Origin of the sequence: Shewanella sp. M16 (genome assembly GCF_018224605.1) — a bacterium.
GTDB classification, from domain to species: domain Bacteria; phylum Pseudomonadota; class Gammaproteobacteria; order Enterobacterales; family Shewanellaceae; genus Shewanella; species Shewanella oncorhynchi.
Genome location: NZ_JAGTUL010000012.1, coordinates 1 through 115,343 on the forward strand (window position 1 = coordinate 1; position 115,343 = coordinate 115,343).

Annotated in this window: 89 protein-coding genes and 1 pseudogene (1 of these 90 running past the window's edge); 41 read left to right on the top strand and 49 right to left on the bottom strand. The window is 45.4% G+C overall.

Annotated features, from left to right (window positions below; all coding sequences use genetic code 11):
• The first annotated feature begins 160 nt into the window (after positions 1-160).
• The 3 genes from KFE26_RS09945 (at position 161) to KFE26_RS09955 (ending at position 2,379) form a co-directional block, all read left to right on the top strand.
• Positions 161-337 (top strand): DUF1328 family protein, encoded by a 177-nt coding sequence (locus KFE26_RS09945; RefSeq protein ID WP_028760636.1) that lies wholly within the window; start codon positions 161-163, stop codon positions 335-337.
• 23 nt (positions 338-360) lie between these two features.
• Complete coding sequence (locus tag KFE26_RS09950) at positions 361-555, top strand: hypothetical protein (RefSeq protein ID WP_028760637.1); 195 nt, start codon at positions 361-363, stop codon at positions 553-555.
• Between the two features lie 144 nt (positions 556-699).
• Positions 700-2,379, top strand: coding sequence for a diacylglycerol kinase family protein (locus KFE26_RS09955; protein ID WP_173245895.1), 1,680 nt, complete (start codon positions 700-702; stop codon positions 2,377-2,379).
• A gap of 49 nt (positions 2,380-2,428) precedes the next feature.
• Here the strand turns inward: KFE26_RS09955 and KFE26_RS09960 are convergent, their stop codons facing one another.
• From KFE26_RS09960 to KFE26_RS09970, 3 genes are all read right to left on the bottom strand, one after another.
• Positions 2,429-3,088 carry a hypothetical protein gene (locus tag KFE26_RS09960; RefSeq protein WP_212600306.1) on the bottom strand — a complete coding sequence of 220 codons (660 nt, stop codon included), beginning with the start codon at positions 3,086-3,088 and terminating at the stop codon, positions 2,429-2,431.
• 212 nt (positions 3,089-3,300) lie between these two features.
• Positions 3,301-4,377: an L-dopachrome tautomerase-related protein gene (locus KFE26_RS09965; RefSeq protein ID WP_212600307.1), complete on the bottom strand. Its 1,077-nt coding sequence runs from the start codon at positions 4,375-4,377 to the stop codon at positions 3,301-3,303.
• Positions 4,378-4,486: 109 nt separating this feature from the next.
• Positions 4,487-5,857 carry a sigma-54 interaction domain-containing protein gene (locus KFE26_RS09970; protein ID WP_028760641.1) on the bottom strand — a complete coding sequence of 457 codons (1,371 nt, stop codon included), beginning with the start codon at positions 5,855-5,857 and terminating at the stop codon, positions 4,487-4,489.
• Positions 5,858-6,103: 246 nt separating this feature from the next.
• Between KFE26_RS09970 and KFE26_RS09975 the strand changes: the two genes are divergently transcribed.
• Both KFE26_RS09975 and KFE26_RS09980 read left to right on the top strand, forming a co-directional pair.
• Positions 6,104-6,559, top strand: a complete 456-nt coding sequence (locus KFE26_RS09975) for a hypothetical protein (protein ID WP_028760642.1) — start codon at positions 6,104-6,106, stop codon at positions 6,557-6,559.
• Between the two features lie 276 nt (positions 6,560-6,835).
• Positions 6,836-7,390 carry a BON domain-containing protein gene (locus tag KFE26_RS09980; RefSeq protein WP_105249747.1) on the top strand — a complete coding sequence of 185 codons (555 nt, stop codon included), beginning with the start codon at positions 6,836-6,838 and terminating at the stop codon, positions 7,388-7,390.
• Positions 7,391-7,640: 250 nt separating this feature from the next.
• Here KFE26_RS09980 and KFE26_RS09985 read toward each other — a convergent pair whose 3' ends face one another.
• The 3 genes from KFE26_RS09985 to KFE26_RS09995 all read right to left on the bottom strand — a co-directional run bounded on the left by KFE26_RS09985 (position 7,641) and on the right by KFE26_RS09995 (position 10,304).
• Positions 7,641-8,045 (bottom strand): DUF3224 domain-containing protein, encoded by a 405-nt coding sequence (locus KFE26_RS09985; protein WP_168823236.1) that lies wholly within the window; start codon positions 8,043-8,045, stop codon positions 7,641-7,643.
• A 129-nt stretch (positions 8,046-8,174) separates the two neighbouring features.
• The gene (locus KFE26_RS09990; protein ID WP_105249748.1) at positions 8,175-8,951 is read right to left on the bottom strand and encodes a hypothetical protein; all 777 of its coding nucleotides are present in this window, start codon (positions 8,949-8,951) and stop codon (positions 8,175-8,177) included.
• Positions 8,952-9,164: 213 nt separating this feature from the next.
• Entirely contained in the window at positions 9,165-10,304 is a 1,140-nt protein-coding gene (locus KFE26_RS09995; RefSeq protein WP_113941063.1) for a polysaccharide deacetylase family protein, read from the bottom strand.
• 342 nt (positions 10,305-10,646) lie between these two features.
• Between KFE26_RS09995 and KFE26_RS10000 the strand changes: the two genes are divergently transcribed.
• Both KFE26_RS10000 and KFE26_RS10005 read left to right on the top strand, forming a co-directional pair.
• Positions 10,647-13,283, top strand: coding sequence for a TonB-dependent receptor (locus KFE26_RS10000; protein WP_212600308.1), 2,637 nt, complete (start codon positions 10,647-10,649; stop codon positions 13,281-13,283).
• 68 nt (positions 13,284-13,351) lie between these two features.
• Complete coding sequence (locus KFE26_RS10005) at positions 13,352-14,857, top strand: tryptophan halogenase family protein (RefSeq protein WP_212600309.1); 1,506 nt, start codon at positions 13,352-13,354, stop codon at positions 14,855-14,857.
• A 9-nt stretch (positions 14,858-14,866) separates the two neighbouring features.
• On the opposite strand, the gene KFE26_RS10010 is transcribed toward KFE26_RS10005, so the two are convergent.
• Positions 14,867-15,796 carry an AraC family transcriptional regulator gene (locus KFE26_RS10010; RefSeq protein WP_212600310.1) on the bottom strand — a complete coding sequence of 310 codons (930 nt, stop codon included), beginning with the start codon at positions 15,794-15,796 and terminating at the stop codon, positions 14,867-14,869.
• Between the two features lie 504 nt (positions 15,797-16,300).
• On the opposite strand from KFE26_RS10010, the gene KFE26_RS10015 reads away from it, so the two are divergent.
• The 4 genes from KFE26_RS10015 (at position 16,301) to KFE26_RS10030 (ending at position 21,607) form a co-directional block, all read left to right on the top strand.
• Positions 16,301-17,593, top strand: a complete 1,293-nt coding sequence (locus KFE26_RS10015) for an MFS transporter (protein ID WP_212600311.1) — start codon at positions 16,301-16,303, stop codon at positions 17,591-17,593.
• The gene (locus tag KFE26_RS10020) at positions 17,590-18,432 is read left to right on the top strand and encodes an ROK family protein (protein WP_212600312.1); all 843 of its coding nucleotides are present in this window, start codon (positions 17,590-17,592) and stop codon (positions 18,430-18,432) included. Before KFE26_RS10015 ends, KFE26_RS10020 begins: the two co-directional genes overlap by 4 nt.
• Complete coding sequence (locus tag KFE26_RS10025) at positions 18,429-21,170, top strand: family 20 glycosylhydrolase (RefSeq protein ID WP_212600313.1); 2,742 nt, start codon at positions 18,429-18,431, stop codon at positions 21,168-21,170. Before KFE26_RS10020 ends, KFE26_RS10025 begins: the two co-directional genes overlap by 4 nt.
• Positions 21,171-21,364: 194 nt before the next feature.
• Positions 21,365-21,607 carry a hypothetical protein gene (locus tag KFE26_RS10030; RefSeq protein WP_168823252.1) on the top strand — a complete coding sequence of 81 codons (243 nt, stop codon included), beginning with the start codon at positions 21,365-21,367 and terminating at the stop codon, positions 21,605-21,607.
• Between the two features lie 129 nt (positions 21,608-21,736).
• On the opposite strand, the gene KFE26_RS10035 is transcribed toward KFE26_RS10030, so the two are convergent.
• The 3 genes from KFE26_RS10035 to KFE26_RS10045 all read right to left on the bottom strand — a co-directional run bounded on the left by KFE26_RS10035 (position 21,737) and on the right by KFE26_RS10045 (position 23,647).
• Positions 21,737-22,246, bottom strand: a complete 510-nt coding sequence (locus KFE26_RS10035) for a YgjV family protein (RefSeq protein ID WP_028760654.1) — start codon at positions 22,244-22,246, stop codon at positions 21,737-21,739.
• A 139-nt stretch (positions 22,247-22,385) separates the two neighbouring features.
• Complete coding sequence (locus KFE26_RS10040; RefSeq protein ID WP_168823254.1) at positions 22,386-22,997, bottom strand: Crp/Fnr family transcriptional regulator; 612 nt, start codon at positions 22,995-22,997, stop codon at positions 22,386-22,388.
• 23 nt (positions 22,998-23,020) lie between these two features.
• Entirely contained in the window at positions 23,021-23,647 is a 627-nt protein-coding gene (locus tag KFE26_RS10045) for a fumarylacetoacetate hydrolase family protein (protein ID WP_168823256.1), read from the bottom strand.
• 207 nt (positions 23,648-23,854) lie between these two features.
• Here KFE26_RS10045 and KFE26_RS10050 point away from each other — a divergent pair, with 207 nt between their 5' ends.
• Positions 23,855-25,882: a methyl-accepting chemotaxis protein gene (locus KFE26_RS10050; RefSeq protein WP_212600315.1), complete on the top strand. Its 2,028-nt coding sequence runs from the start codon at positions 23,855-23,857 to the stop codon at positions 25,880-25,882.
• 19 nt (positions 25,883-25,901) lie between these two features.
• Here the strand turns inward: KFE26_RS10050 and KFE26_RS10055 are convergent, their stop codons facing one another.
• Together KFE26_RS10055 and KFE26_RS10060 are read right to left on the bottom strand one after the other, a co-directional pair.
• Positions 25,902-26,915 (bottom strand): succinylglutamate desuccinylase/aspartoacylase family protein, encoded by a 1,014-nt coding sequence (locus KFE26_RS10055; RefSeq protein WP_028760658.1) that lies wholly within the window; start codon positions 26,913-26,915, stop codon positions 25,902-25,904.
• Positions 26,916-27,039: 124 nt separating this feature from the next.
• Positions 27,040-27,618, bottom strand: coding sequence for a MarR family winged helix-turn-helix transcriptional regulator (locus KFE26_RS10060; RefSeq protein WP_212600316.1), 579 nt, complete (start codon positions 27,616-27,618; stop codon positions 27,040-27,042).
• Positions 27,619-27,848: 230 nt separating this feature from the next.
• Here KFE26_RS10060 and KFE26_RS10065 point away from each other — a divergent pair, with 230 nt between their 5' ends.
• Positions 27,849-29,054, top strand: a complete 1,206-nt coding sequence (locus KFE26_RS10065; RefSeq protein WP_212600317.1) for an MFS transporter — start codon at positions 27,849-27,851, stop codon at positions 29,052-29,054.
• Positions 29,055-29,152: 98 nt separating this feature from the next.
• Here the strand turns inward: KFE26_RS10065 and KFE26_RS10070 are convergent, their stop codons facing one another.
• Positions 29,153-29,716 carry an alkylphosphonate utilization protein gene (locus KFE26_RS10070; protein ID WP_212600318.1) on the bottom strand — a complete coding sequence of 188 codons (564 nt, stop codon included), beginning with the start codon at positions 29,714-29,716 and terminating at the stop codon, positions 29,153-29,155.
• Between the two features lie 134 nt (positions 29,717-29,850).
• Positions 29,851-32,069: pseudogene (locus KFE26_RS10075) on the bottom strand (TonB-dependent receptor domain-containing protein).
• Positions 32,070-32,405: 336 nt separating this feature from the next.
• Here KFE26_RS10075 and KFE26_RS10080 point away from each other — a divergent pair.
• Complete coding sequence (locus KFE26_RS10080) at positions 32,406-33,119, top strand: DUF2461 domain-containing protein (protein WP_212600319.1); 714 nt, start codon at positions 32,406-32,408, stop codon at positions 33,117-33,119.
• 93 nt (positions 33,120-33,212) lie between these two features.
• Here the strand turns inward: KFE26_RS10080 and KFE26_RS10085 are convergent, their stop codons facing one another.
• Positions 33,213-33,809 (bottom strand): TetR/AcrR family transcriptional regulator, encoded by a 597-nt coding sequence (locus KFE26_RS10085; protein ID WP_212600320.1) that lies wholly within the window; start codon positions 33,807-33,809, stop codon positions 33,213-33,215.
• Positions 33,810-34,004: 195 nt separating this feature from the next.
• Between KFE26_RS10085 and KFE26_RS10090 the strand changes: the two genes are divergently transcribed.
• The 5 genes from KFE26_RS10090 to KFE26_RS10110 all read left to right on the top strand — a co-directional run bounded on the left by KFE26_RS10090 (position 34,005) and on the right by KFE26_RS10110 (position 40,820).
• Complete coding sequence (locus KFE26_RS10090) at positions 34,005-34,631, top strand: glutathione S-transferase (RefSeq protein WP_212600321.1); 627 nt, start codon at positions 34,005-34,007, stop codon at positions 34,629-34,631.
• A 78-nt stretch (positions 34,632-34,709) separates the two neighbouring features.
• Positions 34,710-35,378: a glutathione S-transferase family protein gene (locus KFE26_RS10095; protein WP_212600322.1), complete on the top strand. Its 669-nt coding sequence runs from the start codon at positions 34,710-34,712 to the stop codon at positions 35,376-35,378.
• 239 nt (positions 35,379-35,617) lie between these two features.
• The gene (locus KFE26_RS10100; protein WP_212600323.1) at positions 35,618-37,009 is read left to right on the top strand and encodes an RsmB/NOP family class I SAM-dependent RNA methyltransferase; all 1,392 of its coding nucleotides are present in this window, start codon (positions 35,618-35,620) and stop codon (positions 37,007-37,009) included.
• A 288-nt stretch (positions 37,010-37,297) separates the two neighbouring features.
• Positions 37,298-37,459, top strand: coding sequence for a hypothetical protein (locus tag KFE26_RS10105; protein ID WP_006080915.1), 162 nt, complete (start codon positions 37,298-37,300; stop codon positions 37,457-37,459).
• A gap of 238 nt (positions 37,460-37,697) precedes the next feature.
• Positions 37,698-40,820, top strand: coding sequence for an NAD(P)-binding protein (locus KFE26_RS10110; RefSeq protein ID WP_212600324.1), 3,123 nt, complete (start codon positions 37,698-37,700; stop codon positions 40,818-40,820).
• A 42-nt stretch (positions 40,821-40,862) separates the two neighbouring features.
• Here the strand turns inward: KFE26_RS10110 and KFE26_RS24000 are convergent, their stop codons facing one another.
• Together KFE26_RS24000 and KFE26_RS10115 are read right to left on the bottom strand one after the other, a co-directional pair.
• Entirely contained in the window at positions 40,863-41,081 is a 219-nt protein-coding gene (locus KFE26_RS24000; protein ID WP_249195658.1) for a hypothetical protein, read from the bottom strand.
• Positions 41,082-41,262: 181 nt separating this feature from the next.
• Entirely contained in the window at positions 41,263-42,936 is a 1,674-nt protein-coding gene (locus tag KFE26_RS10115; RefSeq protein WP_212600325.1) for a diguanylate cyclase, read from the bottom strand.
• Between the two features lie 245 nt (positions 42,937-43,181).
• Here KFE26_RS10115 and KFE26_RS10120 point away from each other — a divergent pair, with 245 nt between their 5' ends.
• Positions 43,182-44,033, top strand: a complete 852-nt coding sequence (locus KFE26_RS10120) for a DMT family transporter (protein ID WP_212600326.1) — start codon at positions 43,182-43,184, stop codon at positions 44,031-44,033.
• 62 nt (positions 44,034-44,095) lie between these two features.
• Here KFE26_RS10120 and KFE26_RS10125 read toward each other — a convergent pair whose 3' ends face one another.
• From KFE26_RS10125 to KFE26_RS10135, 3 genes are all read right to left on the bottom strand, one after another.
• Positions 44,096-44,635 (bottom strand): YfaZ family outer membrane protein, encoded by a 540-nt coding sequence (locus tag KFE26_RS10125; RefSeq protein ID WP_028760670.1) that lies wholly within the window; start codon positions 44,633-44,635, stop codon positions 44,096-44,098.
• A gap of 166 nt (positions 44,636-44,801) precedes the next feature.
• A complete protein-coding gene (locus KFE26_RS10130) occupies positions 44,802-45,320 on the bottom strand; it encodes a GNAT family N-acetyltransferase (protein ID WP_212600327.1) in 519 nt (172 codons plus the stop codon).
• Positions 45,321-45,411: 91 nt separating this feature from the next.
• Entirely contained in the window at positions 45,412-46,782 is a 1,371-nt protein-coding gene (locus KFE26_RS10135) for a magnesium transporter (protein WP_028760672.1), read from the bottom strand.
• A 151-nt stretch (positions 46,783-46,933) separates the two neighbouring features.
• On the opposite strand from KFE26_RS10135, the gene KFE26_RS10140 reads away from it, so the two are divergent.
• Positions 46,934-47,419 (top strand): glutathione peroxidase, encoded by a 486-nt coding sequence (locus tag KFE26_RS10140; RefSeq protein WP_106651117.1) that lies wholly within the window; start codon positions 46,934-46,936, stop codon positions 47,417-47,419.
• Between the two features lie 1,016 nt (positions 47,420-48,435).
• Here KFE26_RS10140 and KFE26_RS10145 read toward each other — a convergent pair.
• The 5 genes from KFE26_RS10145 to KFE26_RS10165 all read right to left on the bottom strand — a co-directional run bounded on the left by KFE26_RS10145 (position 48,436) and on the right by KFE26_RS10165 (position 55,497).
• Positions 48,436-50,289 (bottom strand): M1 family metallopeptidase, encoded by a 1,854-nt coding sequence (locus KFE26_RS10145; RefSeq protein WP_212600328.1) that lies wholly within the window; start codon positions 50,287-50,289, stop codon positions 48,436-48,438.
• Positions 50,290-50,902: 613 nt separating this feature from the next.
• Entirely contained in the window at positions 50,903-51,874 is a 972-nt protein-coding gene (locus tag KFE26_RS10150; protein ID WP_113941039.1) for a PstS family phosphate ABC transporter substrate-binding protein, read from the bottom strand.
• A gap of 399 nt (positions 51,875-52,273) precedes the next feature.
• Positions 52,274-53,572, bottom strand: coding sequence for a phosphate regulon sensor histidine kinase PhoR (phoR, locus tag KFE26_RS10155; protein ID WP_212600329.1), 1,299 nt, complete (start codon positions 53,570-53,572; stop codon positions 52,274-52,276).
• 80 nt (positions 53,573-53,652) lie between these two features.
• Positions 53,653-54,342, bottom strand: coding sequence for a phosphate regulon transcriptional regulator PhoB (gene phoB, locus KFE26_RS10160; RefSeq protein ID WP_006085167.1), 690 nt, complete (start codon positions 54,340-54,342; stop codon positions 53,653-53,655).
• Positions 54,343-54,528: 186 nt separating this feature from the next.
• On the bottom strand, positions 54,529-55,497 hold the full coding sequence (locus KFE26_RS10165) for a porin (protein ID WP_168823290.1): 969 nt from the start codon (positions 55,495-55,497) through the stop codon (positions 54,529-54,531).
• Positions 55,498-55,788: 291 nt separating this feature from the next.
• On the opposite strand from KFE26_RS10165, the gene rdgC reads away from it, so the two are divergent.
• Entirely contained in the window at positions 55,789-56,703 is a 915-nt protein-coding gene (gene rdgC / locus KFE26_RS10170; RefSeq protein ID WP_113941038.1) for a recombination-associated protein RdgC, read from the top strand.
• Between the two features lie 171 nt (positions 56,704-56,874).
• Here rdgC and KFE26_RS10175 read toward each other — a convergent pair whose 3' ends face one another.
• Positions 56,875-58,686: a M61 family metallopeptidase gene (locus KFE26_RS10175; RefSeq protein WP_212600330.1), complete on the bottom strand. Its 1,812-nt coding sequence runs from the start codon at positions 58,684-58,686 to the stop codon at positions 56,875-56,877.
• A 134-nt stretch (positions 58,687-58,820) separates the two neighbouring features.
• On the opposite strand from KFE26_RS10175, the gene KFE26_RS10180 reads away from it, so the two are divergent.
• From KFE26_RS10180 to KFE26_RS10200, 5 genes are all read left to right on the top strand, one after another.
• Positions 58,821-60,983 carry a lipopolysaccharide assembly protein LapB gene (locus KFE26_RS10180; protein ID WP_212600331.1) on the top strand — a complete coding sequence of 721 codons (2,163 nt, stop codon included), beginning with the start codon at positions 58,821-58,823 and terminating at the stop codon, positions 60,981-60,983.
• A gap of 151 nt (positions 60,984-61,134) precedes the next feature.
• Positions 61,135-62,691: a GGDEF domain-containing protein gene (locus KFE26_RS10185; protein ID WP_105249767.1), complete on the top strand. Its 1,557-nt coding sequence runs from the start codon at positions 61,135-61,137 to the stop codon at positions 62,689-62,691.
• Positions 62,692-62,747: 56 nt separating this feature from the next.
• Positions 62,748-64,103, top strand: a complete 1,356-nt coding sequence (ppnN, locus tag KFE26_RS10190; RefSeq protein WP_028760679.1) for a nucleotide 5'-monophosphate nucleosidase PpnN — start codon at positions 62,748-62,750, stop codon at positions 64,101-64,103.
• Positions 64,104-64,124: 21 nt separating this feature from the next.
• Complete coding sequence (gene xni, locus KFE26_RS10195) at positions 64,125-64,943, top strand: flap endonuclease Xni (RefSeq protein ID WP_212600332.1); 819 nt, start codon at positions 64,125-64,127, stop codon at positions 64,941-64,943.
• A 99-nt stretch (positions 64,944-65,042) separates the two neighbouring features.
• Positions 65,043-65,465, top strand: a complete 423-nt coding sequence (locus KFE26_RS10200) for a DUF3192 domain-containing protein (RefSeq protein ID WP_028760680.1) — start codon at positions 65,043-65,045, stop codon at positions 65,463-65,465.
• A 99-nt stretch (positions 65,466-65,564) separates the two neighbouring features.
• On the opposite strand, the gene KFE26_RS10205 is transcribed toward KFE26_RS10200, so the two are convergent.
• Complete coding sequence (locus tag KFE26_RS10205; protein WP_212600333.1) at positions 65,565-68,399, bottom strand: prolyl oligopeptidase family serine peptidase; 2,835 nt, start codon at positions 68,397-68,399, stop codon at positions 65,565-65,567.
• A 254-nt stretch (positions 68,400-68,653) separates the two neighbouring features.
• On the opposite strand from KFE26_RS10205, the gene KFE26_RS10210 reads away from it, so the two are divergent.
• Complete coding sequence (locus tag KFE26_RS10210; RefSeq protein ID WP_113941031.1) at positions 68,654-69,661, top strand: isocitrate dehydrogenase; 1,008 nt, start codon at positions 68,654-68,656, stop codon at positions 69,659-69,661.
• 220 nt (positions 69,662-69,881) lie between these two features.
• On the opposite strand, the gene rlmM is transcribed toward KFE26_RS10210, so the two are convergent.
• From rlmM to KFE26_RS10230, 4 genes are all read right to left on the bottom strand, one after another.
• Complete coding sequence (rlmM, locus tag KFE26_RS10215) at positions 69,882-70,967, bottom strand: 23S rRNA (cytidine(2498)-2'-O)-methyltransferase RlmM (protein WP_011846285.1); 1,086 nt, start codon at positions 70,965-70,967, stop codon at positions 69,882-69,884.
• 177 nt (positions 70,968-71,144) lie between these two features.
• Positions 71,145-71,537, bottom strand: a complete 393-nt coding sequence (locus KFE26_RS10220; protein ID WP_011918954.1) for a DUF423 domain-containing protein — start codon at positions 71,535-71,537, stop codon at positions 71,145-71,147.
• A 28-nt stretch (positions 71,538-71,565) separates the two neighbouring features.
• Positions 71,566-72,240 (bottom strand): alpha/beta family hydrolase, encoded by a 675-nt coding sequence (locus KFE26_RS10225; RefSeq protein WP_212600334.1) that lies wholly within the window; start codon positions 72,238-72,240, stop codon positions 71,566-71,568.
• Positions 72,221-73,132, bottom strand: coding sequence for a transcriptional regulator GcvA (locus tag KFE26_RS10230; RefSeq protein WP_105249769.1), 912 nt, complete (start codon positions 73,130-73,132; stop codon positions 72,221-72,223). The genes KFE26_RS10225 and KFE26_RS10230 overlap by 20 nt, the downstream gene beginning before the upstream one ends.
• Positions 73,133-73,359: 227 nt before the next feature.
• Here KFE26_RS10230 and KFE26_RS10235 point away from each other — a divergent pair, with 227 nt between their 5' ends.
• Complete coding sequence (locus KFE26_RS10235; RefSeq protein WP_212600335.1) at positions 73,360-73,596, top strand: hypothetical protein; 237 nt, start codon at positions 73,360-73,362, stop codon at positions 73,594-73,596.
• Between the two features lie 135 nt (positions 73,597-73,731).
• On the opposite strand, the gene thiI is transcribed toward KFE26_RS10235, so the two are convergent.
• The 3 genes from thiI to pomA all read right to left on the bottom strand — a co-directional run bounded on the left by thiI (position 73,732) and on the right by pomA (position 77,333).
• Positions 73,732-75,186, bottom strand: coding sequence for a tRNA uracil 4-sulfurtransferase ThiI (gene thiI, locus KFE26_RS10240; RefSeq protein WP_028760687.1), 1,455 nt, complete (start codon positions 75,184-75,186; stop codon positions 73,732-73,734).
• 449 nt (positions 75,187-75,635) lie between these two features.
• Positions 75,636-76,562 carry a flagellar motor protein MotB gene (locus KFE26_RS10245; protein ID WP_113941028.1) on the bottom strand — a complete coding sequence of 309 codons (927 nt, stop codon included), beginning with the start codon at positions 76,560-76,562 and terminating at the stop codon, positions 75,636-75,638.
• 3 nt (positions 76,563-76,565) lie between these two features.
• Positions 76,566-77,333 (bottom strand): flagellar motor protein PomA, encoded by a 768-nt coding sequence (pomA, locus tag KFE26_RS10250; RefSeq protein ID WP_173497062.1) that lies wholly within the window; start codon positions 77,331-77,333, stop codon positions 76,566-76,568.
• Between the two features lie 314 nt (positions 77,334-77,647).
• Here pomA and xseB point away from each other — a divergent pair, with 314 nt between their 5' ends.
• From xseB to dxs, 3 genes are read left to right on the top strand one after another with little or no spacing between them, the layout of a single operon-like run.
• On the top strand, positions 77,648-77,887 hold the full coding sequence (gene xseB, locus KFE26_RS10255) for an exodeoxyribonuclease VII small subunit (RefSeq protein ID WP_006080884.1): 240 nt from the start codon (positions 77,648-77,650) through the stop codon (positions 77,885-77,887).
• A 2-nt stretch (positions 77,888-77,889) separates the two neighbouring features.
• Positions 77,890-78,771, top strand: a complete 882-nt coding sequence (gene ispA, locus KFE26_RS10260; RefSeq protein WP_212600336.1) for a (2E,6E)-farnesyl diphosphate synthase — start codon at positions 77,890-77,892, stop codon at positions 78,769-78,771.
• Between the two features lie 21 nt (positions 78,772-78,792).
• Positions 78,793-80,661, top strand: a complete 1,869-nt coding sequence (dxs, locus tag KFE26_RS10265; protein ID WP_212600337.1) for a 1-deoxy-D-xylulose-5-phosphate synthase — start codon at positions 78,793-78,795, stop codon at positions 80,659-80,661.
• A 155-nt stretch (positions 80,662-80,816) separates the two neighbouring features.
• On the opposite strand, the gene grpE is transcribed toward dxs, so the two are convergent.
• A complete protein-coding gene (gene grpE / locus KFE26_RS10270; RefSeq protein ID WP_028760692.1) occupies positions 80,817-81,437 on the bottom strand; it encodes a nucleotide exchange factor GrpE in 621 nt (206 codons plus the stop codon).
• A 100-nt stretch (positions 81,438-81,537) separates the two neighbouring features.
• Here grpE and nadK point away from each other — a divergent pair, with 100 nt between their 5' ends.
• From nadK to KFE26_RS10305, 7 genes are all read left to right on the top strand, one after another.
• The gene (nadK, locus tag KFE26_RS10275; protein WP_081729057.1) at positions 81,538-82,416 is read left to right on the top strand and encodes an NAD(+) kinase; all 879 of its coding nucleotides are present in this window, start codon (positions 81,538-81,540) and stop codon (positions 82,414-82,416) included.
• A 1,016-nt stretch (positions 82,417-83,432) separates the two neighbouring features.
• Entirely contained in the window at positions 83,433-85,076 is a 1,644-nt protein-coding gene (locus KFE26_RS10280) for an L-lactate permease (protein WP_049821741.1), read from the top strand.
• A 77-nt stretch (positions 85,077-85,153) separates the two neighbouring features.
• Positions 85,154-87,958 (top strand): FAD-binding and (Fe-S)-binding domain-containing protein, encoded by a 2,805-nt coding sequence (locus tag KFE26_RS10285; RefSeq protein WP_113941023.1) that lies wholly within the window; start codon positions 85,154-85,156, stop codon positions 87,956-87,958.
• A 310-nt stretch (positions 87,959-88,268) separates the two neighbouring features.
• Positions 88,269-89,012, top strand: a complete 744-nt coding sequence (locus tag KFE26_RS10290) for a (Fe-S)-binding protein (protein WP_006085148.1) — start codon at positions 88,269-88,271, stop codon at positions 89,010-89,012.
• 10 nt (positions 89,013-89,022) lie between these two features.
• A complete protein-coding gene (locus KFE26_RS10295) occupies positions 89,023-90,417 on the top strand; it encodes a lactate utilization protein B (protein WP_212600338.1) in 1,395 nt (464 codons plus the stop codon).
• A gap of 1 nt (position 90,418) precedes the next feature.
• On the top strand, positions 90,419-90,988 hold the full coding sequence (locus tag KFE26_RS10300) for a lactate utilization protein C (RefSeq protein ID WP_028760696.1): 570 nt from the start codon (positions 90,419-90,421) through the stop codon (positions 90,986-90,988).
• Between the two features lie 633 nt (positions 90,989-91,621).
• The gene (locus KFE26_RS10305; protein ID WP_212600339.1) at positions 91,622-92,800 is read left to right on the top strand and encodes an AAA family ATPase; all 1,179 of its coding nucleotides are present in this window, start codon (positions 91,622-91,624) and stop codon (positions 92,798-92,800) included.
• Positions 92,801-92,811: 11 nt separating this feature from the next.
• On the opposite strand, the gene KFE26_RS10310 is transcribed toward KFE26_RS10305, so the two are convergent.
• The 4 genes from KFE26_RS10310 to KFE26_RS10325 form a co-directional block, all read right to left on the bottom strand.
• A complete protein-coding gene (locus KFE26_RS10310; protein ID WP_249195660.1) occupies positions 92,812-93,162 on the bottom strand; it encodes a hypothetical protein in 351 nt (116 codons plus the stop codon).
• Positions 93,163-93,274: 112 nt separating this feature from the next.
• Positions 93,275-93,742: a DUF6386 family protein gene (locus KFE26_RS10315; RefSeq protein ID WP_249195662.1), complete on the bottom strand. Its 468-nt coding sequence runs from the start codon at positions 93,740-93,742 to the stop codon at positions 93,275-93,277.
• A 121-nt stretch (positions 93,743-93,863) separates the two neighbouring features.
• The gene (locus tag KFE26_RS10320; RefSeq protein ID WP_212600342.1) at positions 93,864-95,375 is read right to left on the bottom strand and encodes a hypothetical protein; all 1,512 of its coding nucleotides are present in this window, start codon (positions 95,373-95,375) and stop codon (positions 93,864-93,866) included.
• A gap of 388 nt (positions 95,376-95,763) precedes the next feature.
• Entirely contained in the window at positions 95,764-97,119 is a 1,356-nt protein-coding gene (locus KFE26_RS10325) for an MATE family efflux transporter (protein ID WP_028760699.1), read from the bottom strand.
• A gap of 400 nt (positions 97,120-97,519) precedes the next feature.
• Here KFE26_RS10325 and KFE26_RS10330 point away from each other — a divergent pair, with 400 nt between their 5' ends.
• Positions 97,520-99,061, top strand: a complete 1,542-nt coding sequence (locus KFE26_RS10330) for an MFS transporter (protein WP_212600343.1) — start codon at positions 97,520-97,522, stop codon at positions 99,059-99,061.
• 99 nt (positions 99,062-99,160) lie between these two features.
• Here the strand turns inward: KFE26_RS10330 and KFE26_RS10335 are convergent, their stop codons facing one another.
• On the bottom strand, positions 99,161-99,685 hold the full coding sequence (locus tag KFE26_RS10335) for a DUF3087 domain-containing protein (protein ID WP_212600344.1): 525 nt from the start codon (positions 99,683-99,685) through the stop codon (positions 99,161-99,163).
• 384 nt (positions 99,686-100,069) lie between these two features.
• On the opposite strand from KFE26_RS10335, the gene KFE26_RS10340 reads away from it, so the two are divergent.
• Positions 100,070-100,831 carry an ABC transporter substrate-binding protein gene (locus KFE26_RS10340; protein ID WP_212600345.1) on the top strand — a complete coding sequence of 254 codons (762 nt, stop codon included), beginning with the start codon at positions 100,070-100,072 and terminating at the stop codon, positions 100,829-100,831.
• A gap of 79 nt (positions 100,832-100,910) precedes the next feature.
• On the opposite strand, the gene KFE26_RS10345 is transcribed toward KFE26_RS10340, so the two are convergent.
• The 9 genes from KFE26_RS10345 to glgB all read right to left on the bottom strand — a co-directional run.
• A complete protein-coding gene (locus KFE26_RS10345) occupies positions 100,911-102,017 on the bottom strand; it encodes a GTP-binding protein (RefSeq protein ID WP_212600346.1) in 1,107 nt (368 codons plus the stop codon).
• Positions 102,018-102,257: 240 nt separating this feature from the next.
• On the bottom strand, positions 102,258-103,676 hold the full coding sequence (locus tag KFE26_RS10350) for a DEAD/DEAH box helicase (RefSeq protein ID WP_212600347.1): 1,419 nt from the start codon (positions 103,674-103,676) through the stop codon (positions 102,258-102,260).
• Positions 103,677-103,805: 129 nt separating this feature from the next.
• Positions 103,806-106,853 (bottom strand): EAL domain-containing protein, encoded by a 3,048-nt coding sequence (locus KFE26_RS10355; protein WP_212600348.1) that lies wholly within the window; start codon positions 106,851-106,853, stop codon positions 103,806-103,808.
• Between the two features lie 128 nt (positions 106,854-106,981).
• A complete protein-coding gene (locus tag KFE26_RS10360) occupies positions 106,982-108,601 on the bottom strand; it encodes a glycogen synthase (protein ID WP_212600349.1) in 1,620 nt (539 codons plus the stop codon).
• 102 nt (positions 108,602-108,703) lie between these two features.
• Positions 108,704-109,966, bottom strand: a complete 1,263-nt coding sequence (gene glgC / locus KFE26_RS10365; RefSeq protein ID WP_006085131.1) for a glucose-1-phosphate adenylyltransferase — start codon at positions 109,964-109,966, stop codon at positions 108,704-108,706.
• Positions 109,959-110,090 (bottom strand): hypothetical protein, encoded by a 132-nt coding sequence (locus tag KFE26_RS24190; protein ID WP_263145093.1) that lies wholly within the window; start codon positions 110,088-110,090, stop codon positions 109,959-109,961. Before KFE26_RS24190 ends, glgC begins: the two co-directional genes overlap by 8 nt.
• A 59-nt stretch (positions 110,091-110,149) precedes the next feature.
• Positions 110,150-112,684, bottom strand: a complete 2,535-nt coding sequence (locus tag KFE26_RS10370) for a glycogen/starch/alpha-glucan phosphorylase (RefSeq protein WP_212600350.1) — start codon at positions 112,682-112,684, stop codon at positions 110,150-110,152.
• Positions 112,677-114,893 carry a glycogen debranching protein GlgX gene (gene glgX / locus KFE26_RS10375; RefSeq protein WP_212600351.1) on the bottom strand — a complete coding sequence of 739 codons (2,217 nt, stop codon included), beginning with the start codon at positions 114,891-114,893 and terminating at the stop codon, positions 112,677-112,679. Before glgX ends, KFE26_RS10370 begins: the two co-directional genes overlap by 8 nt.
• 1 nt (position 114,894) lies before the next feature.
• Positions 114,895-115,343, bottom strand: partial view of a 1,4-alpha-glucan branching protein GlgB gene (gene glgB / locus KFE26_RS10380; RefSeq protein WP_212600352.1) — the 3' end only. Its footprint extends 1,786 nt past the window's final position; the window shows 449 of its 2,235 coding nt (coding positions 1,787-2,235); its start codon lies off the right edge, out of view; the stop codon is at positions 114,895-114,897.

Below are 115,343 nucleotides of genomic sequence, written 5' to 3' on the forward strand. Positions count from 1 at the left end.
ATTTTAAATAAAATGATTTAAATTATATTTAAAATCAATTAACTACTTAAAATTTTTAAAGTTGGCATTAAGATCGCAATCAAGTAAGAGCCATTAGCCGTTACCTTACAAGTGACACAAACGGTCATGAGAAGGATTAAAACAAGGGCAGGAGGTTATTATGCTAGGTTGGACATTAGTATTTCTAGTTGTTGCCGTGATTGCCGGGTTGTTAGGATTTGCTGGGATTGCTGGCGCAGCGGCGGGAATAGCGAAAATCATTTTCTTCATATTTATTGTGTTATTAGTGATTTCTCTGCTGATCAATGCCCTTAAGGGTAAATCACCGCGACTATAATTTTTTTAGAAAAGGAGATAGATATGAAACCATTTACCCTGATGACAAGTGCAGCATTCGCATTATTACTCGCCCTAGGTTTAACAGCCTGTAGTGATAACAAAGCCGAAGACGCAGGCGAAAAAATCGATGAAGTAATGACTGATACAGGTAACGCCATCGAAGATGCCTGTGAAGAAGTCAAAGAAGGTGTTAAAGCTAAAGATACTAAGTGCTAAACAAACCTGACTTTAGGGTGGCAATAGACTCGTCTACTGCCACCCTTTTGGTTTAGACTCGCTCATTTCTGCATCTCTCATCTCGACATCTATCCATTCAAGTGCAACGATTTTAACCAAGAACAATGGCATTGGAGGACTTGCATGCTAACGAAGATCCACATCAAATATTTGTACACTGCAGGTGCAGTATTGTTAGCCTATTTTGCAGTAACAGACACTTCTCCCCTGCTCACTTTTATTTGTGCATGGACAAGTCTGTCACTGTTTTTAGTCGGTTCAGCCTATTGGTTTAATCTCGCCAGTATTTTTAGAAAACGCCAAGATGGCACTATTCCTTGGTATATTCGTTGGGGTTTTATTCCCTTTTTATTAGGCAGTCGACTCTATAACCACTGGGCCAGAAAATACGATTCAGTACCGCCCATGCAAAGGATTGATGAACATCTGTATCTCGGCTGTAGACTCTTTTCCGCAGATCTGGAAACGATTAAAGCCAATAAGATCACTGCCATTCTGGATGTCACCGCTGAATTTGATGGCTTAGATTGGTCGCAATTTGAAGATCATATCGAGTATTTAAATATTCCCATCCTCGACCATAGCGTACCGACCAGCGCCCAACTCAATCAAGCCGTTAACTGGCTGCACCGCCAAGTGCGCGCCAATAAACAGGTACTAATTCACTGTGCTATGGGTCGTGGCCGCTCAGTGCTGGTACTCGCCGCTTATTTGGTTTGTAAAGATAAACAACAGCACTTCGCCGAAGTACTGCAGCAGATAAAGCAAATCCGCAAAACCGCTGGCTTAAACAAATGGCAATTACGCGCGCTCGATCGCATGCTTAGTCAAGGGAAAATTAACATCCACAAAGTGGCGTGGATTATCGCCAACCCAGTTTCTGGTGGCGGGAAATGGCAAGAATACAGCGAGCAAATCCAAGATGAACTCAAAGCCTATTTTGACCTGACTTTAAAACTCACAACAGCAGACGAAACCGCAAATGTCTTCGCCGAGCAAGCCCGTAATGCAGGCGCTGATATCATTATCGCCTGTGGTGGCGATGGTACTGTGACTGAAGTGGCCTCTCAAATCGTTGATACGGATATCGTCTTAGGCATCATTCCTCTTGGCACAACTAATGCCCTCAGCCATGCCCTCTTTGGTTTAGGCAGTAAGCTTATTCCTATCTCTCAGGCGCTGGATAATATTATTCAAGGGCATTGCCAAGCCATTGATACCGCGCGTTGTAATGAGGAGTTAGTGTTGTTGCTTGTAGGCATAGGGTTTGAGCAACAAATGATTGAATCCGCAAACCGTGAGCGTAAAAATGCTCTCGGCCAGTTTGCCTACCTCGATGGCTTATGGCGCGCAGTGAATGCCGATATCACTTTAACCATCCAACTCAGCTTAGATGATGCAAAACCCACAACATTAACGACCCATAGCCTAATCGTTGCCAATGCCGCACCGTTTACCAGCGTGTTGGCGCAGGGCGATGGCGAACCAAACATGACCGACGGTTTGCTCGACATTACTTGGTTGGATGCTGGCGATGAACCCAAAGAGCAGTTGCTTAGCCTCGCTGAATTAGCGATTGCGGGATGGGTAAAAGAAGGCAATAAGAGTGTGCGAGATCAACAAGCGAGTGCAAGTAAAGTCCATCATGCCCATGCTAAAAAGGTCACTATCAGCAGCCAGCCTAAGTGTAAATATGTGATTGATGGTGAAGTATTTGAGCCAGCGGATCTCACTATTGAAGTCCAGCCAGCATCTCTTAAAGTGTTTGTTCCTTATCAGGAAACCACTGAGCAAGATGAGTGATCGTTGTGGAGGACATCCAGCCTAACTTTTAGGCTGGATGACTGAGCATTTATAGAACGAACAAAAAATATAAAATATTCAACAAAATAAATATAACCAGCAGAATCAGTACCCGCATGAAATTAAATTCACTACCTTTGGGAAGTGATTTTTGAGTGGTGTTACTAAAATCCTGAAATTTACAGTCTATTGCCTGCGCACATTGCTGTAGAACTTGTTGTAATTCCTTTCTATCAGTACTGTCACCCAATATCAATTGAGCACCGTTGGGCTGGTGCAATTCTAAATAAGCCAGATAATGTTGGACAGTATCTTCCGTTTGGCGATTGCGGCTGATCTGATGCCAGCGGGTGATTTGCAGCTGATAAAGTTGCACTGCTTTGATGTCCGAAAAAGCATAGGAACGCCACCGCCACAATCCCACATACCTCCCATTGAAGAAACCTTTACCGAGCCACAATTGCTGTTGCTCAGCATCTAACCAACACTGTTGCTGAACAAACGCAGTCGGTAACACGGGTAACAATAGAAACAGTGTTACCCAGCCGAGAACGAGCTGTAGTATCGGATCGGGTTGTAAATAGGTTGCTCTGGCGCAGAGTAAACCAAGCAGTAATAACCCAGCAGCAAACAGCCATAATAGAGGTCGGTACTGAGTACTCAGAGTTTGAATATAAAATGCATTTTTAGAAGGTTGTTTGAATTTCACTGAACTTGTTCCTTGTTCCAAAAATTATCTCACCATTCAATATTGACCTGTGCCAGTAACAATAAGAGGCATTGATAGTTTGCATAATTAACACCTAACTCATTTCTAGACGCTTTCGAGTTAAACCAAAGACTGACATCAACGTAAATAACAGTTGCGATATAACTCATACTGCAAATATAAGCTGCAACTTTGCAGTTGCAGCTAAGGTGTTATTGACCCGCAGCAGTATCCTCACCGGTCCAGAGTCGCATGATACGGTAAGGCGGTTTGGCTGTTTCGGCTTTTCCATTAAAGGCTTTTGCTTTATGCAATTGATTCACTGAAATATATAACCAGCCTGTTTCACCAAATTGCACACTATCTGGAAAATCCAGTAGTGGAGAACTGACCGCTGTTGTTAGCGTGCCTTTGTTATCTAGCATGGAAATGGCATTGTGGTTCAAATTGGTAAAGTAATGATTACCTTGTTTGGACGTTGCTGCGCCATCTGATACAGGCTTAGCTCCGACTAATTTTACCGTGGCGATAATTTTATCATCGTTGCCTGTTTGTAAAGCCGCAGTCGATAACTGATACCAGTGAGTGCCATTCATTGCACCATAATAGAGTGTACTTCCGTCGGCAGATAAACTGATTGGATTGACCGCTACACTGGCAACTTTGCCATTAAACAATGTTGTTTTGTTATCTATGTTCATTACTGCATCCGTTTCGGCCTGCAGCGAGCTATGACCAGAAAAACGTATTGTATGACCATCGTCGATACGCACCGCTAAGAGGCCAGGGTTGGCGATATCGGCTAAATAAATCCAGCCTTTTTGATAGTCGACAACCAGATCCTGCATAAAGCTGCCTTTAGGCGCGAGAGCTTGTGGTAGGACGATTTGTTTATATAGACTGCCGTCCTTAATATTGAATCCCCAAATCCTTGTCTGGCCTAATTCTAACCCCATATCTGCGGTCCAGAGGTGTCCAGCCTTGTCCTGAGCAATACCTAATAAGGTATCAAATTGAGCAGTATTGGCTGTCGATGTTTTTTGCAAATCCATTGAAGGCCAAGCTTTATAAGCGTTGGTCTCACGATTAACTTCAATCAATTGCAAACCTGATGGTGTATCAAATGGATGTACTGTGGCAAAAATCCGACCTTGTGCAGTGACGCTGACATTGCCAGGTCGTATTGGCAATTCAGCGACTGTTTCAAGACTTCCTACTGCTGGGGTGGCGTTTACAAAACTACTGGCTGTCAAAGAAAGCCATAATGCTGTTGTTAATAAGTGTTTCATATTCTATCTCCGCTTTTTCTGTTTAAGGGCTGTAGAATAGGAGTTATTATTTACAAAAAAAAGAGTATAAAGTTTGGCTCTGTTTCAATATTAATTTGATAATTAATGTTTATTCAGCAGTCGTTTCACCGGTCTCGACTTGCTGCTCGTACTTGCTGAGCTTGTTGTAGAGGGTTTTAACGCTGATCCCCAGTTGTTCGGCGGTATCCGTTTTATTACCTTGAGTGGTTTCTAGTGCTTGATAAATAGCGATTCTCTCTAAATCATCTAAGCGCATGCCTTGGGGGATAACAACTTGTTCACCACCACATAAACCCACTTCATTCGTCTGAGGTAGCTGTAAATGGCTGGGTAAAATATCCTGATCGGCCAGAATATAGGCTCGCTCAATTGCATGTTTTAATTCGCGCACATTACCAGACCAAGGGTACTTAGCAATCATCTGAATACAGTCTTCAGCTAAGCTCTTATTCTGCTTTTCGGCCACGTTACGATAGGCAAGAAAATGCTGCGCAAGCCCAATTATATCCTCGCCACGTTCCCGTAAGGGTGGAACGCGAATGGGAAACTGAGCCAAACGAAAGTACAAATCTTCTCGAAATAACCCAGCCTCTATCGCCACTATGGGATCACGGTTAGTCGCTGCCACAATACGTACGTTTGCACGTTGCACTTTGTCGCCACCCACAGGACGATACTCGCTATTCTCCAACACTCTGAGTAACTTCACTTGATGATCAATCGGCATTTCGGTGACTTCATCGAGAAATAAGGTTCCGCCTTCAGCCTGTTCAAATACGCCTTTGTGATCGCGATTCGCCCCCGTAAATGCACCTTTGACATGACCAAACAGCTCACTGTCGACCAATTCAGGGCTTAATGCACCACAGTTAATTGCAATAAAAGGCTCGTTTACCCTAGGGCTGGCAAGATGTATGGTATTAGCAACCAGTTCTTTCCCGACCCCACTTTCCCCAATAATCAGCACATTACTGCCTGTAGCAGAGACGCGACGAATTGTGCGGTATAGCTTGTGCATAGGAGCTGATGAACCAACAAGCAAACCGTACTGGTCTAGCTCGCTAGCAAAAGGATGTAGTCGATTAGGCGATGATGCTAAATACTGTGCAAAATCAGCAAAAATTTCGCTGATTAGCGGCATATCGTAAGGTTTGCGAAAGTGGTAACCAGCAAAATGAGACATTAACTGATCAAGATTAGGATTTGGCTGACCATCGGAGAGAAAAATAAACTCAATATTTGACATGGCCGCATTATCTAGCAGCACAAGGTAATCTTCACGACTAAGACTGGATAACTCAATAATGGCAACATCGACGTGATTTGCCCCAAGCTGCTCTATCCAAGGCAAGTCATCGACACTGCGTAGCTTATTAAAGTCAGCAGCGCCAGCAAGTTCGATGATTGCTTGCTCGGCGCCAACATCCTGCAAGTGATAAAAAAGTGTCAGTCGAGCCATGCGTATCTACTCCCTGTATGAAAAACTACTGTATGTCAGCCATGAAATTTTAACAACAGCAACGGTAATAGTTGCCGATGTTCTAAGATGATATCTCGATGAACTGAGAATATCAGTCTAAAAATCAGCCTGTTAAAATATCATTAAAAACGAGAACAGAATATGCATGGTAGCTGAACGAAACGAAATCAATTTACCCAAGCAGTTAAACAATCTATGTCGAACACTGGCATTAGGAGGCCCATAATGAAGTCTAATGTTGTGCAACATCAGACTGATATCCGCGCCGATATCATGTTGATCGATGAAATCATCAAGCTGAATCAAGAAGGACTCACATTTTACAACCAAGCGAGGAGGTATGTCGAAGACTATAATCTTAAGCGTGTTTTTTCCGCCAAAGCTAACATCCACCAACGAATGTTAACTCGGTTTGAACAGCTGAGACGTTTGGCTGACGAGCCAATTAATGGCCTAAGTCACACCGTGCCCGTCACTTATACTCAAGCAACAGAATTGCTGCAACAGTGCCAAATTTCGCAGGCTATGACCGCCCTTGTCGACATAGAGCAGCAAGTGCTAATCCAAATAAAACAAGCAGTAAGGCAAGCGCATCAGCCACAACTTGCAAACCAACTTGCAGAGGGCGCCGCTTGGCTGCAAATGAGTTACGACGGTACGGGATCGCTCAATCACCATTAATTTCCTGTCGCTAAGTGAGCCATATTTAACCGACTCCCCTCCACTTTTACTACAGACATAATACCGCACTGATGAGTGCGGTTTTTTATGCTCGAATGATGGCTCAGCATGCCAGAAAAAATTACATTTTGTCGGTAAAAAAGACCGACCTAAAGGAAAATGCCAAGGTATAAAAACGCCAGAAAAAACAATTAAACCATTAAAAATCATAACTTTAAAAACATTGGCACGATTGGCGCATTATCTAGCTTCGAGAAAACAACGGAGGATATGATTATGAAAACTACAACAGCATCAGTACTAGTGGCTTTACTTGTCGGTTCAATCAGTTTAAATGTGGCCGCCGCCCAAGATTGGAAAGGCGGAACCAAGGATGCGTGGATCGATGGTAAAGCAGAAACCACTTTACTGCTCAACACGAATCTCAATTCCTTCGACATCATTACAGATGTCAAAGATGGTAAAGTGACGTTAACAGGTAAAGTGGAAAGCAGTGTGGATAAAGCCCTCGCCACAGAGCTCATCAAGAGCTTAGATGGGGTGAAAGATGTCGATAACCAACTCACTGTGATGAATGAAAAAGAAGGCACCAGTGAAGTTGTTGCCACCTTAACTGACTCTAAAGTTGCCACAGTCATCAAAACACGTTTACTGTTTTCAACTGACGTATCCGGCACCCAAATTAATGTGGATGTTGCCAATGGCATAGTCACATTGAAAGGTGAAGTTGCCAGCGATGCAGAACGTCAACTAGCACTGAAAATTGCCGAAAATACCGACGATGTGAAAAAGGTCGTTGATAAAATTAAAGTTGTTAAAAAAGTGTCTTAACTCTCGCGACAACGGCATTTTTTAAATTAAACGTATTTTAAGTAACAGCACACAGATCTAGACTCAAGGTTCGATAGTGCTTTATGAAAAAAGAATCAAAAAAAACCAGCCTCAGCTGGTTTTTTTATGCCCATTTTCAGACCCAATCGAAAAGACTTACTCGCTTAAATTAAGAAGGGTGAATTCAGATGACTCGAATGATCATAAAGGAGAAGAGTTACAGAAAACTGAGCTAAAACGCAGGCGTTACTCAAGCTTCAAAGCCAAACTGGAATACATAAAAATGTTGGCCATTCTCAATATTGATGGTCATAGTGCCAGTTAACCCCAGCAACTCCCCCGCCCCAGAATGGGGTATCACTTCTAAGATCAGACGATTTTGTCCATCGGTCATAATGCCAAAATGTTGTAATACAAAACTGCCCTGCTTACCGCACAAATTACCAACCACTTGTTCAATGGCCACATAGCCAGCTGAGCCCTTGACTGACGTCATAGCACTGAGCATTTCCCCTTTGCTGCGACCCTCAAGCTCACCATAAAAGGTTTTATCTAAGCCCATACGTCCTAACGTCACACCACCAATACCAGTAGCATAGGGGCTATCAGGAGTGAGCTTAACATCAAATTTCCCAGTGATTTTGCTAACTTGCATGACACTCTCCTTGTCGAAATCTTATGCTGACCTATTACCTGCTAACGCTTGCTATTGAAGCAAACATCACCCACAGACCGAAAAACAACTTAGCATAAGCCTGCGTAGATCCATAATGGCATTTACACGCTACTTATGTATGCTGGTCTCACTCACTACCATCTCTATGGTTTTGACTATTTCAGGGCTTTCAGACATAGGTTGGTCAGACGCTCTATCGCGATAAGTCACAGCAATTTTGAATGGGGCTTCAAAAGGATAAACAGGTTCAATACTATCCACTTCGATTCGATCGCCAAGCATGACACTGCCTAAGTGTTTCAAGCTATTGTGTTTAAAATCCAGATTAAACAATCCAAGATACCAAAATACGCCTGAACCTTGAGTCGTCACAATAAAGGGCGCCACAAAGGGCATAGTTTGCATTTTAGGATCATCTTGAATCGGTGCGTCACTTTGGGTGTCCGGCTCTAGAGCGGGATCGAAATTTAACGGTGTAATGCGCAAGTAATCGAGTAATGCTCGACCTTTTACCTCACCATCTTGGTAGTCGCCCATAGCAAACTCTGTTTGCTTGATCTTAATAAAATGTGTCAGTGCAACGGACTTGCCGCCCTCAGGCAGCGTTATTTCAACAGGATTGGCGGTATTTAAGCTAAAGAGTTTGAGCATCACTTCCGATGCATTCGCCACAGGCTTTACCTCAAAAGGTGTCACAGTTTCGATCTCATTCGCCTGAGCCTGAGTTTTTTCATGCGCCATGGCTTCATCGTATTGCATCACCTGTCCATCTTCCATCACCATATAAATATCATCATTGGTCATGTTGAAACGGTAAATACCCGCAGCAAGTAAGGCTAATACCACTAAGGTTGCCGCTATGGTTAATTTTACAAACGTACTCATCTTCTCTCCCCAATCGCGCTCGTTATGCGCTACTTTTCTAACACCGATAAACTTCAAATCAATGTCGGAGCAGTATTACAGATACTGAGTTAAAGCGAAGTGGGTAAAGTGTAAAAAATGCCGCTATTTTGAATTTTGTCAGGCTAAGTTCAGCAACATGCCTTTTACTCGACCAATATGATGGGCCGAGTAAATACTCAGCCCAATACATCACTACTTTTCGTTTTTCCACAAGGCTGGGGTTTGGCTTGGTTGCCAATTGCTTTGGGAGAAATGCGCTTGCACTAAAGAATAGATTTTATCTTGATAGGACACAAACTCAGGTAGTTGATAATTATGCTGATCCTGCCAAGCAGGGGCATAGTTATCTAGCGTATCAAAACGATATCCTTGACGTTGAGCTTCTTCAACAAAACGCTTAATTTTAGGCAAGTTGATGGTTGCACCTTGTCCGCGGTGAGCATTCTCAAACAGGAAGTCGTGGGTCAAGATAACCACTTTCCCGTTATGTAAACCATCACTACAATCTAAGTTCTGCGTACGACTGTTAAGCGGATTCATCGTCGTTCCTGCGCAGGTGTTAATCACTTGATTGACTTTTGCCACCAGCTCAACCCCATCGGCCATAGATTCAGCAGGAAAGGCAACCCCCCAATCCTCTGGTCCCCAGTCTAGATCCCAGCCAAATATTTTATAGTCACTCTCGGCGAGCATGTTTTGAATTTGCACCGCAACTTGCGAACTGTTGGTCGAGGTTTCTGCAGTACAAGCAAAAGCAGGATCCCAAGGCGGCACAGTATCGGATGTCGCACACAAGCCGTCGCCTTTGAGTTTACTGGTCACTCGCCAACCATTGGTGTAAGGCAAACGTGCCAACTTAGTCATCTTGTTATTGGGATAACTGGCGGCATTAGGAATAAGCTCAACCACTTTGGCCGTGTTCGTCACAAAATAGGTGAAATCGGTGGCCGCATCTTGATAGGATTTTACAGGCCAGAGTCCAACTTGATTACAATATGCCGCGCCAGATTGCACGCCATCAGTGCAGTTATGCAGCATATGATCGTAACTGTGGTTTGCCAGAATATGACCATCGTCTAGCAAACGTTGTAGGGCGACTGCCGCTAACGCCTCGTTTTCATCCCCTTCGCCATACATATGAAACGCATTAATAAAGAACGTTGCCTTAATATTGGCATCCTTTAACGCATCTAACAGCCCTAAGGTCGCGTCAATTGGACCATCATCAAAGGTAAGGTAAATGGTTTTATCGCTGGCGTAGGCCGCACTTAAGCCAGTACTCAAGCTCGCAACACAAAGCCCAACTGCAACGGCTATCGATTTCAGTTTCATGATTTCATCCTATAAATAATGTTTAAAGATGAATAAGTTAGTTCTCTTTACGCACTGGTTAATTCATAACCTGTAGACAGCGAGTTCACTCATCCGTTTAGCTTATCTATAGTGAGTAATCCCACCAGCATTAGTTATACCATCCTAGCAACAAGCCATACTTTTCTACGCTAAGTCGATAAATCCTGCCTTTGCACCCAGTTAACCATCCTCTTACCCAAGGTTTCAAAGACAATAGAAAAATACCAATCCTAGTGTGAAAAGTACCGCATCAACAATTCGATAACAGGTAAGTTAACTGGAGAAAAAAACAACACAAAAGCACTACAGGGATGCAATAACATGTCAGAAGGTCAATTATTTAAGAGCTCTTTGCTCGCATTATGTATCGCTAACGCCTTGTTCGGGATGAGCTCAACCGCAATCGCGGCGGAGCAACAAGAGGCAACCGCAGAAAATATTGAGGTAATCCAAGTACGCGGCATACGTCGCTCGATTGAAGCCTCAATGAATACCAAACGCTTCGCCGACTCCACGGTCGATGCTATCACCTCGGAAGATATCGGTAAGTTTCCCGATAAAAATATCGGTGATGCGCTGCAGCGAATTTCTGGGGTGACGGTCGATAGGCAATACGGTGAAGTGAGTGGGGTCACCATTCGTGGTACAGCGCCAGAACAGAGTCGTATTTTGCTGAACGGTCAAACCGTTGCCAGTACCTCTTGGTATGATCTTGGTCCTGCCACTCGTACCTTCAACATGGAATTATTGTCAGCCGAGCAAGTCAGTGCGGTTGAAGTCCACAAAACGCCAACCGCTAGCCTTGAAGAAGGTGCGCTGGGCGGCACTGTCGATCTCAAAACCCGTAAGCCCTTAGATCTCGATGCTCACACTTATCAAGTGGCGGGTGAGTTGAGCCAAAGCAGCCTGTACGATGAAACAGATCCGAGTGGATCTTTCGTTGGAAGCTGGAAAAATGATGATGAAAAATTTGGTATTTTAGGCGCTTACTCAGTAGAAAAACTCACCAGTGGTCGGCATGTATTAGAATCGCTCAGCGGTTACTATGAGTACTTTTCCGCTGATCCTGCACAAAACCAAGAATCAACTGTAGGGGCGTGGGGGATTGGCTCACAAGCATTTAGAGCCGAACGTGAACGGACCAGTGCCCAAGTTACACTGCAATTTGCACCGACTGAAAAAACAGAGTTCACCTTAGATTACTTTAATTTTGAACTCGATATCCCCCACGTAAACCATAACTTCTTAACCGTTGGCGCCCGCGGTTCGGGCTCCACCAACGTAGTAAATAACGCCCAAGGCGGCACAGCATCGGCAACGATTCTGCCAGCGTATGCGTCGATTATTTATAACCCTGTGGTACGCCACGCGGTCAATATGAAGTCTGACGTACTCAACTTAACCGGAAAATACGTCGGGGACAGTTTCACCCTTAGCGGCGTCATTGGCCAATCGACCTCAGATGGCGGCACCCAAGGCGGCTCATCTTCTTGGTGGATCCCTGCGACGGACCAAGGCGGCAAAATTGGCGATCCCGCCTTCCCTAATGGTCAAGGCAGTGTCGATGGTGGCTTTAGTTACGATGCCACAGGTCCCTATCAAGTGGTGCTGACGAGCCTAGATGCCAACGATGCTAGCCAGTTCAAGCATGCGCAAGAAGCCAACTACGAAACCACAGTGCAAGATCATAAAGTCACCTACGCACAGTCTGACTTCGAATATCAACTCGATCATGATTTTATTAATAAAATTGCGGGCGGGATTAAGTACAACACCAGTGATTTCGAGCGTAATGCCTTCAACCGTAACCCCTCAGAAATCCTAGGTTTTGTGCCCAATGGCAACCTAGCCAACTGGAGCGATGGCGTACTGTCTGGCCTGCATTCCCAGAGTGGCGGCAATGTACTCGACTCCTATGCCAAGTTAGATGAAGACAAATGGTGGGCGTTTATCAGCGAGAAATACGCCAATGGCGAGTTAGTGGAAGTCGCCGATCTCGGTAACACCTTCTCTGTCGAAGAGGATATGTTGGCCGTGTACGCCCAAGCGGATTTTAGCGGCGAATTCTATCGTGGCAACTTTGGTTTGCGTTACGTTAACACAGACCAAACCTCAACTGGTTTTGCCGATGGCAAGCCCTACAATGAATCCGTCAATTACGATAATTGGCTACCGAGCATCAACGTCGCCTTTGATCTGCAAGAAGATTTAATCCTACGTGCTTCGGCCTCTTCCGTGATGGCACGTAACAACTACAGCGACCTTAAACCCGGTTTAGCCATAGCGAAAAACTTTGGTACTGCGACCGGCGGTAATCCCAATTTAAAACCCTATAAGGCGAACCAAGCCGACCTTGGCATCGAATGGTACTTCACTGAATCTTCTATGCTGTCGGCGGCCTTGTTCTACAAAGATATTGATAACGTAGTGTTTGTCACTGAGTCGACTCAGTATATTGAAGGTTGCGGCGCGTCAGAATCCGAGTGGGATAAATGCCGCGTCACAGCTCCTGCCAACGGCGGCAGCGGCTCAGTGACTGGGCTTGAAATCCAGCTACAGCATAACTTTGAAAGCGGTTTTGGCTTCTTAACCAACTACACTTATGTTGACAGTAAGAGCACGCGCCCCGATGGCACCGAGCAGATGATTGAAGGTGTGTCAGAAAACTCCTTCAACGGCTCACTCTTCTACGAAGATGATCTGTTCAGCGCCCGTATCGCCTATAACTGGCGTTCAGAATACTTAGGCGTGGGTAATATTCAAAACGTGTTAAACGACAGCTATCAACAAGTGGATGCCTCGATTATTTGGCATGCAATGGAGAACTTAGATATCTCACTCGAAGGGGTTAACTTAACCAATGAAGTGGTGCAATCCTATGATGTTAAATACGGATTAACCCAAAACACCATCGAATTTGGTTCACGTTATTTCGTCGGTGCCAGTTACAAATTTTAATTTTGAATCACACCATAGCCGACCTTAGGGTCGGCTTTTTGCGTTGATAATGCAGAGGGGGATAAGCCATGAAAGTGAAGCAAGCCATCAGAAAAATCATTATCTTAGGGGGTGGAACCGCAGGTTGGATGGCAGCGGCAGCCCTCGCGAATAACCCCGTATTTGCCGCCATTGAACTCTGTTTAGTGGAATCGGACAACATAGGCACCATAGGCGTTGGTGAAGGTTCAACGCCACACTTGAAACGCTTTATGGACAACTTAGGCATTAGCGAAAAAGATTGGATGGAACAATGCCACGCCAGCTATAAAACCGGCATCGATTTTATCAACTGGAATGGGGATGGGCAGCAATACTTTCATCCCTTCTATTTTCAACTGGATGTGAAACCCGCCGAGGTTTTCTTTATCAACGCCAATGCAAGACGCCGCGGTCATGGCAGCGCAGTAAAACCCGATGCGTTTTTCTCCAGCGGCGTACTGGCGAAACGCAATCTCAGCCCAAGGCCGAATAAAGCGTTGCCCTACGCTAACGAATACGGCTATCACTTCGATGCCACTGAACTTGCCAACTACTTAAAAGAATACGCTTGCCAACGCGGCGTAAAACACCTCATCGGCGATGTCATTGAAGTTTCAACAACCCAAAACCAACATATAGACGCCTTAATGCTGGCGAATGGCGAACGACTTAACGCCGACTTTTTTATCGATGCCAGCGGCTTTAGCGCTAAGTTAATTCATAAAACCCTAGGCGTACCCTTTCAATCCTTCGCCAATGAACTGCTCAACGACAGCGCCGTCACTGTTCCTGTTCCTGCATTAATGGACTCCACTCAAACACAGCAAGCCAAGTTCCATACCCGCGCCACGGCGCTCAGTGCGGGCTGGCTATGGCAAATCCACCTAACCCACAGGCTTGGCAATGGCTATGTTTATAGCAGTCGCCACCTCAGTGCCAATGCCGCTGCCAAGGAATTATTGCACAGTGTTAATCTGCCTGAATCAACCCAAGTACGGTTTCTCAAGATGCGGGTCGGTGTCAGTGACAAGGCTTGGCACAACAATGTGCTGGCGATAGGACTTGCGCAAAGTTTTATCGAACCGCTCGAAGCCACGTCGATCATGATGACCCAATTCACCCTTGAAAAATTTATGTCGTTATTCGAGCGCTATCAATTGAATAAGCAGGCAGAGACCTTAAGTCGACAAACACTCAATCAGGCGGTCATGCAGTTAGTGCTCGGCATAAAGGATTATATTCAGGCCCATTATGTCACCAGCCAGCGCAGCGAACCCTATTGGTTGGCGGCGAGAAAAGTCACCATTTCCCAAAGGCTGACGCAACTATTGCAAGCTTGGTATCAAGGGGAAGACTTTGATTTACTGCTTTACCAATACGATCAGCAACTCGCCTACTTTCGCCCTTCTTGGTATGCGCTGTTAGCGGGAATGGATTACCGCGACCCAAAACTGAAGCGCCCATTTGAGCCGATTTCAGCGGAGATCACAGCGCAAGCGATACGCTACAGCCAAACCTTAGTGGAGCAGTATTTTCAGCCTAAGCATCCGTGATAAGAATGGTTAAATTGCCCTTTGTTTACTGCTAAAGCACTGACGAAAACGACTCGGCGTGACACCTTTAAATTGAATAAAACGCCGATTAAAATTGGATAAGTTGTTGAAACCACACTGATCGCTGATGGTTGATATCGGGCTTTGATTTGACAGCAGTAACTTGCACGCCTTAGCTATCCTGAGTTGATTGATAAACTCAGTTAAGGTTTTCTCGGTGCGTTTTTTAAAGAATCGATGGAAATGATTGGTGCTCATGTGCGCTAACTTTGCCAAATCCTGTGCCGACAAGGCCTGAGTGTAATTGTCATAAATATGCTCAATCACTTTATCGAGCTTTTTCACGGTAAAGTCGAGTTTACTACCGTGGGTAAACAAGGTGCTCGACAAGAGTTCTTGCTGACTATCCTGTTGTAATAACGCTAATAATTCCAATAACAAAATATAGCGTCTAAAAGGATTGGCCGTCTCCATTTCGATAAACACACTATGGGCCTTACGCGCCGTTTCCTCACTAAACAACACACCTCGTTTGGCATGGGTCAAAAGTGAATGCAAAGACGCTAACTCACGTTGCTCATTCACAATTTGGTGTAGCCAGACCGCTGGAATTTGTGCCACATAAACAACTTCCTGCACTCTTGCATTCGAAGTGTCGTCTTTTAGCGCGTTGCCATTTGATATCTCGTCAGTTGAAACACCAAGGTTCGCCTCGGATTGCCAGCCGTGGGGCATGTCGGGACCTATGATCACTAAATCATAATCGCCATAGCGGGCAATATGGTCGCCCACATAACGCATACCATAACTGTTGAGGGTTAAGCAGATTTCGTACTCGGGATGATAATGCCAATTGAGATCCATGTGGTCCCATTCATAACGAAAGTAACGCCAAGAGCTGTTTTCATCGGGGATCACTTTTTCACACAGAGGTTTCATCCATTAAACTCCAGTTGCTCATTCCTTTACCTTAGCTTCAATCAGCTCTTATAGTTCAACGCCATTCACTCAAGCTAGCCGTTATGCCAACCTGTTAAATTATTCAATTACTTAGACCTTATTTTTAATGCCAGCCTTGACCTATCAGCGCGGCGAAATAGCAGTGCCACGCGCACTATTGTCTATAGCAAGCCAGCCTCACAGTGATACTCAACTCTGCTACTCCAATACTATTCTATCCAATGTTAATTAAAGGTAACTATTTTACAAGTAAACAGGTTATCAGCAGAGGCTAAAACACCGTTTTATCTATGCTCATCCGCAGCAGCTATCTGCTGCCCACTATCTACAGCAAGTATTTACAGCACCTGATGTAAATCAGCCCAATCAGCGCGAACACGATTTGACTATGTGAGAAAAGTATCGACAGAGGCACCATTCGTATCACCACCAAGGCGAGCGTCAAGCCACAATGAATTTCACTTAATTCAATTGGCAAAGCACATGAAACACAAACTCATCATTCTGTTTGTCCTCTGCACTTTCTTTGTGATTTCCTTGATGACCAACAGCATGGGGCCGATTTTCCCTGCGTTAATTGACAGTTATACTATCGGCCTGACGTTGGCGGGGTTGTTTCCCTTTGCATTTTTTATCGCCTACGGCGTGACATCGATTCCTGCGGGGATTTTAGTAGACAAGTACGGTGAAAAGCGGGTGATCATCTTAGCCTTTAGCCTCGCGTTTATCGGCGCCGTCACTTTTGTGTGTTTCCCTACCTTTAGCATCGCTATGTTTAGCCTGTTTTGTATTGGCACTGGCATGAGCTTATTGCAGGTGGCAGTCAATCCCTTATTGCGACAAGCTGCGGGGCCAGAGCATTTTGCCTTTTTCTCTGTTCTAGCCCAACTCGCCTTTGGCGGCGCCGCGACCTTAGCGCCGCTGGTATATCAGCATTTTGTCGCCTTAGATCAAGCAAGTGCAGCATCCGCCAACTATGTGCAACAGCTATTGCCAGAGAACATGAGTTGGCTCGCCATGTACTGGTTATTTGCCGTGGTCGCGCTCGCCATGGTGCTCTTTGCCAGCCTAGTGAAGATGCCCAAAGTGGATAAACTGGCAAATGAGTCGGCGGGTGCTCTAGAGACCCATTTACGCCTTTTCAAAGATAAAACTGTTTTGAAATTCTTCTTCGCTATCGCCGCCTACGTTGCGCTTGAGCAAGGACTTGCTAACAGTATCTCAGTATTTTTGTCGCAATATCATGGTCTTGATACCTTAAGTGTCGGCGCCAATGTGGTTAGCGATTTTTGGTTTTACATGACGCTCGGCTGCCTACTCGGTTTACTGCTACTTAAACTTATCGACAGTCAGATCTTGCTGCTCAGTTTTTCCCTTAGTTCACTGGTTTGTTTTCTGGTGGCGATTTGGGGACCGAGCCAACTAACATTAATTTGTTTCCCATTGGTTGGCTTTTTCATTTCTATCATGTGGTCGGTGATCTTCTCGCTGGCGCTTAATTCGCGCACTCAAGATCATGGATCATTCGCCGGCATTCTCTGTACCGGCATTATCGGCGGCGCGTTTATCTCGCCGATCATTGGTGTTATCAGTGAGCTGTCCGGCGAATTACGGTTCGGGATGTTAGTGCTGCTAATCCCTATGGCTTACATAGGTTATGTCGCCCTAACGGCTCGTCCCTTGATTAAAAACACCACCCTATTCTCAACAAAAGCGGCCTCAAAGAATGACGAGCCGATGGCAACAAACAACACGAGAGGCAACAAGCTATTATGAGCGTCCTATGTTTAGATCTTGGGGGAACTAAACTGATGTTGGCACAGGTGGAAGGTAAAACCTTACTCGACACTTGGCGGTATCCCGTTCCCGCCGATGGCAATTTCGAACAGTTATTCGATTTCCTCGTGACCTGTATCCACAGCCACCTCACGCCTGAAACCTATGGTATTTCCATCGGGATACCCGGCATGGTGGATATGCAGAGCGGCACTTTACTCGAAGTGCTCAACATCCCTGCGCTGACGGCAACGCAGTTAGCCCAGCAACTGCAAAATACCTTTGAAATGGATGTTGTTGTGAATAACGACGCTAACCTCTTTGCCCTTGGCGAAGCTGTGCTCAACAGCAATCAAGACATGCTCGGGATTACCTTAGGCACTGGCGTAGGCGCTGGGGTGATTTTTAATGGTCAGCTGTATTCGGGTAAACATTGCGCCGCAGGTGAAATCGGCAGTTTGAGTTATCGCGATGGCATTATTGAGCACTACTGCTCGGGGCAATACTTCACCGTTCATCATCAAATGAGTGGCGAGCATTTGTACCAAAAAGCCTGTGAAGGTGACAGCCAAGCGCTACAAGCCTTCGCCCATTTTGGCGAACACTTGGCGCACATGATCGCCCAAACCTTACTGGTATACGATCCCAAAGATATCATCCTTGGCGGCTCAGTCAGCCAAAGCTTTCCCTTTTTTATTGAAGCGCTTAAACAGAAATTGCAAAGCTTAGTCTATGGCCCGCAACTGACAGACTTGACGATTTCAGCCAGCCAACATCACAATGCTGCCCTCATAGGTGCCGCGCAGTGGTTTTTACAACAAAAGGACTCAGCTAAGTGAAAGGACAAATAACACAGAAAGGGATAATAAAGTGGCAGAGGATTAAGACGGCCTTAGTCAGCGGCGTGATGGCAGTGCTTCCCGTGGCGTCGGTGCTTTCAATACTTGCGATGCCATCAGTACAGGCCGCCAATGCTGTGCAGGAGGCAAATCATGTCGCGCTGAATCAATTGGCCGATAATCTCCAATTAAATTATCAGCTAACCGCTAGTTATCTTGAAACCTGTCCCGCTAAAGAAGCCCAATGCTATCGCTCCGCCATTGAGCTAACCCTGCCCACTCAGCTATCCAACGACAAGTTATCTAACGAAGAGCTAAATCATGGCGACTGGCAAATTTATTTCAGCCAATTATCGCCCGTTTATTTCGTCGATGCGGGTGACTTTAGCATTGAGCATATCAATGGCGATTTACATAAAATCACTCCTAAAGCCAGCTTTAAGGGCTTCGTCGCCGATCAGGTTTATCGTATTGAGTTTTATAGCAAAGGCAGCCAAATCACCCGTTCCGAGTTTATGCCAAACTTCTTTGTCGCTATGGGCGATAAGGCGCAGGTCATAAAGAGCACTCAAACAAGGCGCGATAAAGAAACAGGTTTAGCCGAGCAAGACTACCTGGCGCCTTTTAATGCAGAGAAACAATTCTTACTGGCAAAAAACGATGCAACCCCCTTTGCCGATGGCCAATATTTAGCAGAGCAATATCAAGCCTTAGCCGCAGACAAAGCACCTGACATTAGCGGCAAACTCATCCCCACGCCACTTCATAGCCAAAGCCTAAACTCAGCGCCTTTATCCCTTGCTAAAGGTTATCGACTCACGGCTGCAACTGTCGATTTTAAGGGACGGCAGGCGGCATTTGATTACCTCGATTCTTTAGGCTTTTCGGCCAAGGACAAAGGCACGCCGCTATTATTGCAACTCGATACTCAAGCACCTAAAGTTGCAAGCACTGGAGCCCATGATAGTGAAATTAAAAGCAGCGAAGCCTATCGGTTAACCATAACGGCTGAACAAATCAGTATTCGAGCGAGCAGTGAAGCGGGACTCTTTTATGGCCTACAGAGCCTAGCTGGGTTGATCAGTTTAAGTGACGATCAACTGGTCGCCATCGATATTCAAGACCAGCCTCGCTACGCCTTTCGCGGCCTACATATCGATTTAGCTCGTAACTTTCACTCGCTCGATTTTATTAAACGCATTATCCCACAGCTCGCCGCCTATAAAATCAATAAGCTGCATTTGCACTTAGCCGACGATGAAGGTTGGCGTTTAGCCATCCCCGGCTTACCTGAACTGACCGATGTGGGTGCAAAACGCTGTTTCGATTTAACCGAGCAAACCTGTTTATTGCCACAACTGGGCAGCGGCATAGCGGACGTAAACCCCGTCGATGGCTACTTAACCGTGGCGCAATACCAAGAAATATTACAACTGGCAGATGCTCACCACATCGAAGTGATCCCTTCACTGGACATGCCGGGGCATTCACGCGCCGCAATAAAATCCATGGAGGCGCGTTATCACCATTACCTCGCCAAGGGAGACAAAACTAAGGCGGAGGAGTTTTTACTGACTGAATTTGCCGATAAAACCCAGTATTCGTCGATTCAGTATTACCACGACAACACACTCAATGTGTGTCTGCCGAGCACCTATCACTTTATCGATACTGTGATTGATGAAGTTAAAAAGATGCACCAAGCCGTAGGCATTCCTTTAGTGCATTACCACATAGGCGCCGATGAAACCGCAGGCGCTTGGGTAGAATCCCCTGCGTGTATCGCAATGAAAAAACAAAAAGTCGATGAGTTAGCCGGACTGCATTCGCTCAATGGTTACTTTATCGAGCGCGTTGCTAACATGCTGGCAGAGAAAGGGATTATTGCCGCTGGTTGGAATGATGGTATGGGTGAAGTGCGTCCCGAAAACATGCCCGCCCAAGTGCAATCTAACGCTTGGTCGCAGATTTCAGACAACGGCCATCAAATCGCCCATAAGCAAGCAAATCTTGGCTGGAAGGTCGTTATCTCAACGCCAGAAGTCACCTATTTCGATTTCCCCTACGCTAGCCATCCAGATGAGCGCGGCAATCATTGGGCCTCGAGGGCAATAGACAGTTTTAAGGTGTTTAGCTTTATGCCCGATAATCTGCCTGTACATGCCGAGCGCTGGCGCAATAGCTTAAATCAGCCATTTGTGTCGGACGATAGCCACAGCCAGCTCAAACCGGGACACAGGTTTTACGGCTTACAGGGGCACCTTTGGAGCGAAATGGTGCAATCGGACGAGCAAGCAGAATACATGTTATTCCCGCGCATGGTCGCCCTCGCCGAACGGGCATGGCATAAGGCACCATGGGAATTAGCCTATGATTATCAAGGTAAAATCTATAGTCAGCAAACTCAACATTTTGCCCGCCAATTCAATGGCCAAGCCGAGCAAGTCCTCAAACAGGATTGGCAAGTTTTCGCTGCAGTTTACGCCAATAAAGTGCAACCTAAGTTAGCAAAAGCAGGAGTTTTCTACCGCATAGCACCGCCTGGAATACGTGTTGAACATCAGCAGTTAGTGCTCAATAGCTTATATCCCAATGCCGAGTTGGAATACCAACTCGACTCAGGACCTTGGCTAAGCTACCGCCAAGCGTTCAAGCTTAATGATGTCAAACACATCCGCGCTAGAGTCAAAGATGGCGCACGTTACTCTCGCCCATCGACTTGGCAAAACACCCTCTAGTCGTTTCTCGCACAATGTCGGCCATCACATGTGATGGTCGATACGTTAATTGACGATTAATACCACTGGTCGATGGGTTAAGCATGAGCTTACATTGAGGCTTTTCAATAACAGCGCAACTCAGGCTATAATCTCGCTATTCGCGATGACAGTCTCGTGATAATACTTTATCAAGCCTAAGGATCCGCCAACCGATGACAACTGCTTCTACTAGCCCCTTTGCCGTGTTAAACCAAAGCACAGCGACCTCGTTCAATGAGCAGAAAAATCTGATTAAACGGGTATTTAAAGGTAAGCCAGTGCAATGTCCTAGCTGTAAACAGACACTTAAAGTCATATTGCCTGAGCAGGCAAAGGCAGAACAAGCCGCAGGAATTTACTGTGCTAAAGGCTGCACTGATATCGAACTCGATATGGAAGCCGTCGCGGGACTCTAATCATTCCAGAGCCAACCCACACTGGAATTAGCCTCACATTGACGGCCAAGCGACGATTACAACAGTCCCCTGTGATTAGCCGTTATAAAAATAAATATCTCTAATTATCAATGAGATTATTTAAACTGATCACGGTAATTGCTTAAGCTGCCCACGAAAATAGTGTCGATAATAGCCCACCAAATTACTGCCAATAAAGAGTACCTCCATTAACACTGCCACAGGCGATCCCACTAAGGCATTGTGAACGAGCCAAAAACTGGTTCCGACTATCATAAGCAGTCTGAGATCTTTATCCCTTTGACAGAATGCGGCGCGGGTTTGAAACAAGGTGCCTATACAACTGATCACAGTCGTTACCCCATTAAAGGTCACAATGCTCATCACAAGTGCAGCAATAGAGAAACACCATAGGGCTACTTTTGAGGTGGTAAAAATACTGGTGAGATAACGCACTGTGGCTATGCCCATTAAGCCTGCGGCAGTCCATTGCTCCAGCAAACAAAAATGAATTGAAATCAAGATGCCAGACACAAAAAGGCAGGCGACTATCCGCTCCCGCGCCTTAAATTGAAACGAAATCAGATCGAAGATAATGGCTATCGCCACCAAAATTTGAGACAAAGTAAACGCAGTCAACTTATTAAGCTCCTTCGCTTTAAGTAATAATGCGCACTCTGATTGAAAGCTTTGTAGACTTGAGAGCGCAACTTAAGGCGCAGCATCATGGGAATCGCGCTTTAGCGCATTAACTTAAGTTAACTGGGAGCAAAAACCGTTAAAGAGAGTCTTGAAGTCGTCTACGCATACGCGACAAACTGATTGCCGTAATGCCAATATAATTAGCTAGCTGACCTTGGCTTAACCGCTCAAGCCAAAGTGGTGAATGTTCGCGTAAATACAGATAACGTTGCTCAGGTGTGTGCAGCAGTAAAAAGGCTTCCTTTTGTTCTTTATACAATAATTGCTGTTTAAGTAACCCAAGTTGCACTGACTGCAGCGAAGTATCATCCAATAGGGATAGTGGCATTTGGATAAGTTTACAGGCGCTTAAGGCTTCTAATTGGTAACGAGCGGGAATTTGCTTAAGCCAACTGACATACAAAAAACACAATTCACCCTCGAAATAAAACTCCTTACAGCGCTCTGTGCCCTCCTGAGTATAATGGCAAGCGCGCACTATACCATCCACAACAAAATATGCCTGTGACTGCGCCTCACCTTGGCTAAGAAGCACCTCTTCCGCCGGCACGTTCAACGCTTTAAACTGTGGTAAGTAACGTTCAACAGCAGCTTGACTCGCCCCTAACGCAAGCAAAAATTGTTGCAGAGGCTGGCAAATTGACACCTGCAATACAGCAGTCTTTTTTACGTCATCAGGTTCAATCATGCGAGCTACTCAGCGATTTATCACTAAACACTTAACCATTGCCATTCGAGTAAGGGCTCAGCACTCGCTTGCAAACCCCGGCTCAGCGTCACGTTGAATACACTTTTAGCGGGAATACTTCCCACGCCCTTAGGCGTGCCTGTCATTACAATATCGCCCTCATCGAGACTGATAAATGCCTGTAGCTCGGACAATATGCTCTGAGGTTTGTAAATCATTAAATCGATATGCCCCTCTTGGACCAAGTTATCGTTGATACTCAAGGTGAAATGCAGCTGTGCCTCTGCATCATCAATCGCCACAAACGGACTGAATAACGCTGCACCATCAAAGGCTTTTGCTCGCTCCCAAGGCAATCCCTTAGCTTTTAACTTAGTTTGCAAATCACGTTTTGTGAGATCTAAACCGACGGCGACGCTACTGAAACGGCCATTTTGAAACATAAAACACAGCTCGGTTTCATAATGCAAGGTTTCCCCTTGATGCTCAGAATGAAGCACAGTCGAAATGGCCGAGTTGGGCTTTAAAAATACCACCATATCCTCGGGGATTTCGTTACCTAATTCATGGATATGCTCAACATAGTTACGCCCAATGCAGAGAATTTTTGTCGGTACGATATGGTTTTCACCTAACACGACTGATTTCATCTTTAATCCTTTTCAAGATAGGGTTGAAATAATTTTAAATAATAAAACCAACTAGTTAACCTAAATTAGATCTAAACGTTCAATTGAACTAATCACTGTACTTATGACGAACTCTGCTACACTTAAATCAATATTTCAACGAAAACAGCGATCTAACCATTAATAAACCCATTTTACAGGGACAGTCATAGAAGAGGTTTTCGCACTATGTTAACGCTTACCATAAAACAAAAAATCATCTTTAGTTTTAGTGCAATTGGCGCGCTGCTCATCGCTGGTAGTAGCTTTTTCTACTATTCACTCTCCCAAGTACAAACCGCCTATCAAAATATTGAAACCTTAGCCGTACCCGTGCAAAAGCAGAGTAATAGCTTACAACTAGTGCTATTAAAAATGTCACGCCTTGCCACCTTGGCCCATAGTCAGCAAGACACTGCCGCCTTAACCAAAAGTCAGCAAGCATTTACCGCGCTGCAGAAGAAATATCAAAGTATCGAAAATGAGTTAATTGAGCGAGTTGCAGATCAACCTAAGATGCAAACATCCCTAAACGAAGCGCAGGCAAGATACCAAGCCTATTTGCAGCAAAGCCAAGCCATGTTTAGCGCTAAACTCGCCAATGAACAAGCAAAACGGCAGTACCTGCAACTCTTTGAGCGCTTTAACCATGCCAAGACCAACGCCAGTAATGCGATGATTGATCTCGAAACTCTTTCCATCCCCGATAATCCGACTTTACTCGAAGAAATTGTCGGCACAGGTACTCGCATTGACGACATGCTCTATACGCTAGCCAACACTATGGGGGAACTGATCCACACTCAAAGTTTGGATGTTATTCAATCGCACCAACAGGATGTCGGTATTTTACTGGGAAATCTCACCACTAACTTTACCTTTTTAAAACAACAAACTGATGGGCTTGATACATTAGGCCTACTGCAAACATTCGAGCAAGAATATGCGATTATCAATACCTTACTCGCATCGCCTGCCGAACTTTATAAAGTGCAGGAAGCCGTAGTTGAGGCACAACGACAAGCAGAGCAACATTACCTCGATGCCGATAAAGAGTTTAATGCGAATAATCTCGCCTTAGATAAGTTAATCAACTTAGCCGACCGCCGATTTACCAGCCTGCAAACCATTGCCAGTAATGATATTCAACAGGGTCAAACCTTAGCGATTGTACTAGCACTGGTATTTATCATCATGGTGAGCTTTATCTCTTTCTTCACCTCCAAGGCCATGCTCAATCCCTTGGCCTTAGTGAACGGCGCACTCGCCAGTATCGCCCGAGGGGATTTATCTAAACGCATTCATAAACGTCATAACGATGAATTTGGTGCCCTAATCGATAACATGAATACCTTGAGTGACGATCTTGCCAAGCTGTTAACCAATATCAGCCAAAATGCCCATTCATTGGACAGCTCTGCCACCCAAACCAATGAGCAAGGCCAGCGCATCGCCAATGCCGCAACGGCGCAAATCAGTCGAGTCGATGAAACGAAAGCCTTAGCAGAACAGATGTTTACTAGCTCAAATCTAGTGACAGAACAGGCCAGTGAGTCGGCGAGACAAATCAGTCAAGCCTCGAAATACGGTAATCAAGTGAAGCAAATTGCCGATGATAATCGCAATAAAATTGCCGAACTGAGCGCCCGTTTAAGTAGCTCAGTTGAAGTCATGTCTCGCTTGAGCATTCAAAGCGATAATATTGGCAGCATTTTAACCACCATCAGCAGCATTGCCGAACAAACCAATTTGCTGGCACTGAACGCCGCCATTGAAGCCGCCAGAGCGGGGGAACATGGTCGTGGTTTTGCCGTCGTGGCCGATGAAGTGCGATCACTTGCCTCACGCACCCAAGCCGCTACCGCCGAAATTCAAACCATGATCACGGCCCTGCAAAAAGAAACGTCCACGGCAGCCGATGCAATTACTACGGGGCAAAATCAAGCAAATGAGTGTGTCGGACAAAGCCAAACCCTGCAGGATGCTATCGCTCACATAGAAAGCACCTTACATACCCTCAATAAAATGAGTCTAGAGATCACCCACGCCGCCCACGAGCAGTTAGATTACAGCCAGCGGATTGAGTCGAGCATGAGTGAAGCGGCACAATCTGCAGACCAAAATGCCAATGAAGCTATGGACATGGCCAAACGCAGCAACGAAGTCACTCTGCTTGCCCATTCACTCACCAGCTCAGTGGAACGGTTTAAACTATAGAGGTGATGGGACCTAGAATCTAGGCATATTCCATCAGGAATTCATCGAGCTGTTCGTTGGCAATTTCAATCTCGTCACCTTCGAACTGGGCGATATGAAACATGCCCTCACCTTCGTTAGTCACAGGGATATTACTTATTCCTATGATAATACCGTCGGTTGGCGCGCGAATGGCCACACTGTCACCGCCGTGGGGGCTGACGATATGGGCAATGATATAACCCTTAGTCACCCGCTGGCCAAGTTTAAGCTTCATATTCACTAAACCATCGGATTCACTGCGAACCCAATAACTGCGAATAGCACTGACACTCGCGCCTTTGTTACTCACTCGCCCTTTAAGCATATCTAAACTGCGCATCACATTGAGCACACCTTTGAGGCCAGATTTTATCGACAACTCGCTAAAACGTAACGCCTCTCCAGCCTCATATAAAATGCAAGGAATGCCCTGTTGATTAGCATAACCTCGCATAGAAACACTGCGCGCTTTAGAATGCATAATAAGCGGCGCACCAAAGGCATTCGCCATGGCGAGCATAGTCTCATCATTAGTATCACAGCGAATTTGCGGCAAATTATCCCTATGGACGGCCCCAGTATGTAAATCAATCACATGGGTTGCATGAACTAATAACTGAGTGGCAAACAGATTAGCTAAACGGCTTGCGAGCGCCCCTTTGCTAGAACCAGGAAAGCAACGATTTAAATCACGACGATCGGGTAAATAACGGGATTGCTGAATAAAACCAAACACATTCACTATTGGCACCACAATTAACGTGCCCGTCAGATTCTTGGGATTCACTCTGGCTAATAAACGCCGACAAATTTCGATACCATTGAGTTCATCCCCATGAATGGCGGCACAAACCAGTAAAGTCGGGCCAGGTTTGGCTCCGTGAAACACTTCCACATGAATATCGAGTTGCGTATCGGTATACAGCTTAGCGGCAGGCAGCTTGATCCCTAATTGCGTCCCAGCTGTGACTCGTTTTCCCGCTAATTCAAATGCTTCACGTCTTTTTACCATGGCAACTCCCTTGTTCTATCAAATGTTATCCCGCGCGGTTGGCTCATGTTTACCGCATTTTGCCAAAGTGATCCGCTATTGCATATCAGCCTACTTTAAAGACTAAAGTGGGATTTTAAACGAATTATTGCGGCTCAAATTGGTTCAGCCAAGATTTTAAAATCTGCAGCAACACAGGCCTATCTTCAACGCTCACGCCCGCAAACAACGCACTTTGACATTGAATATGCTGAGGTAATGCCTTATCAATGAGCGCCTTACCCTCAGCAGTTAACGAGACATGGACGGCGCGGCGATCTTCCTTACTGTGCTCCCGCTCAATCAGCCCCTTATTTTCGAGTCTGTCTAAACGACTGGTCATAGCGCCAGAACTTAGCATCATGCTCTGATAAAGTTGCGAAGGCGAGAGTGTGAACGGCTCTCCCGAGCGCCTTAACGTCGCGAGCACATCGAACTCCCCCTGACCTAAGCCAAATTCGGCGTGGCATTGCAGCAGTACCACTTCGATATATTTCGTTAAACGAGCGATTCGCCCGAGCACAGCCATAGGGATCAAATCCTCAGTCACACCTTGCTGTTGCCACTGTTCAACAATTCTATCGAGGCCATCTTCTTTAGTATTCGAAGCCGCTTTCTTTTTATCCGTAGAACTCGCGTTAGTATCCGCAGGACTGGCATTAGTTAGCGTCATTTTAGCTGTCATAGGTTTATCTCAATATAAAGATTCTTTACATCATTCTTTACATCTTAGTCATTTTCTCGCAGAATTAAAATATCTTTATATCGAGATACATCTGAAAGAGATTCTTTTTGAATTGTAGTGATGTAGTTTCAACCTACTGTTGTTGAAAGGAAATCATCATGAGTATGCTAAATGCTGCTACAAATCACTTTTTCAGCAAATCAAACTCAGCTTATTTTTGGAGACAATCCATGCGATCCCCCCAGACAGAGAAAGCGAATTTATTGCTGCTCGGACTCGCGTTCATCCTTATTGGTCTAAATCTACGACCCATTCTCGCCTCCGTTGGGCCTTTACTGCCCAGCATACAAAAGGATATCAGTTTAAGTTTTACCTTAGCGTCTATGCTGACATTGCTGCCCGTGCTCGCCATGGGACTGGGTTGTTTTGCAGGCTTTAGTATCGCCAAACGCTTAGGATTCAATACCGTAATGACAGGATCATTACTACTGTTGATCGCCGCTACTGCAATGCGCTTCTGGGCGATAGATGCCAATTGGCTTATCTGCTCGGCATTACTGGCTGGGGTCGCAATCGCCCTCATTCAAACCATAATGCCCGCCATGATTAAGCTTAATTTCGGTGAACGGGTGCCCTTAATGATGGGGCTTTACGTCACCGCCATTATGGGCGGCGCCGCTTTGGCCGCCAGCAGTGCACCTTTTATCGGGATGAACTTAGGTTGGCGCGCGGGCTTAGGCCATTGGACTTGGTTAGGTGTAGCGGCACTGGCGCTATGGATGATGGTTAAACATAACGCCGCATTGCCGAGTCAAACTGCTGAGCAAACTGTGCAGCTTAGCTTTTGGCGTTTTCGTCGCAGTTGGCTATTGGCGATATTTTTTGCATTAGGCACAAGTTGTTATGTCTGCGTACTTGCATGGTTAGCCCCCTACGCGGTCGAGCTAGGTTATAGCCAAACTCAATCGGGATTAGTGTTAGGTTTTTTAACCAGCATGGAAGTGATCGCGGGCTTAGTGTTTCCTTGGCTTGCCAGCAAGTCGACGGACAGACGCGCCATCATAGCCCTACTCTGCTTGCTACAACTCATTGGCTTTATGGGACTGGCACTCGCCCCTCAAGTATCGCTATTTTTATGGGCGGGACTTGCAGGATTAGGTATTGGCGGGATTTTTCCACTCGGGCTGATTGTCACTATGGATCATCAACAGAATCCCATGTTAGCAGGTAAATTAACCGCCTTCGTGCAGGGTGTGGGATATACCATAGCGGCTATCTCGCCTTGGATTGCCGGATTAATTCGCGATAATTTCAACAGCTTTAACAGTGCTTGGTTATTACTCGGTGGCTTAAGTGTGATCGCGTGGATATTATCTTGGCAATTTAATCCGCAGGGCTATGCACGCCAATATCAAATCACCCGCTGTGTATCTTAACTACCTAACTCAACATAAAAAAACCGCCATGTCGGCTAACGATCATGGCGGTTTTTATTGTGTTGAGCTAAATAAATCGCGCTCACACTAAGCGAAACTTAAGACTTTTTAACGAAGCACGTCAGAATCACAATACGAGTACCGTTAACGCGGCCTTCGATATGCTCTGGGTTGTTGGTCAAAGCAATGTTACGCACAGCTGTGCCACGCTTAGCCACAAAGCTAGTGCCTTTCACGTTTAAGTCTTTGATGATGACCACAGTATCGCCCGCATTGAGCACTGCACCATTACTGTCTAACGTTGGCGTAGCATCGTCACCTGCTGCGGCAACTTCGGCATCACCCCACGCTTTTAAATCGTCTTCAAGATAAAGCATATCCAGCAAATCTTGCGCCCAGCTTTCGCCATTTAAGCGCTTAAGCATACGATATGACATCACTTGAACTGCCGGTACAGGACTCCACATGCTGTCATTCAGACAACGCCAGTGGTTCATGTCTATGGTATCCGGTGCCGCAATTTGGCCACTGCAGGTTTCACAAATCATGATCTCATTGTCACGGCCATCGGAGGCTGGCAGATCATAAATAGAGAGTTCAAGCTCGCTGCCACACAGTTCACACTTGCCGCCACAGCGACTTAGCAATTCATTTTCAGTCATTTTTCTGTTCTATATGCCTAGTAAAACGCGGATTATGCCATAAACTGGCATTTTTCGGCAGGGGGCTGAGGCAATATAACCCTATTTTTTATGAGCTATATATACCTAGTCCACACAGCCTTGGTGATTAGTCTTTAAAATTCATAGGCTAAACTCAAACGAACATCACGCCCAGCTGCGGGTATCCCATCGGAGAGAAACGGCACCACTTGCAGATCCGTAAGATTTTTTACCATCAAACGCACACTTAATCCCTTTAAGATGGCTTGAGGTTCATAGGCGAGATACACATTCTGTAGGAAATAATTCTCGCTTGGAGACTCGGCATTAAAGATATCACCGTGGGGAACATTGGTTTGCGCATCATACCAAGCGCCCTGCCAAGCGATAGAAATATCATCTGTGATATACATGCCTAAACGCAGACGAATATCGAGCGGGGCTATGTTAGCTAAATATTCATCGTCATCTTGGCTGTCTCTGAGTGACCCATTGTGCTGTCCTTGCAGCCATGAAACCGCAAGATCACTGAACACATCTTGATAGCGATATTGGGCTTCAAAATCGGCACCGTAAATATGGTAACCATCAAGATTTGTATAACCACTTTGAATTAACTGGGTTTTATCAGACTTAGCTCCGCGGCGCTGGGCAATATCATCACGACCTAAATTGGCAAACAGGGTGATTTGCGTCGACAAAGCATCCTCATTGGCAAGTACATGCTGATGCTGCGTCATTAGGCCTAATTTGAAGGCATGTAAGCGTTCGACATCAATGTCGCGACTCGTGCCGGTAATGCTGGCTTTAGCGTATTGCACGGCATAAATCTCATCCACCACAGGGGCTTGCAAGCTATAAGCGTAATCAAAGTTTAACCGAGCGTGATTTGTCAGTTGATAATCTATGCCTAATCTGGGTGAGAACCCCGAATGATGGGTTGAGCTATAATCATGGCCCGCAGCAATATCATTGTAATCTGGTGCAATATTTGGTCGACCTATGCTGTAGATAAAGTCATATCGCAGCGAGGGAGTCACAGTTAAGTCATTAGTAAGATGAATTGCATCGCGAATATAGGCAGCATAGGTATCTTGACGGCCTTCAGGTTGGTAGTAAGGTGTGTACCAGCCAAAGTTTTTCTCGGGATTTGTTTCATAACTTTTGTTAAACACTAACGAAGTGCGGTCAAGACTACGGTACTGTAATCCTGTGGTGATCTCATGATCGCCAATCAAACTCAAGTTGTTAATATCAATGTAATCACGTTTATAATCTAGCCAAGATTCGTGGCCGAAGTTGCCTACGGAAACCGTCATTTCTCCCACGCGATATCGGGTCTTACCCAGTGGCGTGCATTCGCCGAATGGGAAATCACCACTTGAGTATCGATCAGGGGATTACTCGGCGAATAGCGATAATTAGCCGACCAAGTGTTGTCTTCATAGGTGTTGTAGGCGGTTGTGGCATACAGAGCCTGCTCGTAGGAGCCGTACTTTTTAATGTTGTAGTCCGAAATTGCAGGCATAGGGCCACGGCGGTTAGCCCAAGGTTTGCGGCCCTCATCAAGATAATGGGTCACGCTCAAGGCTAATTGGTGATCGCCCTGCGTGTAATCCATCTTACCCAGGTAGTTATTTTGCTCATAACCTGAATATTCAAACTCTTCACCATTGGCTAAAGTGACATCCCCCGCATCGCGACGCGTAAGATGCAGCAAGCCAGATAAATGTGAATTCACGCGGCCATAAACTGTCCCCGTATAACCCATAGCGTCATTATTGCTGGCGTAGCTGGTTTTGACTCGCGCGCCAAGGGATTGATCATATTTAAGAAAATCATCGGCCGATTTAGTGACCACATACATGGCCCCACCAAAACCGCCATTGCCCGAGCGCACATCATGGGCCCCCTTAATCACTTCCACTCGTTTGATGAGATCAGGATCGAGGAAAAATGAGCCGTAGCGATACTGCTCAAATCCCACCGGAGCATTATCCACATAAACGTTAAAATCTTCAGTCTCACCAAAGCCCCAAATATTAATCCGCTCACCGCCGCTGCGGGTACCGCCATCGATATGCGCCCCCGCCATATCATCGATCACTTCGGCGAAAGTTGTCGCCTGCATCTCCTCGATTTGATCCATGGAAATAATCGCTTCACCGGGTTTAGCGACTGTGATAGCCCTGCGATATTGCTGCCCATGAACCTGCAGGATCTCAATCGGCTCAACCTTAGGCTCGCCCAATACCTCAGCGGCGTACAACGGCATTGAGGGCAATATACATAATCCCATAAGCGACAGATTTCTATTCGCTTTCCACTTATCACACTTAGGCAGGCAACCCATTCAACGTCATCCTATTAACAAACCAATCTAAAAATAGGGCGGCATTATAGGCACTAACGAACAAGATAAGAATAGTTCTCACTTAGCTTTACGTGTAAATAACCGATTCATTGAAAACAAGGTAGAAGCGGCACAATGCAAAAATTTAAGTGAAGATCTTGCCGAAGGATGGCAGTATTGGCACCCAACTTGGCAGTCTTAACTATAGTGTCTTAACTATCGTGAGTAAGAACGAGCGGGCGATACGGGAGGATATGTCAGCAACTCACCTTGCTCCTCAATCGGCATTAATACTGCTTGTGCTCGGTTTATCTGCATTAATAAGGTTCCCTGATAATGGCCACTCTAACAACTAAAATCCCTATTGCGACTGGTGCAACGTTCAGCGCGGCGAGCCTGCAATTTTTAAATCAACTGGCACAAAACAACTCCCGCGACTGGTTTAAAGCCCATCAGGCGGAATACGAAGAAACAGTGCGAACGCCAGCGCTGCAGTTTATCGAGCAAATGCAGCCCAGTATTCTCGCCCTCTCGCCTAGGCTCACTGCCGTACCAAAAAAAGTCGGCGGCAGCTTGATGCGTCCCCAGCGAGACAGCCGTTTTAGCAAAGATAAAACGCCCTATAAAACCAATGTCGGCATTCAATTTCGGCATTTTCAAGGTAAAGACGTACATGCCCCGGGACTGTATCTACATATTGCCGAAGATGGCTGTTTTATTGCAGCAGGGATTTGGCACCCAGAATCGAAAGCCTTAAATGCCATTCGTACTTGTATTGATGAGAATCCTAACGGCTATAAAAAGGCGCTACAAACCTTACAAAGTCATGGATTTAATATGGATGGCGATAGCTTAACTCGACCACCAAAGGGATTTGATAAAAACCACCCTATGCTGGCAGAGCTAAAACGAAAAGATTTTATCGCAGTTAAAAATATCGCCTTTGAGGAACTCTGCCGCCCAGATGCAGCCAGTTTTTGTGCCGAGCAGTTTGCATACTGCACTCAACTGATGGCCTATCTGTGTTTTGCGCTGGACTTGGACTTTTAGAAATAGCTTTTAAAAATAAACTTTTAAAAAATAGATTTCTAAAAAACATGGCCTAGGCAAAAAACTAGGCCAATCAAACTATGTCATTTGCAGTTATGCCGTCTGATTAGTACTCAAACTACGTAAATAGTCTTGCAATACAACAAACGCATTGTCTAACAACTCATATTCGCCTGCCTTACCTAACACTCTAATCCCTTGTAATTGCAGCACTAAAAAAGCAGCAACTTGATGTGGTTGCACATGGGCTAATAGCTCTCCACGCGCTTGGCAAACTTGTAACACTTGGGTGAATGAGGTCTGTAATCGACAAAATAATCGCTGACATTCCTGCAGCACACTTTCATCGTTAAGGCTCTTTTCGAGCACAGCATTTTGCATAAAACAGCCGTATTTTTGTTCCCTCTGCAAAGCAACAAAGCGCGCTAAATAAGCTTCTATTTCAGCTAAGCCCGCTTTTTCATGCAGCAAAGTATCTGAAGCGCCAAAGGAGTAGTTATCGAGGTAGAAACTGAGGCACTCGCGATAAAGATTCTGCTTGTCGCCAAAACTGTTATAGAGACTAAATCGATTAATGCCTAAATGGCCGACAAGATCGGAAATCGAGGTTTCGGCAAAGCCCTTTTGCCAAAAAAGCTCCATCGCCAATATGAGTTTTTCTTGCCGATCAAAATTACAACTTCGTGCCATAAGCCTGCGACCTAATCTCTGAATACGCGTTCACGATCAGCTTTACCATTCCTCTTTACTACAGAAAGTTGAGGATAAAACATTCTTGACTGATTGTTTAGATATGGCGTAAATTCTAACCTAACCGAACGTTCAGAAAAAGCCTTATATGCCCGAATCGAGCATAAAGCACTGATAAAAACTACAGGACTTTAGATGAAACTCTACGAATTAGCTCCGACTCCCAGCGCACGCCGCGTCAGTATTTTTCTTGCGGAAAAAGGCATAGAAGTGCCAAGAGTGAACGTCGATATCCGTGGAGGCGAGAATTTAAGCGCCGAGTTTAAAGCCAAAAGTATGAATGGCCGCATTCCGCTGCTCGAACTCGATGATGGCAGCTACCTGTGTGAATCTGTTGCCATTTGCCGCTATTTAGACGAAATCCACCCGAGTGAGCGTTCACTGTTTGGTAATACACCGCTTGAGCGCGCCAAAGTAGAAATGTGGCAACGTATCATAGAGTTACAAGGATTAATGGTTGGGTTTCAAGCCTTTCGTAATTTAAGCGGCGTCTATAAAGACAGGGAAAATTGTGTCGAGTCTTGGGGCGTAGAATCACGCCAAAGGGTCATTGACTTCCTACCAAGCTTAGACCAACAATTGAACACGTCAGCCTTTGTGGCAGGCGATGCATTCAGTATTGCCGATATTTCGGCTTACGTTTTTATCAGTTTTATTAAAAATTTAGACATCGAAGTGGCTGATAACTTGCCGCATCTCAAGGCTTGGTTCAACACTATGGCGCAGCGTCCTGCCATAGTATCGTTAACCCCTAAAAAATAGCGGCGCTAATGCCTGATGATGAATATTCATGGGCACTAAAGTGAGTAGCTATAAGCGTTATAACCTAAAGGAATCATCATGATAGATTTATACACAGCCGCGACCCCTAATGGTTTTAAAATTTCCATCGCACTGGAAGAAATGGGACTTGAATATCGCGTCCATAAATTAGATTTCAGCACAAGTGAGCAAAAACAGCCCGAGTTTATCGCCATCAATCCCAATGGTCGCATTCCCGCCATTATTGACCGCGATAACGCGGATTTTGTGGTATTCGAATCGGGTGCAATTCTGCTGTATCTCGCCGAAAAAACAGGTAAATTCCTGCCAGCCGATCCTAAAAAACGCTCGCAGGTGATCCAATGGTTAATGTTCCAAATGAGCGGCGTCGGCCCCATGATGGGACAAGCCAACGTATTCTTTAGGTACTTCCCTGAAAAAATCCCCGCAGCCATTGACCGTTACCAAAAAGAAGGTCGACGTTTATTCGAGGTTATGAATACTCAACTAGCTACAAATCAATACCTTGCTGGTGACGAATACACGATTGCCGACATCGCAACTTGGCCTTGGGTGCGGATCCACGAGTGGAGCGGCATCAATATGGAAGGTCTGACCCATTTGCAACGTTGGTTAGATGAGTTAGCACTCAGACCCGCGTGCCAAAAAGGCATAATCACGCCGCCACCTGTGGAAATGAGTGATGAAGAACGGGCTAAGCAAATCCAAAAGATGGTGACGAAATAGTCATCTGCTAAGCGGTCATTGCGCGAATAGCCTGCAAATAACCCTTTGGTACTGAATGCACCATGAGTCTCAGTGACTCAACCACAAAAAGCCCCGCAAGTTGATGCTACTTTGGGGCTTTTTTTCTGCCTGTTATCGGGCAAAACTGCTACACTCTGCGCCACTTATTTTTCCCCTCTGTTACAGTTATGCCTCCTACATAAGGCGCAGCCACAGAGAGCATAATTCAGGCTAAATTTATGGGTAATCCAAGCAGCTTCTCTTCCGATAAGGCATCTAACTCAAACACATCGTCAGCGTTAAATACAGAGGCGAGCACCCCCGCGCAAAAACGTGCGCTCAGTTACGCCAGTACAATTAAGCAGTTATTCGATGAAATTCAAAGCAGTAAAATGCCCGCCGACCGTATTTTGGCAAACTACTTTAGAGAACATAAAAAACACGGCTCGAAGGATCGTAAAGTCATTCGTGAATCCTTATTTAGTCTATTTCGCTGGTGGGGTTGGTTTCAGCGATTAGGCGATCAACAAGAATCAGCAACTTATTTTGCCAGCCTAAGTGCCAGTGCGTTATTGGAAGCCCATGCTTGGCAAGATATCGCCACTGCTTGGCATGAGTTATCGCAGTCACCTATCGATTATCAGCAGGCTCAAGCACTTGCCGTTAAAAGCCTCGACGACAAACTCACGCTAATGCAGCATTTATTTCCCGCGGCTGAGTTTAAACCACAGGACTTATTACCCGAGTGGTTCTGGCAACGGTGCCCTGTAGATGCGGCGCAGCAAGCGCAATTAATTGAGGCTATGTCCAGTCGCCCACCGATTTGGGGCCGCGCACAGGGGATCACGAGTCAAGATGCGGCGACACAACTGCAAGCGCTCGGTATCGATGCTAGTTATGGTCATTACTTTAACGATGCCATTAACCTTGGCAGCAAGAGTATGAATCTTAATGAAATCGCCCTGTATAAAGACGGCAACATTGAGATCCAAGATTTGGCTTCACAGGTTATAGGGCAAATTTGCGCGCCAGAACCCAATGCCCATTGGTGGGATGCCTGCAGTGGTGCCGGCGGTAAAACCCTGCAACTGCGGTCTTTGATGCTGACCAAGGCTGCTGATACTCAAACCCCCTCCACGGGCAGCATTATATCGTCAGATATTCGCTCCAATGCCCTAGAAGAACTGACTAAACGTGCCCAAAGAGCCCACTTTAACGGTATTAGCGTTGCCCGTTGGAAGAGCGATGCCCTGCCGGTACCTGCGGATCATTTCGACGGTGTGTTAGTCGATGCCCCGTGCAGTTGCACTGGCACTTGGCGACGTAATCCTGATATGCGTTGGTTGGATGGTGTTGAAGCCGTGGCCGATAAAGCCGCGTTACAGCTCGATATTTTAAGCCGTAGTAGCCGTGCAGTTAAAGCGGGCGGCATCCTCGTTTACGCCACGTGTTCCTTGTCGCCGCTCGAGAACCAAGACGTGGTGACGGCGTTTTTACAGCAACATCCAGAGTTCACGCTCACGCCAATACGCCATCCTTTTACGGGTGAACAAACAGAAATGTTGACCGTATGGCCCTTTGAAGCGAATAGTGATGGTATGTTTGTCGCGCGTATGCTGCGCAGCAAGTAACACTAACTCATTATTTTGTATCAAAACTTGGCGCCTTTCATTCTGGGCGCCAGTTTCAATCATATAATATAATTTCCGATGATAATTACACTTATCCTTTAATTATCATAAAGATAACTCACACATCCCCCATTGAAATCTCAGATACGGCCATTTCAGTGGCAAGATATAGCCTTTGGACAAAACTTTTCACCATCAGTGATGAAATATTTCGCTTTAGCTTCATCTCTCCTTTGGGTAAAAAGATCGGGTGCTGCGAATGGCACAGGTATTTTTGGAATTTTGACCATGTCACACTCCTATGAATTTGACGACGATGATGCGCCATGGGGCGATAACGTCAAAGGTAAGCAAAAGAATAAACGCGTGAAACAGCGCCGCAGAGATACTAAGCGACGTTACTCGGACGATAATACAGAGGTGGATTTCTACCAAAATAAATCGAAGTAACTAAATCTAAGTACCCTTGCTCTCACGGGTTTGTTTTACAAATTCGTTCTGTGCTAAACCTGCCAAATCTGAGCAAGTTGGATAATATCCAACTTGCTACTCAACCCCCGTTATCACCTCTCAAATACTTAATCATTCCAGTGTAAAATCAATGGGCTTAATGGCTTATTTGCCCTATGCTTTTTGGGCTATAACTCCCAAATCATTGGACTTACACTGAAATTTAAGGATGAACGCCATGGAAAAACAGCGCCCCGACTTTATTTATCCCCAAGGCAGTATGTTGATGCACTCACCCTTAGTGCTAAATAAAGCCGATATGTACGGTTTTTTTCTTAAGGGGAAACAGGAAAACCTGCAACGCTCTATCGATAAAACCCTGAATCAAGTTGCCGGCAGCGCAATGTATTTTAAGGTGCTGTCTCCCTACGTACTGACAACCTTCACTCAAATTGAAAAAGCATATTCCGCTTATCCAGAGGACAGAGCTAAGGGCTGGATCCAAGAAACGGACATCATCACTTGGGTCATGGTCGGGCGCCAAGATAGCAGCGACAGTAAACAAATCAGCCAAGTGTATTTTCAGCCACTACACATTTGGGTGAACGATGCCATGGCCTTGATTAATGGCAGAGAACTCTTTGGTTATCCTAAGTATTTATGTGAATACACTATGCCAGCGGTTGGCGAGCCTCTGACGCGATTATCCCTTGAGACCAAAAGTTTTTTACATTTCTCACCCGAAACCGAACTTGCCCTGCATCCATTAATTGAAGTGAATTGCGATGCCAAACCCGAGGCACAGCTTTCAACCCTTGAAGCGATAGCTCAAACTTGGCAACTCTTTAAAGAACAAACCGATTTTATTCCAGAACTTGACCAGCTTGGCGAAGAGCAGCTATTTCATCTGTTATTTAAACCCGCTATCGATCAAGTATTTCTAAAACAGTTCCCCGACTCGTCAGGGCAAAAAGCCATTTATCAAGCCATCGTTGCCGCGCCAGCCCAAGTGAATAAAGTGCACAGTGTTGCCCTGCTAAAAAATGATTTTGTCGCGACCATTTTTGATAATGCCAGCTTTCCGTTAAAGGATACGCTCGGGGTCGAGATTGGTGAGCAGCACGTTTTACTCCCCTACCATGTGAACTTCGATTTTGAAGTGCCGCCCGGTGAGGTATTAGTCGATAACTCCGAAATCAAAAAACAGAAAATAGCCATTCTCGGTGGCGGTGTCGCGGCAATGACAGCAGCCTGTTATCTAACCGACAAACCCGGCTGGCAGAATCAATATGAGATTGATGTCTATCAACTCGGCTGGCGTATCGGTGGTAAAGGGGCAAGTGGCCGCAATGCCGCTATGGGGCAACGCATAGAAGAACATGGTTTACACATCTGGTTTGGTTTCTATCAAAACGCGTTTGCCCTAATGCGTAAAGCGTATGAGGAATTGGATAGGCCAGCAAACGCGCCGCTTGCGACTTTTTTTGATGCCTTTAAACCCCATAACTTCATCGTCTTACAGGAAGAAGTTGATGGCCGTTCTGTGAGTTGGCCAATCACTTTCCCAATGCTACCAGGCATCCCAGGTGACGGCACCGAAACCCTCACCTTCTGGAAAGTCGTTAAAGTCGCCTTTGCGTGGATCAAAAAATGGCTCAAAGACATGGATGACCTGCTCGATGCAGATGAAAATGCCATGGGAACACCTAAAAACTGGCTCGATAGCAGCTGGTTTGAACGCTTAAAAGATAAGTTAGAGGATTCGGTCGAAGATGCCAAAGAATCACTCGACGCGCTCGGTGATAAGCTTGAATGCCATTTTAATCAAATGATTGGCCGCGAGTGCGATGAGCATGTACACAGTGAAAGTGACGATGGTTTTGTAGAATCAGCTGTCGATGCCCTGCATCAAAGACTCGTGAAACGTTTTAGCGGACATTTAGATAATAATGACGAACTGCGCCACTTATATATAGCCGCCGATCTGGGGCTCACGATCCTCAAGGGCATGTTTGCCGACGATGTATTTGAAAAAGGCTTTGATGCCATCAATGGCTATGATTATCGCGAATGGTTAACCAAACACGGCGCCAGCCTTAAGTACACAGTCGACAGTGCGCCAGTGCGCGGTTTTTACGACTTAGTGTTTGCCTATGAGAAAGGGAACTTCGACAAACCCAATGTCGAAGCGGGCACAATTATCCGCGCTATGCTGCGTATTGCCCTGTGCTATCAAGGTGGCGTGATGTGGAAAATGCAGGCGGGCATGGGTGATGTTGTGTTTACACCTTTTTACGAAGTGCTCAAACGCCGCGGAGTCAATTTCCACTACTTCAATCGAGTTGATAATCTCGAATGCCGTAATCAAAGTATTCAAGCGATTGAGATCACTGAGCAAGTAGCTCTGGCGCCGACTGTCACAAACTACGATCCTTTAGTCGATGTGAAAGGTCTCGCTTGCTGGCCGAGTACGCCCAATTATGAGCAGCTTGAGCCTGAGCAATCGGCACTGCTTAAAGCCCATAATATCAATCTTGAACACTTCTGGAGCGATTGGGACAGCGTGTATGAAACTCACTTTGGCAAAGCCCTGCCGAAAAAGCGTTTAGTCAAAGGCGTAGATTTCGACAAAGTGATCTTCGGTCTATCCATAGGTTCTGTGCCCCACGTGGCGAGTGAAGTTATGGCACAAAGCCCAGCCCTCACACTTTGCGTTGATAAGGTGCAAACTGTCGCCACTCAAGCCTATCAACTGTGGATGAACCAAGATCTGAATGGGATAGGCTGGCCTAATTACTCTGAAGATGGAGAGGAACCCGTATTATCAGGCTTCACCGAACCCTTCGATACTTGGGCATCGATGAACCAACTACTAGACAAAGAAGATTGGCGCGGCTTAGAACCTAAAAATGCCAGTTACTTTTGCTCGGCATTGCCTGTCGAGGCCTATCCACCAAGCTCGGATGTAAATTTCCAACAACGGAAAACCTTAGAAGCTAAAGCGGGTGCTATCCATCAACTCAATACCGAAATCCATAAACTTTGGCAAAATGTCGGTGATAGCTTCCCTTGGGAATGGTTACACGATGAACAAGGCCGTCAAGGAGTTGCCCGCTTCGATAGCCAATATTGGCGCGCAAATGTAGACCCATCCGAGCGTTATGTCTTATCGGTTAAAGACAGCTCGCAGTATCGCATCACGACAGATGGCACAGGGATAGATAACCTGTATATGACGGGCGATTGGATAAAGACAAGCCTTAATGCGGGCTGCGTCGAAGCGGCGACGATGGCGGGAATGTACACATCAAAAGCGATATCGGGTCATCCTGCGGTGATTAAGGGCGAAAAAGACTTCTAAGCTCGTCCTTAAATCTAGCTAAGTCGCAAACTTGGACACTGCTCAGTCCAAGCAAAATGAAGCTAATAAATCTAAGATAAAAACATAAACGGCGCAGATAAATTCTGCGCCGTTTATGTTTTTCAATGTTCTAATAATACCAATCGTATTAAATATCTGTTCATTCAGCGGGAGTTCAACGCGCTTTAGACAAGGCGAAGGCTTGAAGGCATAGTGGTGTTCTGCCGAAAGCCTTAAACGCAGTATAAAGCGCGTTGCCATGTAGTAAACATCAGCCGCCCTTCGGGAGCCACACAGGCATCCCACTCCAGTGTTGCATTGACTTAAAAGGGAATAACCATTTCTGCGTCAATGCGCCTTGGATTGAAATACCTGTGAGGCTCTGAACTGATTAGCTATTTAATGTGATTGGTATAAAACGATTATTTTAAATTTTCAATAGCTAGCTTAAATGTAGCCTCACATCGACACCGCGAGTATCTGCATACTCTTGACGACGCTTATCCATACGCGATTGATATAAGTGAGTGTCAGCAGAACGCAACCACTCATGGGGATCTGCGACCTCAGTGTTTAACGACATCCCAAAACTACACTGGCAATCTTTAAAACCATGGCTTGCTAATTCTTCACCTAAGCCACTCAAAGCACTCTGTAATAACTGGATACCAGCAGAAGGCGTCACAATCACAAACTCGTCACCACTAATACGATAAACCTTCATGTGCGCTAAGTCTGTTGCTTGCAATAACTGCACTATCAACAGCAATAATCTATCGCCTTCTTGATGGCCGAGTGTTTCATTGACACTTTTCAGACTATCGATATTCAATAATGCTAACGCCATCGGTTGCACGACTTTATCGGCAAATCCTAATTGTGAGTTCATATATTCGTCAAAGGCATAACGATTACCGACTCGCGTTAATCCATCTAAACGTGCCTTTTCCCATGCAATCGCTAACTCTTCAATATGCGCCTTACGTTCCTCAGCAAGTAATTTCAGCTTATTCGCTAACGCTAAGGACAGCAGCAACGCATCGGCCGTGCCGCCCATCAGTGTCGCCAGCTCAGCATGTTCGATAAAATCAGGGGTTAACCCCATATTTCCGGGTAAAATAATCACCGCAGGTAACAGCAAGCAGGTAAAGGCAAGAATAAAATAACGTGCAGGAGCAAAGCCTTTCATCAAACACACATTACCGCAGGTAATCGCTAAAGCAATCCATAGCATAATCAGTACAGAAGCAATAATTGCCGTATAGGATAACAACCAAATACTGGTCGGCAGAGCCACAATGCAGGCAAACATTAAATACTGACTAAGACGCCACAGCCGCGGAGAGTAACTAGGTAACTGCAGGAAGTGCTTGTAAAACATGATATTAAAAATGGGCAAACTGATGAAAAACAGATGATGCAACTCGAGGTAATGGAAATTAAATAAGTGTGCAGGCAAATGGAAAGTCAGTGCCCAGCCACCAAAATAGGCAAATACGTAAAGACCATAGTAGAGAAACGCTTTATCAAGAATAGAGATATAAATCAAAATATTATATAAGGCGATAAACAATAAGCCGCCCAAACACAACAGCACTGCCATTGCGAGACGGTCAGACATAAGTTGATGATCCGCCACACTTTGCAATGCTATCTCAGGGGGAGAGGAGTAATAACGGCTACTCAGCTTCACCACCAACCAATAATCCGTGCCCATATTCAAGGTGACCTTACGGCCATAATCGAATAAAAACTGGTATGGAGCAGTGTAGCCACTGTGGGCATGTTGTACGCTGCCGTCACTGCCGAGTATCCAATAATCTACGGATTCAATAATCGAATTACTTGCATCCACTACCCAGTTTGATTGACGTTGATTGACCATCACAGGTGTAATCATCCAATAATCGCCACCGGTTAAGCTGACCGAACTAGCTTCGTCGAGTTGTCCCATCCAATGGGGCACGGTTTCAAACCGCTCAGGAGGCTGTTGATCCGCTTTAGCATGGAACAAATACGGGGAGTCCAACGCAATTTCAGCGCTTAATACAGAGGGACTTAATGTCCACAAGAAAAGTAAAAAACACCCAAATAGAGTTTGTTTAAGTTTGTTCATCGGCTTATTTAGTTAAAGGGCCATAGATCATTTTTACAGCTATGAAGAAAATGCTAATGCTGTCAATCTTAGTCGATAGTTGGATTTGTAGGTTAACTTTATGGCTACATTTAGTTTTTTACAATCAGTTAGGCTAAATTAGTCGGATATACCATACCTTATGATGCTATTTTAGTCTCAAAGTCCAAACTGCGGCATGAAATTCAAGATACACCTTAATACTGACTTATTTTTGCTGGGATCCTATGCAGCCTCTATTGATGATTTTAGCCGCACAACTACTGATTGCCAGCGGTAACCTATTGGTTAAGTTGCTTGAAACCAATGCGCCTGTTTTTCAACTGGTGCTCTACAGGCAATTATTTGCCACCCTGCTTGTACTGCCTTTTGTGTGGCACTTACAAGGTAATCTTAAACTGAGTCCTTTTTACAAAGTACATCTCGCCCGCGCGCTATTGATTGGACTGGGCAACGCCATTTTTATGCTCGCTATTTTGCATCTTCCACTCGCAACAGTAACAGCCGTGATTTATACCTCACCCTTGTTACTGCTAGTGCTATCGGCCATTTTTTTAAATGAACGTATTGGTTATCGACGCACGGTCGCAGGTCTTATCGGCTTTAGCGGTATTTTGCTTATCAGCCAACCAACAGAATTTAACCTGTACATAGGTTTAGCCTTTTTCGGTGCCATGACATCAGCGTTGAATAGTTTGATTTTAAAGGCCTATTCGACCCATGAACATCCTTTTTCCATGCTCTTTTGGTCTAATGCCTTTGCGATGATATTTCTGATACCTGCGACCTTATACGAAGGCGCCGAATTTAGTTTACCAGTGGCGCAAGTGGGGCTGACTTTGGGACTATTTTACATTGCCATGACCTATCTCATCATCCATGCCTATCGACGTGCCGATGCGAGCCAAATGGCACCAGTAGAATATACAGGATTGATTTTTGCAGCCTTGTTAGGCTGGTGGATACTCGATGAAGAACTCAGCCTAGTGATTTTAATCGGGATTGGATTGGTCATTTTATCATCCATATTACCAAGCTACAGTGAGCTAAAGGCGAAATGGAAAAGCCGGCGAAGTTAACCTCGCCGGCTCTTTAATTCGACATCTCGATCGCAATACAGCTAAATCAATAAGCCTTGTGCTTAGAAACGGAATTTACCGCCAATATACACACCATCTTCGAAAGTAAAATTGCGGGCATCATCGTATTCGAAGGCAATCTTGCGGTAACCAACATAAAGTGCCATATTTGGCGTTATACGGTATTGCACTTTTGAGTCTAATTCATAATGACCATCAACATTGCCAAATGACAATACAGACGGTGCATAGTAAGCCGCAGCGTGCAGTGAAATATTGGGTCCCATTGATAGTGCATAACGACCACCAACAGAAACAGCACTGCCATTGGGTGAATAGTCAGACCAAAGCTGGCTTAACTGAGCACCAACCTCAAAGTGATGCACACCCGCATCATGGGTCATGTGCATTGCACCTTGAGCGATATGGCCGCCTTCATCCGCATAGATATAACCCAAAACTGCGTTAGTATCTTTGTTCAATTGCAGTTCTAACTCAGTTGAAACCACATCGTTGTTCAACCCAAGATTAAATTCTGACGCATTCACTTGCAGCGCTGCTGCACTCAATAATAAGACACTTGCTACTCTGAACTTAGCCATAAAAAAACACCTCAATAATGACTGTGGGTAATAGCCGCGGATCATACCGAATAAATAAAGAAAATCAGCCTATTTGCGTATAAAGAGGGATTATTTGCGAGGAATATACAAATGTAAAACAAGATGAAAACACATTAAGATCTAAGTCTTTTCACTTACAATACAATTAGACCGCCGGGGTACGATCGCCAACTAAAGACTGCATTATCGCTTCAGCATCGACATTAACGCTTAAAGCTAAGTAATACCAACCCACAGTATTTCCTGTGCCACGGATACTCAAATAATTACGCCAAAATTGAAAACCTGCCTTCAATAAATTAGCTTGACTCGACGTGTTCTCGGCGCGAATTGTGGCGTATAAAATCAATATCCCTAAAGCCTTAGCCACTTCGATACGTTTTTGCGTTAACCCTTGTGCTATGCCTTGACGTCGATAATGGGGCGACACCACCAGATAACCCAGTTCACCGACAGTGCCTTTATCGACAGTGCCTTTACCAGCTTTTATCGCGGCGCAACCGACTATCTCACCCTCGATAGTTTTCGCTAAGATCACCGCACGGGAATGGAAAAAGACCTGATGATCCAACGGATGAGCATTATCATCACGCCCATCAATTAATTGTGCCGCCAGCGCTAATTCTTCCGGCTTTTTACCTATAACAAACTGAATGTTATTCATATCCAGATTAAACCGTTAATGTTCCCAACATACGGTGAATGCACACCAAATTGCCGTGCATTCATCTTCCAAACTCACCCAAGAACCCACGCTACAGATATAACAACGTCGCCATACCTAAGAAAGTAAAGAAACCCACCACATCGGTCACTGTCGTTAAGATCACTGAACCCGATAACGCCGCATCTTGATTAAACTTCTGCAACACCATAGGCACTATCACCCCAGCAATAGCGGCAACGGCCATATTAATCAATATCGCACAGCCAATCACTATGCCTATCGTCGCTTCACCGAACCACCAGCCAGAGACTAAACCTATCACTATCGCCCACAAAAATCCGTTAACTATGCCAATGCCGAGTTCGTTTTTCATTAGCGAAAACAAGTTACCCGCCGAAATCTGTCCCATGGCCATACCGCGGATCATTAGCGTTAGAGACTGGCTCCCCGCGATACCGCCCATAGAAGCGACAATCGGCATCAACACAGCTAATGCAACCACTTGCGATAGGACATTTTCAAATAAACCAATAGTCGCTGAGGCAAGGAAAGCCGTCAGTAAATTGATCCCAAGCCATACTGCACGGCGCTGAGCACCTTTCATAATAGGGGCGAACAAGTCGTCGGATTCATCCATACCCGCTGTTGCCATCAACTGCGCCTCATAATGCTCACGCACTAATGCCGTTGCGGTTCGTAGCGTCACTCGGCCGATTAACTCTCCGGACTCATCAATCACAGGCAATTCAATTTCGCGGCTGTGCTCTATCGCTTCGGCCGCTTCCAAAAGACTCGTATCGGCGGATAACGCACGGCAGTCCTCAGACAAAAGTGAAATCAATAACTCATCGGGATTATGTTTAAAAATATCATAACGACGAACAGTACCTTGATACTTATCCAGATCATCAACGATAAACAAATTGTCGTTACAATCGAGCTCTATACGGCGAAAGAAGCGCTGCGCTTGAGCAACTGTCGCCTTATCACTGAGCACCAACATTTGATGATCGGTATAACGGCCGATTTCATTCTCAGAGTATTGATCATAAAGTTCGAATCGTTGTCGCTGACGCTCCCCCATCTGAGCCAAGGCACGATCGGTAAAACTTTCAGGAAGATAATCACTCCACTCAATTAAATCTTCAGGGCTTAATTGCGCAAATAACAAATCCACTTCATTGTCAGGCATCCGCTTCAGGATCCCCATACGTGGATCGGCACGCATCAGGCTCAGCACAGTCACTCTGTCAGCAAATTCAACTTGCTGCCAACGCTCATAACGCTCATCCAAGGGCAAGGATTCAAGCGCTAAGGCTATGGTTCCAGGTTCTGAGTCATTCAGAATTTCACTAAACACTTCAGCCTGTTCTTCGCCTTCAACTTCAGTGAGTTGTTGAACTACTTGCCCCACATCCGCTTGCATGTTTGTTTCGTATTCTGCGTCATTTTCTATCACACAGATGCCCTTTTCTTTAGCCACAAAATTGCTGTAACTATATTGATAATTAAGTAAATTAGCAAACCCACAAAATAAATTGCGCGCAATTATATTGCTGAAAATTATTTTAAGGTTTATGCTGTTTGGCTAAGATCCTACGGAGGTGAACATGACTACGAATATATACAGCCAATCAGCAACAGACATTCAAGGCAACGCGGTAAGCTTAGAGCAGTATCGGGGCAAAGTACTCTTAATCGTCAACACCGCCAGTGAATGTGGATTTACACCGCAATACAAAGGATTAGAAGCGCTATATCAAAAATACAAAGATCAAGGATTAGTGATTTTAGGCTTTCCTTGCAATCAATTTGGCGCCCAAGAAAAAGCCGATGAACAAGGCATTCAAGCCTTTTGTGAATTGAATTTTGGCGTGACGTTTCCGCTATTTTCTAAAATAGAAGTGAATGGCGAACATACGCATCCACTTTATCAATACCTTAAGAAAGCCGCTCCCGGCGTATTAGGCACTCAAGGTATTAAATGGAATTTCACTAAATTTTTAGTTAATCGCCAAGGCGAAGCAATCGAAAGATTTGCATCAACGACCAAACCCGAAGCATTAGAAAGTAAAATTGCTGCTTTGCTAAAATAATTTAATCACTATCTATTTGAAATCTTGCAATTTATAAAAATTTAGATTTATTTTAATTTTTTATGGAACTTTAACCGTACAAGGCCCCTCAAATGTATTGAACAGTGAATGTCTTTTTCATGTTCATCATCTCCCTGGGGCTTCTAGCGCAGTCCCCTTGACCTAGGAATAGGTCATTAGGCAACCATTAGGTTGCCTTTTTTTATCCCTTTATTTTATATGTAATATAAATGTAACAACTAAGTGTGGGCACTCAATATCTCTCAAAAACTTTTTTTGTCTTTTTTCTGATATCGGTGAACTTAATTAAAAATGGCGACTCTGAGTATAGGTAAGGATTAACGGATAAGATTAAATGCACCTTGAGAATGAAATATGTGAAGTCGCAGTTTCATGCACTCAAATGACACAGTTTCTGTTTTATCGCATTGAGTCGAATTGGTTGGTCGTTCATCATCATCTCCCTTTTGGGACGCAATAGAAAACACGCTAGCGCACTGAATTCTATTTGTATCCCGCACTGATTTCCTTGTGGCAACCTTAGGTTGCCATTTTTTTTACTCAAATTTCAACAAGCGCTAACGCTAGCTTATAGATTAATAAACTGACACGCGTTTAATTTTTTATCCCCATGATTTTAATGTAGAAAAAATGTAACACTTAAGTGTGAGTACTCAGTATTCCCCAGAAAAATGTCCCATAAAATCTTTTTTAAACTTTTTGGGATTTTTTTCTGATATCAGTGAACTTAATTAAAAATGGTGACTCTGAGTATAGGTAAGGATTAACAGATAAGATTAAATGCACCTTGAGAATGAAATATGTGAAGTCGCAGTTTCATACCCTCAAATGACACAGTTTCTGTTTTATCGCATTGAGTCGAATTGGTTGGTCGTTCATCATCATCTCCCTTTTGGGACACAATAGAAAACACGCTAGCGCATTGAATTCTATTTGTATCCCACACTGATTTCTTTGTGGCAACCAATAGGTTGCCATTTTTTTTACCTAAATTTCTATAAGCTGAGTGATTTGTCCAATTGAACTTGAATCGAAGGATGATAGCCTGCACGAGCCTTTGTATAGATGTCTTTTAATTCAGAGTGATATCCCGCAATTTGTAACTCAGCATAGAGTGGCCGCACAAATTTACCGCGTCCAATACGCACTAAATAGGCACTTAATGCCGGCAACACAGGATCATAATGATTACGAATCGCGACTCGAAACCAATCACAGGCAATTTCTGCATTAGTCGATTGGGTTAATTGGAAGGTTTCATCCAGATCCATCAATTGAACTTGACTAACGACTTCAGGTAATTGGGTCAGAAAATATTGCCAATGGTGCACTCGCCAATCTTTAACGCTTAATCGGCCCGCTGCCGTTCCCTGTAGAAAACACGCCAGCGCATCATCGACTTTATCTAAACTCATGGATGTTGGTCCGCAATAGCCCTCAGGTAAGCCTTCACCATAAATCCACGTTAATAGTTCAGCTTCAGTGATTTTATCTGCGTGTAATTGCAGTAAAGTTTGTTTTGCGTACTCGACAAACACTTCGGTGGTAATGGCTTTAAACGCAAAATGATTCACATAAGTGAGTAAAAATTTATCAAACTCTACTCGCCCTAGCCTGCGCTCTAAATCATGGACAAACATCGAAGCCTTATCATAAGTAAATCGATTAAAAGCAAGATTAGGATCGTCCTGCTGCACATTAGCGGGTAAAGTTTGCTTACCCGTAGGCAAAGACGCGATTTCTTCTTTTAAGCGACCAAACTCTATTACCCATTCTAATTCTGCCTGTTCTTTGCCGTAGACAGCCTCGACAATACGGTTAGTAAAATAGGTCGTGAAACCTTCGTTTAACCAGAGATCACGCCAAGTCGCATTACTGACCAAATTGCCCGTCCAAGAATGCGCTAACTCATGGGCAACGGTTGACACTAAGCTTTTATCGCCAGCAATGAGTGTGGGCGTTAAAAAGGCTAAACGCGGATTTTCCATTCCACCGAATGGGAAACTCGGCGGCAAGATAATCATGTCATAGCGGCCCCATACGTAAGGACCTAACAATGACTCGGCAACGTCGAGCATATTTTCAGTATCTTCAAACTCTTTTGCGGCGGCCGCTAGCAGGCTCGGCTCGGTATACACGCCGCATCTTGGACCTATCGCTTGAAAGGCAATATCACCCACAGCCAAGGCCATTAAATGGGTCGGAATAGGCTGTTCCATCTCAAAGTGAAACACACCATTAAGTGGCGTATCGGGATGATTCATCGCGCTCATAACGGCGCGCATGCCTTTGGGCACTTGCACCTTAGCATCAAAAGTGATCCGCGCCTTAGGCGTATCTTGTAATGGGATCCAACTGCGGGCATTGATCGGTTGCGATTGACTAAAGAGGTAAGGTAACTGTTTACCCGCGGTTTGCTCTGGCGCTAGCCACTGTAATCCTTGGGCGGACGGAGAGGTTTGATAGTGAATACAAACCTGCTTGCATGGAGATTCTGGTAACGTGATACACAATTTTTGCCCGAGGATGGGGTCAGCTTCATTAAGCACAAAGTCGAGCGGTTCATCATCCATTTCTGTTAATGCATTCACCCCCTCTATACCATTAAAGCAAGTCACAGCAAGTATGGTTAGATCTCGACTATCAAGCCAAAGCTCTGTTACATCACACTCAAGAAAATCCAAGGACAGCGTCGCTTTAGCGAAAAGACGCTGCGCGTCAAAATCCACCATGACATCCAAAGAGACATGGGTCACTTGCACTTGTTCGGTATTCGCAAAAGAATGGTAATCTCGGGTTAAATCCCAAGGGGCTACATCAGCTAATGTACTCTTAGTTGGTTGCAACACTGTCGCCTCGATATTCAAGTTTTGAGCGGTATGTTCTAAATAGTGAGTTATTAGTTACCTTGCTGTGGTGACGGGCTTGATAACTTATCACTAATCATTGGAAGGTATTATCGACTGCAAATTTACTCAGAGGCAAATCGTAACTGAGCTTTAAAGATCCTTAGGAACAAGTTTTTTGTAACAGTTCATCTTTGGGTGTAGGTACCGAGTTTGCAATAAGCTATCTCTAGCTTGCTGGATTTATCGGTAGTCACAGTAGAAGCAGCTAAAATTGAGACGTGCAAACTTGGCAAAAATCGAGTCAGCCTCTTTTTATAAAAACAAAATGCAAAATTATTTAAAATATTTCGCACTTTCCCTGAACTAATTTGATGATGCTGAGTCAGATATTATGAACCGAATCTTTGTAATGAGTTTCTTCGTTCATCATCATTCTCCTTTAGATGGTTTCTAGCGCGACCGTCCCAAGATTCCGAATTGGAATTTACAGCAACCTACTTAGGTTGCTTTTTTTATGTCTTTAATTTGGTCTAAACCTGACATCATTACACATTTAAAACCACAAAAACAAAAAGGACCTCCTGAGAGGTCCTTGATTAACAAGCCGTTTGGCTTACAAGCGAATACCTACTTGCTCTAAATCTTTAGCAACTACGCTATTAGGCACAGGTACATAACCGTCTTTTTCTACCACTTGCTGACCTTGCTTAGACAACACATAACGCAGGAATTCTTTTTCCATTGGTGCTAAGTCTTTGTTTGGTTGCTTGTTCACGTAAACGTATAAGTAACGTGATAGTGGGTAAGTACCATTAGCCGCGTTTTCAGCTGTAGCTTCGATAAACTCATTGCCTTTCTTAGCGATGGCAACAGCTTTAACACCTGCAGTTTTGTAACCGATACCTGAGTAGCCAATCGCATTCAAAGATTGAGAAACAGATTGCACAACAGAAGCTGAACCAGGTTGCTCGTTTACGTTAGCTTTAAAGTCACCTTTACAAAGCGCGTGCTCTTTAAAGTAACCGTAAGTGCCCGATACTGAGTTGCGACCGTAAAGTTGAACGTCTTTGGCAGACCAGTTACCGTCTAAGCCTAAATCGCCCCAACGTTGGATGTCACTGCTACCACATTTGTGAGTTGAAGAAAAAATGCCATCAACTTGCTCAACGCTTAAGCCTTTGATTGGGTTATCTTTGTGCACGAATACGGCTAAAGCATCGATAGCTACACGAATCGCAGTTGGCTTATAACCAAAATGCTTTTCGAACGCTTCAACTTCATTAGGCTTCATCTTACGGCTCATCGGACCGAACTGTGAAGTGCCTTCAGTCAACGCTGGTGGCGCAGTAGAAGAACCCGCCGCTTGGATCTGAATGTTGACGTTAGGGTACATTTGTTTAAATTCTTCTGCCCAAAGTGTCATCATGTTGGCTAAGGTATCTGACCCTACAGATGATAAGTTGCCAGATACACCGCTCGCTTTTTCATAAGTAGGCAAAGATGGATCAATCGATGCCATCGCAGTGGCAGAGAATACACCAGCGGCTGTTAGAGTAATCGCGCCGACAAGCTTTTTCAGTTTCATTATGTGCTCCAGTAGTAAGCTAACTAATTTGTAACTTAAGTTTCTTCAGACGCAGCCAGTATCAATCGCTACAATGACAATTCTATGTCCGTGATATGACACTTAAATGACAATGCACTATTTATCGCTTTTTTCTGTCATTAATACCAATCACATTAAATATCTAATCAGTTCAGAGCCTCACAGGCATTTAAATCCAAGGCGCATTGACGCAGAAATGGTCATTCATGCAACACCGGAGTGGGATGCCTGTGTGGCTCCCGAAGGGCGGATTTCAACGCGCTGAATGAACAGATATTTAATACTATTGGTATAATAAAGACTCAATAAACCTAGAAATAAAAACAGGCCCTAATGGCCTGTTTTTAATATTTATTGTAAATATTTCACTCACACATACTATTTCTTACGTTCGATAAGATGCAAAGGGATAATAAAGCTAAAAGTACTGCCTTTACCGACTTCACTGCTGATTTTAAGCTTACTGTGATGGTGGTTAAGCGCATGTTTTACTATCGCTAAACCTAAACCACTACCACCGGTTTGCCTTGAGCGCGCACTGTCTACCCGATAAAAGCGTTCCGTTAATCGACCAATATGCTGAGCCGCAATACCTTCACCCGTATCCGTTACGCTAAAGATGGCACCCGTAGCCACACTGCACCACTGCACTGTAATTTTCCCGCCAGGTTCTGTGTAACGAATCGCATTAGAAATCAAGTTAGAACAGGCACTTCTCAGCTGCAATTCATTGCCGTGAGAATCAAGTCCAGGCTCACAATAGAAACTCAACTCATACTTATCTTGTGCCAGCGCCTTAGCTTCCTCCTTGAGCACCTCCATCAACTGCGTCATATTCACAGTGTTTTCGAGGTTAATATCCGCCGCATCTTCAATTCGCGATAACATCAATAGCTGTTCGACCATAGATTGCATTCGTCGCGTCTGCTGCTGCATCAATGCTAACGGCTTGACGTTCATCGAATCAGGCTCTGCCATGCTTTGCATCATTTCGAGATAACCCTGTAGCACAGTGAGCGGCGTTTTTAATTCATGCGACACATTAGCGACAAACTCTTTACGCATTCCCTCAAGCTGACGTATACGAGTGATATCCCGCGCAATTAACAGTAACTGTCTGTCACCGTAAGCCATGATACGGATTTCAAGCAAACGCTTATCCGATACTGGCGAAGGTAACTCCAGCGGCTCTTTGTATTGTGCGGATTTAATGTAAGCAGAAAAATCAGGATGACGGATTAAATTATCGATTCGTTGACCATTATCCTGTGGCCACACAAAACCGAGAATGAGTTGCGCTAACTTGTTGCACCATAAAATATTATGTTCTGAATCAAGCACGACAGCGGCATCGGGTAACGCCTCAGCACCTTGACGAAATCGTGCCAGCAGTGCGGCCAGTTGACCGACACGCCGACGATTCTTCCCTTGAAGGCGATAAATACCGTTAAATACACCTTCCCAGCTCCCACTGCCCTGCGGCGGCGTGAGTTTCCTATCCCGCCATAACCAAAAGTTAAGCCGTGATAATTGCCGGTAATGCCAGCAAACTAACCCTAGCGTGCCGATAAAGAGTATCCAGAGAAGTTTCCCTACCAATAAACCTATTAGCGCGCAAAGCAGTAGATATAAACCTAAGCGCGTAAACAACCGATACCCTGAATAAGAGTCAGACATAAATAAACCCAAACATCAGGCTAAATAAGAGGAGCACAAGATAGCGTAAAAGCTAACTTGTGCCTAACAGTTATTCAGCACTAAATGCGTGTAGAGAAACGATAACCAGCGCCACGAACCGTTTGGATCAAGCGATCATGACCAGACTCTTCAACGGCTTTACGAAGGCGTCTGATATGCACGTCAACGGTTCTGTCTTCAACATACACATTGGTGCCCCACACATTATCGAGCAGCTGTTCACGGCTGTAAACACGCTCAGGATGGGTCATGAAAAAGTGTAATAAACGAAATTCGGTTGGGCCCATATCTAATACAGTTTCACCCACACTCACCCTGTGACTCACAGGATCGAGCATTAAGCCCTGTACATCAATGGTTTCTTCTAAACGAGTCGGTGCACTACGACGCAATACGGCTTTAATACGTGCGACCAGCTCTTTAGGGGAAAAAGGTTTAGTGATGTAATCATCGGCGCCAACTTCGAGGCCTTTGACTTTATCTTCCTCTTCACCGCGGGCGGTTAACATAATGATCGGAATTTGGCGCGTAAATTCATCTTGCTTTAAGCGTTTCGCCAATTGAATACCACTTCCGCCAGGAAACATCCAATCCAATAAAATCAGATCGGGGTAAGGCTCCTTTAGCAGCGCAATGGCCGAATCAAAATCTTCCGCCGCAGAGGTTGTAAACCCATGCTGTTCCATTACAAAAGTCAGCATCTCGCGGATGGCCAACTCGTCTTCTACTATCAATATCCTTGCAGTCATAAGTGATTTTCTGTCAGTGAATGTCAACACGGCTATTATTAGTCATTTTTATTACAGATTTATGAATAAGTGCGCCGCTTGAGCCATATAGTAGTAATATTTGTCATAATAAGTTTATATAACTGTTTGTTTATAGCAATAAAAAAGGAGGCTATATGCCTCCTTAATTGAGCTTTAATGCTAGATTTAGAATTTGTGTTCTAAGCCAACACCAATGTATTTGTCATCATCTGTAGACGCTTCTAACGAACGGTTCGTGTAGAAAGCGAATAGTTTAGTTGGCTTACCTAAGCTGTAGTCTGCACCTACCGACCATGAATCACCAAGTTCTTCCATATCTTGGAACTGAGCTTTTAAAGTAACAGCATCGATATCATAGGCAGCGCTTAATAGATAGCCGTTAGCACTTTCTGCAGTGACTTCAACTGGCATCGACGTTGCAGAATCAAATTTATAGGTTTGCTCTTGTTGCTGGTACATACCACCCAGTTTAATACCGGCTAACTTAGCTTGTAAGCTGGCACGAACAATCTCATATCCAGACACATCTGAGTCATAAGCAAGAGAGGCATAAACGGGTGTTTTCTTCAGTTTCGCATCACCATACATGGCCGCTAAGCTAAAACCATCTTGAGCAAATTGACCTTTTACATCATTTCCTTCGGCAACATAGGTAACGCCGAATACAAAATCACCAAAGGAAGGCGTAAGGTAAGTCGCCGTTTGAGCAGCGCGAACTTCACCCTTGAACAGCTTACCTAAGTCACCTGAAAGGTCGTTAAACTGATCAACATCACCTTGAGAAATTTTCAACAAGGTATCATTACGACCCACAGAGAACGAACCAAATGCGCCTTTCAAACCAACAAATTGGTTACGTGCAGTAAAGTTATCGCTTGATGCTGCACCTGTATCAACTTGATATTCCACTGTGTAGAAAGCTTCCAGCGAGCTAGACAGCGCAAAATCACCCTTCACACCAAAACGAGAAGCATTACTTTGAATAGTTGTTGTAGCATCACCTTTCTCATCATTTGATTGAGCAGTGACATTCAACTTACCATAAACAGTCAGTGGCTCAGCGGCATTAGCTGAAGCCAGAGTTGCAGAAGCTAGCGCAGAAGCAAGTAGAGTTTTACAAAAAACGTTCATCATTTAATCCTTTCGACGTTATGTTCGTCTTGGTTATTGGTTTGGAACGACCGAAAGTTTGCAATGAATGTGTTTCAATTTTATTTCAATTGTGACCATTAACGTTGGCGTGCAAAAAAGCTGACGCGAAGCCAGGCATAAAACCCAGTAAAAATGCGGGCTGCAGCTAAGCTAATTATTATGTTACAGTTTAATGAATTCTGATCCTCAGTTAAAAATCAGCTATTGAACACAGGTTTACCCCGCCCAAACTATGCCGTAAACTGCCACTTTAATTTTCAATGGGCGCCTCTTATGTGGTTTAAAAATCTTACTCTTTATCGTTTCAATAAACCTTTTGCCGTCGAAACCGAAGCGCTAGAAACTGCGTTGGCCGATTTCACTTTCTCCCCCTGCTCAAGCCAAGATGTCAGTAAATTTGGTTTCTCAAATGCGTTAGGCAAAAAAGGCAGTTCTTTGGTCCATAGCGCTGACAATCGCCATCTGATCTGCGTGACTAAAGAAGAGAAAATTCTGCCAGGCCAAGTCATCAAAGAAGCCTTAGAAGAAAAAGTGGCTCTCATTGAAGATGAAGAAAATCGTAAACTGGCGAAAAAAGAAAAAGATGCGCTAAAAGATGAAATCATCACTAGCCTACTGCCACGCGCTTTTTCGCGCCGAAGCCAAACCCACGCCTTGATTTTACCTGAGCTAGAAATGATCCTCGTTGATAGTTCAAGTGCCACTAAGGCCGAAGAATTATTAGCGTTATTACGTAAAGCTCTCGGCAGTTTACCTGTGATCCCACTGAGCTTTAAAGCGCCAGTCGAATCCAATTTAACTGAATGGTTAAAACTTGGCAGCGCACCATTACCCTTTGAAATGCAAGACGAAGCCGAGCTCAAATCTGAAGCTGATGAAGGCGGAATTGTGCGCTTTAAGCAGCAGGATTTGAAAGAAGACGAAGTGTTAGCTCACTTAGCAACAGGTAAGCAAGTACACAAGTTAGCGCTGCATTTCGGCCAATCGATTGCACTATTATTGCAATCAGATGCCAGCGTGAAGCGCCTTAAATTCTCTGAAGAATTTAGAGCAGGGAACGATGAAGTCGGCACTGACGATCCTATGGCTCGTTTAGATGCAGACTTTGCCCTAATGGGCAGCGAGTTAGTCGCCTTGATGCATGCACTCGTGGCCGCCCTTGGTGGACTCGAAGACGCACAAGTTTAAGCAAAACTCGTTAAGCAGACGAGATCTGCAACTCGCTTGTTAGACTGAGCCGTACAAGATAAGAAAAGGCGCCCCCATCAAAATAATGGTTGCGCCTTTTTTATGACGATTTTACTTTAGGTGGCTTTAAGACAAAGGCATTTAGATGCTAAAGATGAAGTCCTAACCACATTAAGCTTTAATCGCTAACTCGCCTTTATTGTCAAACGGCCAATCAATGCCTAACCAAGTCTTGAAGAAAGCTTTTTGCTGTTTAGTCGCTTTTGCATCCCCCTTGAGCACTAGCTTACCGCTTTGCTGCTCGCCAAGGGTGAGCTGTACTTGCTTGATTTTATCGTTGCTAAATAATATCACCTCTACACTATCGCCAACCTTAAAGTCTTTGATGCGCTTATAGAAACCCGCAGCAGTCACCTTGAGACCATTAATCGCTAATACTTCATCCCCCGCAACTATACCCGCTTGCCAAGCAGGACCATTACGCAACACTTGGTCTAACACTAAAGAGCCATGGGTACTGCTCAAGGTCATTCCCGCAAATGCCTCAGCTTTTGAATCTTTACCATAGGACAGATTTAACCCTGCCTGTGATAATAATTCTGGGAAATCTAAACTCATGGGACTATTCACATTGGCTTGCCACCAAGGTGCATAATCTTTGCCGGATAAGTCTTTAAGAATATACTGAACATCACTAACACCATAGCCTTTTGGTACGCGATGTTCTTGATATAAACGACGGTGCACATCGCGATATGAATACTTAAGTTCGGAGTCTTGCAGTAATGAAAAATCTAAGGCTAAAGAGGTTAAGTAACCCTCTGAGTAAATATTTACACTGTGGTTAATAGCATAATCGCCACCGATACTGCTCCACTCCCCTGCACTCGCCTCTGCCACAGATTGAGTTTCACGACCCGGATTGAGTTGGTTTTTCTCGACGCGCTTGGCTAAATCTTCGAGGAACTCTTTAACTGTTATGACTCCAGCCCGCAACAGCAACTGATCTTGAAAATAACTGGTAGATCCTTCGGCCATCCACAGTAATTCCGTCATATTTTCATGTTGATAATCGTAGGGAACTAATCCCTCTGGGCGATAAGCCTTCACGTTCCAGGTATGGATAAACTCATGGGATGCTGTGCTAATAAAGCGCAGATAGTCCTTGCGTTCACGGAAACTAAAGCGCGGCAGCTGAATGACAGTAGAGTTTAAATGCTCTGTCGCGCCACTGGCACCACTCGTTGCATGCACCATATAAACATAACGATCAAAAGGATAATCATCCCAAATCACCTTGGCTTGACCGCTTAAGGCTTTAAGATCTTTTACTATTTTATCCGTGTCATAGTTACCTTCACCCCAAAACACCAATTCATAGTTTTTACCATTAGCACTAAATTGTTTATGGGTACTCATACCAGTTTCAATCGGGGAGTCGATCAACACATCATAATTAGGGGCAATAAAGGAATGAGCGGCCTTACCCGATGACATCCCAGAGTAACTTTGCCAATTTTTAGGCACTTTTAATTCTACGGATATTGGTTCAGAGCGAAATTGCGGACTGTACATGAACACACCGCTAGCATCTAAATAGGCATGGCTCGCGTCAATATGGCGCACCCTTTGGCCTAATTCATTAGCATACAATTGATAACTGACGGTAACACGGGTTGGCTGCGTGAGCGCCACTTGCCATTCACCGCTCGCGGTGCGCTTCCATTGCAGTTCATGACCTTGACTATCTTTAGCACTAAATAAGCGCACACCATCGGCCAAAGGCAATACTTGATATTTGCCCGTCCGCCACACAGGGAGATTCACCGTAAAATCGTTCGTCTTCACTTCAGGAAAAGTGACACTCACTTGGGCAATATGGTGTTCGGGTTTAATAAGGTCGATTTGGTATTTCACATCGGCCAATACTTGACCCGAAAATAATGCGCTCAATATCAAGATTGATAGTCTGTTGGGTTTCACTCTTGCTTCCTTCTGTTATTATGCTTCTTATGATTTTTCCAAGTATAACAAGTCGATGTAGCATCCTCATTAGGCGCTAACAAAAGCTAACAAAATAAGTTCTTTGACTAAAGGAATGAGGAATCACAGTTCAAATGCAAAAACTCACGGTTATTTTATTTACTCTGTTGCTGTCACTGCCTTTTACTGTCCAAAGCCGAGATCTTGAAGCGGATGAGGTTGAGTTAAGAGAATCACCGCAGCAAATGTATGATGCGCTCAACAAAACGATTTCCTTTCCCCTTGCATTTCAAAACCGTGACCAATTTGAGCGCGCAGCCCAAGAGCAAGGTTACAATCCACTCGAATTTGAACAGATTTTGTATTTACTGGCCCGCCTCAATATGGAGCCAAACGTTAAAACCAAGGTCGATTTTCAAAACGCAAAAAGCTTGATTGAACTCCTATCGACTGCGGCGCAATCACCCTACGAACTTGCCATGGTCGCCATGTTAAATGGCCGTTACCTTGGCCGTACTGCACAGAAATATCAAGAAGCGATTGGTCTTTATAACGAAGCGCTCACCCGCATCAACGACAGCTATGACATCGAAGCATTAATTCTTAAACACAATATTCATGAACATCTAGGTGGCTTACATTTATTGATCCGCCAAGAAGTGCCAGCACTGATGCACTTCCACACATACCGCGACATTGCCTATAAACTCAGAAACGATTACTTAATCGCGGCGGCTGAAGCGAGGCTTGGCTTTTATTACAATTTTAATCAGCAGCTTACAAAATCATTACAGCATTATAGTGAAGCGATTCGGATCTCTAATCGTTCTAATTACCCATCAATGAAAACCAATCTGCAATTGCAACTTTCTAAAGTATACCGTGACTTAAAGCAGTGGGATGAAGCGCTTAAAAACGCTCATGAAGCCGCAGCTGGCTTTAAAAAGATGGGCAATGACACTTATCTTTCAAGTTGTATGACAGTGATCGCTATGGTCTATGGCGAACAAGGGGATTGGCATAAAGCGATTGATTACTACCTAAATGCCCAGCAATTAGATGCAAAACGCGGTAACTACATCGCACAGGGGCTTAATTTCCATAATTTAGGACAAGCCTACTCAAATATTAAAGACAATGTTAACGCCCTAAAATATTTACTGATGGCCAATCAAATATTCAAAGAAAAACAAAGCCATCACTATCAAGTTTATAACGAACTCTTAATTGGTGAAATCGCCCAAACCAACCAAGATTGGCCGCTGATGATGGCCCATGCCGATATCGCATTAGCACTCGCGGTCGATTTAAAACTGGTCGATGAACAAAAATCCGCACTCACCCTTATCGCCTCGGCGGCGCAAAAATTAGGTGAATTATCAAAAACCATCGATGCCCAAGCCCGTATCATTGAGCTAGGTAAAAAGCCAGCCGAGACAGATAAAGACTCCCCAGTGTCGGCCTCTGCCCTTGCAGAGCAACAGCTTAAACTTGAGCTCAACATGCTACAGGGAAAACTCGTTGAGACAGTGAAAGAAAGCAACAACACTCACACGCTACTGCTCATTTGCAGCCTTATTGCCGGACTCTTGCTGCTCGTGATTGTTTTCGTGCTACAAAATCGTCGCAAAATAATGGCTAAAAACGCGGCATTAACTCAATTAACGCTACAGGAACCCTTCACTCACAATTTAGGGTATGCCGCATTATTAGCGCACTTAAGCCATAATCAAAGTCAGGAATCCACAACGGCACTCGCGATTATCGCCTTCCCCACCCAACTTACGGCGGATCTGGACTATGGCCAATATTTTAGTGATGCAGTAACAGCGCAAATTGCCAATCATCTAACGGATGCACTTGCAGCATCTGTTTATGTGGTACGCCAAGGGGTATTTGCGGTTCGGTTCACGCAACCTATTGAGCCGACACAAATACTCAGCCAAGTACGCCTGAAACTCGATCAACAGCAAATCACACATAATTTCCGTCTTGGCTTTGCGCATTTGCCACTTTTAGCGAAATCAGAAATTAAAATGGCCGCGAAATTAAAATTTGAAACAGTGCAGATGGCGCTTGCCTGTGCCCGTAGTTTAGGTGGAAATAACGACTATTATGTCGCTCTCAGAGCCCTCGACTTTGTTCCTTTGAGCTTATTTGCAAACCCGTTATTTTTGCACCTTGAAAAAGGCATTGAGCGTGGATTAATCAGATTAGAGACCAACGGCAATAAAGAGGATATTCGCTGGCCTTGCTGGGAAAATAACCAAGATAGGCAATTATTGGAAAATATTTGATCAATATCGGTAATTAATCACAGAGTCACAGGCAAATCGCATTTGCACTCTACGCCCAGTGTTATAACATTAGTATCATATGAGTTAACAGCTAATCTGGACATAGGATTGTCATGTTTTTTAGCCTTGCAGAGTTAGGACAATACTCAGGATGAAGGATTCAAGCGCTACAGTTTCACAACTTGCCTTGCTGCAACAGAAACTCCATTCGGCCAAACTTGCCCTTGATGAAGTTAATGAAGATAGAAATGCAAAGTTACAGACATTACTCCAATTTATTGGTCACTTAAGCCTCGCCTGTAAAGGGCAAAATCTTGAGCTGGATAATAAACTCGCCAAACTTCGCCATAACTTAAATACGTTTGAGCGAGTCGATGAGGCATTGCCAGAATTAGTTGATGTCGAGCGCCTGCTAAAAGGCCAATATCACCATGTGATGGTACAACTCGAAGAGAGTCGTACTGGTTTGTCACAGGTGATCCGTCAGATCCAACGTGTTAACTCTGCACCTGAAAAGCTCAAAAAAGAAGTCAATTACTTCAAGCAAGATCTGGCGAAACCTTTTCATACTGTATGGGAATATATACCCAAAGTTAAGCAAATCATTGGCTTCTACGAAACCATATTACAGCTACAATTTAGCGAATCTGAAAAACTTGATGTCTTACCAAAGCACAGGCAGCTAGCCCATGAGCTGGCGCAGATGATTTCGGAAATCGAGTTCCGTAAAGATCAACGTGACCAAGTATTAGTGATCAAAGAAGTACTCTCTTCTGAGATTGAAGTTGACAGCTTGCTCGAAGCCTACCAAACCATTTTAGCGTTATTGCTTGATAATATCGCCCGCGAGAAATCGGCATCCCAAGAGTTTTTGTTTGCACTCAATGATGCCTTAGCCGCAGTACGTGAGGTGGTGAGCGAGTCTTACAATCACAATCAACGTAGCTTCCAATTAAAAACCCAGCTGAATCGTGAGATTAACACCCGCGTCGATAACGCAGGTGAAATCATTATCGATGTGGAAGACGTCGTTGACCTTAAAGCTCAACTAACAGAGCAACTTAACTCTATCCGCTCGGCATTAGCCCGTAAAGAAGCCCTAGAGCAAAGAGAGCAAGCTCTGCTGCGCAAGTCGATGGAGACAATGCGCAAAGAGCTTAATGAGTTAAGTAGTGAGGCTAACACCTACAAAGAGCGTTTGTTTGAACAACAAAAACTCAACTTACTCGACAGCTTAACTCAATTGCCTAACCGTGCGGCATTAGAAGAGCGCATGGAGCTAGAATACCGTAACTATCAACGGCATAAGTCCCCGCTGTGGGTTGCCGTTGCCGATATCGATCACTTCAAAACTATCAACGACAGTTTTGGCCACAGTACAGGTGATAAAACCTTGCAAGTTATAGCAATGGCATTGAAAAACTCACTGCGAGATACAGAATTTGTAGCCCGCTATGGCGGTGAAGAATTTGTACTGCTATTACCTGATGTAGCCCCTGCTGATATCGCTCAACTTTTAAACAGAGTGCGCGAGAAAGTAAAAAATATTCCATTTAAATTTAAAAATCAGAGAATTACAGTTACAGTATCTATAGGGGCTGCGCAAGTTATGGGAAGTGAACTCATACATGAGACCTTTGAACGCGCCGATGCAGCACTCTACAAAGCGAAACACGAAAGCAGAGACAGGGTTGTGATTGACGTATAATTAAGCCCCACTATACGCCTCCTCTAATCACTCCTGTCATGACGAAGGAGTGGTAAATGATAGTAAAAGTCAGCCCAAAAGGCAGCATGGATCAGCTTTCGCAACTTGAAGTTGATCGACTCAAAAATAGTGCCAAAAGTGCCCTATACCAACTGTACCGCAACTGCTCCTTAGCAGTGCTTGCCGCGGGTTTAAAAACCGACAACTCTAAAGCCCTATTCGAGCAATACCATGATTTCGACATCAACGTTTTACAACGGGAGCGTGGGGTAAAATTAGAACTGATCAATCCCCCCGAACAAGCCTTTGTCGATGGTCAAATTATCACGGGAATTCAAGAGCATCTGTTCTCAGTCTTACGCGATATCCTTTATATCAGTGATAGATATGACTCACTAAAACACATTAATCTGACCAATGCCCACCATATCACCAATGTGGTGTTTGATATTCTGCGTAATGCGCGGGCGATAGCACCGATGAAAGACCCTAATGTGGTCGTCTGTTGGGGCGGACACAGTATTAATGCCATCGAATACCAGTACACACGTGAGGTAGGTTATCAACTTGGCCTGAGGGAATTAGATATTTGTACAGGCTGTGGTCCTGGTGCGATGGAAGGTCCGATGAAAGGTGCGGCGATAGGTCATGCCAAGCAACGGATTAAAAATGCACGATATATTGGTTTAACTGAACCAAGTATTATTGCCGCCGAGCCACCGAATCAAATTGTCAATGAACTGGTGATCTTACCCGATATTGAAAAGCGCCTCGAAGCTTTCGTGCGCTTAGGCCACGGCATTATTATCTTCCCTGGCGGTGCTGGCACGGCTGAAGAATTGCTCTATATATTGGGTATTTTACTTAACGAAGAAAACCAACAAACGCCTTTCCCGCTGATACTCACAGGCCCAACGGAGAGCGCAGATTACTTCATTAAGATTGATGAGTTTATTGCCTCAACCTTAGGACCCGAAGCTCAAAAAAAGTACCAAATTATCATAGATAATCCCACTGAAGTGGCACGCATCATGAAGCAAGGAATGGAGCAAGTAAAAGCCTATCGCCGCTCAACGGGTGATGCTTACCAATATCAGTGGGCACTGAAGATTGAGTCTGAGTTTCAGTTACCTTTTATCCCAAGCCACGAAGTGATGGCAAACTTAGATCTACACTTCCAAACCAATAAAGCCGAACTTGCCGCCAACCTGCGTAAAGCGTTTTCAGGTATAGTGGCGGGTAACGTCAAGTCGGAAACAATCAAGCACATAGAGCGTGATGGCCCCTTCCAATTAAAAGGCGATCCTAAGCTCATGGATATGATGGATAAACTCTTAAGTGCATTTGTACAACAACAAAGAATGAAGCTTCCAGGAAGCGCCTATATTCCTTGCTATCAAATAGTGAAATAGAGAGCGAAGCAACAACAGCCCATGAACAAGTTTTTAATCATCGATGGTCTCAACTTGGTTCGCCGCATCTATGCGGCGATCCCCGATGAATCCGATATGCAAAGCCTCACAGAGCGCGTCAGTTTGGCGTGTACTAAACTGCTGCGGGTGCATCGCCCTACCCATGTGGCTATCGTGTGGGACGGTGATGAAATCTCATGGCGTAAACAGCTTTACCCCGATTACAAAAAAGGCCGTAAACCTATGCCAGAGCCGCTGGCAAAAGGCCTTGCTGCGCTGCAAGATCACTTAACCATGATGAACATTGGCTCTATTTATGCGGCGGCTGAAGCAGATGATGTGATTGCCACTCTAGCGATAAAAACAGCCAAAGCGCAGGGTGAAGCCATTATAGTGTCCACCGACAAAGGTTTTAGTCAGCTCAATCATCGCCAAATCAGCCAGTGGGATTACTTTAATCAGCAGTACTTAGATATCGCTGCATTGGAACAAAAACTCGGTGTCGAACGCAGTCAATTTCTCGACTTGATGGCATTAGCGGGCGATAGCGGTAATAAAATTCCCGGTATTGCAGGCATTGGCCCTAAATCAGCCGCCGAATTATTGAAAACCTTTAGAAGCTTACCAACCTTATTTTCATCGCTATCTAACTTAGGCGCTAAACAAGCCAAAAAACTTGCCGAAGGTAAGGAGATGGCAAGACTCAGCTATAAGCTCGCACAGTTACAAACAGACCTGCCACTCAATATTAATTTAAAAGATTTTCGCGTGATGAACTCCTTGCCTGATAATAACTATCTGCCTGAAAACCCCAATCAATCCTGCCTAAACATCTGTTAATATAAAGTTGCAATTAACGCATTTACCTTAGAACAACAAAAGCGTATTTTATGGACGTAATAACGTGACTCATTTAATGAGGTAAAGGAATAACTGTAAATGAAATCAAAAGTTTCGGTAATCATCGGTAGCATTTTCGCCGCCTACGTCGCCTTTGTCGCTGTGGTGGTACTCGTTTATGAACCTACGCCAGATGACATGAGTTGGGAGGACCGACAGTCCTATAACAGCCAAAAAATGAACGAGTTAGCGCTAGGGCAAAATATCGTTTCAGTAAAACAGTTACTAGGTAAAGCTGACTTTTCAGAGGCCAAAGCCGTAAAAGAAACCAAGCTACAGGTGCTCTTTTATCGCACTCACCATGAAAAATCAGACGGTGTAACCACGAAAGAGGAATGTACCCCACTTATTTTTGAAAATGATCAATTGATTGCTTGGGGCCAAGATACCTATAAGCAATATCTCGATGCAGATACTGACACAGCCCTCAGCTCTGCCCAAGAGACATTAACCAGTAAATAAATACGACTGACAGTTAAATAAAAACGCCACCGAATCGGTGGCGTTTTTATTTTGACAATCAACGAATTGACTCAGTTGTAAAACAACTAAACCAATTGCCTATTCATCATCGGCCTTATACTCGACATAGGCTTCACCTTTGCTGAGCCATTCTGGCGCGGGTTTTCCCTTCAGATAATGGTCGAAATATTGCATCATGCGAATGCTGTAATCGAGCTTGTTCGGGTACTTTTTCAAGTGATGCGGCTCATCCTCGTATTGTAAGAACACCACTTCTTTACCCGCACGGCGCATGGCTAAGTACATTTCAACACCTTGTTCCCAAGGCACTGCATCGTCCTTATCACCAAACATGATCATCAAAGGCGTTTGAATACGGTCAGCATAAAATACTGGCGAGTTTTCAATATACTTTTGCGGCGCGGCAAACAAACTTGCGCCAATACGACTCTGTCCGGTTTCATATTGGAACTGACGCGCAATACCTGTGCCGTGGCGAATACCGCTATAGGCACTGGTCATATTCGATACTGGAGCACCTGCAACCGCCGCCTTAAACATCTTAGTTTGAGTAATAGCAAACGCCGTTTGATAGCCACTCCAAGAATGACCTTGCAAACCAATAGCATCGGGATCAGCAATTCCTATTTCAATCAGCTTTTGCACGCCAGAGGTGAGCGCTTGTACTGAGCTCGCCCCTGGGTAACCAATTTCAAAGCGAATGTCCGGTAGGAACACCGCATAGCCATTATTGATGTACCAAGCAAAGTTAGGTCTGTGGTTAATGTTCATCTGCGGGAAGGCGTGCAGTCTATCCGTCATAAAGCGATAGTAATAAACCAGTACAGGATAGCGCTTACCCGCTTGATAATTCGTCGGCTTGATCAGCACGCCATCTAACGGTTTACCATCACCATTTGTCCAGTGAACTAACTCGGATTGGCTCCAGTTAAAGGCTTGACGCTGCTTATCTAAATCGGTTTGCTTAACTGCATTTTGCGGTGCGCTATAGCTGGCCGTATACAAGTCAGGGAATACGTCAAAACGTTCCTTAGAAAACACGATAGTATCGGCGTCTTTACTGCGTCCCAATACTGTCAGCTTATACTCACCTTGCATCAACGTCTTCACGCCTGCTTCACCCAAGGTGGCTTGATAAAAACCATCGGCCTTGGTTTTATCACTATAACCGTGGAGTAACATAGTGGCGTTATAGGTAAGCTCTGTCGGCTCATCGGGATTATCGACTAAGCCCTCAAGGCGATATTGAATTTTCTGAGTGCGCCCTTTTCCTGCGGTTAAGGCAAAGCCCGCCTTAGATTCGGTATTAAACTGCCAAACATCGTATTTGTCGTAAACCAAGAAACCCGCATCATTTTTAAGCCAAGGACCAAAACCATATCCTGGAGCACTGGATGGATAATCGTGGTCTTCATCGGCAAAACTAACCTTTAGGGATTTTGTGAGATTAGTGCGACGGTCCTGTGCAATATCATAGAGATACACATTACCTTGCTGATAATAAGCCACATACTTGCCATTTCCCGACAGCGTAGGCTCGGCATCACTCGGCTGTTGTGTCAAAAATGGCACTTTACTGCCAGTATTAATATCGACCAGATAATAATCTTGGTAGAACCCTGCCCAAGTTGCCATCTTGCGATAGGGCAAATCTGAACTGGCCAACATAAAACGTTTATGTTGTGAAATCGTCACATCTGGAACAGTTTTATCGCCAAGCTGCACCACGTTATTTGAGCCTAAATGCAATACCGCAAGGTAAGTGCGTTTTTGCTCATCCTCATATTGCTTGATTTCATTAGGCTTAATACGAGGATCATCCCCATGCCACACCTTAAGTCCACGCTGTCCGGTGACAATATTTGTATCGAACAGGTCTTTTTCTTCGGTGATCTTCTGCAAACTGAGCTGCTGACTCACCTCTGGTACACGGCCAAAGAACAACCTTTCGCTGTCCAATGAGAAGCTTAAACTTGTGTAGCGATTCAGTTTCCACTCGGGTGACTCAGGGATTTTACTGATTTTACCCGATTGCAAATCGACCAGCGATAACTGATAGCTGCGGCCATAAGGTAACTCACTGTCTTTGCCCTGCGTAAATGCAAGCCAACGACCATTTTTAGCCAGCGCTAACGCACCAATCTGTTGGCTAGGCGAATCAAAGGCAACGGTTTTTTTGTGAGTGTTTAAATCGACTAACTGCAATTGATGCTGTTTATTGGCGATATCATTCACCGCTAACGCAAGTCGGCGGCTCGCCTTATCAAACACATAACCTGTCACTTGCTCAACATCGATGCGCTTAGTTTGATCGTCTAAACTGATCAAACTAAAACGGCGGCCTTGGTCAAACTTATCAACCTTTGGCTTATCCGCTTTCGCTGGGGTTTGTGTGCCTGCTTCAGCGAGTTTTTCGCTGGCTTTAGGCTCAGCATCTTTTTTGGACTCTTCATCAGCCTCAAACCAAATCGCCAAATGCTTACCGTCATCACTGAACACGAATTCCTTCACGCGCTCAAAGCGGGTTTGAGTGCCCGTTTGGGTATCGAGTAATACCATGTCAGATTTGAGTTTTTTCTTCGCCTTGGCATCACTCGTTTCCCGCGTGAGCAAACTCGGTTTGACCACCACAGCCACAAAGCGGCCATCGTGACTCACTAAAGGATCTGACCCACCCGCAATTTGATAGCTTTGCTGCGACAGGACATTTTTCACAATGACGTGACTATCCCCGCGATCGGGCGCAGACTCGACCGCGATGACTTGCCCCTTGTCTGCAATAACCGGCTTTTCAAGGGATTCAAAATGCATAATGTCTGTTAGGGTGAGCGGTTTAGTGCTGGTTTCAGCCTGCACTGCTGGCAATATTCCAAGGGATAACAAAACCAGAGATGTGATAGGGATTAACTTCAATGTCTTCCTCTTTTATATATTTGTTAGACTAAAGTAGACTTTTTTAACCATTGGCTCTCCATCATGGTGAGAACCCAGTATTTTTACAAGTTATACCACATAAAAAATCGTGATATTGCTCACTATTTCCTGTGAAGTTTGACCAAAGATGGTTAAAATAATAGGCAGAAAAAATACCAAATTCATAGTCCTGCTATCCAGTTAGCACTGGGGCAGACAATTGCAGTAACGACGAACCGTGGAAGGACTTCTCCATGTCAAAAAGAACGATAACCGTAATTCCAGGTGATGGAATTGGCCCAAGTATTATTGATTCAGCCTTAAAAATTCTTGATAAAGCGGGCTGTGATTTTGAATATGAATTTGCCGATGCCGGCCTGACTGCACTTGAAAAGCAAGGCGAGTTACTGCCAGCACGCACTTTAGAACTCATTGAAAAAAACCGTATCACACTGAAAGGACCGCTGACGACTCCCGTTGGTGAAGGCTTTACTTCTATCAACGTAACCTTGCGTAAGAAATTCGGTCTGTATGCTAACGTACGCCCAGTACTGTCTTTCAAAGGTACCCAAGCCCGTTACGAAAATATCGATATCATCACAGTACGTGAAAACACCGAAGGCATGTATTCTGGCCATGGTCAAAAAGTGTCTGAAGATGGTTTAACGGCAGAAGCGACCAGTATCGTCACTCGCCAAGGTGCTGAGCAAATCGCCACTTTCGCCTACGAACTAGCTCGCAAAGAAAACCGTAAGAAAGTCACTATCGTGCACAAAGCTAACATTATGAAGTCAACGTCAGGCCTTTTCCTGAAAGTGGCCCGTGAAGTGAGCCTACGTTACCCAGACATCAAAACAGAAGAAATGATCGTCGATGCAACGTGCATGAAGTTAGTGATGAACCCAGAAAACTTCGATGTGATCGTGACGACCAACCTGTTCGGTGACATTTTATCGGACCTGTGTGCCGGTTTAGTAGGTGGTTTAGGTATGGCACCTGGCGCAAACATTGGCCGTGATGCTGCAATTTTCGAAGCCGTTCACGGTAGTGCACCTGATATCGCAGGCAAAAACCTCGCAAACCCAACCTCAGTGATTTTAGCGTCTATCCAAATGCTGGAATACTTAGGTATGGCTGACAAAGCTGAGCAAATCCGTAAAGCGGTATCTGCAGTGATCGAAGAAGGCGACCGTACGACTCGCGATTTAGGCGGCACTCACGGCACGACTGACTTCACGCAGGCTGTGCTTGAGCGTCTGTGATCTCAATGCTGAGCGCGTTTAAGACGAGCCTATAACGCGCTTGTTCAAGCAAAAGCTTAAAAGAAGCAAGCGCTTGAAACTCGAATGAGTAAACACAAAAAAGCCCCAAAGTTTCCTTTGGGGCTTTTTGTTATCTAGCTTTTAAACCTGCGTGGCTTTAAACCCGCATGACTATTACCATTCTAGCGACAACAAGATCACCGCAGGGTTAGCGCAGCAATTAATTCCACGCGGTATTAGGACGTAGCCATAAATGCACTGTCACTTCATCACGGTCGTGATAAAGATGCTTACACTGCACTTTAAAATCGGTCACACCATTCTCTTTAAGAATCGTCTGCATGGTCTCAAGAATGGCTGTCACTTCTTTATAGCGGCTCTTCATCGGTAATTTAAGGTTAAAAATCGCTTCCTTAAACCAACCGTTAATCGCCCAAGCTTCAATCAGTTCAGCAACGCGCGCAGGTTTCTCAACCATGTCGCACACCAGCCAATAGATATTTTTACGTTGCGGTTCGAAACGGAAACCGTCTTCACGGTAATGTTTCACTTGGCCCGTTTCCATCAGTTTTTCATCCATAGGGCCATTATCAACTGCCGACACAAACATGCCGCGACGCACCAGTTGATAAGTCCAGCCACCAGGGCAAGCGCCCAAATCCACTGAGTTCATGCCACTGCGAATACGCTCTTCTTGCTCTTCCTTAGGCACGAATTGGCCAAAGGCTTCGTCGAGTTTCAGACTAGAACGACTCGGTGCATCCGCCGCCATTTTAAGGCGTGGAATGCCCATAAAATGTGGCGAACTGTTATTACTGTAGGAATAACCCACATAGGCACGGCCGGGGCCAATAAAACACACGTGGATAATCGGACGTTTGGGATTTTCCTGCGCGAGCAAACTGCCCGATTTTTTCAAATGCTGGCGTAAAGGCACAGTGAACTTACGGCAAAAAGCCGAGAGCTCTTTCGCTTCGTTAGTGTCAGGTGTTTCAACCCGCACTTCACCCGCTTTGCTGACATCACTGAGCGCCGCAACGATTGGGCTTATTCTGTCATTTTCAGGCAAGTCAACTAACAAGTCGCTAGCAGCAAACATCTGGCGGGCGAAAATGAGCGAATCTAAAGGTAATTGTTTGACTAACGTATCAGCAGCGTCGTCTTCAAAACATTGGTATACAACATAAGCGTCGTTATTGTTGGCCTTAACAAAGCCACCCACATTGAGCTCACCGGCTCGCTGTTGGATTTCTGCAGCGCATTCTTTTTCAAAGCCTGCGCGGCAAAATAAAAATAGGTTTTTCATGGGGATCCCTGAGAAATCCAAGCCAAAGCATTGGCTGACTATCGATTTGGGCGCCAGTATACCAATTTCAATCCACAAATGCCCTATTTGCCTACTGCTGAACCTTGAATTGCGATTAGAGAAATAAAAAAGGCTTAGGTGCACCCTAAGCCTGTTAACTCACATAAGCATCAATGATTAAGACTCATGGCCGTCGATAACTTTGTGACGCCATACCGCGGCGGCAAATAATAACCAACCGAGTAAGAAACAACCACCACCCATAGGCGTAATAGGACCTAACCACTTAGTCCCAAACAAAGCCAGTCCATATAGTGAGCCCGAAAATAGTACTATGCCTGCGACAAAGAGATATGCCGACCAGTCCAGTAAACGCGAGGTTAACCATTGGCCCGAGAATGCAACCATGATGAGGGCAAAGGTATGGTAGAAATGATATTGCACACCTAAGTTAAAGACTTCAATTAAGTTTGGTGGCGCGACCGCTTTTAAACCATGGGCACCAAAAGCCCCTAAAGCGACGGCTAAGAATCCGCTCACGGCGGCGAGTAACAATAAACCTTTACGCATTTAACGCTCCTGCTGGAATGGGATTAACTCATTCAACATTTATTCGCTCAACATCAAGCTCACGAATAAAATCACTTGATAAATCAATAGCACGTGCAAGGTTAGTGGCTTCACTGGTGCCTGACGACTTTCTTGGGACAAAACTATGATCGCCGTCAGTTATCCAAACCAATCCTATCTCAGCTTTCAAGGGCCAGCTTGGGATCTGCGCTTTGCCACCAAACTTATCCCGCTCCCCCTGTACGACTAATACTGGGACTTGGCATTCATTCAAAGGTTCCAATCTAGGCTCGCCGCCTTTGAGTGGCACAAAAGGATAACCTAAACAAATCACCCTATCGATGCGCGCCGCTAATGCAGGATCACAGGCTAATAGGGCCGCCATACGACCGCCCATGGATTTCCCCATTAACACCACACGTTCAACTTGTGGTTGTGAGTGGGCGATATCGAGCATATGTGTAAAACACGCAAGCAATTTAGGCGCACGGTCCGGTGGACGCCGTTTGCCATCGACTGCATTCGCCTGCATATAAGGAAAATTAAAGCGCATCACTCGGAAGCCCTGAGCAACGAATCCCGCCGACATGGCCTGCATAAAATCAGAATCCATGTTAGCACCCGCACCGTGGGCCAATAAAATCAAAGTACTCGCAGGCTCCCCTTCTAATACATAAATCGGCTTATCCGGGCAACAACTCACTGCGAGACTCCTCGGCAAACATGTCTAACATCCATTCACGAAACGCCACCACTTTACCTAACTCAGCATGGTTTTGTTGGCAAACTAAGTAATAAGCATCTTTACTGACCAAGACTTCTTGGAATGGGCACACAAGCCGCCCAGCTTTAATATCGGGGCGTGCCAGCACGCTGTAACCCAGGGCAACCCCTTGACCGTGGGCTGCCGCCTGCAATACCAAAGACGAATGACTGAAAATAGGTCCTTGATTCACATTAATATCGGTAATGCCACATTGCCTAAACCACGCCTGCCAATCGTGACGATTCATATCATGTAATAACGTGTGATACTTTAAATCGCTCGGTTTTGAGAGTGGTTTAGGACCGTTGAGCAACATGGGCGAACACACGGGAATAAGCACTTCGTTTCTGAGCTTATCTGCACGTAGCCCAGGCCAATTACCTAAGCCATAATAAATAGCCACATCCACATCATCGGTTAATGAACTCGCTTCGGTATCAACGGCCTTAATTCGCACATCGATATCGGGATTTTTCTCACTGAATTTAGCCAAGCGTGGCACTAGCCATTGAATCGCAAAACTGGGGGACATACTGACCGTCAGCGAACCAATCGCACTACGGGCGAGTAATCTGTCGGTAGCATCGGCAAGCTGAATAAAGATATCTTTGATGTCGAGAAAATAGCTCTGCCCTTCTTCAGTTAATAGCAAAGAACGGTTCTTTCGACGAAATAATTTTAATCCGAGGAAATCTTCTAATGCCTTTATTTGGTGGCTCACCGCAGCCTGTGTAACAAACAATTCTTCCGCTGCCCGCGTAAAGCTCAAATGCCGCGCGGCTGCCTCAAAAGCTTTAACCGCATTAAGCGGTGGTAATCGTCTCGACATAGTGATCTCTGTCTCGTTTTTTAATTAGTTTTTCTAATCCGTATTGTTACATTTAATCGTTTGTAAAGGCCAGCGTTTTTGGTTAAATTTTGCGCCAATGAAACAGCTTATCAACGAAACACCAATAGCGATGAAACATCCATAGCTATGAAATACCTAAGTTAGACAATCTCAAAGTTGATGATGGGAATGTCTGACAGCGTTAATTTGTCAGCCCGGAGGCGACTATGTTCAATTTAAAATCGGCATTTGCGTTAATATTAGTCTCAGCACTCAGCTTCAATGCCAGTGCAAATGTACTCGTTGACGAAATCGTCATCGACACAAGCGACTTGCAAGCCAATATCACTGCAGATTTAACCGCTGCAATGAATAAAATGCACCAAGAAGCGCTGCAAGAAGCCACTCTGTTGATTGCCACAGACGATGTCACATCTCATCAGCAAGTCGTTAAAGCTGAATAACCTAAACGACACTGAAACTCAGGTCGCGCTCAGTAAGAGCAAAGAAAAAGCCGCATTAATGTGCGGCTTTTTTGTACTTGACTAGCAAATCAATCCCACTGACGATATACGGCAATGGGCAGGTTTTCGCCCGACTTATGGACGATACACTTTCACGTTCGTGTAACCTTGCTCGATTAAATACAATGCCTGCAATTTACTCATCACCCCACGCTCACAATAGAGCAAATAAGTCTTTTGCTTATCGAGATCGGCAAACTGAGTCGCTAACTTGAAGAATGGGATACGTTTAATCTCAATACCTTCAATTTGCAGCGGTTTGCTTTCCTCTTCTTCAGGGGCACGAATATCAATGACCACTTGGTTAGTATCGATACTGGCAACCGTTTCTGTCTCAGTAATCCGAGTATCCATTTGTTCTGCGATCTCCCTGATATCGATAGTGACAGATTGGGCGATGATCTGATCGATCAAATCCTCAGAGAACTTTTTCTCTTCCGCTTCAACCTTAGCTAATACCGCTTTTACCGTCGGCTTTTGCGAAATTACGCCGCAATATTCAGGCATTGATTTAGCAAAATCTTCGGTGCCGATTTTACGGCTCTCGTTGATAATGTCTTGCTTATCCATGGCGATCAGCGGACGTAGAATCAATAACTCAGTACAACGGTCGATGACGTTTAAGTTGGTCAGGGTCTGGCTAGACACTTGGCCTAAACTTTCACCGGTAACTAAGGCTTGAATGCCCATACGCTCGGCGATACGCGCCGCGGTACGCATCATCATGCGTTTCAATACAACGCCCATTTGACCGTTATCGATACGCTCTAAAATCTCAGCAACCACAGGCTCAAAAGGCACAGAGATAAACTTCACTTTATGGGATTCACCGTAGGTTTTCCACAAATGGTAAGCCACTTGTTTAACACCAATTTCATGCTGTGCGCCGCCCAGATTGAAGAAGCAGTAGTGGGTACGAGCGCCTTTTTTGATAAATTGATAGCTAGAAACGCCAGAGTCAAAACCACCCGAAATCAAGGACAATACATCTTCCTGTGTTGCCATCGGAAAACCGCCTAGACCTTCAATACGCTTAGTCACCATATAAAGGTTATCGCGCTCAATCTCTAAATTAACGGTAATGTCCGGATTCTTTAAACGCACGCCCAGCGCATCGGTAAACTGGTTTAAGCCACCACCGACATAACGTTCAACTTCAATAGAATTAAAATCATGATCGCCAGTACGCTTTACTCGCACGCAGAAGGTTTTACCCGCGAGTTGGTCACGGTAAACAGGCAAGACTTGCTGATAAATATCATCAACAGATTCAAAGCTGTACTCATCCACTTGCACTACGTGTGCAATGCCAGGAATACACGCCAGACGCTCACCGAAAGCTTGGGCCAATTCAGGCTTATCCTTTGGTACCATCACCATAATGCGGTCCCATTGACGCTGCACTTTTGCATCTTCGTCAACTTTTTTAAGCACATTACGGATGTTAGTTTCGAGCATTTTGGTGAAGCGCATGCGTACAGGCTTGCTCTTCATCATGATTTCTGGATACAGCTTTACAATAAACTTCATGGGATTTCCGCGGGCAATTTTAAAACAGCAAAATTGGTTAAAAGAATAATCGGGGGATTATATACCCAAGCAACCTAAAAAGGCGAGTTTCAGCGCACATAGCCAACAGCGACACAGGCCAAATTTGTGGCGTATTCATCGCGTATTAATGACTAAATCACGGCAGCTAATTAGGCTGAAATAATGTCAATAAAGCCTACTCGAGTGGTTTGAAGTGCCCTGCTTAAAATAAGTGATTTGAGATGAATCATTAACAATAAGTCGTTGAGGGATAGTTAAGGAAACTTAGGGATTACACACTCAATGTGATTAACGTAAAGCCCAAATGGATTTAAATCAACCACAGCGATTTGATGCATAACACGTTAACTAAAAAGGGAAAAGTCCACATTAGCTAGATAAAAAAGCCGCAAGATTATTGCGGCTTTAGATTGGGAGTATCTAAACACTTAAGGCGAATTACCGATCTGAATTTCTTCAGACTCCTTCGCTTTACCTTGCTCAATAGCAATTTCAACCCTGCGGTTACGAGCACGATTTTCCGGAGAATCGTTAGGCACAATCGGATTGTTAGACGCCATACCAACCACTTTCATTCGATTAGAATCAAAGCCGCTGACCTGTACTAACTCATGGGCCACTGCCACGGCACGTTTGCTGGATAAATCCCAATTAGAACTATAGAGCTCATCGCTTATTTGCATATCATCCGTGTAACCTGACACTGTGATGACACCTGGCACATCTTTTAACAATTCGCCGACTGAGCGCACCACAGGTTTAAATCGAGGCTGTAGGAAACCTGAGCCAGAAGCAAATGACCCCTTCTCACGTATACGAATAATAATCTGCTGACCTAATGACTCAATTTCAATCGCTCCATCGGTGATCTCTTTATTGAGCTCCTGCGCCATCTTCTTCACTTGCTGATTGATCTTTTCTTGCGCCGCTGCTGCTTCCGCTTTAACCGCATCGGCAACTTCTTGCGCCGTAGCACTCGCTTCGCCACCCCGCTGAGAACCATTTTGCTGCTGCACGCCGCCCGCACTATCGTCTTCACCCGCTTGGAAATCCAATACAGGTTCCGTCATTTCATTCGTTTGCTGGTTAATGATTTCAATCGGAGTCGGATCGGGGCGACCGGGTCTAAATTCTAAGGCAATGACAGAAGTCCCTTTCGGGATATCTTTAACTTCCACCTTATTTTGCACACCAAAGGCATACTTCATTGAGCCCGCGATCTGCTTAAACTTCATCACGTCCATTTCAGAAAATGACAATAACAATACGAAGAAACACATCAACAGCGACATCAAGTCAGCAAATGTTGCCAACCAGAGCGGTGCTCCGGGCGGTGGACAATTGCACTTAGCCATGGGCTACTCTCCGTCCGTTGTATCGATTTTACGATTTTTTTCAGCGAGATAATTTTTCAAAAAGCCTTCAATCACCCGCGGGTTTTGTCCGTCTTGAATCGCCAATACCGCATCCATAATAAGGTTACGATTGAGCATTTCCTCCCCCATCCTAAGCGTTAGCTTATCCGCGATAGGAAGACAAACCATGTTAGCAACCATAGCGCCGTATAATGTGGTTAACAACGCAACCGCCATCGAAGGACCAATAGATTTAGGATCCGCCATATTTGATAACATGGCCACGAGACCAACGAGTGTACCTATCATCCCCATCGCTGGCCCAACATCGCCAAAGGCTCTAAATATGCCAATCCCCGTACGATGACGTTCTTCCGTTAGAGCGATGTCCTTCTCTAGAGCTGCACGCACTACTTCACCATCATGACCATCGACTAACATATCGACAGCCTTTTGCATAAAAGTATTGCTAATTTGCGCTTCTTCTAATGCCAAAAACCCCCCTTTACGGGCAGCATCCGCCATAGTCACTGACTGTTCAATCAAGTCTTCTGGTTTATCAATCTTAAATACAAAAGCTTTCAAAGCAATTTTAACGGCGCTTAAAAACTGTTTAAGAGTGAACTTCATCATTACCACGAAGAAGGACCCACCGAACACAATCAGGATCGAGGGCACATCAACGAAAATCATCAAGCCGCCACTGGTCACCATAGCGCCGAGAATAAAACCAAAGGCTCCCACAATTCCGATTATTGTTGCTAAATCCACAACGGCTCCTCAATTTTCGTAATAAACGACATAATACTTACTCTGGGTAAGCAAGAACACTCAGTTATTCTACCGAATAAGATAATCCCACCGACACACATACGAGCCTTGTTTATCCAGTTAAAAATTACCATACAAATGATGATACTATTGTCAGTTATCGGACACACACTAAGCAAGTTTAGCGACAATTTATATTTTCTGGAAAAATTTCAGTAACAAAGCGTGCTATTGAGCAAATATCTTTAGTCTGAATTTGACCCTTACGCCGCCCTGATATACCTTGTGTCCGCTAAATCAAAGGAAACCTGAACGTGGCGAAGAAACCCGAAAATCTTAGTTTTGAAGAATCCCTTGGCGAACTTGAACGCATCGTTGCCGATCTAGAACAAGGCGATATCTCCCTCGATGACGCGTTAAAACAATTTGAACGTGGCATCAATCTCGTTCGAAATAGCCAAGCAAAACTCGAACAAGCCCAACAAAAAGTGGCCATTTTACTGAAACAAGACGAAAATGCGCCCCTATCCCCCTATGCCGTTGAGGGCGAATAAGCGTGTTAGTCAGTACCATTCAAGAATATCAACAACGAGTTGATGATCAATTAAAACAGCGTTTTAGTACGCTTGAAGATACAGCTCCCCAATTAAAAGCCGCTATGACTTACGGTGCCTTATTGGGAGGGAAGCGCATTCGACCGTTCCTCGTATACAGTGTAGGACGCATGTTTGGGGTCGAACTCGAAAAGTTAGATGCTTGCGCCGCAGCCATTGAATGTATCCATGCTTATTCATTAATCCACGACGATTTACCCGCCATGGACGATGACGAGCTCCGCCGTGGCCAGCCGACAGTGCATATCGCCTTTGATGAGGCGACGGCCATTTTAGCGGGGGATGCTCTGCAAACCTTAGCCTTTGAAATTGTCACCGAAGCCGTAGCAGGGATCAGCAGCGAACAACATATTGCTATGGTAAGAGTATTAGCCAAAGCCTCAGGTTATCGTGGTATGTGTGGAGGTCAAGCGATAGACTTAGCCTCGACCGATAAACATATTGATCTTAACGCGTTAACTCAGCTACATAATATGAAAACTGGCGCCCTTATCAGCTGCGCCGTTGAGTTAGCTTTGATCGCCGCAAACGCGCCAAAAGATCAGTATGCTGCTATGATGGATTTTGCTCGTGCGGTCGGACTCGCCTTCCAAGTACAAGACGATATCCTTGACATCGTAGCCACCACCGAAGAGCTAGGTAAACCGCAAGGCTCTGATACTGAATCGAATAAGAGTACGTTTCCACAACTACTTGGACTACAAGGTGCACAAGACACCGCCAAACAACTGATCCAAGAGGCACTATCAGCGCTGGCTAAATTGCCATACAATAGCCAGTTAATTGCAGACTTCGCCCGCTATATCATTGAGCGAAGAATATAATAAGAGTCGAAGTATCTCGCTATGAGTTTGGACATTTCTCAGTTTCCCGTGTTGGCGCAGGCCAACACCCCCAATGAGCTCCGCCAGCTTCCTCAGGCACTTTTACCACAAGTAGCCGATGAACTGCGCGAGTTCCTTCTTAAGTCTGTTGGCATGTCCAGCGGACATTTTGCCTCTGGGCTCGGCACAGTAGAACTCACTGTGGCACTGCACTATGTCTACAATACCCCCTTTGATCGACTGATCTGGGACGTAGGCCATCAAGCCTATCCCCATAAAATTCTCACGGGTCGACGTGACAAGATGCACACCATTCGGCAAAAAGATGGCTTACATCCTTTCCCATGGCGTGAAGAAAGTGAATACGACACTTTCAGCGTTGGCCATTCAGGCACGTCGATTAGCGCCGCGCTGGCGATGGCGATAGCTGCAGAAAAAGAACAAGCAGGTCGTAAAGTTGTAGCTGTGATCGGCGATGGCGCTATGACTGGCGGCATGGTGTTTGAAGCCATGAACCACGCGGGCGACTTGCACAATGACATGCTCGTGGTACTGAACGACAACGAAATGTCGATTTCAGAAAATGTCGGCGCCCTCAATAATCATTTAGCACAACTGATGTCAGGCCGTTTCTACACCACACTGCGCGAAGGCGGCAAAAAAGTGTTGAAAGGTATGCCAGTCATCAAAGAAATGGCCAAGCGCACTGAGGAACACCTCAAAGGTATGGTCGTTCCTGGCACTCTATTTGAAGAGTTAGGTTTCAACTACATAGGTCCTATCGATGGCCACGACGTAGACGCTCTGGTCGAGACCATGCGCAATATGCGTAATCTGAAAGGTCCACAGGTGCTGCACATCATGACCAAAAAAGGTCGTGGTTATGAACCTGCTGAAAAAGATCCTATCGGTTGGCATGCTGTGCCTAAGTTTGACCCATCACTCTTTAAAAAGCCGGCCACCAAACCCGGTTTACCGACCTTTTCTCAAGTCTTCGGTAAATGGTTGTGCGACATTGCCGAACAAGATGAGAAAGTGTTAGCGATTACTCCTGCGATGCGTGAGGGGTCTGGCATGGTGGAGTTTTCCCAGCGCTTCCCGAAACAATATTTTGATGCAGCGATTGCCGAGCAGCATGCGGTCACCTTAGCGGCGGGTTTTGCCTGCGAAGGTTTCAAGCCTGTAGTCGCGATTTACTCGACTTTCCTGCAACGCGCCTATGATCAGCTTATTCACGATGTCGCACTACAACAATTGCCCGTGTTATTTGCCATTGACCGTGGCGGTATCGTCGGTGCCGATGGTCCAACCCACCAAGGTGCATTCGATTTAAGTTTTATGCGTTGTATCCCTAATATGGTGATCATGGCGCCGTCCGATGAAAACGAATGTCGTCAAATGCTCTACACTGGCTATTGCTATGATGCGGGCCCAAGCGCGGTGCGTTACCCAAGGGGCAGTGCCACGGGAGCGATGCAAGTCGAGTCCATGACTGCGTTGCCAATTGGTAAAGGTGTCATTAAGCGCATCGGTAAGCGTATTGCCATACTTAACTTTGGTACCTTGCTCGCATCGGCATTAACCGCTGCCGAAAGCCTAGATGCGACGGTTGTCGATATGCGCTTTGTGAAACCACTTGATGTTGATCTGGTAAAAGAAATGGCACTAACCCATGAAGTGTTAGTCACTGTGGAGGAAAATGCCATTATAGGCGGTGCGGGTGCCGGAGTGCTTGAACAGCTTCAAAAGCTAAAAATGCCTAAAGCCATACTCCAAATAGGTTTGCCAGACGAGTTCATTAAACATGGCTCGCCAGAAGAAGTCATCCACGACTTGCAACTGGATGCCGAAGGCATACTGGCGCAAATCAATGCTTATCTAGCACAATAAATGGCTCAATAGTTGGCGTAATACTCGGTAAGGTGCTAAGTCTTACCAATATAGATTTCGCCAATATTTTGCACATATTCCGCCCATAAAAAAGGACTGCAATTGCAGTCCTTTTTTGTTGCTGTCTGTTATAACAGCGGCTGATCCAATAAAGCTTAAGCTTCGATATCTATCGTTGCGCTTTCTTGGTTAGGGCCACCCTGTGACACCATCACCATAGCAGGGCGCAGCAAGCGACTGTTCAGCTCATAACCCTTTTGCATCACCAACATCACAGTGTTCGCAGGGAACTCGGCGCTTGGCTGCATGCCAATCGCTTGATGTTGATCAGGGTTAAATGACTGACCTTGTGGATCAATTTGCTTAACACCAAATTTAGCCACCGCAGTGAGTAAGCTTTTTTGAGTTAACTCAACACCTTGATAAATCGCTTTCGTCGCTTCATCTTCTGGGTTTGTCCCCATTAGCGCGCGCTCCATGTTATCAAGCACAGGCAAAAGCTCATTGGCGAACTTTTCCAAGGCAAACTTGTTCGCCTTTTCCACATCCATTGCGGCACGACGACGAATGTTATCGACCTCGGCTGCGGCGCGGATGACTGAATCCTTCTGCTCTTCAACTTTCGCCAAAGCTTCAGCGAGTAACTGTTCCAGCTCTTCAATACGGAAATTGGCCTGGGTAAGCTCATCGATCAGACTTGCTTCTGCGGTAGATACTTCAGACTCTACACCCTCTTGGATCAGATCCTGTTCTGCTTTAATCGATTCGTTGCTCATTTTCACTCCAGCTAAAAATGCTTTGTTTCTGAAATACTCTGGGCATATTATGGGGATCAATTTTGACGTTTCAAGGCCTAAGGCCAGATCTAGCATAAATATGACCACAAAGTTTCATACTATCGGCCTTATCGGCAAACCTCACCACCAAGGGACCAACCAAACCTTAAAGCGTCTGCATTATTGGCTGACAATGCAGGGCTTTGAAGTCTTAGTGGAAGAGCGTGTTGCTACCGAATTAGGACCCAATATCATAGCGGTCGATTTACTAGAAATTGGCGCGCGTTGCGACTTAGCCATAGTCGTCGGTGGTGACGGTAACATGCTCGGCGCGGCAAGGGTATTAGCCCGCTTCGATTTAGGCGTGATTGGGGTTAACCGCGGCAATTTAGGCTTTTTAACCGATCTGCCGCCCGATGCCTTCGAAGAGGCGCTCGCCAAGGTACTCGATGGAGAGTTCGATACCGAGCATAGATTCTTACTCGAAGCCGAAGTCTATCGCCACGGTATGCTCAAGGCGAGCAACACCGCCGTCAACGAAGCCGTACTCCATCCGGGTAAAATTGCCCACATGATTGAGTTTGAGGTCTATATTGACGATCAGTTCATGTACAGCCAACGTGCCGACGGCATGATAGTGTCAACGCCTACCGGTTCAACGGCCTACGCCCTCTCCGCTGGCGGCGCTATTCTGACGCCTAATTTACAGGCCCTAATCTTAGTACCTATGTTCCCGCACACTCTGTCGTGTCGCCCGATTGTTGTCGATGCGTGCAGCACCATAAAAATGGTTGTGTCACCTGAAAATGGCGAAAACCTCGAAGTCAGCTGTGATGGCCACGTGCATTTAGCCGTGTTACCCGGCGATGAAATCATAGTGCGCCGCAGCTCTGAACGTTTACGGCTTATTCATCCTAAAGGACACAACTATTTCCACGTGCTGCGGACCAAATTAGGCTGGGGCAGCAAGTTGTTTTAAGTCTGTATCTGTTGGCTAAATCACCAATAAAAGAGACATATCACGTCTCTTTTTTATTTTGTAAATTTAACCTAGAAGGTTGCGATTAAAGCCTTATCTTTTCCCCTGCACAGTCTTTGGTGAACTTTTTAGCACTTCTCACAAACAACTTATATTCGCATTAATGGCGTTTGAGCATTAATGACACTAACCAGTCTGATAAAAGTTCAAACAGTATTTTTTAGTTTTGTTACTTAAAATTTCTGCTTCAATTTCACCCTGTTCTCTCAATTTCCCCTCTTAACCCATTAGAAGCGGTCACTTTTTATTTCAACTTTTCTGTTATTCGCTCAATATACTTGAATATTTGGGCTGGCTGTTCGCTCAAATAAACTGAAACTAAATTAAACAATAGTTATTAAATTTCATATTAAAGTAAAATTCATTAAGTGATATCCATCACAATAAAATCCCACCATTTTAAAACGTGCTCTAGATCACTATAAAAAACCATTCCAAAATGGACATATTAGGCAAACATTACAATAGCTTGATAAAAATAGAAGTAAATGAGTTAATCTAGCCACAACAATCTATGCGACCTTAATCACACCTTAAAAATGACTAAAAAAACCAATAACAGACTATTAATGAAATAAATGGATCAGTTAATTGCAATAATGACGATGAATATGAGTGATAGCTCTACTTTTAATAACCAGAAAAACAACAAATTTAATTTAATATAACCAAAGTAGATATACACCCAACAGTCTAAGTGATCATTGTCACATATAAGAAAATCCCCCGAGAGAAGCACCCCGCAGCACTGTAAATTAGCATTTCATATAACAGCCAAGATGATCTAGATCATATTAGTCAAGCTCACAATAGCGTCTAGTACACAACACAGAATGTCGAGACCGTAAGTACTTGCAGTATTAACTGCTGATTTATTGGTCTGGGAAGTCGACATGAAGGCAGATGAAAAATCCTAATATCAATAATAAGACAGACCACTTTATGAAGAGGCAAGCATGACAATACTTCAACTCCTCGCTAGCTTGACGCCAGTGCTCAGTGTAATGCTATTTCTAGTGTTACTCAGAATGCCTGCATCTAAGGCTATGCCTATCTCAATGATAATCACAGCGCTCGCCGCCGTGTTTATTTGGCAAATGGATACCACATTACTGGCGGCATCGGTCCTCGAAGGACTGCTCTCAGCCATCACACCGTTAACCATCATTTTTGGTGCCGTATTCCTACTCAATACCCTGAAATACTCAGGTGCCATGGACACTATCCGTGCTGGGTTTACTAACATCAGTGCCGATGCCCGTGTACAAGTCATCATCATCTGTTGGTTATTCGGTGCCTTTATTGAAGGTAGTGCTGGTTTTGGGACTCCCGCAGCCATTGGCGCACCACTACTGGTATTGCTTGGTGTACCACCCGTTGCCGCAGCTGTCGTGGCTTTAATTGCTGACTCGGCCTGTGTATCCTTCGGTGCGATTGGTCTACCCGTACTCTTTGGGATGGAACAGGGTCTGATCCAAGGTGGCGTGAGCATGGCGGCGGAGCAATTTGCTGCCCATGGCGGTAACTATGCTGGTTATGCTCGATATATCGTCATGCATATGATCACTATCGACTTAATCACAGGTTCATTAATTCCTCTCGTAATGGTGACCATGCTAACTGGATTCTTTGGTCGCAATAAATCCTTTAAGGAAGGCTTAGCAATTTGGAAATTTGCGATTTTCTCAGGTCTTGCCTTTACCGTCCCCGCATGGATCATCAACTACCTTGCAGGCCCAGAATTCCCTTCGGTTATCGGTTCATTGATCGGTATGGCCTTAGTGATCCCCGTTGCGCGTAAAGGCTACTTACTGCCTAAAACGCCATGGAATGATTTCGCAGAGAATGACAGTCAAGAAAGCGGAAAAGTCGAAACAACGGCTAAGTTTTCCCAAATTGCCGCTTGGACACCTTACATCATCATGGCTGCGCTTTTGGTACTGTCGCGTACAGTTGCACCGTTAAAAGCATGGTTATCAAGCTTTAACATCAGCTGGACAGGCCTAATGGGCACTGAGCTTAAAGCCAGCTTCGCAACCTTATATGCACCTGGTGCCTTCTTTGTTGCCGTATGTATTCTAGGTTTCTTCCTGTTCAAAATGAAAAGCCCTGCAATTCAGCAAACGGTCGGTGTTTCATGTAAGTCCATGTTGCCAACCATTATTTCATTAGGCGCATCAGTGCCTATGGTGAAAATCTTCTTAAACTCAGGCGCTAATGGTGCAGGTCTTGCCTCAATGCCTGTCGCTTTAGCGGATATGTTGGCAGGTTCCATGGGCGCAGTGTGGGCTTGGATGGCGCCTATCGTGGGGATTTTTGGTGCCTTCTTATCTGGTTCAGCCACCTTCTCAAACATGATGTTCTCCAGCCTACAATACAGCGTTGCCGACAATATTGGCATGAACCACACACTGGTATTGGCACTACAAGGTATCGGTGCAAACGCCGGTAACATGATGTGCGTAATGAACGTGGTTGCCGCTGCAACGGTAGTGGGTATGGCAGGTAGAGAATCAGAAATTATCCGTAAAACAATGCCTGTTGCCATTGGTTATGCCTTACTGGCGGGCACAATAGCTACCCTGTGGGGTGGATTCTAAGCCGTTTTATTTTATTGAATGCCCGAAGTCACTCCCAGTGACTTCGGCTTTAATCTATTAATAAAGAGAGTGATGCTATGTCGATTAACTATAAACTGGTCATCGATGATCTAAGAACGCAATTAGGTGATCATCCCGTGACGGATGATCCCGTTCGCCGTTTTGCCTGGTCCACCGATGCAAGCTACTTCAGGATAGTCCCAGAAGTGGTTGTCCATGCAGAAACCCTAGAACAGGTAAAGCTCACATTAGCCGTTGCCCGTAAGCATGATGCACCAGTCACGTTTAGGGCCGCTGGAACCAGTTTATCTGGCCAAGCTATCGGTGAAGGTATTTTGTTGATCCTTGGCCATGATGGTTTTAGAAAGATTGAAGTCAGTAGCGATGCCAAACAGATCACCTTAGGTGCTGCTGTCATTGGTTCCGACGCTAACGCCGTACTCGCGCCGCTTAACCGCAAAATTGGTCCCGATCCCGCCACCATAGGCTCCGCCAAAATTGGTGGTATTGTGGCAAACAATGCTTCGGGAATGTGCTGTGGTACTGCGCAAAACAGTTACCAAACTATCGCTTCCGCGAAACTTCTTTTTGCAGATGGTACTGAACTAGATACAGGCTGTGAAAAATCAAAAGCTGCCTTTGTTAAATCCCATGGAAAAATACTGGATGCGCTGACAGAACTGTCGCACATGACTCGCCATAACACAGTGTTAGCGGACAGAATTCGTAAAAAGTATTCCATTAAAAATACCACCGGCTACGGCATCAATTCGTTACTCGATTTTACCGACCCATTTGACATCATCAACCACTTAATGGTGGGGATGGAAGGCACCTTAGCCTTTATTAATGAAGTCACTTATCACACAGTGAATGAAGCTAAATTTAAAGCCTCTGCTATGGCCGTATTCCATAATATGGAAGATGCCGCACGAGCCATACCACTGATAAACGGTGAAAGCGTTTCTGCTGCTGAACTCCTTGATTGGCCATCAATCAAAGCAGTAACGGGCAAGCCAGGCATGCCAGATTGGTTATCAGAATTACCGGCCCTATCCGCAATTCTACTGATAGAATCCCGTGCTGATGACGACAAAACCTTAGAAAATTATACTCAAGATGTCACCGCGAAACTCGCCGGTTTTGACTTTATCCGCCCAATGGAATTTAGTACTAATCCAGCGGTTTATGACAAATACTGGGCAATGCGCAAAGGCTTGTTCCCGATTGTAGGTGGTGAGCGTCCAAAGGGAACCTCAGTTATCATCGAAGACGTGGCCTTTGAACTAGAGCACCTTGCTGCTGCGGCGCACGATATCACTGAGCTTTTCCATAAACATGGTTACCCTGAAGGCTGTATTTATGGCCATGCTCTTGCGGGGAACTTCCACTTTATCATTACCCCCACCTTCTCGACTCAAGCCGATATCGATCGTTTCCATGCCTTTATGGATGATATTGCCGACATGGTGATTAACAAGTACGACGGCTCAATGAAAGCCGAGCATGGTACTGGCCGTGCTGTCGCGCCGTTCGTCGAAAAAGAATGGGGACAAGATGCTTACACTTTGATGAAGAGCATCAAACAAGTATTTGATCCACAGGGTATTCTAAACCCAGGCGTTATTCTTAACGACGATAGCAATGTCCACGTTAAAAACATCAAGCCCTGCCCTGTGGTCGATGATTTTGTTGATAAGTGTATCGAATGTGGTTTCTGTGAAAAAACCTGCCCAACATCGGCACTCAACTTCTCACCTCGTCAGCGTATTGCGACTCTGCGTGAAATCGAACGTTTAGAACAATCCGGTGATAAAGCCGCCGCAGCAGAAATGCGCGCCGCCGCTAAATACGATGTAGTTGATACCTGTGCCGCCTGCCAGCTTTGTACTATTGCTTGCCCAGTGGATAACAGCATGGGCCAACTGGTGCGTAAACTGCGCACGCCGTACATCAGCACTACTGAACAAAAAGTCTTAGATTTCCAAGCCAAACACTTTGGCGCAGTTAACCAGGTTATCAGTTCAGGTTTTGACATGCTTGGCGTGATCCACAAGATCACTGGCGATAACATTACCAGTGCCCTAATGAAAACCGGCCGTTTGATTTCAAAAGAAGTGCCTTATTGGAACCCCGATTTCCCGAAAGGCGGCAAATTGCCAAAACCATCCCCCGCTAAAGTTGGCCAAGAAACAGTGGTTTACTTCCCAGCCTGCGGCGGCAGAACCTTTGGTCCGACGCCAAAAGATCCCGATAACCGCACTTTGCCAGAGGTGGTCGTCACGCTGCTGGAACGTGCTGGCTATAACGTCATCACGCCAGAAAAAACCCGCGATTTATGTTGCGGCCAGATGTGGGAATCTAAGGGCGACTTTAAAAACGCCGATGCCAAACGCCAAGAACTTATCGATGCAGTGAGCAAGATGACCAATGGTGGCAAGCTGCCAGTGATCGTCGATGCCTTGTCTTGCACCTACCGCACTTTGTCAGGTAATCCAAAAGTACAAATTATCGACTTAGTTGAGTTTATGCACGACAAGCTACTGACTAAACTCAACATCAGCAAAAAAGTCAATGTGGCACTGCACTTAGGTTGTAGCGCACGCAAGATGAAACTTGAACCTAAGATGCAAGCAATCGCCGATGCCTGCTCTGCACAAGTGCTCAAACCTGCGGGAATTGACTGCTGCGGTTACGCGGGTGAAAAAGGCTTGTATAAGCCTGAAATCAACGCCAGCGCACTGCGTAATATCAAAAAACTCATTCCTGTCGAGATTAAGGAAGGCTATTACGCCAACCGTATGTGCGAAGTCGGTTTGACCCAACACAGCGGCATTTCCTACCGCCACTTAGCTTATCTGCTCGAAGAGTGCAGCCGCTAATCTGGTATAACAGTAGTAAACAACGGGGCTATTTTTAGCCCCGTTTGTTTATATAAGCGAACTATTCTCATTTATTTGTCATTAAGTATTTTTTGAGAATTTAAAACCTGAATAAATACATTTTAAAACCAATGTAATCATCAAGTTAAAATATTCTCATTTTTGAAAAAATCTACAAGCTCATTTACTAAATTAGGGCTACTTATTCCGCTAAGATAGGCCTATATTTGATCAACTACCTTAGCATTAGTGTGGATATTGGGTCACACTGCAAGGCAATGTCGTTCACTAACAAGAAAGAGAAAACACAATGAAAATCGCCCTTTTCATCCCGTGTCTAGTCAATCAAATGATGCCAGAGGTCGCGATTGCCACCTTGGAATTATTAGAGAAACTCGGGCACCAAGTGATTCTACCCGCGGGTCAAACATGCTGTGGCCAGCCGATGACAAACTCGGGTTGCTTCGATGCAGCGCGCAGCACCACCCTTAAATTGCTCAACGCCTTTAAAGGAGTGGAATGCGACGCTATTGTTTGCCCTGCCGCCTCTTGTTTAGTGGCCGCCAAAGAAAACTTCCACGAGTTTGATAGCAGCCCAGAAGCACAAGCTGTGATCAACAAACTCTATGAACTCACAGAGTTTTTACACGATATCGCGCCGATCCCCGCCTTTACCAAGCCCTTCGCGCACAAGGTAAGCTTGCAACTGAGTTGCCATGGCATTCGCATGTTAAGCCTTGCCACCCCAAGTGAGCAAATGGGACCAAGATTCAACAAAGTCGAAGCTGTATTGGCCAATATTGCAGGCATAGACATAGTGTACCCAGACCGCCGTGACGAATGCTGCGGCTTTGGTGGCACCTTCGCAGTCGATGAAGGCGCAGTGTCGGCTAAGATGGGGAAAGACAAGGCCCAAGCCCACGCTGCAACGGGTGCTGAATATGTGGTGGGTTTTGATCCCTCATGCCTATTGCACCTCGATGGCATGATCCGCAGACAGCAATTGCCGATTGAAATTCGCCACATAGCGCAAGTGCTAAACGCCGCGCTCTAGGAGACTCACCATGGCTTACAATCATAATCACGGGGCTAATGGCTCCCAAGTCCATGCCCATAAAGCCGATATTTTTTGCCGCGACGAAACCCGTGTCGACTGGCATTCAAAAGCGCTATGGATGCTCAGAGAAAAACGCGACCGCGCCGCGGGTAGCATCCCAGAATGGGAACAACTGCGCCAGCTTGGCTCAGAAATTAAGCTCCACACGCTAACCCATCTTGCTCAATATCTTGAAACCTTTGAACAAAACTGTATCGCCAACGGCATACAAGTCCATTGGGCGAAAGATGGCGCAGAGCACAATCGTATCGTGCATGACATTTTATCCCGCCATAACGTCAAAAAGTTGGTGAAGTCTAAGTCTATGCTGACCGAGGAATGTCACCTCAATCCGTACTTAGAACAACGTGGCATTGAAGTCATAGACACCGACTTAGGTGAGCGGATTATTCAGCTCGCCAAAATGCCACCATCACACATAGTCGTGCCTGCTATCCATATGAAAAAGGAAGAAGTCGGCGAACTCTTCCATGAGAAACTCGGCACTAAAGCAGGGGCAGCCGATCCCTTGTATTTAACCCGCGCCGCCCGTGCCCACCTGCGTGAACAGTTCCTTAGCGCCGATGCCGCGATGACAGGCGTGAACATGGCGATTGCCGATAAAGGCGCCGTGGTGGTCTGCACGAACGAAGGCAACGCCGACATGGGTGCTAACCTGCCTAAGTTGCAGTTGCATTCAATGGGCATCGACAAAGTGGTGCCCGATATCGATAGCGCAGCCGTCTTGCTACGCACACTGGCACGCAACGCCACAGGCCAACCTGTCACGACTTATAGCGCCTTTTACCGTGGCCCACAGCCCGAAGGTGAGATGCACATTATTATCGTCGACAATGGCCGCACTGAGATGCTCAAGGATAAAATCCTCGCAGAATCATTGAAGTGTATTCGTTGTGGTGGTTGCCTCAATACCTGTCCTGTGTATCGTCGCTCCGGCGGTTACAGCTACAACTACACCATTCCTGGCCCAATTGGTATCGCAGTGGGCGCTAAGATTGATGACACGAACTCGATTGCCTGGGCCTGTACCTTGTGTGGCAGCTGTACCTATATCTGCCCAACTAAGGTGCCGCTCGATAAGATTATTTTCCACCACAGACGCCTTAAGGCTGAAGCCGGAAAACTCCCCTATGGCAAAAACAGTTACATGCCATTAGTGGGTAAATTTATGGCAAGCGAAACCATGCTGAACTGCTCTATGAGTGTGGCGAGAACTGCGCTGCGCATTCTACCGGGTAGTCTATTAAAACCCTTTAGCGGTGCATGGGGTAAATACCGTGAACTGCCCGTTGCCCCGAACTCCAGCTTTGAAGCTTGGTTTAAGAAACACAGGAGCCTATAAGATGTCTAGTAAACTTGAAATTCTCAATGCGCTCAAACTGTCGGCCTTAACAAATCATCCTATGCCAAGCATAGATGTGACGCCAAGAGTCGAAAATCTCGTCGGCCAGTTCGAGACCAACCTCAATACTGTCGCGGGTACGCTGCATAAAGAAGGTGGCATCAAAGCCCTGCAAGCCAAAGTCGATGAACTTATCGCCCAAGGGTTACAGGTCATCTCCCTTGTAGAGGGTGTCACGGCAAACCGTGAAATGCCACCCACTGCCCACGAGCTCAAAAACATAGATTATGCAGTGATCCCAGGTGACATTGGCGTTGCCGAAAACGGTGCCATTTGGGTTAACAATAAGAATCTAGGCCACAGAGTGACACCTTTTATCTGTGAAAACCTGATCTTAGCCCTGCCAACGAATAAGATTGTGCCGACCCTACATCAGGCAGCCAAAGAAATCACGTTAGCCTCAGGTGAGTTCGGGGTGTTTATCGCGGGTCCATCAAAAACCGCCGATATCGAACAAGCCCTTGTCGTCGGCGCCCACGGCGCCTGCAGCTTGAACGTGTATTTGCTCTAATGCCTCGAGATTTAATGTAACCAAGAAAATTCAAGGGTTATGGAATAATCGAAACACAAAAGCCGCCTTCATTAGCGGCTTTCTTATTGAGACTTCGCTGAATGATATTTGATTTGTAGGCTGATAAACCACTAACACAGCTTACTAATTAACGTTTATTGACAAGCAGTTTACAGGCTTGCCATGGCATTCACTCGCCGACTCGGTGAATAGAAACCTAGGGCTTTAAGCTTATAAACGAGAGCCATGGTCGTTCTCATGCATCCCTGCATTGCACGACATTCAGGCGTCCTGCCTATCAGATGGCGAACTGGCAGTTAAACGCGGATGTTGTTCAAGTCAATCCGTGGATGCAGGGTCGCCCCGTCCTGCTCTTTGATGAACGGCGCCATCTCTGATATTTATCTGTGTACGTTAGTGACGCTTAAATATAAAACCAAAATTAAGATGTTGATTTACACTGTGATATTACTACGTTCTAAGGCAGTCGTTAGTGATAAGCAGGGGATCTTTATCAAGTCGCTTTAACCACGTGCGATAGCGCACATACTGAGGATACCTTGGTAGTATCCTCGACTCGGTTGATAGTATTCTCGATTATGTCCATGAGGCATTTATAGTAAAGGTGAGTAAATGAACGAGGTATTACTACAAATAAAGGCGCTCACCAATGGTGATCCTTTGTTGACGGCTGTCATTGTTGGAGTATTAACATTAACGTTAATTGGACTCGTAGGCTACATGCTAAAAGATGTCCCCGCGAAGCTGTTAAGTTGGCTCAGTAGTCTGCTGTTTGTGCGGCTCACTATAGACGATAGCCATCAGGCGCGCACAGAGGTATTCAATAAACTGTCCTTTTTGATCAGTAATACTACTATTCCGTTTTTTTCACGCTCTATCTCTGAGGCTGTGTACTATGACTATAGTGTGAGTTACGACGGGCGTGTCAGTGTTAAGTCTATCGGCTACGGTATGCACCTGTTCAAATACGGTGGTTGTTTCATGTTGGCTACCCGATCTAAGGTCGATAGTACGATGGCATACGATACTATTACTGTAAGTGCACCATGGTGGGCAAAAGATAAACTATATAGTTTTTTAGAAGATACTCGTGGAGACATCTCTACAGAGCCGAAAGTTAATATTTTCGAAGAAACCGAATGGTGTCGCTATGGCACATTGAAATCATCGGGTTTTAGTGAATTAGTGCTAGATGAAGGGTTTAAGCAGAAGTTGATGGGGGAAGTTGATAACTTCGCAAGTAGAGGGAAGTCGGTTGTAAGTAAGCTAACCATACTGTTACATGGAAAAACGGGTACTGGTAAGACGGGTATAGCGAGAGCCTTAGCTGTTGAGTATCATCGCGATCTATACATATTGAATCTATCTACTGTAAATGATGCCACTATTCATAAGGCGATTAGAAAGGTACCGCCCGGAGCTATGTTGTTAATAGAGGACTGTGACTGTGTAAAGGCTACGGTATCACGTACTGCTGAAAGTAATGCAGATAACCCACCACTCACTTTAGGTGGCGTTCTAAACGCGTTAGACGGAATCATTCCTCTTGATGACTGCCTTGTAATAATGACCACAAATCATCCTGATAATCTTGACCCAGCGTTGATACGTAAAGGTCGTGTAGATGTCAGTATTGAAGTACCACTTATCAGTGCAAAACAAGTTAATGAAGACTACTTTGAACGTTTTGGCGCAGTTCTTAATAGAACTGAGCCATTGTTAGGTTGTGAAGTCTATGAACTCCATCGCAGAGCGAACTTAAGATATGGTGTGTGTTGTAAGCCAGTGTAGATGCTCTGGATTCAACAAACCATGAGGTCATGATAGCCATGAATAACAATAAACTGATCGTCTTCAATTAGTGGTAACTGGCCGAGTTGCTGTAATCTGATTTTTAATTCAGCAAGCAGAAATACATTGTCATCCGCCAAACCGGCGGGAAAAACGGTTTTCGCAATTCTAATCGCGTTAATGGATTTATAGCGAATACGCCTTTGCACAAAAAGACAATCAGTAGCCATGATCTCGGATAACACTTGATTTGAGGCTTCATAATCGAGAGGAAAGTCCTCTTCACCGACCAACTGTAGTTGCAAATACACAGGACGAGAAGCTAACAGCGTCATACATTCGCGCCATTTGGTATTATTCATCATAGAACTCATAATGTTAAATTGCTTTTTTACCCCTGATGATTAACAAGTTACCTTTGGTGTTTAACAGCCCGTATAGGGATTAAAAATGATAGCGAATAAAGTAAGCCGCTTAAAGTAATGGACTAGACGTAAACTCGTTTAGTACATCTTCTGAGGTTGACTCATATTCAACCACCAGTTTATGGGGTGTAAGCCGATACACTCTCACCTCAATATTCCCTCGCACAGCATAAATTAAAGCGCCGCCATAGGTTGTTTCAGGCCCAAGATCTCCTGCTGGAACTTGCTCGGCGGCGCCAATATACAGGCACCCTGACAATACTGTTAAGTTTGCAGAGAGATAATTCGAATTGAGCCCAGCCTCACCTAGCTTGCGGAAAATGTCAACCTCATAACAACCATCGGCACCAAGTCCTACGAATAGCACATGACCTTGATTGATTTCCAAAATTTCGTCACTCGGCACAGACCACCAATCAGCCGTATCTTCACAGCGATGAGTTAATGCCGCGGGATCAAATATCGCCATTGTGGCAGTATCTGTGTCAAACCGAGTTGTTGTATAGGGTTTACTCATCATCCTTGCCCACTAACAGAAATGATTCTGACTACCTGTTTTATCCTTGATAACTCCAAACCTAAAATAGAAAAATCGCCATAATTTTAGGCCGTTACTACCACTTACTTACAACAATCCTTTACATAAAGGCTTTAGTGAACGCTTCCTTCGACTGGCGAATGTAGTTACGGGCGCTTTTGGCGTGCTGCTCCCACACGGCGCGATCGCTAGGATCGGTAAAGGGGTTTTGCTCGGCGGCAATTGAGCGCTCAAATTTGTCGTAGAAGGTCAGCATGGCCGAAGTGATCTGATTAAAACGTTCCTTGAACTCTTGAAATTCATCAATCTTCTCAGTGGTTTTAATCATGTACTGCACTAACTCTGCATTGCTGTTCGAAGCCAATAGCGCCTCAGCTTTAGCACTGATATTGGCACTCGCCTCAACAATCACCAGCGCGCGTGCCTGCTCGTCTTTACTCATCACTCGGCTGTAATTTTCAGGTGTGCGGGCAATACTGGCATGCTGTAAGTAACTGCGCAGATGCTTATCGAGATCCTTACGGAAATTATCTAAGTTCTTCTGCATACTGACTAAATCATTGTCGAGTGCAGTGACTTGTTGTAGTTCTTTTTCGATTTCAGACATAAACCGTTCGGCCTGCTGATAAATTTTCAGGCCATTTTCTTCAGCAAACTTTTTATCACTACGGCTTAAGTCACTGTTGTCATAATTAGAGCGATCAAAAGTCGCTGCTAAGAATGACTTAAAGGGTTCGGCAAAAGCGGAATACGCACCGGCACTGACCACGTTTAAGGTGGCAGTAGCCAAGTCACCAAAGGGTTTCACCATAGAGCCTAAACGCGCCTGTTGGAGAGGCGATGCCACACGTTTAGCGTCAGTTAAAACCGACCTAAAGGTGTTATATCCCATAGGATTAGACATTTTATTGCGCTCAGACGTCGCCAACACAAAGGTGATACTTGAATAAATAGCATTCGAGTACTCGAGGTATTGTCTTTGGCTCTCGAGCTGGGCGGCATAATTTTTACCTAAAGTACGAAATGACTCAGACTGCACTTCGTAATTCTTATCAGCTTTCAGCTTATCTAAAATCCCGCCGATAATTTTCTGCTCATTTTTTTGCAGGGCCATATCAAGGCGAATTTTACCTAAGCTCAAATCGTCCAAACTGATAGGGCCATTAATGGCCTCAATATCAAGACGGATATATTGGCGACTCGGATCATCAATAGACACTCGGTGTGCTAAATATTCGTTAGCCCCAGGGGTGATATCGATTAAAGCAACATGCTGCCACTGGGCATCGAGCTTTAATACCGGAGAGGTCAATACATTGATTCGATATTGGGTTTGAGTATTCTGGGTTTTGACCCAAAACTCTAATAGACCCGCTTCAGAAATAGGGTACTTACTGACGATACTGCTATTGCCTTCGACGCAAAGCAGCGCACTTTCACCTGTGTGAGGTTCAGCGCCTTCAAATTGACAACCCATGATCCACGACCAAGGTTGAGATAAACGATTGCCTTCGAAGTCGCTGGCAAACACTAACTCATTCTCTTTGGCACTGGCATTAACTGTCGTTAACACGCCAAGCAACAGCATAGAAATGACTGCAGTGGTGCGCATAAGGGCCTCATAAAACATAAATTACTAAAATCAACGAGCGAGTCATTCGGCTCAATACCCAGTCATATCAACGATCAATCGACCCAAAAGCCTAAGCGAACTCAGTCTATTAATTGAGGACTATAGCCTCGACTTAAGAGCACGCTTGGATAAGTCATTTTTGATTGCAGATTAAACCAGCGAAATGTACCAGAGGCCATCATCCCACGCTAGCCCTAAGTCATGTTTAACGACGAAAGATATGTGGGCAATTACAATCGGGGCCACTAATCGCCCCAATTGTAAAATTTACGTAAAACTAAACACTTATGCCCAAGCTAAAGGTTACTTGTCTCGCCCCTTGTCTTGTCAATAAATCAGGCGAAACCAATACAACCCAAAGCAAGGATTAATGCAAACGTGCCTCGACTCGCTTCATGGCGTAAAACATCCATATCGTCAAGATAGTGCTACAGGTCGCGAGCGACACCCACACACCAATCACGCCGAACGCCCATGCAAAGCAGTAGATGATCGCAGCGATAAGAATAAGCTTAGCGCCCGTCAGCATAGAAGCTTGTTTCGAACAGTTAATCGCTTGGAAGAAACTCGCACCGACTAAGATTAAGCCTTCCATAGGCAAACCCCAAAAATACCAGCGCATACCTTCAATCGCCACTGGTGTTAAATTCGGATTATCACCGGCAAACAAATACACTAACCATTCAGGGCGAGAATAAATCAGCGCTAAACCTAAAGCTGCGGTGAGTAACGTCATACCAAAAGCAATATTGCGCGCTTGTTTAACCCTGTCAAAACGCCCAGCTCCCGCGTTAAAGCTATAAATGGGTTGAGTACCAAGCGCAATGCCCTCAAAAATCAGATAGAAAAACGCTTCTGTGTAACTCACCACACCATAGGCGGCCACATGTAATGGACCGCCAACCCACAAAAAAGCCGTATTATGCAGGGTTAACACTATCGACAAATACAGATTCATCAAAAAGCTGGGGAAACCTACGCGGGCTATATTAAGGCAATTATCGAGCTTGAGCTTCATCTGCTCAAAAGTGATTTTAAGCTGAGTGCGCGGACTGAAAAAATGCTGTAAACACAAAAGCCCCGTTACCGCCTGCGACAACATAGTCGCAATCGCTGCACCTGCTAAACCAAAGGGGAAAACCACAATAAACAGCCAGTCTAAGAAAGTGTTTAATACACCACCCAAAATCAGCACCCAAGTCACCATGGATGGCCTGCCATCATTACGCAGCAGTGTGGTGAAGGTCATTGAAATTATGGGAAAATGACACAGTGCAAAATACCAGAATAAGTATTCATTAGCATTTTCGAGCATCTCCCCTTGCGCCCCGAGGGCGACCAAAATATCTCGCGAGAATATCCCGCCAACAAGGGCAAAAAAGCATCCGGTTAATAAACATAACGTAAAGGCATTACCCAGTAGTTTACGGGCCTTGACTACATTACCTTGGCCAAGATTGATTGACACTAATGCCGCGCTACCCATACCTATCATGGCGCCAATAGCGTATAAAATCGCGCCCACAGGGTAAGCTAGCATCATCCCCGCCAGCCCTGTTTCACCTAAATAGTGGCCAACAAAGATGCCATCAATTGTCACATATACGCCCGTGACCAACATAGAGGCTATGGTGGGTATGGTATAGCGCCAAAAAAGCTTCGCAATCGGCTCCTCGAGCAAGCTCATATCCGCAGGAGCATGATTAGATGTTGTTGCTGTCATTAGCGTTTCTCACAAAAAGGGGGGCTAGAGTCGTATCTATCTAGAAAAATGATCGGGTGAACAAAAATGCGACAATGGATTGTACCTAAAAATAGCGAGAACTCAAAGCATGTTCATTGTGAATAATTAACAATAAAGATTAATCATCACAATGACTTAAGAAGAAACAGTCCAATTTCAGCCAAATGACAAACTCAGTACAGTTCAATAACAGATGTGGGTTAATTCATCATTTTCTGCTACTTTTTTGGTGTTTAAGGCCGAATTAGATAAAGTATCCGTTCAAGCAAGCCCATTATCGTATTTAAACAAGATGAAATCATTAACTTCATAAATTTAAGTTTTTGATAATTAATGGGTTAAACAGAAATAAATTCAATAACAATAATAAGGGAAGGACATGAGTCAGAATAGTCCAAATGCAGGCAACGATCTGCGAGAAGTCAAACAGCTCGGCATGTGGGCCTCCATTACTAGCTTAGGTTATGTGTTTTGGTTAGTTGGTGGTATGGAGTTAGTCGAGCGTATCGCCTACTACGGTGTTAAAGCCAGTGCTGGACTGTACGCTAAAGCGCCAGAGTCTGCGGGCGGCCTTGGGATCAGCCTAAGTGACTACGGCATTATTATTTCCCTCTGGGCGATCATGCAAACCTTTGTGCCCGTGTTCACCGGTGGCATGTCTGACCGAGTGGGCTACAAAGAAACCATCTTCGGCTCCACCATCATTAAAATCTTTGGCTATCTCGTCATGGCATTCTTCCCCAGCTTTTGGGGCTTCCTTGTCGGTGCATTACTCCTTGCCATAGGCACAGGGATATTTAAACCGGGCATTCAAGGCACCTTAGTGCTGTCCACTAATCGCAATAACACTTCAATGGCTTGGGGCATTTTTTACCAAGTTGTAAACATTGGGGGTTTCCTCGGGCCCTTAGTTGCCGTGCATATGCGCCAATTGTCGTGGGACAATGTATTTTTCGCCTGCGCCGCAATTATCTCACTCAACTTCTTATTCTTACTCACCTATACCGAGCCAGGTAAAGCCGAGCGACTGGAACGCAATAAGCAAATAAAATCGGGTGAAGTCGAACAAGAATCCCTGTGGCGTGATGCTTGGCGCGAGTTGAAAAAGCCGATTGTAATCTACTATATGCTCGTTTTTTCAGGATTTTGGTTCTTGTTCAATGCCCTATTCGATGTGCTGCCTATCCATATTTCCGAATGGGTCGATACCAGCGTAATCGTCACCACCCTCTTTGGCAGCGAAGGCACCAGTAACGGTATTCTACAATTTTGGCTTGGCCTCAATAACGAAGGCACTAAGGTGATGCCCGAAGGCATGCTCAACCTTAATGCGGGCCTGATCATGACCTGCTGTTTTATCGTCGCGGCACTGACGGCTAAATACCGTATTACTACCGCTATGTTTATTGGTTGTTTGCTGAGTATTTTAGCTTTTGTGTTTATCGGTGCTTTCCATGCGGCATGGTTTATCGTATTCGCGATAGCCATGTTCTCCATTGGCGAAATGATGATTAGCCCGAAGAAAAACGAGTTTATGGGTAATATTGCTCCTGAAGGTAAAAAAGCCATGTACTTGGGATTTGTGATGTTGCCCCAAGGGATCGGCTGGGGATTAGAAGGCTACTTTGGCCCTAAACTCTACGAGATTTATGCATCAAAGGAATTGTTTTCGCGGGATTTATTGCTAGAGCGCGGCATGAACAGCACTGAGGTCAGCGCCATTCCCCAAGGTGAAGCCTTTACTACCTTGGTGAGTTACACAGGTGAAAACGCACATGATCTCACCCAACTGCTATACCACAGCCATAACATTGGCATGGCGTGGTACATCATCGCCGCCATAGGGACTATCTCAGCGGTAGGGATTTACATCTATGGTAAGTGGTTACTCACACTACAACGAGCCCAGCAAGCCGCCTAAGTGAAACTCGCTGACCTCATTCTGGGCAAGGACGACAAAGACAAGATAAGGGCTAGATATGGCAAGGTGAGGAGCGATCCTCATCTTGCCTCATCAGTATCAGAAAGATCTTGTCAGCAACTCAGGCGTAAATTGTTCTGGTGACAACAATAAGCCTATGCTTTCGATTTGTGCATTCAAACGATTGAGATCTTGAGTCAGTGCCGGCAAGGTCAGCGTATTGTCATCGAGCTCATACACTTGCCTTAAACTAGTGTAATAAAACAGCAATATAATCAAAGCATTCACATCATTTTGCGCCGCAGCGGCTTTAATCTTTATCAACTTGCGATAGATACGATTATGGAGTTGCTTTAATTGCCACACATAATAAATTTCGCTGAAGAAGGATTTATCCTTCAAGTTGTAAATCACGGCGCTACACAGACCCAGACTGAAAATCACGCCTAAGAGATTCAAATGGAAATTACCTGTAGGCTCACCTGGCACAGGCGTCGCCCCAAACAGCGCAATGAGTCCAGTACCAAAAATCAGCGATAACACGACTAAGCTAACAACTAGAATCACAATGAATAAATTCATATTTTTACGATACAAGGTTTTATCTATTTCCTGCAGCTTCATAACATCCCGCTCAAATAAACCGCCCAGCATTGGCGTATAAATCAATCAATGGCAGAGCATACCGCAATCCCCTTTATTCGGCCTTAACTGATTTAAACGCATAACAAAAATACATTTCTCATTCTCACTTACAAACGATACAAATTGAAACTTTTAGGCGTAACTAAGCAGGCTGAGGGATAGGATGATGTATCGATTGAAGATCAACGGCTTAATGCCCTTACGATTAATCTTCCATTTATTTCAAAACATTAAAATGTTAACGTGCAATCAAATCTGAGTAAAATTTGCTAACCTTAACCCTAGTGAATTGCATAACGATATCGCCGCTTTTACGAGAGACAGTGTTCTAACCTCCCGCATTCAAACCACACAAGGAATGCCATGATACTCAGCAAAGGCTTTGCACAAGTCGTCCTTTTGGCGCTCAGCAGCCTTTGCTTGACTGCACAGGCCAAAGACCTGCTCGCAGTGGGTTCGAGTTTCAGTCAAATTTTCGAACTACAAGCCAATGGAGAATATACAGGCTTAGGTGTCGATATTTTGAATCGCTTCGCCCAGCAGCAAAGTGTGAACATTCACTATCAAATTACCCCATGGCGCCGCGCTATCTCTATGGTTGAACGTGGCCAAGCGGATATTCTTATTGGTCCCTACGATACCCCAGAGCGTAATACCAACTTGGTTTTTGCGGCGAAGGCATTTTACCGCGATGATATGGTGTTTTATGCTCGGGCAGACAATGAAATAGTGTGGAATGGCGACTATGCCAGTATTAAAACGCAACGGATTGGAAAAATGCAGGGCTGGAGTTATGGCACACGGTTTACTGAACAAACTAAATCATTAAATATCAATGAATTTGTCGATATTAAAAGTGGCATAGAACGGCTTTCGCGGGGTGATTTAGATTTACTCGCCACCAATAGTCGCAATACCAATGCAGTGCTCGCCCAAATCAAAATCCCTAAAGCAATTACGCCAATCATGCCGATAATCGATGTCCGAGACGGCTTTATGGCTTTTCCGAAACAAGCTAAATTTGATCCGCTAAGAACTCGTTTTGACAGCTTCTTCGAGGAGATGATCCAAAATGGCACACTCACGACACTCGGCCAAAAATACCGCGTGACCTTGCCTTACTGATCCGGCCTTACTATTCCCACCAAATCTGACCCCTCTTAGCGATGCTCACACCTGTAATAAAGAGTGATGGGGAACTCAGTTAGCTAAGACAAGCAATCAACTGCAGCTCAATCTCGTCCCAATTAACGTCGTCCATGGTAATCATTTCTAGTCTGGAATCTAAGGTGTCATCGAGTTCAACCACAGTAAACTCATGGTCAATCCAGTTAAATCCTGCAATTCCATCAGTAGTGATCATCACGGCCTTTAATCTAAGCAACACTTGCCCAACGTCGAGTGATTGAGCTTGCCGCTGAATAAAATCCATTAATTTATCAAAATCAAATTCTTGGCTCGGTTCAAACACCCAACCGCAGCTAAAACAACCTTCACCTTGATTCTGCTTTCGCACTATACCGCGATCATCAAAATCAAGTGCGACTTCGATTGCACCTTCGGCAAAGAGGCTCAACTCACTCAAGCGAGAACCACCAGCACGAAACAAGCTTGGGGCCGTCGTCGGTAGGCTGCCCAGCTTTAGGCCCGCGCTAGCATGCCCATTTATATTGAGTGACACGCGCCTTGGTTGGTTAAGATAGTCCAGCAAAGCGCTAGGTAAAGACTGTTGATTTGAGTGGCTCACTACAGGAATATCAGTACGTTCAATATGGCTTAAATAAGTCTGCAATTCATAGAGTAACTTAGTATTTTCAGCATCATACAAGTCGGACTTAGTTGCGATGATCACATCGGCCACTTGCAACTGTTGAATAAAATTTGCATGTTCGCGATAGCGAGGATCGTGGATCTTACGTGCGTCCACCAAACATAGGGTGCTACGCAGTGAAATCACATTCTGATAATGGGGCGCACTCAGTACTTTAATGATTTCATTAGGATGCCCAAGCCCAGTCGGTTCTATCAATAAGCGGTCAGGTTTCGCTTTCGCAATCAACTGATTGATTGCCACTTGTGTCGGAACGCCTGCTGCGCAGCACATACAGCCACCCGCAACCTCACGAATTTGTATGCCGTTATCGGAGGAATTAAGTAACCCCGCATCAATGCCGACCTCACCAAATTCATTGACCAGTACTGCCCAAATTTCATCCGCGGGTTTAGTCGCCAGCAATTGCTTAATCAGAGAGGTTTTACCTACACCTAAAAAACCTGTAATGATATTGGTAGGAATCGCTTTGATAATCATAAGGAAACTCGCTCGAATAGAAAGCTTGGCGCTCGAGTGTAGAAGTATTGGCTTCGAAGCTCAACAAAAAGCGCATCGGTGAGGATGCGCTTTTAGAATAGCGACAGGCTATGTAGCAAAATATGCAACTGACTATTCAACAGTCTAATCAACAAACTAGGCAACCGTTAAACGGCTAAGCTAATAGGCACTTTGCACTTATTAGCCTTGATTGTTGGGCTTAGCTTATTTTGACTTAACTTATTTTGACTTATTGGTGCGAGAGCCAAAACCTGACTTATTGCTCACCAAATTCGACTTAGGTTTAGTTGCATTAAACGGCTTACCTGAGCCAGAAGCTGGCTTAGCACGGCTAGAGGATTTATCTGCACCTGCTTTGCTGTCCTGTGCTTTACCTTTCGCGTACTTACCCTGACGAGACTGACCAATAGTACGATCCTGCGGCGCCTTATGGCTCCACTTTCCAATCGGCTTAATCGGTGCCGCGGGCGCATCACGGTAACGGGCAGGTAAAGGCGTGCCTTCTTCATAACCCGGTTGTACCGATACAGGCAGTTTTTGCTCAATCAAGGCTTCAATTTCAGCGAGCATTTCATCGTCAGAAGGTGAAACAAACGAAATCGCGCGACCCGTTAATCCAGCTCGGCCTGTACGACCAATACGATGGATATAATCTTCGGCAAGGAAAGGTAATTCAAGGTTGATCACCATAGGCAAGGCATGAATGTCTAAACCACGAGCAGCCACATCGGTCGCCACCAGCACCCGCAATTTACCGGCTTTAAACTCTTCCAACACCCGATTACGGGCGCCTTGTGTTTTATCGCCGTGGAATACACCTGCGGCTATGCCATCAAGCTTTAATTCTTGTAATAAATGCTCGGCGCTTTCTTTCGTGCTGGCAAACACCAGCACTTGGCGCCAATTGTTGCGGCCAACGAGTTCTGACAACAGCTCGGCTTTACGACGTTTATCAACGCGATAGACTTCCTGCACAACTGTGGATGCGGTAGTCGTGTCAGCAACATTCACCCACTGAGGTTCATTCAGCATTTTCTCGGCGAGTTGTTTGACAGCATCGCTATATGTGGCTGAAAACAACATGGTTTGATGCTGCGGCGCAATTAAGCGTTTCACTTTTTCAATGTCGCGCACAAAACCCATGTCTAACATGCGGTCGGCTTCGTCGATCACTAAGGTCGTGACACTCGACAAATCTAACTGGAATTGGCCGATAATATCGAATAAACGACCAGGAGTTGCCACCAAAATATCAACGCCCTGCTCTACCCCTTTACGCTGGGGATTCATGTTGGCGCCGCCGTAAACCGCTAAGGTTTTCAGTGGTAGGAACTGGCTGTATTTTTGGATATTTTCGCAGACTTGAATCGCAAGTTCGCGGGTTGGCGTCATCACCAACGCGCGTAAAATCGGTTTATCATTGCTGTCGCTTGTTAAAGACTCAGCCGCCAACTTTTCAAGTACAGGCAGAGCAAAGGAAGCCGTCTTACCTGTACCCGTTTGGGCGCAGGCCATAATGTCTTTGCCTTCAAAGGCAAGCGGGATCACTTTCTCCTGCACTTGAGTGAGTTGCTGATAGCCACACTCAGTTATCGCATTCAAAATAGGAGAAGATAAACCGAGTGTTTCAAATTTCATAGGGACTCTTTAGCTAAGTAGTAAAACTTTGATGCGAGGTGATACTCAATGCCCCAACGCGGGGCCGCGGAGTCTAGCAAAATCCGCGGCGTTTTTATAGGCAATTATCGCCACTAAGTTAATATCTCCTCAGACATGGGAGACTAAAAGCGGATCCTGTAAGTATTTTTGGCTAAATTCACCCGCAGGCACAGGTCTTGAGAACAAGTAACCTTGGCCGTAGTCACAGCCTGCAGCCAACAAGACTAGCCGCTGCGCATCGGTTTCGACACCTTCGGCAATCACCTTCATTCCCAACTTGTGGGCCATCACGATAATCGCCTCGCAGAGAATTTGATCGTTTGAATCGGTATCGATATGGCGGGTAAAAGATTGATCAATTTTAAGATAATCAATGTCAAACTTTTTCAAATAGGCAAGTGACGAATAGCCAGTACCAAAATCGTCCAGCGACACTTGCACACCCGCATCGCGGTAGGCCAGTAGTTTTTCGGTTACACCCATACTGGCATCCAATAACAAGCCTTCGGTAATTTCAACGCACACGCCCGCGCCTGTAATATTAAGATCTTGCAATAACTTCAACCAATCATTGAGCAGCGTGCCTTCATCACGAAATTGGATTGGGGATTTATTGACGCTGATTTGGATTTCAACCCCTAACTCATGACGCCACGCCGCACTCTGGCGAGCGGCTTGCTCGAACACCCAATTGCCGATTTCAACAATCAAGCCGGTGTCTTCCGCAACAGGAATAAACTCTGCAGGCGACACAGCACCACGCTCTGCATGATGCCAGCGGATCAAGGCTTCAGCCTTGGTCACTTCACCCGTTGCTAAGGCAACAATCGGCTGATAATGCAGTTCAAATTCTTTATTCACGACCGCTTGACGTAAGTCTTGGATCAAGCGCATGCGGTATTTGGCGTATTCCTGCATCGATGGGGTGAAATAGTTGAAGCGATTACGCCCTTGATCTTTCGCCGCATACATAGCCTGATCCGCATGCTTGAGAAGCCCTTCAATACTGGTCGAATCATCGGGATATAAAGTAATCCCAATACTGACACTGATATAAGCGGTTTCTTCCCCTAACACATAGGGTTCGGCAATTCGTCGCAAAATATTCTCGGCGACGCGCTCAATCCCCTTATGGTCTTCCATCGAACTTAACACCACAGTAAATTCATCGCCGCCAAGACGCGCCACGACGTCGGCATCACGCACACAGGATTTCAATCGACTCGCGGTTTCTATCAACAGTAAATCGCCCATGGCATGGCCTAAGGTGTCATTCACTTCTTTAAAGAAATCTAAGTCCAAGAACAATAAGGCAAAGTGGTTGCGATTGCGGTCGGCATTTTTCACTTCACTGCTTAAATACTCCAACAACATGCGCCGATTAGGCAACCCCGTCAGCGTATCGTAGTTAGCCTGTTTCCAGATTAGATGCTCATTTTGCTTCTTGTCGGTAATGTCTGAGAACAGGGCAACACGTCGATAGGGATGGCCTTCTTTATCATTAATCGTATTGATGGTTAACCAGATGACATATTCCTCGCCATTTTTGCGCCGCTGCCACATTTCCCCCTGCCATTGGCCTTTCTCGCGGATTTCATTATTCATTTTGGTGTAAAAATCGCGGCCATTGAGGTCACAATAAAGCAGCCGAATATGTTGGTCCCGCACTTCAAATTCGCGATAACCCGTCATCACACTAAAGGCGGCGTTGACGGTAATAATCACGCCCTTTTCATCGAGGACACTCATGGCTTCAGAGCTGTTATCGTAAACCAGTGCCGACAACTTTAAGGATTCTTCGATAAGTTTTGCGTCGGTAATATCGGTATAGGTTCCGCACATACGCAGAGCATTGTTGTTTGTATCTCTGCTCACGACTTTACCTGTATCAAGGATCCAACGCACCTTACGGTTTACGGTATTTAAGCGGTACTCCATCTTATGTTGCGCCGTTTCGCCACGAATATGGGCCTCAATCGAATGCAGCACTTTAGGCCTGTCTTCGGCGACTATCGCATCCATCCATTGGCGACTATTGGCGTTGAGCATATCAACATCGCAGCCAAGAATATCGGCGCTGCGGGCGTTACGTTCAATGCGGTCATTGCGAATATCCCAATCCCACACCCCAAGATCGCTACTGCTTAACACCAGTTCGAGTTGTTCACGGCTAGCGAGCACCTCTTGGTCAGCAATGGCCTGTGAGGTGATATCTAAATATCCAGCAATAACAAGCAACACGGCATTATTACCACCACGCTTACAGGCGACAGTCATATGGGTGTAAACCACGCTACCGTCTTTAACGATAAAACGTTTATCCATCTCGTAATTATCGATATCCCCCCGCAGCATAAGCTCAAATTTCAGGGCATCCGCTTCTAAATCATCGGGATGAGTAATTTGTGCCCACGTCATCCGTAGCAATTCAGCTTCTGAATATTTGAGCATTTGACATAACCGTGGATTCACCTTTATCCACTTTTGATCTATTCCCGTTATTGCAATACCAATATTGCCCGCGTTGAATTGGCTCCGAAAAAGGAAATCATCCTGCAGACGAATTTGTTCATCACGTTCTAACTCAAAACGTCGCGATAACAAGCGGCTCAATAGCCAAGTCGCTATCGGGAAAATGGTCAATACTGGGAGGGTCACTTTGGCGAGCAATGGCATTGCTATGCCATCGGGTAAAAATAAGAACCACAACAACATCACGATATGAACTGTATAGGCAAAGAGAAAAATTTCTCCACCTGAAATATTGGCTAACAGAGACTTACGATATTGACGCCAGATCACCCCGATTAACCCGGATGACACTATCACGCCGACGCCAATCCATATACCAGCGCCACCGATACTGATGCGATACAGCGCCGTCATCACGACAGCAACTAAGGTAGGTAAACCACCGAAAAATAGACCAGAAATACAGAGAATAACCGAACGGGTATCAAAGAAAACGCCAGGCAAATATACCCAAGGCGTACTCATAATAGTGATACCAATACCACCAATGAGCATCCCAATAATGATGCGCCACAGCAAGAAATACTGCCGCTGGTGTTTTTTAGGGATCACGTCGTACAAAAATACCAACGCCAGCAATAAAGCCGCATTTTGTACTAACGGAAAGAGAATACCTTTATCCATAACTCAGAGAGCGACTCCAAAAATGAGGGGGCTTGATACCATTTTAACATTCCCCCACAAGTGTAGCAGAATCACTTAGAAATCATGCGTTAATTCCCTTTGCCGCATCACACTTTGGACTTGCCACATCACATTTTGCAATAGAGTTGTTGACGATATTGCTCTGCAATAGAATGCCAGTCAAAACGCTGCGCCATGGCCGCAGCACGCACTTGTGACCATGTTTTCCCATCGAAACAAGCAATGGCTTGCATCAACCTTTGCAAAAACACTTCGGCTTGCTCATTTAAGCTATTGCCGCTAAAAGCAAAACCATTAACGCCATCCTCAACGGTATCCTTTAAACCGCCTACACTATGCACTAAACATGGCTGTCCCGCGCGCATCGCGAGCATTTGACTGATGCCACAGGGCTCAAAGGAGCTTGGCATCAAAAATAGATCGCCATGCTGATACAGCGCTTCGGATAACGCCTCGTTGTATCCTTGCAAAAATAATAGGTTATCGTATTTAGCCCCTAACGTTTGGAAAGACTTAGCAATCGATGCATCGCCACTGCCGAGTAAAATCAGCAGCGCCGTCGGTTTTGTTTGCTTCAATGCTTTAAGTAAGGTTTCAAGCACAGATAAACCCGAGGGTAATTGATGGCGCAGCAGTAAGACTTTTTGATCGGTCAAGCGGCCCACCGAAGTCAATAACAAACTCGGTACTTGCTCCGCCATTGCTTGACGCCAATGGGCTTGAATGCGGGCAAAAGCAATCATGTCCACGCCGCTCACTTGCGTTTGATGCCCCTGCCATTGCACTAACGCAGTTTCAACCGCACTCAGCAGTTGCTTGAACTGCGCCACTTGAATACGCGCCTTTGGCTTAGGGTTTACATCGGTTGCGGCTGAGTACACACAGCCATTTAAAATCCCCACCACTTTGCCGTCATTGGCCTTGGCCTGTAAGTCTTGCTCTAACCCTTCACCACCAAAAAATCCCGCTTCGGGTTTGGAGGGCTGCAACACTTCCTTGGCATAACTGGGTGAGACTAAATGCACTTTGTCGCTCAGCACTATGCCCATGCGCATAGGGTTAACACAGTAGGGATAACGGGGATCGGTAATTAACTGTTTTTGCCCCTCCGTCAAAGTGGCAAACAGCTCTGGAAACCAAGCCGCAAAGGAGGATGAATCTTGGCTTAAGGGACGTATCCCCTGCAACGCAAGATTGTGGATAGAGAACACACACTCAATTTCTTTGAGAGCACTGAACTCAGGCACGAATGCTCTTAACATGGCTAAGCAGCCCGCATGCCAGTCATGTAAATGCAGCACTGTCGGCATAGGCACTCTACCAGTAACTAATGCTGTCGCGACGCTCGCGCAAAGGAAAGCAAACTTAGTTGCATCGTCGGCAAAAGGACGCTCGGCACTGCCTTGGCTATAAATCTGCCCAGGTACGGATTGCCATAATGCATGTTCGAGCAGATAAATCATCGCCTCTGGCACATGGGGATGGGGCATGGCAAACACATGCACCCGCTCCAATCGGCCGCCAAAAGCCACAGTTAACTCACCCAGATCTTGGGGTTGATTCGCTACCGCAGTCAAAAAGCCATAGCTTGGCATGATCACATCGGCGCACAAATCAACACCCGCCAGAGCGGCGGGTAAATCACGGATGACATCCGCCATACCGCCAACCTTGGCGCCCGCAAGGGCACCGTTTTCAGCCGCGACCATCAAAATGCGTTGTTTCAATTAATTGGATACTCCCGCTACTCAACTGTGCAGCTTTTATTAAGCTGCCTATACCTAAGCCATTTTTACTTTAATGATCAATTTACTTTAATGATCAAAGCACTATTCATAGCCTACAGGCAAACCTAGCATGTCACGGGTCACTAAAGTCACACCTTTTTCGGACACCCTAAAGCCTTTAGCTCTGTCGTGATCATGGTTATAACCTATTACCATGCCTTCGGGAATAATGCAGCCACGGTCAAGTATCGCATTCTTGATTTTGCAATGGCGCAGCACGACTACATCGGGTAGCACTACTGAATCTTCAACCAACGAATAAGAACAAACGCGCACTTCGTTAAACAATACGCTACGGCGCACGGTCGCCCCCGAAATAATACAACCGCCCGAAACAATCGAGTCCAGCGCCATACCGCGTCTGTCATCGTCATCAAACACAAATTTAGCGGGAGGTAATTGTTCTTGGAAAGTCCAAATTGGCCATTTCGCATCGTACAAATTCAGTGCTGGCGTGGGCGATAACAGTTCCATATTCGCTTGCCAGAAAGAGTCTAGCGTACCCACATCGCGCCAATAGGCTTGCTCGTTCGGGAAAGCGCTCTTAAAGGGATAGGCGAACACATTATGTTTTTCGATGATCGCAGGAATAATATCCTTACCAAAATCGCGATCTGAGCTTTCGTTTAAGGCATCTTTCTTGAGCTGGTCAAACAAAAACTCTGTGTTAAACACATAGTTGCCCATAGATGCTAAACACATTTCAGGATTACCCGGAGAATGCTTAGGTTGCAGCGGCTTTTCTTCAAAGCCTAAAATGCGCATCTCTTCATCGACTTCCATCACCCCAAACGAACCCGCAGCTTCGGCAATCGGCACTTCAAGGCAAGAGACTGTCATATCTGCACCCGACTCGGCATGGGCGGCTAATAACCCAGCATAATCCATGCGATACACGTGATCGCCAGACAACACCATCACGTATTTAGGCAGCTCGTGGCGAATGATATCGATATTTTGAAATACCGCATCGGCCGTGCCTTGGTACCAGTTTTCCGAATAGCGTTGTGAAGCGGGTAAAATCTCCACCGACTCGCCGAGCTCCTTCTTAAAATGGCCCCAACCGCGCATCACATGGCGGATCAAAGAATGCGACTTGTACTGAGTCACAACCCCGACACGACGAATACCCGAATTGATACAATTTGAGAGCGGGAAATCGATAATACGAAACTTACCACCGAAATACAGTGCAGGTTTAGCACGCCAATCCGTGAGTTCATGCAAGCGAGACCCGCGCCCACCAGCTAAAATCAACGCATAGGTTTCACGAGTTAAATTACTGATATAACGAACATTAGACATAGGCTCTTACTCCGAAATCGGCAAACTGATTGCCCATAAATGGCTTATCGATACGGCAGACACTGCCGTACTCCCCTGAGTATTTCTCACTTGCATTCCCCATTCCTTCCATTGATTGCTGCATTCCTTTCAAACACTTATACTCATCCGCTATAACAAGACTTATAACCCAGAGCCCAACCCTTACAGTTTCCAAATTTCATCGCGATAACCTGCGATCGTCACATCACTCGAAAAACGTCCGCTGGCGGCGGTATTGCGAATACTCATCTGCGTCCAAACCTGCGGATCTTTATAGGCCCGCGCCACGGCTTCTTGCACGACTCGATAACTGTCAAAGTCGGCGGCCGTCATCCATTGATCGTCGCTACTTTCGATGGCGGCAATAATGGGATCAAAAATCCCCGGCTCCAGCAGATTGAAATGACCACTTTTGAGTAACTTCATCACCTCAGATAACGCCGGTGAATCATCAATAATACTGCGCGGATGATAGTGACTACGTACCTGCGAGACCTGCTCCGCATTGAGTCCAAACAGGAAGAAGTTCTCTGAACCTACTTCCTCTAACATCTCGATATTGGCGCCATCCATAGTGCCAATGGTTAGGGCGCCATTCATCATGAACTTCATATTGCCCGTGCCCGATGCCTCTTTGCCCGCGGTTGAAATTTGCTCGGATAAGTCAGTCCCCGGACAGATTTTTTCCATGGCGCTGACGTTGTAGTTTGGTAAGAAAGCAAAGCGTAGGTAAGGCGTCACCATAGGATCGGAATTGACCATATGAGCAACATTGCTGGCGAGCTTGATGATCAACTTAGCCATAAAGTAACCGGGCGCCGCTTTACCGCCGATCAATACACAACGTGGCACCATGTTTTCGGTGTGGCCTTGCTGGATCTGATGATAGAGATGAATCACATGCAAGATATTGAGTAACTGACGTTTATATTCGTGAATACGCTTCACTTGCACGTCAAACAGCATAGCCGGATCGAACTCAACCCCACATTCCTTGACAATCATCTTAGCCAGCAACGCCTTGTTGGCTTGCTTCACATCACGCCATTTTTGGATAAACGCATTGTCCTGTGTGAGAGCATTGAGCGCCGTTAACTGGCTTAAGTCTGTCACCCATTCTTGACCTAAATGGGCGGTCAGTAACTTAGCTAAGGCAGGGTTACAATGGGCAAGCCAACGTCTTGGCGTCACACCATTAGTGCGGTTATTAAACTTATGCGGCCACAACTCATAGAAATCCTTAAACAACCCAGATTTGAGTAGTTGCGTGTGTAAACCCGCGACACCGTTGACCGAGAAACTCGCCACAATCGCCAGATACGCCATGCGCACATGGGGATGGGGGCCATCTTGAATAATTGACATACTCGCCAATTTCTCACTATTTCCAGGCCAATGGTGGGCGACTATATCTAAGTAACGGGCGTTGATTTCATAAATGATTTCTAAGATGCGTGGCAGCATTTGCGCCATCATACGCACGGGCCAACGCTCTAGTGCTTCAGGCAACAGGGTATGGTTAGTGTAAGCCATGGTCTGACTGGTAATCGCCCACGCACTGTCCCATTCCAAACCGTATTCGTCGATCAATAACCGCATCAACTCAGGCACGGCAATGCTAGGGTGAGTGTCATTCAACTGCATGACATTTTTAGCGGCAAACTGCGTAAAATCATGACCATGACGACTCACCCAACGTTTGAGTAAATCCTGCAAGCTAGCGGAGGATAAAAAGTATTGCTGACGTAATCGCAGCTCTTTGCCGTTCTCGCTCGCATCATTAGGATAGAGCACCATAGTGATCTGCTCGGCCAAGTTTTTACGGGCCACGGCTTCCGTGTAGTCGCCTTGGTTAAACTCAGCTAAATCAAAATCATCGGTCGCTTCAGCCTTCCACAATCTCAGGGTATTTACCCGCCCATTGCGATAACCAGGAACTGGCATGTCATAGGCGACGGCGAGCACATCTTGGGTTTCAACCCAAATAATGTGCCTACGGCCTTGTTTATCGACATAGGATTCGGTATGACCAAAAAATGGCACAATTACGTTGTGGGTAGGGACACGCACTTCCCACGGATTACCTTCGCGCAACCAACGATCAGGGCGTTCAACTTGATAACCGTCGACTATCTTCTGGGCGAACATGCCATATTCGTAACGTATGCCATAGCCTGTCACAGATAAGTCCATGCTAGCGCAGCTATCGAGAAAACACGCGGCTAATCGACCTAGGCCGCCGTTGCCTAAACCGGCATCATGTTCGGCCTCTTCTAACTCTTCTAACGATACCGCATAGTTGCTCAAGGCATCACGGCTATCTTGTTGCAAATCTAAACTCAGTAGTGCATTACCTAGCGCCCGGCCCATCAAAAATTCGAGGGATAAATACGCCACTTGCTTGCGCTTAAAATGGCTGTCATCCACTCGAGTCTGACGCCAATTATCTAGCATCTGTTCTTTCACGCTGTATGCTAACGCTTGAAATAATTCGCAGCTCACGCCTTCGCCACGGCTGAGTCCATAACGTAAATGGCGCTCAAAGGAAGCGGGCAAAGCATCGCAGGGTTCACAGGGCTCAGCGGCTTTAGACTTAGTCTGACGCTTAGCGGGCGCCTTCTTGCTCGCGGCTTTTGACTGAGCTAGTGTTACTGGTTTTTCGCTGGTATTGGGGCTCAGTTCGCTTTTGTCACTCATAGTTAATTCCTTCATTTCCTATAAAATCAGCATGAAAAAGCATGAGACTACGATCTTGCAGTAAGTATCGCGTCGCAGAGATCTGAACATCCAGCGGCTCAGTTTGGGTATGAATAAGGCATTGCCACGGACTCAAGTGCTCGAAAGTCGGCAGGGTAAAAGCGAGAGGATTGTCGTCGGCATTAACCATCAACAGCAAAGCTTGCTGCTTGCCTTGATCTTCTAAATCACCGGAAAGCACCACAGACAAACTGCGGCACATAGATTCGGTCCACAAGCTCTTGGTCATTTGTTCACCTTGGCGACTAAACCAATCTAATCGAGTACCAATATCGGCTAAGGATTCAGCCAATAACTGTTCGTGAATGAAGCGCTTAGCACATAACAGCGGGAAACGTTTCCGCAGAGCAATAAGCTGTTGAGTAAAGGCCAACAACTCAGTGTCCATGCCCTTTGCCGACCAATCAAACCAGTTCAGTTCATTGTCTTGGCAATAGGCATTATTGTTGCCTTGCTGAGTGCGGCCCGTCTCATCACCGCTCAACAACATAGGCACACCTTGAGATAAAAATAGCGTAGTCAATAAGTTACGTTGTTGACGACTGCGAAGCTCCAGAATTGCGCTATCTTCGGTTTCCCCTTCAATCCCATAATGATGGCTGAAGTTTTCTTGGTGACCGTCGCGGTTATCCTCCCCATTTGCCAAGTTATGGCGCTGGGTATAACTCACTAAGTCTTTAAGGGTAAAACCGTCGTGACTGGTTAAAAAATTAAGGCTGGTAGCAGGTGGACGGCCACTGTGTTCAAAAAAATCCCCCGAGCCATGAAACCGCCGAGCAAATTCGGGCAACATGCTGTGATCGCCGCGCCAAAAGCGGCGCATAGTGTCTCTATATCTGTCGTTCCATTCGCTAAAAGCCACGGGGAAATTGCCCAATTGATAACCACCGGGGCCGATATCCCAAGGCTCAGCAATCAATTTCACTCGGCACAAAACAGGGTCTTGCAACAGCGCATCGAAGAAACCTGAGCCGGGATCAAAACCATAGGCCTCGCGACCTAAGCAAGCCGCCAAGTCGAAGCGAAACCCATCGACGCCCATGATTTCTACCCAATAACGCAGCGAATCTAGCACTAGCTGTAACATGCGTGGATGGTTGATATTTAAGGTGTTTCCGCAACCCGTATCATTAATATAAAAACGCTTATCATTCGGATGCAGACGGTAATAACTGAGATTATCTATGCCACGAAAACTAAAGGTCGGCCCAAGTCGACTCCCCTCGGCGCTGTGGTTATAGACCACATCGAGGATCACTTCGATACCTGCGCCGTGAAGTGCATCCACCATGGCCCGAAACTCACCAATATCGTCGGATGACAGATAACTCGGCTCAGGGGCAAAAAAGCCGATACTGTTGTAACCCCAATAGTTAGTGAGCTTTTTCTCGAGCAAAAATGGCTCAGTGAAAAAGGCCTGTACAGGAAGTAACTCGACACACGTCACCCCAAGTTCGGCCAAATAATCGATAGCAGGCTGAGTCGCTAAGCCCGCAAAGGTGGCACGTTTATGGGGTTCAATCTCAGGATGCACCGCCGTAAAGCCTTTAACGTGCATCTCATAAATGATACTGCGCTCTAGAGGTTTAGGCTGAAACCTCGACGCAAGGGGCTGAATCGACTGCTTGGCAGCTATCTCGATTAATGGATGAATGTCCACGACCTTGCATTTTGGCACATAGGCAGCGTTATCTAACTTGCTGAAAGATAAGTCTTCATCCATGTGGTTCAGCTCGTAACCATAGTTAGACTCATGGTCACGATATTCACCGACGAGCTGGCGCGCATAGGGGTCGAGCAATAATTTATTGGGGTTAAATCTGTGACCAAGCAGAGGCTCATAGGAGCCATAAACGCGATAACCGTAGAGTTGCCCCGCCTTAAGCCCTTGCACAAACACATGCCAGATTTGCTGGGTTTGTTCAGTTAACGCAATACGCGCGACTTCTTGCTCGCCATTGTCATCAAATAAACATAACTCGACCGCTGTGGCGTTAGCTGAAAATAACGCAAAGTTAACGCCATCGCCCTCAACATTAGCACCGAGCGGAAAAGGCTCACCTATCCCTAACGCCCATTTTTCGCTTTGAAATGGGTGGTTTTTAGCGTCAGGGTTGAGCTTAATATCATCAGCCGTGGGCTTTTGCATGCTAGTTCGCCTCAGCCAATCCGGTTAACGCAGGCCCTATGACTAGGCAGCTCAAGGGTGGCACAGTGATCAGCGCGCTCTGCGCCATTCCTTGCCACGGCAGCGACTCAGCAACCACAGTGCCCGCATTACCTTGATTACTGCCACCATAAATCTGGCTATCGCTATTAAGATATTCGCGGTAATCTCCTGCCAAGGGCAAACCAATACGGAACCCAGTGTGCAATTGGGGCGTCATGTTGATGACAAACACTAACGGCGTATCACCCGCTAACCCGTAACGCACAAAGGTAAAGATGCTGTCGCGGCTATTCTCACAATCTAGCCAACTAAATCCTGCTCCCTCGTAATCCTGAACCGATAAGGCAGGTATTTTTTGATATAAGTGATTGAGATCTTTAAGCCAACGCTGGACGCCTTGGTGCGGCTCGTAAGCCAATAAGTGCCAAT

Excerpts from the sequence above, each read along its gene's own strand:
- KFE26_RS09945 (WP_028760636.1), top strand. The coding sequence starts at position 161 with ATGCTAGGTTGGACATTAGTATTTCTAGTTGTTGCCGTGATTGCCGGG.
- KFE26_RS09950 (WP_028760637.1), top strand. The coding sequence starts at position 361 with ATGAAACCATTTACCCTGATGACAAGTGCAGCATTCGCATTATTACTC.
- KFE26_RS09955 (WP_173245895.1), top strand. The coding sequence starts at position 700 with ATGCTAACGAAGATCCACATCAAATATTTGTACACTGCAGGTGCAGTA.
- KFE26_RS09965 (WP_212600307.1), bottom strand. The coding sequence starts at position 4,377 with ATGAAACACTTATTAACAACAGCATTATGGCTTTCTTTGACAGCCAGT.
- KFE26_RS09970 (WP_028760641.1), bottom strand. The coding sequence starts at position 5,857 with ATGGCTCGACTGACACTTTTTTATCACTTGCAGGATGTTGGCGCCGAG.
- KFE26_RS09975 (WP_028760642.1), top strand. The coding sequence starts at position 6,104 with ATGAAGTCTAATGTTGTGCAACATCAGACTGATATCCGCGCCGATATC.
- KFE26_RS09980 (WP_105249747.1), top strand. The coding sequence starts at position 6,836 with ATGAAAACTACAACAGCATCAGTACTAGTGGCTTTACTTGTCGGTTCA.
- KFE26_RS09985 (WP_168823236.1), bottom strand. The coding sequence starts at position 8,045 with ATGCAAGTTAGCAAAATCACTGGGAAATTTGATGTTAAGCTCACTCCT.
- KFE26_RS09990 (WP_105249748.1), bottom strand. The coding sequence starts at position 8,951 with ATGAGTACGTTTGTAAAATTAACCATAGCGGCAACCTTAGTGGTATTA.
- KFE26_RS09995 (WP_113941063.1), bottom strand. The coding sequence starts at position 10,304 with ATGAAACTGAAATCGATAGCCGTTGCAGTTGGGCTTTGTGTTGCGAGC.
- KFE26_RS10000 (WP_212600308.1), top strand. The coding sequence starts at position 10,647 with ATGTCAGAAGGTCAATTATTTAAGAGCTCTTTGCTCGCATTATGTATC.
- KFE26_RS10005 (WP_212600309.1), top strand. The coding sequence starts at position 13,352 with ATGAAAGTGAAGCAAGCCATCAGAAAAATCATTATCTTAGGGGGTGGA.
- KFE26_RS10010 (WP_212600310.1), bottom strand. The coding sequence starts at position 15,796 with ATGAAACCTCTGTGTGAAAAAGTGATCCCCGATGAAAACAGCTCTTGG.
- KFE26_RS10015 (WP_212600311.1), top strand. The coding sequence starts at position 16,301 with ATGAAACACAAACTCATCATTCTGTTTGTCCTCTGCACTTTCTTTGTG.
- KFE26_RS10020 (WP_212600312.1), top strand. The coding sequence starts at position 17,590 with ATGAGCGTCCTATGTTTAGATCTTGGGGGAACTAAACTGATGTTGGCA.
- KFE26_RS10030 (WP_168823252.1), top strand. The coding sequence starts at position 21,365 with ATGACAACTGCTTCTACTAGCCCCTTTGCCGTGTTAAACCAAAGCACA.
- KFE26_RS10040 (WP_168823254.1), bottom strand. The coding sequence starts at position 22,997 with ATGATTGAACCTGATGACGTAAAAAAGACTGCTGTATTGCAGGTGTCA.
- KFE26_RS10045 (WP_168823256.1), bottom strand. The coding sequence starts at position 23,647 with ATGAAATCAGTCGTGTTAGGTGAAAACCATATCGTACCGACAAAAATT.
- KFE26_RS10050 (WP_212600315.1), top strand. The coding sequence starts at position 23,855 with ATGTTAACGCTTACCATAAAACAAAAAATCATCTTTAGTTTTAGTGCA.
- KFE26_RS10055 (WP_028760658.1), bottom strand. The coding sequence starts at position 26,915 with ATGGTAAAAAGACGTGAAGCATTTGAATTAGCGGGAAAACGAGTCACA.
- KFE26_RS10060 (WP_212600316.1), bottom strand. The coding sequence starts at position 27,618 with ATGACAGCTAAAATGACGCTAACTAATGCCAGTCCTGCGGATACTAAC.
- KFE26_RS10065 (WP_212600317.1), top strand. The coding sequence starts at position 27,849 with ATGCGATCCCCCCAGACAGAGAAAGCGAATTTATTGCTGCTCGGACTC.
- KFE26_RS10070 (WP_212600318.1), bottom strand. The coding sequence starts at position 29,716 with ATGACTGAAAATGAATTGCTAAGTCGCTGTGGCGGCAAGTGTGAACTG.
- KFE26_RS10080 (WP_212600319.1), top strand. The coding sequence starts at position 32,406 with ATGGCCACTCTAACAACTAAAATCCCTATTGCGACTGGTGCAACGTTC.
- KFE26_RS10085 (WP_212600320.1), bottom strand. The coding sequence starts at position 33,809 with ATGGCACGAAGTTGTAATTTTGATCGGCAAGAAAAACTCATATTGGCG.
- KFE26_RS10090 (WP_212600321.1), top strand. The coding sequence starts at position 34,005 with ATGAAACTCTACGAATTAGCTCCGACTCCCAGCGCACGCCGCGTCAGT.
- KFE26_RS10095 (WP_212600322.1), top strand. The coding sequence starts at position 34,710 with ATGATAGATTTATACACAGCCGCGACCCCTAATGGTTTTAAAATTTCC.
- KFE26_RS10100 (WP_212600323.1), top strand. The coding sequence starts at position 35,618 with ATGGGTAATCCAAGCAGCTTCTCTTCCGATAAGGCATCTAACTCAAAC.
- KFE26_RS10105 (WP_006080915.1), top strand. The coding sequence starts at position 37,298 with ATGTCACACTCCTATGAATTTGACGACGATGATGCGCCATGGGGCGAT.
- KFE26_RS10110 (WP_212600324.1), top strand. The coding sequence starts at position 37,698 with ATGGAAAAACAGCGCCCCGACTTTATTTATCCCCAAGGCAGTATGTTG.
- KFE26_RS24000 (WP_249195658.1), bottom strand. The coding sequence starts at position 41,081 with ATGGCAACGCGCTTTATACTGCGTTTAAGGCTTTCGGCAGAACACCAC.
- KFE26_RS10115 (WP_212600325.1), bottom strand. The coding sequence starts at position 42,936 with ATGAACAAACTTAAACAAACTCTATTTGGGTGTTTTTTACTTTTCTTG.
- KFE26_RS10120 (WP_212600326.1), top strand. The coding sequence starts at position 43,182 with ATGCAGCCTCTATTGATGATTTTAGCCGCACAACTACTGATTGCCAGC.
- KFE26_RS10125 (WP_028760670.1), bottom strand. The coding sequence starts at position 44,635 with ATGGCTAAGTTCAGAGTAGCAAGTGTCTTATTATTGAGTGCAGCAGCG.
- KFE26_RS10130 (WP_212600327.1), bottom strand. The coding sequence starts at position 45,320 with ATGAATAACATTCAGTTTGTTATAGGTAAAAAGCCGGAAGAATTAGCG.
- KFE26_RS10140 (WP_106651117.1), top strand. The coding sequence starts at position 46,934 with ATGACTACGAATATATACAGCCAATCAGCAACAGACATTCAAGGCAAC.
- KFE26_RS10150 (WP_113941039.1), bottom strand. The coding sequence starts at position 51,874 with ATGAAACTGAAAAAGCTTGTCGGCGCGATTACTCTAACAGCCGCTGGT.
- phoR (WP_212600329.1), bottom strand. The coding sequence starts at position 53,572 with ATGTCTGACTCTTATTCAGGGTATCGGTTGTTTACGCGCTTAGGTTTA.
- phoB (WP_006085167.1), bottom strand. The coding sequence starts at position 54,342 with ATGACTGCAAGGATATTGATAGTAGAAGACGAGTTGGCCATCCGCGAG.
- KFE26_RS10165 (WP_168823290.1), bottom strand. The coding sequence starts at position 55,497 with ATGATGAACGTTTTTTGTAAAACTCTACTTGCTTCTGCGCTAGCTTCT.
- rdgC (WP_113941038.1), top strand. The coding sequence starts at position 55,789 with ATGTGGTTTAAAAATCTTACTCTTTATCGTTTCAATAAACCTTTTGCC.
- KFE26_RS10180 (WP_212600331.1), top strand. The coding sequence starts at position 58,821 with ATGCAAAAACTCACGGTTATTTTATTTACTCTGTTGCTGTCACTGCCT.
- KFE26_RS10185 (WP_105249767.1), top strand. The coding sequence starts at position 61,135 with ATGAAGGATTCAAGCGCTACAGTTTCACAACTTGCCTTGCTGCAACAG.
- ppnN (WP_028760679.1), top strand. The coding sequence starts at position 62,748 with ATGATAGTAAAAGTCAGCCCAAAAGGCAGCATGGATCAGCTTTCGCAA.
- xni (WP_212600332.1), top strand. The coding sequence starts at position 64,125 with ATGAACAAGTTTTTAATCATCGATGGTCTCAACTTGGTTCGCCGCATC.
- KFE26_RS10200 (WP_028760680.1), top strand. The coding sequence starts at position 65,043 with ATGAAATCAAAAGTTTCGGTAATCATCGGTAGCATTTTCGCCGCCTAC.
- KFE26_RS10210 (WP_113941031.1), top strand. The coding sequence starts at position 68,654 with ATGTCAAAAAGAACGATAACCGTAATTCCAGGTGATGGAATTGGCCCA.
- rlmM (WP_011846285.1), bottom strand. The coding sequence starts at position 70,967 with ATGAAAAACCTATTTTTATTTTGCCGCGCAGGCTTTGAAAAAGAATGC.
- KFE26_RS10220 (WP_011918954.1), bottom strand. The coding sequence starts at position 71,537 with ATGCGTAAAGGTTTATTGTTACTCGCCGCCGTGAGCGGATTCTTAGCC.
- KFE26_RS10230 (WP_105249769.1), bottom strand. The coding sequence starts at position 73,132 with ATGTCGAGACGATTACCACCGCTTAATGCGGTTAAAGCTTTTGAGGCA.
- KFE26_RS10235 (WP_212600335.1), top strand. The coding sequence starts at position 73,360 with ATGTTCAATTTAAAATCGGCATTTGCGTTAATATTAGTCTCAGCACTC.
- thiI (WP_028760687.1), bottom strand. The coding sequence starts at position 75,186 with ATGAAGTTTATTGTAAAGCTGTATCCAGAAATCATGATGAAGAGCAAG.
- KFE26_RS10245 (WP_113941028.1), bottom strand. The coding sequence starts at position 76,562 with ATGGCTAAGTGCAATTGTCCACCGCCCGGAGCACCGCTCTGGTTGGCA.
- dxs (WP_212600337.1), top strand. The coding sequence starts at position 78,793 with ATGAGTTTGGACATTTCTCAGTTTCCCGTGTTGGCGCAGGCCAACACC.
- grpE (WP_028760692.1), bottom strand. The coding sequence starts at position 81,437 with ATGAGCAACGAATCGATTAAAGCAGAACAGGATCTGATCCAAGAGGGT.
- nadK (WP_081729057.1), top strand. The coding sequence starts at position 81,538 with ATGACCACAAAGTTTCATACTATCGGCCTTATCGGCAAACCTCACCAC.
- KFE26_RS10280 (WP_049821741.1), top strand. The coding sequence starts at position 83,433 with ATGACAATACTTCAACTCCTCGCTAGCTTGACGCCAGTGCTCAGTGTA.
- KFE26_RS10285 (WP_113941023.1), top strand. The coding sequence starts at position 85,154 with ATGTCGATTAACTATAAACTGGTCATCGATGATCTAAGAACGCAATTA.
- KFE26_RS10290 (WP_006085148.1), top strand. The coding sequence starts at position 88,269 with ATGAAAATCGCCCTTTTCATCCCGTGTCTAGTCAATCAAATGATGCCA.
- KFE26_RS10295 (WP_212600338.1), top strand. The coding sequence starts at position 89,023 with ATGGCTTACAATCATAATCACGGGGCTAATGGCTCCCAAGTCCATGCC.
- KFE26_RS10300 (WP_028760696.1), top strand. The coding sequence starts at position 90,419 with ATGTCTAGTAAACTTGAAATTCTCAATGCGCTCAAACTGTCGGCCTTA.
- KFE26_RS10305 (WP_212600339.1), top strand. The coding sequence starts at position 91,622 with ATGAACGAGGTATTACTACAAATAAAGGCGCTCACCAATGGTGATCCT.
- KFE26_RS10310 (WP_249195660.1), bottom strand. The coding sequence starts at position 93,162 with ATGAATAATACCAAATGGCGCGAATGTATGACGCTGTTAGCTTCTCGT.
- KFE26_RS10315 (WP_249195662.1), bottom strand. The coding sequence starts at position 93,742 with ATGAGTAAACCCTATACAACAACTCGGTTTGACACAGATACTGCCACA.
- KFE26_RS10320 (WP_212600342.1), bottom strand. The coding sequence starts at position 95,375 with ATGCGCACCACTGCAGTCATTTCTATGCTGTTGCTTGGCGTGTTAACG.
- KFE26_RS10325 (WP_028760699.1), bottom strand. The coding sequence starts at position 97,119 with ATGACAGCAACAACATCTAATCATGCTCCTGCGGATATGAGCTTGCTC.
- KFE26_RS10330 (WP_212600343.1), top strand. The coding sequence starts at position 97,520 with ATGAGTCAGAATAGTCCAAATGCAGGCAACGATCTGCGAGAAGTCAAA.
- KFE26_RS10335 (WP_212600344.1), bottom strand. The coding sequence starts at position 99,685 with ATGAAGCTGCAGGAAATAGATAAAACCTTGTATCGTAAAAATATGAAT.
- KFE26_RS10340 (WP_212600345.1), top strand. The coding sequence starts at position 100,070 with ATGATACTCAGCAAAGGCTTTGCACAAGTCGTCCTTTTGGCGCTCAGC.
- KFE26_RS10345 (WP_212600346.1), bottom strand. The coding sequence starts at position 102,017 with ATGATTATCAAAGCGATTCCTACCAATATCATTACAGGTTTTTTAGGT.
- KFE26_RS10350 (WP_212600347.1), bottom strand. The coding sequence starts at position 103,676 with ATGAAATTTGAAACACTCGGTTTATCTTCTCCTATTTTGAATGCGATA.
- KFE26_RS10355 (WP_212600348.1), bottom strand. The coding sequence starts at position 106,853 with ATGGATAAAGGTATTCTCTTTCCGTTAGTACAAAATGCGGCTTTATTG.
- glgC (WP_006085131.1), bottom strand. The coding sequence starts at position 109,966 with ATGTCTAATGTTCGTTATATCAGTAATTTAACTCGTGAAACCTATGCG.
- KFE26_RS24190 (WP_263145093.1), bottom strand. The coding sequence starts at position 110,090 with ATGCAGCAATCAATGGAAGGAATGGGGAATGCAAGTGAGAAATACTCA.
- KFE26_RS10370 (WP_212600350.1), bottom strand. The coding sequence starts at position 112,684 with ATGAGTGACAAAAGCGAACTGAGCCCCAATACCAGCGAAAAACCAGTA.
- glgX (WP_212600351.1), bottom strand. The coding sequence starts at position 114,893 with ATGCAAAAGCCCACGGCTGATGATATTAAGCTCAACCCTGACGCTAAA.